The 114,321-nt window shown below is 53.7% G+C and carries 116 protein-coding genes and 3 pseudogenes (2 of these 119 only partly in view); 31 read left to right on the top strand and 88 right to left on the bottom strand.

Going from position 1 to position 114,321, the window contains the following annotated elements:
• From CWI35_RS16920 to CWI35_RS16850, 15 genes are all read right to left on the bottom strand, one after another.
• Positions 1-397, bottom strand: partial view of a stage V sporulation protein AB gene (locus CWI35_RS16920; RefSeq protein ID WP_011231788.1) — the 5' portion only. The gene continues 35 nt to the left of window position 1, outside the view; only the first 397 of its 432 coding nucleotides appear in the window; its start codon is at positions 395-397; its stop codon lies off the left edge, out of view.
• Positions 384-1,007, bottom strand: coding sequence for a stage V sporulation protein AA (locus CWI35_RS16915; protein WP_119878026.1), 624 nt, complete (start codon positions 1,005-1,007; stop codon positions 384-386). Before CWI35_RS16915 ends, CWI35_RS16920 begins: the two co-directional genes overlap by 14 nt.
• Before the next feature lie 483 nt (positions 1,008-1,490).
• Positions 1,491-2,243 carry an RNA polymerase sporulation sigma factor SigF gene (gene sigF, locus CWI35_RS16910; protein WP_014196263.1) on the bottom strand — a complete coding sequence of 251 codons (753 nt, stop codon included), beginning with the start codon at positions 2,241-2,243 and terminating at the stop codon, positions 1,491-1,493.
• Between the two features lie 13 nt (positions 2,244-2,256).
• Positions 2,257-2,697, bottom strand: a complete 441-nt coding sequence (gene spoIIAB / locus CWI35_RS16905) for an anti-sigma F factor (protein ID WP_011231791.1) — start codon at positions 2,695-2,697, stop codon at positions 2,257-2,259.
• Positions 2,698-3,048, bottom strand: coding sequence for an anti-sigma F factor antagonist (spoIIAA, locus tag CWI35_RS16900; RefSeq protein WP_014196264.1), 351 nt, complete (start codon positions 3,046-3,048; stop codon positions 2,698-2,700). It lies immediately after the preceding gene.
• A gap of 125 nt (positions 3,049-3,173) precedes the next feature.
• Positions 3,174-4,349: a D-alanyl-D-alanine carboxypeptidase family protein gene (locus tag CWI35_RS16895; protein ID WP_011231793.1), complete on the bottom strand. Its 1,176-nt coding sequence runs from the start codon at positions 4,347-4,349 to the stop codon at positions 3,174-3,176.
• A gap of 167 nt (positions 4,350-4,516) precedes the next feature.
• Positions 4,517-5,818, bottom strand: a complete 1,302-nt coding sequence (locus tag CWI35_RS16890; RefSeq protein ID WP_119877947.1) for a pyrimidine-nucleoside phosphorylase — start codon at positions 5,816-5,818, stop codon at positions 4,517-4,519.
• Between the two features lie 5 nt (positions 5,819-5,823).
• Positions 5,824-6,660: a purine-nucleoside phosphorylase gene (locus CWI35_RS16885; protein ID WP_011231795.1), complete on the bottom strand. Its 837-nt coding sequence runs from the start codon at positions 6,658-6,660 to the stop codon at positions 5,824-5,826.
• A gap of 29 nt (positions 6,661-6,689) precedes the next feature.
• Positions 6,690-7,877 carry a phosphopentomutase gene (deoB, locus tag CWI35_RS16880; RefSeq protein ID WP_020278266.1) on the bottom strand — a complete coding sequence of 396 codons (1,188 nt, stop codon included), beginning with the start codon at positions 7,875-7,877 and terminating at the stop codon, positions 6,690-6,692.
• Positions 7,878-8,008: 131 nt separating this feature from the next.
• The gene (xerD, locus tag CWI35_RS16875) at positions 8,009-8,905 is read right to left on the bottom strand and encodes a site-specific tyrosine recombinase XerD (RefSeq protein WP_011231797.1); all 897 of its coding nucleotides are present in this window, start codon (positions 8,903-8,905) and stop codon (positions 8,009-8,011) included.
• Positions 8,906-8,911: 6 nt separating this feature from the next.
• Positions 8,912-9,124: a YqzK family protein gene (locus tag CWI35_RS16870; protein WP_011231798.1), complete on the bottom strand. Its 213-nt coding sequence runs from the start codon at positions 9,122-9,124 to the stop codon at positions 8,912-8,914.
• A gap of 100 nt (positions 9,125-9,224) precedes the next feature.
• Entirely contained in the window at positions 9,225-9,677 is a 453-nt protein-coding gene (locus tag CWI35_RS16865) for a ferric iron uptake transcriptional regulator (RefSeq protein ID WP_011231799.1), read from the bottom strand.
• A 97-nt stretch (positions 9,678-9,774) separates the two neighbouring features.
• Positions 9,775-10,440 carry a stage II sporulation protein M gene (spoIIM, locus tag CWI35_RS16860; protein ID WP_013144830.1) on the bottom strand — a complete coding sequence of 222 codons (666 nt, stop codon included), beginning with the start codon at positions 10,438-10,440 and terminating at the stop codon, positions 9,775-9,777.
• Between the two features lie 219 nt (positions 10,441-10,659).
• The gene (locus CWI35_RS16855; RefSeq protein ID WP_014196268.1) at positions 10,660-11,850 is read right to left on the bottom strand and encodes an endonuclease Q family protein; all 1,191 of its coding nucleotides are present in this window, start codon (positions 11,848-11,850) and stop codon (positions 10,660-10,662) included.
• Positions 11,840-12,403, bottom strand: coding sequence for an NUDIX domain-containing protein (locus CWI35_RS16850; protein WP_119877946.1), 564 nt, complete (start codon positions 12,401-12,403; stop codon positions 11,840-11,842). The genes CWI35_RS16855 and CWI35_RS16850 overlap by 11 nt, the downstream gene beginning before the upstream one ends.
• Before the next feature lie 118 nt (positions 12,404-12,521).
• Between CWI35_RS16850 and CWI35_RS16845 the strand changes: the two genes are divergently transcribed.
• Complete coding sequence (locus CWI35_RS16845) at positions 12,522-13,442, top strand: aldo/keto reductase (protein ID WP_119877945.1); 921 nt, start codon at positions 12,522-12,524, stop codon at positions 13,440-13,442.
• Positions 13,443-13,596: 154 nt separating this feature from the next.
• Here CWI35_RS16845 and CWI35_RS16840 read toward each other — a convergent pair whose 3' ends face one another.
• The 4 genes from CWI35_RS16840 to CWI35_RS16825 all read right to left on the bottom strand — a co-directional run bounded on the left by CWI35_RS16840 (position 13,597) and on the right by CWI35_RS16825 (position 15,912).
• Positions 13,597-14,793: a CynX/NimT family MFS transporter gene (locus CWI35_RS16840; protein ID WP_047818653.1), complete on the bottom strand. Its 1,197-nt coding sequence runs from the start codon at positions 14,791-14,793 to the stop codon at positions 13,597-13,599.
• A 15-nt stretch (positions 14,794-14,808) separates the two neighbouring features.
• Positions 14,809-15,051 carry a YqkE family protein gene (locus CWI35_RS16835; RefSeq protein ID WP_011231805.1) on the bottom strand — a complete coding sequence of 81 codons (243 nt, stop codon included), beginning with the start codon at positions 15,049-15,051 and terminating at the stop codon, positions 14,809-14,811.
• A 287-nt stretch (positions 15,052-15,338) separates the two neighbouring features.
• Positions 15,339-15,578 (bottom strand): YqkC family protein, encoded by a 240-nt coding sequence (locus CWI35_RS16830; RefSeq protein ID WP_011231807.1) that lies wholly within the window; start codon positions 15,576-15,578, stop codon positions 15,339-15,341.
• Entirely contained in the window at positions 15,568-15,912 is a 345-nt protein-coding gene (locus CWI35_RS16825; protein ID WP_011231808.1) for an iron-sulfur cluster biosynthesis family protein, read from the bottom strand. Before CWI35_RS16825 ends, CWI35_RS16830 begins: the two co-directional genes overlap by 11 nt.
• A gap of 87 nt (positions 15,913-15,999) precedes the next feature.
• Here CWI35_RS16825 and CWI35_RS16820 point away from each other — a divergent pair, with 87 nt between their 5' ends.
• A complete protein-coding gene (locus CWI35_RS16820) occupies positions 16,000-16,218 on the top strand; it encodes a CDGSH iron-sulfur domain-containing protein (RefSeq protein WP_011231809.1) in 219 nt (72 codons plus the stop codon).
• Between the two features lie 15 nt (positions 16,219-16,233).
• Positions 16,234-16,431 (top strand): YqzH family protein, encoded by a 198-nt coding sequence (locus tag CWI35_RS16815; RefSeq protein WP_011231810.1) that lies wholly within the window; start codon positions 16,234-16,236, stop codon positions 16,429-16,431.
• A 126-nt stretch (positions 16,432-16,557) separates the two neighbouring features.
• Here CWI35_RS16815 and CWI35_RS16810 read toward each other — a convergent pair whose 3' ends face one another.
• Both CWI35_RS16810 and CWI35_RS16805 read right to left on the bottom strand, forming a co-directional pair.
• Complete coding sequence (locus CWI35_RS16810; RefSeq protein WP_014196272.1) at positions 16,558-17,346, bottom strand: SDR family NAD(P)-dependent oxidoreductase; 789 nt, start codon at positions 17,344-17,346, stop codon at positions 16,558-16,560.
• The gene (locus tag CWI35_RS16805; RefSeq protein ID WP_011231812.1) at positions 17,337-18,308 is read right to left on the bottom strand and encodes an MBL fold metallo-hydrolase; all 972 of its coding nucleotides are present in this window, start codon (positions 18,306-18,308) and stop codon (positions 17,337-17,339) included. Before CWI35_RS16805 ends, CWI35_RS16810 begins: the two co-directional genes overlap by 10 nt.
• 509 nt (positions 18,309-18,817) lie before the next feature.
• Between CWI35_RS16805 and proI the strand changes: the two genes are divergently transcribed.
• Together proI and namA are read left to right on the top strand one after the other, a co-directional pair.
• Entirely contained in the window at positions 18,818-19,657 is an 840-nt protein-coding gene (gene proI, locus CWI35_RS16800) for a pyrroline-5-carboxylate reductase ProI (protein ID WP_013144820.1), read from the top strand.
• 140 nt (positions 19,658-19,797) lie between these two features.
• A complete protein-coding gene (namA, locus tag CWI35_RS16795; RefSeq protein WP_011231814.1) occupies positions 19,798-20,820 on the top strand; it encodes an NADPH dehydrogenase NamA in 1,023 nt (340 codons plus the stop codon).
• Here the strand turns inward: namA and rnz are convergent.
• A complete protein-coding gene (rnz, locus tag CWI35_RS16790) occupies positions 20,817-21,740 on the bottom strand; it encodes a ribonuclease Z (protein WP_015375332.1) in 924 nt (307 codons plus the stop codon). The genes namA and rnz overlap by 4 nt on opposite strands.
• Positions 21,741-21,968: 228 nt before the next feature.
• On the opposite strand from rnz, the gene zwf reads away from it, so the two are divergent.
• On the top strand, positions 21,969-23,462 hold the full coding sequence (zwf, locus tag CWI35_RS16785) for a glucose-6-phosphate dehydrogenase (protein ID WP_062898759.1): 1,494 nt from the start codon (positions 21,969-21,971) through the stop codon (positions 23,460-23,462).
• Between the two features lie 100 nt (positions 23,463-23,562).
• Positions 23,563-24,180, top strand: coding sequence for a cyclase family protein (locus CWI35_RS16780; RefSeq protein WP_033025800.1), 618 nt, complete (start codon positions 23,563-23,565; stop codon positions 24,178-24,180).
• A 107-nt stretch (positions 24,181-24,287) separates the two neighbouring features.
• Here CWI35_RS16780 and CWI35_RS16775 read toward each other — a convergent pair whose 3' ends face one another.
• Positions 24,288-25,655, bottom strand: a complete 1,368-nt coding sequence (locus CWI35_RS16775; protein WP_119877944.1) for a glycoside hydrolase family 1 protein — start codon at positions 25,653-25,655, stop codon at positions 24,288-24,290.
• Between the two features lie 338 nt (positions 25,656-25,993).
• On the opposite strand from CWI35_RS16775, the pseudogene CWI35_RS16770 reads away from it, so the two are divergent.
• Positions 25,994-27,240: pseudogene (locus CWI35_RS16770) on the top strand (RNA-guided endonuclease InsQ/TnpB family protein).
• A gap of 64 nt (positions 27,241-27,304) precedes the next feature.
• Here the strand turns inward: CWI35_RS16770 and CWI35_RS16765 are convergent.
• Positions 27,305-29,116, bottom strand: coding sequence for a YncE family protein (locus tag CWI35_RS16765; protein WP_095859615.1), 1,812 nt, complete (start codon positions 29,114-29,116; stop codon positions 27,305-27,307).
• 333 nt (positions 29,117-29,449) lie between these two features.
• Between CWI35_RS16765 and CWI35_RS16755 the strand changes: the two genes are divergently transcribed.
• The 4 genes from CWI35_RS16755 (at position 29,450) to CWI35_RS16740 (ending at position 33,911) form a co-directional block, all read left to right on the top strand.
• Positions 29,450-30,136 (top strand): response regulator transcription factor, encoded by a 687-nt coding sequence (locus tag CWI35_RS16755; protein ID WP_044745323.1) that lies wholly within the window; start codon positions 29,450-29,452, stop codon positions 30,134-30,136.
• On the top strand, positions 30,136-31,140 hold the full coding sequence (locus CWI35_RS16750) for a sensor histidine kinase (protein WP_095859617.1): 1,005 nt from the start codon (positions 30,136-30,138) through the stop codon (positions 31,138-31,140). The genes CWI35_RS16755 and CWI35_RS16750 overlap by 1 nt, the downstream gene beginning before the upstream one ends.
• Before the next feature lie 93 nt (positions 31,141-31,233).
• Positions 31,234-31,989 carry an ABC transporter ATP-binding protein gene (locus tag CWI35_RS16745; protein ID WP_095859618.1) on the top strand — a complete coding sequence of 252 codons (756 nt, stop codon included), beginning with the start codon at positions 31,234-31,236 and terminating at the stop codon, positions 31,987-31,989.
• A complete protein-coding gene (locus tag CWI35_RS16740; RefSeq protein WP_119877943.1) occupies positions 31,986-33,911 on the top strand; it encodes an FtsX-like permease family protein in 1,926 nt (641 codons plus the stop codon). The genes CWI35_RS16745 and CWI35_RS16740 overlap by 4 nt, the downstream gene beginning before the upstream one ends.
• A gap of 165 nt (positions 33,912-34,076) precedes the next feature.
• Here CWI35_RS16740 and gndA read toward each other — a convergent pair whose 3' ends face one another.
• The 7 genes from gndA to mce form a co-directional block, all read right to left on the bottom strand.
• A complete protein-coding gene (gene gndA / locus CWI35_RS16735) occupies positions 34,077-35,486 on the bottom strand; it encodes an NADP-dependent phosphogluconate dehydrogenase (RefSeq protein WP_033009036.1) in 1,410 nt (469 codons plus the stop codon).
• A gap of 156 nt (positions 35,487-35,642) precedes the next feature.
• Complete coding sequence (locus CWI35_RS16730) at positions 35,643-35,837, bottom strand: hypothetical protein (protein ID WP_033009034.1); 195 nt, start codon at positions 35,835-35,837, stop codon at positions 35,643-35,645.
• A gap of 81 nt (positions 35,838-35,918) precedes the next feature.
• A complete protein-coding gene (locus CWI35_RS16725) occupies positions 35,919-36,413 on the bottom strand; it encodes a chemotaxis protein CheW (protein WP_011231828.1) in 495 nt (164 codons plus the stop codon).
• Positions 36,414-36,521: 108 nt separating this feature from the next.
• Entirely contained in the window at positions 36,522-37,646 is a 1,125-nt protein-coding gene (locus CWI35_RS16720) for a tripeptidase T (RefSeq protein ID WP_095859620.1), read from the bottom strand.
• Between the two features lie 224 nt (positions 37,647-37,870).
• The gene (locus CWI35_RS16715; RefSeq protein ID WP_011231830.1) at positions 37,871-38,122 is read right to left on the bottom strand and encodes a hypothetical protein; all 252 of its coding nucleotides are present in this window, start codon (positions 38,120-38,122) and stop codon (positions 37,871-37,873) included.
• 87 nt (positions 38,123-38,209) lie between these two features.
• Positions 38,210-39,760 (bottom strand): acyl-CoA carboxylase subunit beta, encoded by a 1,551-nt coding sequence (locus tag CWI35_RS16710; protein WP_047818666.1) that lies wholly within the window; start codon positions 39,758-39,760, stop codon positions 38,210-38,212.
• Entirely contained in the window at positions 39,757-40,182 is a 426-nt protein-coding gene (gene mce / locus CWI35_RS16705) for a methylmalonyl-CoA epimerase (protein ID WP_119877942.1), read from the bottom strand. Before mce ends, CWI35_RS16710 begins: the two co-directional genes overlap by 4 nt.
• A 152-nt stretch (positions 40,183-40,334) precedes the next feature.
• On the opposite strand from mce, the gene prli42 reads away from it, so the two are divergent.
• A complete protein-coding gene (gene prli42, locus CWI35_RS18355; RefSeq protein WP_012820630.1) occupies positions 40,335-40,427 on the top strand; it encodes a stressosome-associated protein Prli42 in 93 nt (30 codons plus the stop codon).
• 44 nt (positions 40,428-40,471) lie between these two features.
• On the opposite strand, the gene CWI35_RS16695 is transcribed toward prli42, so the two are convergent.
• On the bottom strand, positions 40,472-40,978 hold the full coding sequence (locus CWI35_RS16695; RefSeq protein ID WP_119877940.1) for a L,D-transpeptidase: 507 nt from the start codon (positions 40,976-40,978) through the stop codon (positions 40,472-40,474).
• A gap of 68 nt (positions 40,979-41,046) precedes the next feature.
• Positions 41,047-42,021, bottom strand: a complete 975-nt coding sequence (locus CWI35_RS16690) for an aromatic acid exporter family protein (protein WP_081132528.1) — start codon at positions 42,019-42,021, stop codon at positions 41,047-41,049.
• Between the two features lie 475 nt (positions 42,022-42,496).
• Between CWI35_RS16690 and CWI35_RS16680 the strand changes: the two genes are divergently transcribed.
• The 10 genes from CWI35_RS16680 (at position 42,497) to CWI35_RS16635 (ending at position 52,917) form a co-directional block, all read left to right on the top strand.
• Positions 42,497-44,365: a DUF2339 domain-containing protein gene (locus CWI35_RS16680; RefSeq protein WP_119877939.1), complete on the top strand. Its 1,869-nt coding sequence runs from the start codon at positions 42,497-42,499 to the stop codon at positions 44,363-44,365.
• Positions 44,362-44,994, top strand: a complete 633-nt coding sequence (locus CWI35_RS16675) for a P-loop NTPase family protein (protein WP_074044731.1) — start codon at positions 44,362-44,364, stop codon at positions 44,992-44,994. Before CWI35_RS16680 ends, CWI35_RS16675 begins: the two co-directional genes overlap by 4 nt.
• Entirely contained in the window at positions 44,981-45,379 is a 399-nt protein-coding gene (locus tag CWI35_RS16670; RefSeq protein WP_013144799.1) for a hypothetical protein, read from the top strand. The genes CWI35_RS16675 and CWI35_RS16670 overlap by 14 nt, the downstream gene beginning before the upstream one ends.
• 118 nt (positions 45,380-45,497) lie before the next feature.
• A complete protein-coding gene (locus tag CWI35_RS16665; RefSeq protein WP_074044582.1) occupies positions 45,498-47,549 on the top strand; it encodes an ABC transporter permease in 2,052 nt (683 codons plus the stop codon).
• The gene (locus CWI35_RS16660) at positions 47,546-48,415 is read left to right on the top strand and encodes an ABC transporter ATP-binding protein (protein ID WP_074044581.1); all 870 of its coding nucleotides are present in this window, start codon (positions 47,546-47,548) and stop codon (positions 48,413-48,415) included. The genes CWI35_RS16665 and CWI35_RS16660 overlap by 4 nt, the downstream gene beginning before the upstream one ends.
• The gene (locus CWI35_RS16655; protein ID WP_025948779.1) at positions 48,412-49,071 is read left to right on the top strand and encodes a hypothetical protein; all 660 of its coding nucleotides are present in this window, start codon (positions 48,412-48,414) and stop codon (positions 49,069-49,071) included. Before CWI35_RS16660 ends, CWI35_RS16655 begins: the two co-directional genes overlap by 4 nt.
• Positions 49,072-49,095: 24 nt before the next feature.
• On the top strand, positions 49,096-49,311 hold the full coding sequence (locus tag CWI35_RS16650; protein ID WP_119877938.1) for a hypothetical protein: 216 nt from the start codon (positions 49,096-49,098) through the stop codon (positions 49,309-49,311).
• Between the two features lie 112 nt (positions 49,312-49,423).
• A complete protein-coding gene (locus CWI35_RS16645; RefSeq protein ID WP_119877937.1) occupies positions 49,424-51,442 on the top strand; it encodes an ABC transporter permease in 2,019 nt (672 codons plus the stop codon).
• Complete coding sequence (locus tag CWI35_RS16640) at positions 51,426-52,292, top strand: ATP-binding cassette domain-containing protein (protein WP_011230642.1); 867 nt, start codon at positions 51,426-51,428, stop codon at positions 52,290-52,292. Before CWI35_RS16645 ends, CWI35_RS16640 begins: the two co-directional genes overlap by 17 nt.
• Positions 52,285-52,917 carry a hypothetical protein gene (locus CWI35_RS16635; RefSeq protein WP_119877936.1) on the top strand — a complete coding sequence of 211 codons (633 nt, stop codon included), beginning with the start codon at positions 52,285-52,287 and terminating at the stop codon, positions 52,915-52,917. The genes CWI35_RS16640 and CWI35_RS16635 overlap by 8 nt, the downstream gene beginning before the upstream one ends.
• Before the next feature lie 197 nt (positions 52,918-53,114).
• On the opposite strand, the gene CWI35_RS18640 is transcribed toward CWI35_RS16635, so the two are convergent.
• The 7 genes from CWI35_RS18640 to CWI35_RS16595 form a co-directional block, all read right to left on the bottom strand.
• On the bottom strand, positions 53,115-53,270 hold the full coding sequence (locus tag CWI35_RS18640) for a hypothetical protein (protein ID WP_231925957.1): 156 nt from the start codon (positions 53,268-53,270) through the stop codon (positions 53,115-53,117).
• A 36-nt stretch (positions 53,271-53,306) separates the two neighbouring features.
• Positions 53,307-53,645: a type II toxin-antitoxin system RelE/ParE family toxin gene (locus CWI35_RS16620; RefSeq protein ID WP_205536309.1), complete on the bottom strand. Its 339-nt coding sequence runs from the start codon at positions 53,643-53,645 to the stop codon at positions 53,307-53,309.
• Positions 53,632-54,000, bottom strand: a complete 369-nt coding sequence (locus tag CWI35_RS16615; protein WP_240432119.1) for an AbrB/MazE/SpoVT family DNA-binding domain-containing protein — start codon at positions 53,998-54,000, stop codon at positions 53,632-53,634. Before CWI35_RS16615 ends, CWI35_RS16620 begins: the two co-directional genes overlap by 14 nt.
• 215 nt (positions 54,001-54,215) lie before the next feature.
• The gene (locus CWI35_RS16610; RefSeq protein WP_020756259.1) at positions 54,216-54,653 is read right to left on the bottom strand and encodes a BrxA/BrxB family bacilliredoxin; all 438 of its coding nucleotides are present in this window, start codon (positions 54,651-54,653) and stop codon (positions 54,216-54,218) included.
• 32 nt (positions 54,654-54,685) lie between these two features.
• Positions 54,686-55,834 carry a methylmalonyl Co-A mutase-associated GTPase MeaB gene (gene meaB, locus CWI35_RS16605; protein WP_119877934.1) on the bottom strand — a complete coding sequence of 383 codons (1,149 nt, stop codon included), beginning with the start codon at positions 55,832-55,834 and terminating at the stop codon, positions 54,686-54,688.
• Entirely contained in the window at positions 55,831-58,026 is a 2,196-nt protein-coding gene (scpA, locus tag CWI35_RS16600) for a methylmalonyl-CoA mutase (protein ID WP_014196299.1), read from the bottom strand. The genes meaB and scpA overlap by 4 nt, the downstream gene beginning before the upstream one ends.
• Positions 58,010-60,058 (bottom strand): methylmalonyl-CoA mutase family protein, encoded by a 2,049-nt coding sequence (locus CWI35_RS16595; RefSeq protein WP_119877933.1) that lies wholly within the window; start codon positions 60,056-60,058, stop codon positions 58,010-58,012. Before CWI35_RS16595 ends, scpA begins: the two co-directional genes overlap by 17 nt.
• A 186-nt stretch (positions 60,059-60,244) precedes the next feature.
• Between CWI35_RS16595 and CWI35_RS18635 the strand changes: the two are divergent.
• A pseudogene (locus tag CWI35_RS18635) lies at positions 60,245-60,383 on the top strand (type II toxin-antitoxin system HicB family antitoxin); the annotation flags it as partial.
• 94 nt (positions 60,384-60,477) lie between these two features.
• Here CWI35_RS18635 and CWI35_RS16585 read toward each other — a convergent pair.
• The 12 genes from CWI35_RS16585 to CWI35_RS16530 all read right to left on the bottom strand — a co-directional run bounded on the left by CWI35_RS16585 (position 60,478) and on the right by CWI35_RS16530 (position 74,740).
• A complete protein-coding gene (locus tag CWI35_RS16585; RefSeq protein ID WP_033845388.1) occupies positions 60,478-61,062 on the bottom strand; it encodes a Uma2 family endonuclease in 585 nt (194 codons plus the stop codon).
• A gap of 66 nt (positions 61,063-61,128) precedes the next feature.
• Positions 61,129-62,535: a sensor histidine kinase gene (locus tag CWI35_RS16580; protein WP_011231855.1), complete on the bottom strand. Its 1,407-nt coding sequence runs from the start codon at positions 62,533-62,535 to the stop codon at positions 61,129-61,131.
• A 2-nt stretch (positions 62,536-62,537) separates the two neighbouring features.
• Positions 62,538-63,212 carry a response regulator transcription factor gene (locus CWI35_RS16575; protein ID WP_011231856.1) on the bottom strand — a complete coding sequence of 225 codons (675 nt, stop codon included), beginning with the start codon at positions 63,210-63,212 and terminating at the stop codon, positions 62,538-62,540.
• Positions 63,209-64,186, bottom strand: coding sequence for a YncE family protein (locus CWI35_RS16570; protein WP_047758052.1), 978 nt, complete (start codon positions 64,184-64,186; stop codon positions 63,209-63,211). The genes CWI35_RS16575 and CWI35_RS16570 overlap by 4 nt, the downstream gene beginning before the upstream one ends.
• A 119-nt stretch (positions 64,187-64,305) precedes the next feature.
• The gene (locus CWI35_RS16565; RefSeq protein ID WP_011231858.1) at positions 64,306-65,649 is read right to left on the bottom strand and encodes a dihydrolipoamide acetyltransferase family protein; all 1,344 of its coding nucleotides are present in this window, start codon (positions 65,647-65,649) and stop codon (positions 64,306-64,308) included.
• A gap of 177 nt (positions 65,650-65,826) precedes the next feature.
• Entirely contained in the window at positions 65,827-66,810 is a 984-nt protein-coding gene (locus tag CWI35_RS16560) for an alpha-ketoacid dehydrogenase subunit beta (RefSeq protein ID WP_011231859.1), read from the bottom strand.
• A 13-nt stretch (positions 66,811-66,823) separates the two neighbouring features.
• Positions 66,824-67,819 (bottom strand): thiamine pyrophosphate-dependent dehydrogenase E1 component subunit alpha, encoded by a 996-nt coding sequence (locus CWI35_RS16555; protein WP_011231860.1) that lies wholly within the window; start codon positions 67,817-67,819, stop codon positions 66,824-66,826.
• Between the two features lie 69 nt (positions 67,820-67,888).
• Positions 67,889-69,310 carry a dihydrolipoyl dehydrogenase gene (lpdA, locus tag CWI35_RS16550; protein WP_119877932.1) on the bottom strand — a complete coding sequence of 474 codons (1,422 nt, stop codon included), beginning with the start codon at positions 69,308-69,310 and terminating at the stop codon, positions 67,889-67,891.
• A gap of 30 nt (positions 69,311-69,340) precedes the next feature.
• Positions 69,341-70,453 carry a butyrate kinase gene (gene buk, locus CWI35_RS16545; protein WP_011231862.1) on the bottom strand — a complete coding sequence of 371 codons (1,113 nt, stop codon included), beginning with the start codon at positions 70,451-70,453 and terminating at the stop codon, positions 69,341-69,343.
• Between the two features lie 55 nt (positions 70,454-70,508).
• A complete protein-coding gene (locus tag CWI35_RS16540) occupies positions 70,509-71,612 on the bottom strand; it encodes a leucine dehydrogenase (protein ID WP_011231863.1) in 1,104 nt (367 codons plus the stop codon).
• 24 nt (positions 71,613-71,636) lie between these two features.
• Positions 71,637-72,536 carry a phosphate butyryltransferase gene (gene yqiS, locus CWI35_RS16535; protein WP_011231864.1) on the bottom strand — a complete coding sequence of 300 codons (900 nt, stop codon included), beginning with the start codon at positions 72,534-72,536 and terminating at the stop codon, positions 71,637-71,639.
• 140 nt (positions 72,537-72,676) lie between these two features.
• Entirely contained in the window at positions 72,677-74,740 is a 2,064-nt protein-coding gene (locus CWI35_RS16530) for a sigma-54 interaction domain-containing protein (protein ID WP_042381003.1), read from the bottom strand.
• 139 nt (positions 74,741-74,879) lie between these two features.
• On the opposite strand from CWI35_RS16530, the gene CWI35_RS16525 reads away from it, so the two are divergent.
• A complete protein-coding gene (locus tag CWI35_RS16525) occupies positions 74,880-75,128 on the top strand; it encodes a DUF2627 domain-containing protein (RefSeq protein ID WP_011231866.1) in 249 nt (82 codons plus the stop codon).
• A 75-nt stretch (positions 75,129-75,203) separates the two neighbouring features.
• On the opposite strand, the gene CWI35_RS16520 is transcribed toward CWI35_RS16525, so the two are convergent.
• Positions 75,204-75,932, bottom strand: a complete 729-nt coding sequence (locus CWI35_RS16520; RefSeq protein WP_011231867.1) for a glycerophosphodiester phosphodiesterase — start codon at positions 75,930-75,932, stop codon at positions 75,204-75,206.
• A 109-nt stretch (positions 75,933-76,041) separates the two neighbouring features.
• On the opposite strand from CWI35_RS16520, the gene CWI35_RS16515 reads away from it, so the two are divergent.
• Complete coding sequence (locus CWI35_RS16515) at positions 76,042-76,194, top strand: YycC family protein (RefSeq protein WP_011231868.1); 153 nt, start codon at positions 76,042-76,044, stop codon at positions 76,192-76,194.
• 151 nt (positions 76,195-76,345) lie between these two features.
• Here the strand turns inward: CWI35_RS16515 and spo0A are convergent, their stop codons facing one another.
• The 26 genes from spo0A to CWI35_RS16385 form a co-directional block, all read right to left on the bottom strand.
• Entirely contained in the window at positions 76,346-77,164 is an 819-nt protein-coding gene (gene spo0A, locus CWI35_RS16510) for a sporulation transcription factor Spo0A (RefSeq protein WP_205536319.1), read from the bottom strand.
• Between the two features lie 384 nt (positions 77,165-77,548).
• Positions 77,549-78,844 carry a SpoIVB peptidase gene (gene spoIVB, locus CWI35_RS16505; RefSeq protein ID WP_011231870.1) on the bottom strand — a complete coding sequence of 432 codons (1,296 nt, stop codon included), beginning with the start codon at positions 78,842-78,844 and terminating at the stop codon, positions 77,549-77,551.
• Positions 78,845-79,117: 273 nt separating this feature from the next.
• On the bottom strand, positions 79,118-80,839 hold the full coding sequence (recN, locus tag CWI35_RS16500; protein ID WP_033025834.1) for a DNA repair protein RecN: 1,722 nt from the start codon (positions 80,837-80,839) through the stop codon (positions 79,118-79,120).
• Positions 80,840-80,965: 126 nt separating this feature from the next.
• Positions 80,966-81,415: a transcriptional regulator AhrC/ArgR gene (gene ahrC, locus CWI35_RS16495; RefSeq protein WP_011231872.1), complete on the bottom strand. Its 450-nt coding sequence runs from the start codon at positions 81,413-81,415 to the stop codon at positions 80,966-80,968.
• Positions 81,416-81,471: 56 nt separating this feature from the next.
• On the bottom strand, positions 81,472-82,320 hold the full coding sequence (locus CWI35_RS16490) for a TlyA family RNA methyltransferase (RefSeq protein ID WP_011231873.1): 849 nt from the start codon (positions 82,318-82,320) through the stop codon (positions 81,472-81,474).
• 3 nt (positions 82,321-82,323) lie between these two features.
• Positions 82,324-84,216: a 1-deoxy-D-xylulose-5-phosphate synthase gene (gene dxs / locus CWI35_RS16485; protein ID WP_033004878.1), complete on the bottom strand. Its 1,893-nt coding sequence runs from the start codon at positions 84,214-84,216 to the stop codon at positions 82,324-82,326.
• Between the two features lie 247 nt (positions 84,217-84,463).
• Positions 84,464-85,357, bottom strand: coding sequence for a polyprenyl synthetase family protein (locus CWI35_RS16480; RefSeq protein ID WP_011231875.1), 894 nt, complete (start codon positions 85,355-85,357; stop codon positions 84,464-84,466).
• Positions 85,358-85,360: 3 nt separating this feature from the next.
• Entirely contained in the window at positions 85,361-85,591 is a 231-nt protein-coding gene (locus CWI35_RS16475; RefSeq protein ID WP_012820585.1) for an exodeoxyribonuclease VII small subunit, read from the bottom strand.
• Positions 85,588-86,934, bottom strand: coding sequence for an exodeoxyribonuclease VII large subunit (xseA, locus tag CWI35_RS16470; protein ID WP_011231877.1), 1,347 nt, complete (start codon positions 86,932-86,934; stop codon positions 85,588-85,590). The genes CWI35_RS16475 and xseA overlap by 4 nt, the downstream gene beginning before the upstream one ends.
• An 11-nt stretch (positions 86,935-86,945) precedes the next feature.
• Complete coding sequence (folD, locus tag CWI35_RS16465; RefSeq protein ID WP_011231878.1) at positions 86,946-87,800, bottom strand: bifunctional methylenetetrahydrofolate dehydrogenase/methenyltetrahydrofolate cyclohydrolase FolD; 855 nt, start codon at positions 87,798-87,800, stop codon at positions 86,946-86,948.
• A 59-nt stretch (positions 87,801-87,859) separates the two neighbouring features.
• Entirely contained in the window at positions 87,860-88,252 is a 393-nt protein-coding gene (gene nusB, locus CWI35_RS16460) for a transcription antitermination factor NusB (RefSeq protein WP_011231879.1), read from the bottom strand.
• 192 nt (positions 88,253-88,444) lie between these two features.
• Positions 88,445-88,846, bottom strand: coding sequence for an Asp23/Gls24 family envelope stress response protein (locus tag CWI35_RS16455; RefSeq protein ID WP_063193018.1), 402 nt, complete (start codon positions 88,844-88,846; stop codon positions 88,445-88,447).
• Between the two features lie 10 nt (positions 88,847-88,856).
• Positions 88,857-90,212 carry an acetyl-CoA carboxylase biotin carboxylase subunit gene (gene accC / locus CWI35_RS16450; RefSeq protein WP_023633908.1) on the bottom strand — a complete coding sequence of 452 codons (1,356 nt, stop codon included), beginning with the start codon at positions 90,210-90,212 and terminating at the stop codon, positions 88,857-88,859.
• A 15-nt stretch (positions 90,213-90,227) separates the two neighbouring features.
• Entirely contained in the window at positions 90,228-90,761 is a 534-nt protein-coding gene (accB, locus tag CWI35_RS16445) for an acetyl-CoA carboxylase biotin carboxyl carrier protein (RefSeq protein ID WP_011231882.1), read from the bottom strand.
• A gap of 144 nt (positions 90,762-90,905) precedes the next feature.
• A complete protein-coding gene (locus CWI35_RS16440) occupies positions 90,906-91,457 on the bottom strand; it encodes a SpoIIIAH-like family protein (RefSeq protein WP_011231883.1) in 552 nt (183 codons plus the stop codon).
• Between the two features lie 23 nt (positions 91,458-91,480).
• A complete protein-coding gene (gene spoIIIAG, locus CWI35_RS16435; protein ID WP_011231884.1) occupies positions 91,481-92,113 on the bottom strand; it encodes a stage III sporulation protein AG in 633 nt (210 codons plus the stop codon).
• A 7-nt stretch (positions 92,114-92,120) separates the two neighbouring features.
• A complete protein-coding gene (gene spoIIIAF / locus CWI35_RS16430) occupies positions 92,121-92,732 on the bottom strand; it encodes a stage III sporulation protein AF (RefSeq protein WP_119877930.1) in 612 nt (203 codons plus the stop codon).
• A 10-nt stretch (positions 92,733-92,742) separates the two neighbouring features.
• Complete coding sequence (gene spoIIIAE / locus CWI35_RS16425; RefSeq protein ID WP_011231886.1) at positions 92,743-93,906, bottom strand: stage III sporulation protein AE; 1,164 nt, start codon at positions 93,904-93,906, stop codon at positions 92,743-92,745.
• Positions 93,907-93,919: 13 nt separating this feature from the next.
• Positions 93,920-94,306: a stage III sporulation protein AD gene (spoIIIAD, locus tag CWI35_RS16420; protein WP_011231887.1), complete on the bottom strand. Its 387-nt coding sequence runs from the start codon at positions 94,304-94,306 to the stop codon at positions 93,920-93,922.
• A gap of 21 nt (positions 94,307-94,327) precedes the next feature.
• Positions 94,328-94,534 carry a stage III sporulation protein AC gene (spoIIIAC, locus tag CWI35_RS16415; protein ID WP_119877929.1) on the bottom strand — a complete coding sequence of 69 codons (207 nt, stop codon included), beginning with the start codon at positions 94,532-94,534 and terminating at the stop codon, positions 94,328-94,330.
• A gap of 15 nt (positions 94,535-94,549) precedes the next feature.
• On the bottom strand, positions 94,550-95,062 hold the full coding sequence (spoIIIAB, locus tag CWI35_RS16410; RefSeq protein ID WP_011231889.1) for a stage III sporulation protein SpoIIIAB: 513 nt from the start codon (positions 95,060-95,062) through the stop codon (positions 94,550-94,552).
• A complete protein-coding gene (spoIIIAA, locus tag CWI35_RS16405) occupies positions 95,059-95,979 on the bottom strand; it encodes a stage III sporulation protein AA (RefSeq protein ID WP_011231890.1) in 921 nt (306 codons plus the stop codon). The genes spoIIIAB and spoIIIAA overlap by 4 nt, the downstream gene beginning before the upstream one ends.
• 61 nt (positions 95,980-96,040) lie before the next feature.
• Positions 96,041-96,322, bottom strand: a complete 282-nt coding sequence (locus CWI35_RS16400) for a YqhV family protein (protein WP_011231891.1) — start codon at positions 96,320-96,322, stop codon at positions 96,041-96,043.
• Between the two features lie 176 nt (positions 96,323-96,498).
• Positions 96,499-97,056 carry an elongation factor P gene (efp, locus tag CWI35_RS16395; RefSeq protein WP_011231892.1) on the bottom strand — a complete coding sequence of 186 codons (558 nt, stop codon included), beginning with the start codon at positions 97,054-97,056 and terminating at the stop codon, positions 96,499-96,501.
• A gap of 27 nt (positions 97,057-97,083) precedes the next feature.
• The gene (locus tag CWI35_RS16390; protein ID WP_031206532.1) at positions 97,084-98,145 is read right to left on the bottom strand and encodes a M24 family metallopeptidase; all 1,062 of its coding nucleotides are present in this window, start codon (positions 98,143-98,145) and stop codon (positions 97,084-97,086) included.
• 260 nt (positions 98,146-98,405) lie between these two features.
• Complete coding sequence (locus CWI35_RS16385) at positions 98,406-98,936, bottom strand: YqhR family membrane protein (RefSeq protein ID WP_011231894.1); 531 nt, start codon at positions 98,934-98,936, stop codon at positions 98,406-98,408.
• 186 nt (positions 98,937-99,122) lie between these two features.
• Between CWI35_RS16385 and CWI35_RS16380 the strand changes: the two genes are divergently transcribed.
• Both CWI35_RS16380 and CWI35_RS16375 read left to right on the top strand, forming a co-directional pair.
• Positions 99,123-100,058 (top strand): DUF1385 domain-containing protein, encoded by a 936-nt coding sequence (locus CWI35_RS16380; RefSeq protein WP_119877928.1) that lies wholly within the window; start codon positions 99,123-99,125, stop codon positions 100,056-100,058.
• Positions 100,059-100,080: 22 nt separating this feature from the next.
• Positions 100,081-100,437, top strand: coding sequence for an SA1362 family protein (locus CWI35_RS16375; protein ID WP_119877927.1), 357 nt, complete (start codon positions 100,081-100,083; stop codon positions 100,435-100,437).
• A 78-nt stretch (positions 100,438-100,515) separates the two neighbouring features.
• Here CWI35_RS16375 and CWI35_RS16370 read toward each other — a convergent pair whose 3' ends face one another.
• The 4 genes and pseudogenes from CWI35_RS16370 to CWI35_RS16355 form a co-directional block, all read right to left on the bottom strand.
• Positions 100,516-101,397 (bottom strand): patatin-like phospholipase family protein, encoded by an 882-nt coding sequence (locus CWI35_RS16370; protein ID WP_015375384.1) that lies wholly within the window; start codon positions 101,395-101,397, stop codon positions 100,516-100,518.
• Between the two features lie 87 nt (positions 101,398-101,484).
• On the bottom strand, positions 101,485-101,910 hold the full coding sequence (mntR, locus tag CWI35_RS16365; protein ID WP_011231898.1) for a transcriptional regulator MntR: 426 nt from the start codon (positions 101,908-101,910) through the stop codon (positions 101,485-101,487).
• A gap of 168 nt (positions 101,911-102,078) precedes the next feature.
• The gene (gene splB, locus CWI35_RS16360; protein ID WP_119877926.1) at positions 102,079-103,104 is read right to left on the bottom strand and encodes a spore photoproduct lyase; all 1,026 of its coding nucleotides are present in this window, start codon (positions 103,102-103,104) and stop codon (positions 102,079-102,081) included.
• A gap of 105 nt (positions 103,105-103,209) precedes the next feature.
• Positions 103,210-103,386 (bottom strand): annotated as a pseudogene (locus tag CWI35_RS16355) (DUF2332 family protein); the annotation flags it as partial.
• 158 nt (positions 103,387-103,544) lie between these two features.
• Between CWI35_RS16355 and CWI35_RS16350 the strand changes: the two are divergent.
• Complete coding sequence (locus tag CWI35_RS16350; protein WP_119877354.1) at positions 103,545-104,825, top strand: IS110 family RNA-guided transposase; 1,281 nt, start codon at positions 103,545-103,547, stop codon at positions 104,823-104,825.
• 396 nt (positions 104,826-105,221) lie between these two features.
• Positions 105,222-105,620, top strand: coding sequence for a hypothetical protein (locus CWI35_RS16340; RefSeq protein ID WP_011231899.1), 399 nt, complete (start codon positions 105,222-105,224; stop codon positions 105,618-105,620).
• A gap of 39 nt (positions 105,621-105,659) precedes the next feature.
• Here CWI35_RS16340 and CWI35_RS16335 read toward each other — a convergent pair whose 3' ends face one another.
• The 3 genes from CWI35_RS16335 to CWI35_RS16325 form a co-directional block, all read right to left on the bottom strand.
• Complete coding sequence (locus tag CWI35_RS16335; protein WP_068895039.1) at positions 105,660-107,072, bottom strand: glycoside hydrolase family 18 protein; 1,413 nt, start codon at positions 107,070-107,072, stop codon at positions 105,660-105,662.
• Between the two features lie 125 nt (positions 107,073-107,197).
• On the bottom strand, positions 107,198-109,771 hold the full coding sequence (locus CWI35_RS16330; RefSeq protein ID WP_011231901.1) for a vitamin B12-dependent ribonucleotide reductase: 2,574 nt from the start codon (positions 109,769-109,771) through the stop codon (positions 107,198-107,200).
• 254 nt (positions 109,772-110,025) lie between these two features.
• Positions 110,026-110,862: a lipoate--protein ligase family protein gene (locus CWI35_RS16325; RefSeq protein ID WP_020278531.1), complete on the bottom strand. Its 837-nt coding sequence runs from the start codon at positions 110,860-110,862 to the stop codon at positions 110,026-110,028.
• A 209-nt stretch (positions 110,863-111,071) separates the two neighbouring features.
• Here CWI35_RS16325 and CWI35_RS16320 point away from each other — a divergent pair, with 209 nt between their 5' ends.
• Positions 111,072-111,446: a rhodanese-like domain-containing protein gene (locus CWI35_RS16320; RefSeq protein ID WP_011231903.1), complete on the top strand. Its 375-nt coding sequence runs from the start codon at positions 111,072-111,074 to the stop codon at positions 111,444-111,446.
• Between the two features lie 56 nt (positions 111,447-111,502).
• On the opposite strand, the gene CWI35_RS16315 is transcribed toward CWI35_RS16320, so the two are convergent.
• Both CWI35_RS16315 and gcvPB read right to left on the bottom strand, forming a co-directional pair.
• Positions 111,503-112,690, bottom strand: a complete 1,188-nt coding sequence (locus CWI35_RS16315; RefSeq protein WP_014196334.1) for an ROK family transcriptional regulator — start codon at positions 112,688-112,690, stop codon at positions 111,503-111,505.
• A 313-nt stretch (positions 112,691-113,003) separates the two neighbouring features.
• Positions 113,004-114,321: the 3' portion of an aminomethyl-transferring glycine dehydrogenase subunit GcvPB gene (gene gcvPB / locus CWI35_RS16310; protein WP_012820559.1), read on the bottom strand. Its footprint extends 155 nt past the window's final position; only the last 1,318 of its 1,473 coding nucleotides appear in the window; its start codon lies off the right edge, out of view — the gene reads right to left on this strand; the stop codon is at positions 113,004-113,006.

Raw genomic sequence — 114,321 nt, 5'->3', positions numbered from 1 at the left:
ACAACGAACCGGCCACTTTGCCAAAGGCGATGGCCATAAGTAAAATGACGATTTTATCATCGACGCCGATCCGCTTCGCTAAAATCGGCCAAACGTTCAACACCTCTGTTAAAGCGGCAGCGAGCATTCCGATAAACACACCATGAAACAATCCGATCGGCGCTAGCCAATATTTGGATAAATGCCAAACAGAATGGCGCAAACTCATCCAACCGCCAACGATGGCGCCGGCTACAGCCCCCCATTCATAGGCGTGAATGCGTTTTGGCGTTTTCGTCAGCTGCGTCAGGCGCGGGATGACGCCAAGCACGACCAAAAAAGCGACAAATCCGGTTCCGACCGCCAACCCTCCGGCGAAGCCGACGAACACTACCAGCAAAATCTCAAGCGTCGTCAAGAGGCCTCAAGCTTTCTTTGTTTTCATGCAAAATGACGTACTGATCGATCGATTGCTGGTAGTTGAACATTTCGACTTCAAGAGGGCTGGGCTCCTCGTTGATTCGTTTGCGGAACCAATGGTTGAAAAATAAAATCATCCCGATGCCGAGCCCAAGCGAATATGGAATTTGCAAAAGCAGCGGTTTATCGACCGCCTGGCCGGTCACCATCTCGTACAGATGGCGATGCACCCGTTGCATGCTGACGTCCTCGTGAAAGTTCATGATCGCCATCGCCGAACCGACGAACAAAAGAAGCCAAACGAGAACGAAGGAAGCGGTCGAAACCTTCCGTTTTTCATAGACGACTTCAATGATCGTCTGCGATGGGCCGATCATCTGCACATCAAGCGAGGAATCCACATCAAACACAGCCCGGATCATTTGCATCATATCGATGATGACGATATTTTTATCGCTGGGCTGGATGCAATAGAGCGGAATCGTCTTCAACCGCCGAATGAGCCCGCCATCCGGCGCAGCGATTTGGGCCGCCTGCCCGAGCGTCACCACCGCCCCCGGCTTGACTTGCACGCGATGGCGCGGCTTGATAAATACGGTGTTGGCCATTTGCTTCACACCTTTGTCCCCATTTTGTTTTTCTTTAGTTTGGTTGGCAAAAACACCGATCATGCGGCCTGTCGGCGTTCACCATCGATTTCATAAAAATAGAAAAGAATGGGCAAAAAATGCCCATTCTTTTTTAGACTTTTGTTGCTTGCTATGGAAAAAGCGTTCCAAGATGCGCTTACAGACCAAAAGACGGATGCGATTCATGGTTCACCGCCGATGAATTGACATCCGTCCATTTTGAACACACCTGTGCGGACAAAATGGACTATCCGTCCATTTTGTTGCTCACTCCGTGCGGACAAAATGGACTATCCGTCCATTTTGTTGCCCACTCTGTGCGGACAAAATGGACTATCCGTCCATTTTGTTGCTCACTCCGTGCGGACAAAATGGACTATCCGTCCATTTTGTCGCTCACTCCGTGCGGACAAAATGGACTATCCGTCCATTTTGTTGCTCACTCCGTGCGGACAAAATGGACTATCCGTCCATTTTGTCCTTTATGTGCTGCAATATTTTCTTTTCCAGCCGGGATACTTGCACTTGAGAGATGCCGAGCCTCGATGCCACTTCGGACTGGGTTTGGTCTTTGTAATAGCGCAAATAGACGATCAGCCTCTCACGCTCGTCGAGTTCTTCGATCGCTTTTTTTAAGGCGATTTTGTCAAACCATGACGCTTCGTCGGCGTCAGCGATTTGATCAAGCAACGTAATCGGATCGCCGTCGTTTTCGTACACCGTTTCGTGAATCGATGTCGGCGAGCGGACGGCCTCTTGGGCGAGAACGACTTCCTCAGGGGAAATGCCTAAATGGTCGGCGATTTCCGTAACCGTCGGCGCCCGCCCGCGCGTTTTCGACAGCTCATCTTTCGCCTTGCGGATTTTGTTGCCCATCTCTTTCAGCGAACGGCTCACTTTGACGGTGCCGTCGTCGCGAAGAAACCGCTGAATCTCCCCAATGATCATCGGCACGGCGTACGTCGAAAACTTGACGTCATACGACAGGTCAAACTTGTCGACCGACTTTAACAAGCCGATGCAGCCGATTTGAAACAAGTCGTCCGCTTCATAGCCGCGGTTTAAAAAACGTTGAACGACCGACCAGACGAGGCGCATGTTTTTTTCAATAATTTCATCACGCGCTTCTTGATCGCCTTCTTGGCTGCGGCGGATCAGCTCTTTCATCTCCTGATCTTTGATTGGCGACTGATCTTGCTTGACATCGACATCCATAGGCATGTCTCCCTCAGTTACATAACGCTTTGCTTTTCGCAATATGCTTTTTCAAATACACAGTCGTCCCTTTGTTCACTTCCGACTCGACGATGACTTCGTCCATGAAGTTTTCCATAATGGTAAAGCCCATCCCTGACCGCTCGAGCTCGGGCTTTGTCGTAAACAACGGCTGGCGCGCTTCTTCGATGTCAGGAATGCCGACTCCTTCGTCTCTCACCGTCAAATGGACGACACCGTCTTCAATGATGACGGAAATGGAGACGATGCCGTTCGGATCGTTGTTGTAGCCGTGAATGATCGCGTTTGTCACCGCCTCAGAGACAACCGTTTTAATTTCCGTCAGTTCGTCCATCGTCGGGTCAAGCTGGGCGACGAACGCCGCCACGGTCACACGGGCGAACGATTCATTTTCGCTGCGGGCAGAAAATTGGAGGTGCATTTCGTTGCGCATTTACGCCACCCCCAATGCTTGCAAGGCGAATTGCTCATCCGCCTCAACGCGGATGATTTTAAACAGACCCGACATGTCAAACAGCCGTTTGACGGCCGGCGATACGGCGCATACAACCATCTGCCCGCCGACGTTTTTGATTTGTTTATAGCGTCCGAGAATGACGCCGAGGCCAGAGCTGTCCATGAACGTCAATTGTCCTAAATTGAGCACGATGTGGCGGACCGCTCGGTTTTCGAGCACATCCGTCACTTGTTCACGCAATTGTTCGGCTGTATGATGGTCAAGCTCCCCAGACAGGCGAACGATGAGCACGTCTTGCTTCACTTCCAAGTCGATCGCGAGACTCACAGCGTGTTCCCCCTTGTCCATTTCAGGATATGGAGACATTTCGCTGCTGTCCGCCCGAAATCCTGCCGCCCGACAAAACTAGTGGTCGTTCGCCAAAGAGAGCGAAAAGACCGCAAAACTTGACATTATCCCGCTTGCACGAAGCGGCCAAACACCCGCTTAAACAAGTCCCAAAAGCTCGCTTCTTCGACCGTTTGCTTGGCGACGATCGGGCTGTGCAAAATTTCTTTTCCATCCTGTTTTAAAATGAGGACGCCAAGCTCATCGCCTTTGCGAACGGGTGCTTTCACATTGTCTTTCACTTTGATCACTTTTTCGATCTGCTCGACCGACTGCCCTTTTTTCGTCAGCACCGACACCGGCTCCGACGTCACCGCTTCGACGGATGACCGTTTGCCTTTGCTTATGTTGACGCGGGCGACTGTTTCATTCCGTTTGTACACCGGGTGAGTTCGATATTGGGAAAACGCGTAATCGAGCATCTTCGTAATTTGCGCATTGCGCGATTTCGGCGTCGGTGCTCCAAACACAACAGCGATGACGCGCATGCCGTTCTTTTTCGCCGTGGCGGTCAAACAATATTTCGCTTCGGCTGTATATCCGGTTTTCAGGCCGTCAACGCCCGGATAAAATTTGACAAGCCGGTTCGTATTGACGAGCCAAAACTTTTTGTCCGTATTTTCGCGCAAATAGTCTTCGTACTTGCTCGTATATTTCGTAATATCTTCATATTTCAACAGTTCGCGCGCCATCATGGCCATATCATAAGCGCTGCTGTAGTGATGTTCCGCCGGCAGGCCGGTCGCATTGGCGAAATGAGTGTTTTTTAAGCCGAGCTGTTTCGCTTTTTCATTCATCATCTCGACAAATGCTTCTTCCGACCCGGCGATCTGCTCAGCCATAGCGACCGACGCGTCGTTGGCCGAACCGATGGCAATGCCGCGCAGCAGCTCATCGACGGTCATTTCCTCGCCCGGCTCGAGGAAAATTTGCGATCCACCCATTGACGCGGCGTATTCGCTCGCCCGCACTTTTTCATCGTAGGACAGCTTTCCTTCATCGATGGCTTCCATGACTAGCAGCATCGTCATAATTTTCGTCATGCTCGCCGGCGGCAATGGTTCATGGGCATTTTTTTCATACAATACTTTGCCGGTGTCGCGTTCAATCAAAATGGCTGATTTCGCCTCATCGGCCAGCTTCACTTTCGCTTCCTTCATCTCTTTCGCCTCGGCATGGGCAGAAAGAGGAAGAAAAAGAAGAAACGGCAATAAAAGAAGACGAGTGACTTTCGTTTTCATCTCCCAAACCTCCATTCTTTATACATGCCATTTTTTCCAGGCGAGATATTTTTATACAAAAAAACAGCTCATTTTCCAAAAAACAAAAAAAACGCCCGAAACACGCGTTTCAGGCGTCTTCTTCTTGAACAACCGCTTTTTTCCTTGCGGATCGCCAGCGTCCCTCTCTATACGATGGTCTCATAAATGAGCGGCGGCCGAGCAACCGGCTGCGGCGACAGACGAACAGCCCCCTCGATCTTTTCTTTCACGTCAAGCACATCTGGCCGGTTGCTGTGAATCGTGGCGAGCGCTTCCCCTTTCTGCACGCGATCGCCGATTTTTTTATGGAGCACAATGCCGACCGCCAAATCGATCACGTCTTCTTTTTTCGCCCGGCCGGCGCCGAGCCACATGGCGGCCGTGCCGATGTCATCGGCGGCCATCTCGGCGACATAGCCGTCGGCAGCCGCCGTGACGGTCGACGTATAGGCCGCCTTTGGCAATTTATCCAGATCGTCAACGACCGATGCATCTCCACCTTGAGCGGCCAAAAACGTTTTGAACGCCGCGATGGCGGCCCCGCTGCGAATCGCCTCTTCAAGCAAACGGCGCGCCTCATCAAGCGATGGCGCCTTCTCCGCCAAATAGACCATATGGCTGCCGAGCGTCAAACAAAGTTCGGTTAAATCGTGCGGCCCGTCTCCTTTTAACGTTTCGATGGCCTCTTTCACTTCCAAGGCGTTGCCGACGGCATAGCCGAGCGGCTGGCTCATGTCAGAAATGACCGCCATCGTCCGGCGGCCGACGCGCTTGCCAATGTCGACCATCGCTCGAGCGAGCCGGCGCGCCTCGTCAAGTTCCTTCATAAACGCTCCGGCGCCCGTTTTCACATCCAAGACGATGGCATCAGCCCCAGCGGCGATTTTTTTGCTCATGATCGACGAGGCGATGAGCGGAATGCTGTTGACGGTCGCCGTCACATCGCGAAGCGCATATAGCTTTTTGTCAGCCGGTGTCAAATCGCCCGTTTGGCCGATAATGGCGATTCCGTTTTCATTCACGAGTCGAATGAACTCGTCTTTGCTGATCTCGACATGAAACCCGGGCACGGACTCGAGTTTGTCGATCGTGCCGCCCGTATGGCCGAGGCCGCGCCCAGACATTTTCGCCACCGGCACGCCGACAGAAGCGACAAGCGGCCCTAAAACGAGCGTCGTCGTATCGCCGACCCCGCCGGTCGAATGTTTATCGACTTTCACGCCGCGAATACTCGACAAATCGAGCATTTCGCCGGAGTGCACCATCGCCATCGTCAGCGCGGCCGTTTCTTCCTCGGTCATGCCGCGGAAATAAATCGCCATCGCGAGCGCGCTCATTTGGTAATCGGGAATGTCCCCGTTTGTATACCCTTGGACGATCCACTCAATTTCTTCCTTCGTCAGCGCCTTTCCGTCGCGCTTTTTCGCAATCAAATCGACCATTCGCATCGCGATCACCTTTTTCGTTTTGATTTCGCCATTTCGGCGACAATCGCTTTCACAAACCGCAAAAAGTCCGTCTTCACCCGCTCGGCCGTTTCAACCACTTCGTCGTGGTGAAGCGGAGCATCCGACATCCCTGCAGCCATATTCGAAATGCACGAAATGCCGAGCACCTCAATGCCGCCGTGGCGGGCGACGATCACTTCCGGGACGGTCGACATGCCGACCGCATCGCCGCCGAGCGTACGAATCATGCGGATTTCCGCCGGCGTTTCGTACGACGGCCCCGTATTGGCGACATATACTCCTTCATGCACGCGAACGCCAAGTCTCGCCGCCGTTTCCTTGGCGAGCTCGCGCAGCCGCCGGCTGTACGCTTCCGTCATGTCCGGAAAGCGCGGACCAAGCTCCGGATCGTTCGGACCAATGAGCGGATTTGTGCCCAGCAAGTTGATATGGTCGGAAATGATCATGAAATCGCCGGGCTGGAACCGTTCGTTGATGCCGCCCGCAGCGTTTGTCACGATCAATTCGCGGACGCCAAGCGCCTTCATCACCCGGACGGGAAACGTCACTTCCTGAAGCGAATACCCTTCATAATAATGAAACCGCCCTTGCATGGCGACAACGGTCGCCCCCTCAAGCCGGCCATATACGAGCCGTCCAGCGTGTCCTTCAACGGTCGACACTGGAAATCCGGGAATATCTTCATACGGAATGCGAACCGCCTCTTCGATTTCATCAGCGAGCACGCCGAGCCCCGAGCCGAGAATGAGACCGATTTCAGGCGGAGTTGGCATCAATGGGCGCAAATGACCGGCGGTTTTTTCAATCGCTTGTCGATCCATTCTTTTCCCCCTCATCGTTCTTTATGAAGTTAGGCCAAATCAGCCAAAAAGCTTGTTCCGTACGGCGGCCGGTTGACTTGGAAGTTATCCGCAATCGTTGCGCCGACATCGGCAAACGTCTCGCGGACTGGGAGCGGCTTGCCGCCGCGAAATCGCGGGCTGTACACAAGAAGCGGCACATATTCGCGCGTATGGTCAGTTCCGTGGTGAATCGGGTCGTTGCCGTGGTCAGCGGTGATGATAAGCAAGTCGTCCGCTGTCAAGCGCGGCAACACATCGGCAAGCCGGGCGTCAAACTCTTCGAGCGCATCGCCGTAACCTTTTGGGTCGCGGCGATGGCCGTATTTAGCGTCAAAATCGACGAGATTGACGAAACTCAACCCGGTAAAGTCCATGCCGAGCGTGTCGACGAGCTTATCCATTCCGTCCATATTGGATGTCGTTCGCAACGACTGGGTAACTCCTTCATTGTCGTAAATATCGGCGATCTTCCCGATGGCAATCACTTCATAACCGGCGTCTTTCAATTCATTCATCACCGTTTTGCCAAACGGCTTAAGCGCATAGTCGTGCCGGTTGGCGGTTCGCTCAAAATGGCCGGGTTTGCCGATGAACGGTCGGGCAATGACGCGCCCGACCATATACGGCTCGTCGCGCGTCAATTCACGAGCGATTTCGCAAATGCGGTACAATTCATCAAGCGGCACAACTTGTTCATGGGCGGCGATTTGCAAGACGGAGTCGGCTGATGTATAGACGATGATCGCCCCTGTTTTCATATGCTCTTCGCCAAGCTCTTCGATGATCGCTGTTCCGCTCGCCGGTTTGTTGCCGATCACGTTCCGGCCGGTGCGCCGCTCGAGCTCAGCGATCAATTCATCTGGGAACCCGTTCGGAAAGACGCGGAACGGCTTGTCGATGCGAAGGCCCATCAGCTCCCAATGGCCTGTCATCGTATCTTTTCCAGCCGATGCTTCCTTCATTTTTGTATAGTACGCGAGCGGTCGCTCGACTTTCGGCACCCCTTTGATCTCACGAATATGGCTTAGGCCGAGCTTCGCCATGTTCGGCATATAGAGGCCGCCGCGATACTCAGCGATATGGCCGAGCGTATCCGCTCCTTTGTCGTTGTATTTCTCGGCATCCGGCGCCTCGCCGATGCCGACTGAATCCATCACAATCAAAAAAACGCGCCGGTATGTCGTTTTCACATTCATTCCCCCTGCCTGCAATGAAAAATGGAGTCTCTTTCTATCGTTCCCGTATTTTCGCGAAAACACGCCTATGGCCAATTGGTCAGAAGTCTGACAACTAAAACGACAGGCAAGCGCCTAGCATACGGCAGCTGCTAGGCGCGCGGGTGGTACTGTTTGTACACGTCTTTTAGGCGCGTTTTCGTAACATGCGTATACATTTGCGTCGTCGAAATGTCGGCATGCCCAAGCAACTCTTGCACAGCGCGCAAATCGGCTCCGTTCTCAAGCAGATGCGTCGCAAACGAATGCCGAAGCGTATGCGGCGTCAATTCTTTTTCGATGCCGGCTTCTTTCGCGAGCCGCTTTAAAATTTTCCAAAACCCTTGCCGTGTCAACCGCTGGCCATAATGGTTCAAAAACAGCGCCTCCGTTGCCCGTCGTCGCGGATTGACAAGCTGCGGGCGCCCTCGCTCCAAATAGTGGGCAAGCGCTTCAATCGCCATGCGCCCGATCGGCACGATCCGCTCTTTCCGCCCTTTTCCATAGCAGCGGACAAACCCCATCGTCAAATGCACGTCGCTTAAGTTGAGCTGCACAAGCTCACTGACGCGCATGCCGGTCGCATACAACAGCTCCAGCATCGCCTTGTCGCGCAGCCCAAACGGTGTGCTCACTTGCGGCGCTGCAAGCAGCGCCTCGACTTCCTCGACCGACAGCACTTTCGGCAGCGTCCGTTCAAACTGCGGCGTTTCGATATGGACGGTCGGGTCTTGCGCCGCGATTTTCTCCCTTAGCAAAAACTGATGAAACGAACGGATCGACGCCAAATGGCGGGCGATCGTCCGCGCCGATTGCCCTTGTTCGCTTAAAAACTTTAAAAAATGGAGAATATGGAGGCGCTCCACTTCGCCCCACGCCTGAAGCTGCTCGACTTGGCGCAAATAGCGGACGTATTTTTTCAAATCGCGTTCATATGAAACGATCGTATTGTGCGCCAAATTCCGCTCCACCGTCAAATAATGCAGAAAATCTTTCAACTCGTATTCCAACGCTCTCTACTCCCCATCGCGATAAAAAAATAACAGCCGGTCGAGCCAACTTGGCGGCGCACTCTCCGCCGCCGATACTTTGACCGCCGATCCCTTCGGCTCATCGTATCGGTGGTAATACTCGTACTCGCGGTTAAACCATACAAGACTATAATAAAATAAAATGGTGCATCCCGTAAATAAAAGAAACACTTTCACCATTTGCCAAACGGTTTTCATGGCATCCTCCCTATCAGCTGCTTGTCAGCTTGCTAGTATGAGGATATGCCATTTGTTTCGTTGTTTATACGCAAAAAACCTTTCCCGTTGGAAAAGGTTTTTATTTTTCTTCATGCTTTTGCTGGCAACGGTGACAAATGCCGTGGAACGTCAAACGATGGTCTTTAATTTTAAATTTCCACTTCTCCTCAACAATCGCTTCGACATCCTCAAGCAAATCTTCTTGAATTTCCGCCACCGACCCGCATTCTAAGCAGATGAGGTGGTGATGAAAATGGGCCGCTCCTTCCTTGCGGAGGTCATAGCGCGACACCCCGTCCCCGAAATTGATTTTATCGACAATTTTCAGCTCGGTTAACAGCTCGAGCGTCCGATAAACGGTCGCCAAACCGATTTCTGGGGATTTTTCTTTCACGAGGAGGTAGACGTCTTCCGCGCTTAAATGGTCTTCTTCATGTTCAAGCAGGACTCTTACCGTCGCTTCCCGCTGCGGCGTTAACTTGTAACCCGCCGAATGCAGCTGCTTCTTGATTCGTTCCACACGATCTTCCATCTTTTCATTCCTCCCTCGCCATTCACCCATCATTATAACAAATGCACGAGGGAAGTATCAAAGTAAAATCACTATTATGAAGAAATGATAATGGTTATTATATAATATTCATTATGATTAAACTCATTGTCCATTGAACCGCCTGTTTCATCAATGCCGGCGAAAGATATGCCTCGACCGCTGAGGAAAGAAGCAGCCCAAGGGCGACAGCCGCCATCGCCGCTGCGTAGCGCATCACCATCGGAAACATCGATCCATGCGGCCGCTTCATAAACTGGTTGCGCACCATGTGCAAGGAAAACGAAATCGAAATGACGCCCATGACGATCATGAGTGGAATGGCCACCAAATTTTGCGGCATGATGGACACAAACGACAAAAGAAACCCGCGCCAACCCATTTGGTTGACTAAAAAGCCAACCGTAAAGCCGACAACGACGCCTTTGAAAAACAGCAAAACAAGAATGATCGGCAAGCCAATGACAGAAATGCCAAGCACCCACATCAGCGCGGTATATTTGACGTTGTGCATATAGCTTTGCCGGAACATATCATGGGCGCTTGCGATATTGTCTTTTGACACTTGTCCAAAAAATTGCGTCAAGTAATAGTACAAGTCTTGCTTTTGACTGAAACCGAGGCTGTTGACGACAATGGCGCCGAAAATGACGCCCATGAGAAACAGGACGATGACAAACACGTACAGCGAAGCATGTTCACGCCAATGAACAGCGATAGCCGATTTCAGCGGATGGGTTCTCATTGTGCTTCGTCCTCCTACTTTGTCTCTTAGTAGATTGTATGTCCATCCGCTTTCGGTATGACTGTTTTTCTAAAAGGCTGGTGATGTAATAAAAAAGCAGCTCAACACCGACGTGTGACCAACTCCACGGGCGGCACGCCGCCTCGGTCCATTGGCGCATGGCTGGGCCAAGCAGCACGCACGGCATGATGATGAACGGCAGGAGCGCTGCCCGAGTGGTTACCCCTCCCGCACTTTCCCGTACCTCCCACCGCCCCCGGCCTCGATATGGAGCGCACCGCTGCGGGCAAGGACGATCAGTTGGGCCAACTTTTCTCCCACCGTCTCCGCGATCTCTTCCTCCGCCGCCTCATGAAGAACGCTCATTTCCGTGCCAAAACGGGCGAGCAGCTTTTCATACGCTTTTGAACCAAGGCCGGGGATGAATTCAAGCGGCACTTGATAAATGTACGGCGGCCGTTTCGGCCCGCGTTCCGCCGTTTTCAGCTCCGCAAGCCGGTCAAACACGCCTTTCACGAAGCGATGATGGCCGCATGCCGCACAGCGGTCGACGTCCGGTGCAACCGGCGCAAGGCAGCGCTCGCACACTGTCTGGTGATATTTTCCGAGTTTGGGATTTAAACCGTAGTTGGCGACAATCGCGCGCCCGTCTTCACCGCGCAGCGCTTTTTCCAATTCAGCAAACGTCGGGGCGGCGAGCCGCACTTCTTCATATTCGCGGGCGATTTTCCGCAGCGAATGGGCATCGGAATTCGTCAAGTACGGGTAGCGATGCAATTCGGCGATCTGGTCCGCCATCGCCGTGTCGGCGCTTAACCCAAGTTCAATGGCATCAATCCAATCCGGGTCAAACACTTCTGTCAGGCTGTGCTTGACCCCTTTTCCGTACAAGCTTTTAAACGGGGTGAACGCGTGCGCGGGAATGAACCAGCCGCCCTGCTCTTTCGCGGCAGCTTGCAGCTCGCGGCCGGAGGCGTAAATGCGCTGTGAACTGAGCGACATGTTCTTTACCCGTTTGCCAAGCCAGCCGGAAAACGTGCGCATCGTCTGCACAGTCGGCAAAAAAACGAGCACGTGGATCGGTCCATGGCAATGGTCGTCATATACTTCGATTTCACTGCCTAACAAAAGCGTCACTTTCCCGGCGCTGACGCCGCCCCCCTCATGTTCGCGCCAACCGTGCTTCTCCATTGCCCGCTCGAGCTCGTCCAGCACTTCGGGCACATGGCTGTCAATGACGCCGACGAGGTCGATCCCTTTCACCTCAGCCGCCTCATGCAAGATGTTCTCAAGCGTCAACGTCCGCGCCCCAGTAATTTTCACCGGGCGGCCCGAGGCGGTGCGGCCGATGTGAATATGTAAATCAGCGTAATAACAGCCGAGGCCGCGCTCGTTTTTTTTATTCGGCATTTTGCTCCCCTAGCGCGCGGCGCAGCTGCAAATATTGCAAGGCGTATGCCGTTTTCGCATCGTAAATGTCGCGTTGTTGAAGCATCTCAAGCGCCTCCTCCAATGTAACTTCCAACAGCTCGACAAACTCATCTTCATCCAAACCGGCGCCGTCCTCCGCTTTTTCCAGCCCCTCGGCGACATACAAATGGATGAGTTCATCGGCAAACCCTGGGGATGTATAAAAGGAAATGAGATGGCGCATCGATTGGGCGCGGTAGCCGGTTTCTTCTTCGAGCTCGCGGTGTGCGGAAGCGAGCGGCTCTTCCCCATGTTCTAGCTTGCCCGCCGGAATCTCGACTAATGCGCGCTCCAGCGCTTTTCGGTACTGGCGGACAAGAACGATTTTCCTGTCCGGCAACAGCGGCAGCACCGCCACCGCCCCCGGATGTTTGATCACCTCGCGCTGGCTCGTTTTCCCATTTGGCAGCTCGACTTCCTCGATATACAAGTCAATGATGCGGCCGCTGAACAATTTCTCTTTGCGGACGGTTTTTTCATACAACTTCTCCATTCTTCTTCTCCCCTATCGATTGATGGACTCTTTTCCATTGTACTACATGTTTGGCCATTTTTTCGCTTCCGTTGTACAATGAACATATCATCATCGATCGCGAAAGGGGGCGCAAAAGATGAACAAACGCCGCATCGGCACATCAGACTTATACGTCAGCGAAATTGGACTCGGCTGCATGTCGCTCGGCACTGATGAAAACCATGCCATCTATCTCATCCATGAAGCATTGGAGCGCGGCATCAACTACTTGGATACAGCCGATTTATACGACCGCGGCTTAAACGAGGAATTTGTCGGCAAAGCGGTGAAAGGAAAACGCGACCAAGTCATCATCGCGACAAAAGTCGGCAACCGTTGGCGCCGAGACGGAAGCGGCTGGGACTGGGATCCGTCAAAAGCCTATATCAAACAAGCGGTCAAAGAGAGCCTGCGCCGCCTGCAAACGGACTACATTGACTTATACCAGCTCCACGGCGGCACGATCGACGACCCGATCGATGAGACGATTGAAGCGTTCGAAGAGCTGAAGCAAGAAGGCGTCATCCGTTGGTACGGCATCTCCTCGATCCGCCCAAACGTCATTCGCGAATATGTGAAGCGCTCGAACATCGTCAGCGTCATGATGCAATACAGCTTGCTTGACCGGCGGCCGGAAGAATGGTTCCCGCTTCTTCGCGAACATCACATCAGCGTGATCGCCCGCGGTCCGGTCGCTAGAGGCTTGCTCACGAGCCGCCCGCTTGAACAAGCGAGCAGCGCGGTGAAAGAACACGGCTACCTCGATTATTCCTACAAAGAACTGCAGGCGCTCATCCCGAAGCTGAAGGAAAAAACGGCCGGACGCCGGTCCTTGACCGCGACCGCGCTGCAATTTTGCCTGTATGACCCGGTCGTTGCTGCCGTCATTCCGGGCGCAAGCCGGCTTCGGCAGCTTGAAGAAAACATCGCCGCCGCTTCCGCCCCGCCGCTTGACCGCACTGAATACGAATGGCTGAAACAAGCGACGAAACGCTCGGTGTACGACGTGCATCGATAAAAACCAAAGGAGCGGAAAGAAAGCCGACATGCCTTGCTGAAAAATAGATCGAGCCAAAAAATGCAAACAAATCGAGAGCCCGGCGGCCGTTGACGGCCGCATACGGGCTCTCGTTCGGTACGTGCGGCCGCTCATTTGCGACGAGCGGGCCGCTTTATTTCTTTTCATCTACGTATCGGTCCCTCGCCGCCCCTAAGCCAACGGCCATCATGGCGATGCAGACGGCAACAAGCAGACCAAGCGGCGCATTGAAGCGGCCGGACGCATCATACAGCACCCCGAACAACGGCGGACCGGAAGCCGCCAGCAAGTAGCCGACCGATTGCGCCATGGCGGACAATTGGGCGGCGGCGAGCGGATGGCGCGTCCGCAGCGTAAACAGCATCATCGCAAGCGAAAACGCCATGCCAGCGCCGATGCCGGCAACAAGCGCCCCCGCCCACAGCCACCACCCTTGCCCGCCGAAAAAGGCAAGCGTCCCAGCCCCCATGCAAAGCACAGCTGAACCAATAAGCGCCTTTTGATTGTCCATCCGCTCCGCGAGCATCGGAGAGACGAACATCATCGGGAGCTGGGCGAACTGGAAGAAAAAGAGCAGCCATCCGGCCGCACCGGGCGCCAACCCCTTGCTTTGCCCAAGCTCCGGCAGCCAAGTGACGACGCAGTAAAAGAAAAACGATTGCAATCCCATAAACAGCGTCACTTGCCAGGCGAGCCATGACCGCCAAAGCGTTGAGCGGCGGCTTCCGGACGGCGCCCCGTCCGGCTCCCGGCGGCGTGCTTGCGGCAGCCAAACAGCAAGCGCCAAAGCCGCCAGCAATGCCCAAAAGCGAAACGCCCCTTGCCAGCCAAGCCCCCAGCCATCGGCAAGCGGAACAGCGATCCCGGAAGCGAACGCCGCACTCATGTTCATCGTCACCGTATAAATGCCCATCATGAAACCAACCCGTTCGGGAAACGACTCTTTCACCAGCGCCGGCATCAAGACGTTGTCCACCGCAATGGCTGCACCGATCAGCACCGTGCCGGCAAACAGCCAAGAACTGCCGGAGAGCGGCCGGAGAAGCTCGCCAACGAGCAGCACGATCAACGAAAAAAAGAGCGTCCGCTTCATCCCGAACCGGCGGGCGAGAGCCGCTGCCGCCGGTGCCAGCAAGGCGAACGCCATAAGCGGAATCGTCGTCAACGCTCCGGCGGCCGCGTAGGAAAGGCCAAGCTCCCGCTGCAAATCGGGCACGAGCGGGCCGACCGTCGTAAGCGGCGCGCGCAAATTGACGGCCAACGCGACGACTGCTCCGGCCGTCCAGAATGGAAAAGAAGAGGGGCGCGTCGCTGCCGCATTCGATTTCATCGTCCATCCCCTCCGCTACTTAAATTTCCGCCAGTCTAGCTCGCTTTCCTCAAGCAGCTCAGCAAACGATTTCTGTTCCTCACGGCGGCGCTCTTCCTCGCGACGCCGCGCCTCTTCCGCCGCTAGACGCCGCTGTTCTTCCTCGGCAAGCGCCCGCTTTTTCGCGAGCAGTTTCGCTTCCGTCTCGGCACCGAGCCGGTCGGCAAGCGTCACTGCCTGCGTCTCTTGTTCTTTTTTCCGCGCAACCCGGTTCTTCATGATTTCCGCCCCCTTTGCATAACGACCGTTCGTTTGTCAAACGATACAACTAAACGATAAGAAAAAGGAGAGATGTATGGATGGAGAAAAACCGCGCCCAAAAAGGGAAACCGTCCGCCGATACGGTGAAGCCGGTGATCGCAAAAGAAGAATTGGAAAAAGCAATCCACCCGACTAAGCGGCAAAACAGTCCGCAATAACATTGGAAAGCGCCGTTCGGCGCAAAACGCGGCTTCTAACTATGGAAAGGGGCGCCCCCGGCCGAAAATGGCTTAGGGGCGGCCCCTTTACAACACCTCGGTGATGTGCGGCATATGTTCGCCAAGCCAGGCGATCGCCTCCTCCAGCGTCGGAAACTCTTTCATTTCAAACGTCATTTCGTTTTGCAGCAGCCAGACGTCTTTCGCCTCATGATACGGGCCGGCGACCGACCAATGAAGCAAGCTGTACGGATCGTTTTCATGGGTGAACGACACCCATGTTTTTTGCTTCGCCGCCTTTGCGAGCTGCTCTAGCTTACCGTTCATGGCCAGATTTCACCTCAACAAACGGCATATGACCATTCAACGTTTGCCCTGGGCTTTTGAGCTGAAAAACGGTCGTTCCCGGCTTGACGTCAATCGTCATCGTTTCATCAAAAAAGATGAGACGCGACCGTTCCACGAGCACCGGCGCAAAATTCGTCTCGACGACGACATCATCTTCATCGGCTTTGTCGACAAGCCATAGCGCCGGCACGCCGTCGACCAAACAGCCGCAGCCGTCAGTGTCAAACATCAACTTTAACTGCCGTCCGGATTCCGCTACAATAGAGGCAAGCGCCCGTTTGGCTGCATCCGTAAACGTGATGTACAGACTCATAGCTGGCTCCTTTTCCCTTTGATTTCCTTTATTTATTTTACCTGTCAACATGAGAAACTGTCAAAACAAAGCAAGGAGGAAAAAGCGATGGCAAAAGTGCAAATCAAAGTGAACGACAACGGCTCGCTGCGCGTCACCGGCGATGTTGAACTGCTCGATGGAGAAGGAAAGCCGTTTGTGACCAAACAAACGTTTTCGCTCTGCCGTTGCGGGCTGTCGAACAACAAACCGTTTTGCGACGGTTCGCACAAAGGCCGCTTCCAATCCGTTGTCCGCGCCCCTTTGCCGGAAACGGATAAACAATAAGGCGGTGAGAAGCCGATGGACGAACGATGGCTGCAAAAACAAGTGCGCAACTGCCTGCGGCATTATGGCTATGATGATGACATGATGCCGCTTGGCGAAGACGACTGGCGCGAGCTTTGCACCCGCATTGCCGCCGCCAAAGAGAGGCAGCCAAACGCGGACATCTATGAACTTGTCCATGACGCCGTCTACCGGTTCATCACCAGCGCTTGACCCGGCTCGTGTCAAACGAACACGGGGTTGGCCCCAAAGGCCATCTTTCTTCAAGAAGAGGAAAGGCGTTTCGCGCGTCTAGACGATGATCAGAAAGGGTGCCCCTTATATTTGGGACACCCTCGCTTACTTTTGGAAAAACGCCCGCTTTGCCACCTTTTCCACAAGACCCGGAGCGAGCCGGTACAGCCGGCTGCCGAGATCCATCCAACGCGGCATGTTCACTTCGCGCGTTGGCGTCATCATCGCGGCAACAACGCGCTTCGCCACCGCCTCCGGCCTTAACATCCAACGCGAGACATTGCGCACATACTCTCCCGATTCATCAGCGGCCGAAAAAAAGTTCGTCTCCACCGGCCCCGGATTGACGGCCGTGACAAAAATGCCAAAGCGCCCCGCCTCGAGGCGGAGGCTGTCGGTAAAGCCAACGACCGCGTGTTTCGTCGCGGAATAGACACTCGACTTCGGCGTCGCGATTTTGCCGGCTTGCGACGCAATGTTGATAATATGGCCGCTTCCTCTCTCTTTCATATGCGAATACACCGCCTTCGTACAGGCGATGAGGCCGAAGACGTTGACGGCAAACATCCTCTCCATTTCATCCAAGTCGATGTCCTCGACATAGCGAAAGACGCCAAACCCGGCGTTGTTGACCAACACATCGATCGCGCCAAGATCCGCAATGAGCTGGGAAACAACCGCCTCGATCATGCCGCGGTCGCTGACATCAAGCGATGCATACGGGGCGCGAATGCCGGTTTGCGCTTCGATCCGCGCGCTCGCTTCTTTCAGCTTTTCTTCACTGCGCGCCAAGAGCACCGGCACCGCCCCTTGGCGCGCCGCTTCATAGGCGATTTGCTCGCCAATTCCTCCCGACGCTCCGGTAATGACGACATGGCGCCCCTTCAGCCGCACACCGACACCCCCACCGCTTCGTAGACGTATCGGCCGGCTTCCTGCTTTTTCGTCACATACCCGTTCGCCTCGAGATAATCAAGCTGGCCGATCGTCTCTGACATCGTCAGCATGAGCTGGCGTTCGTAAGCGGTCGGGAACAGCTTTTGACAAACGTCAAACACCGTATGCGGGCGTTCTTTCACCATTTCGAGCACCCGCTCGGCGCGCTGGCGCTGCTTACCCAGCCGCTCGCGAACGAGCGCCGGAATATCGGTCGCATCGTCGCCATGGCCGTTTAGCGAGCGAACGATATCGTATTGCAGCATTTTTTGCAGCGACTCGTTGTACTGCAACAACGGTTTCGGCCGTCCCGTCTCTCCTTCCGCCGGCGGCTCCATCATTGGATTCGGGGAAATATGAACAAGCAAATGATCGCCGCCGATCAGCAATCCGTCCGCCTCGCGGTAGAGGGCGATATGGCTTTGCGCATGCCCCGGCGTTTCGATGACCTGCCACCCGGGCATCCCCGGCACCGCGTCCCCTTCCGTCACCATGATGTCAAGCCCGCGCCGGCTTGCGTAGCGAAGCGATCCGCCTTCTTTGGACAGCTGACTGAACAAACGGCGGTCGACGCCGCATTCCGTAAAAAATTCCTGAAAAAATTGGACGTACCGCTCCATAAACGAACGTTCGCGGCGCAAAAACGGATCCGCTTTCGGATGGCCGATGATCGGCGCATGCGGAAAATAATCAAGCAAGCCGACATGATCCGGATGATGGTGAGTAATGACGATTTGTTCAATATCCTCTGGCGCATAACCGACCTCGCCAAGCTGCTTCACAAACAGCTGCCATGCTTCCTCTGTTTTCACTCCGGCATCGACCAGCGTCAACCGATCGCCGGCGATCACGTACATATGCACATCGCCGACCGGAAACGGCGTCGGCACCGTGATCCGATACACTCGTTCCTCGTTCATTGCGTTCCCTTCTTTCCTCAAGTTCATGAACCATCCCGTTCGAACCGTTTCATCAGTCAAAATGAATAGTTATTCATTATATTTTATTTTACAGTTTACACCGATTTCATCCATTTGTCATGCCTTTTTCTTCCGCACGACGAAATTGCAAAAAAATTCGCTCTCCTCTCTTGACAACAGCGCCTGTCCCGCGGCATAATGACTAATAACATCACGGATACGGCAAACCGGCGATGAACAGGGCCAGTAAACCGCAAACGGCACCAGAGAGCGAAGCCCGCGGCTGGAAGGCTTTGCGGCCCTCTTTGCGGTTGAACCTACCCTAGGAGCTGTTAGGCCAACCTAAACGCCTCCCCGGCGTTATCGGGGCAGAGTCGGGCCTGTTTGGCGCTTGGGCCAAATCGGGCCAAAAAAGGTGGTACCGCGGAAACGAAGGTTTTCCGTCCTTTTGCAGGACGGGAAACCTTTTTCTTTTGGATGGATACACCAAGGCAAGGAGGAGTGGAATGATGAACAACGAACGAACGATCGCGCTCATCGGCGCCGGCTCGATGGCGGAAGCGCTCATCGCCGGCATGACGAAAGCGTTTTGCCATCCGGCGCACATTGTCGTCGCCAACCGACAAAACCGCGCTCGGCTCGAGGAGCTGGCGCGCCAATACGGTGTTTGCACGGCGGGTTGCGCGCAAGAAGCCGTCAAACAAGCGGATATCGTCATTTTGGCGATGAAGCCGAAAGACGTCGTCGAAGCGATGAACGCCATCGCACCGACCCTCCGCGCCCATCAGCTCATTCTTTCACTGCTCGCCGGCATCACGACCGAGACGATCGAACGGCTCGCCGGACGCAACATCCCTGTCGTGCGCGCCATGCCAAACACATCCGCCGCCGTCGGCTTATCAGCGACCGCGATCGCCGGCGGCCGCTTCGCCGCGAAAGAACATCTTGAGGTCGCCAAACAGCTGTTTGAAACGGTCGGCATCGTCGCTGTTGTGCCGGAGAAGGACTTGCATGCGGTCACCGGCCTGTCCGGGAGCGGTCCGGCGTATGTGTATTACTTGGTCGAAGCGATGGAAAAAGCGGCGGCCGACATCGGCCTTGAGCGAGATGTCGCCAAACGGCTCATTTTGCAAACGATCATCGGCGCAGCCGAGATGCTAAAAGCGTCCGACAAGCACCCATCCGTCCTGCGCCGTGAAGTCACGAGCCCAGGCGGCACGACCGAAGCCGGCATTGGCGTGCTTGAGCAATACCGGTTCCAAGAAGCGGTCATCGCCTGCATCCGCCGGGCGACGGCCCGCTCCGAAGAGCTCGGCAGCGCTCTTCTCGCTGCCATCGCCGAAGCGTAAAGAGCGGACCTCCGGAGCGCGCCGCTCCTTTTCCCGCCTAGCCCGAACACGGCGACAATCCGTTTTATTTTGTTTTTGATAAGCAGCGTGCTATCATTCAGTAATGAACCATTCATTGGCCTAGAAAGGAGCTGCTTGTCATGAACACGATGCTGTTTTCGCCGTATACAATCCGCGGGCTGACGCTGAAAAACCGAATTGTCATGTCGCCGATGTGCATGTATTCGTGCGACACGAAAGACGGCGCCGTACGCACGTGGCATAAAATCCACTACCCGGCTCGCGCTGTCGGCCAAGTCGGCTTGATTATCGTTGAAGCGACCGGCGTGACGCCGCAAGGTCGCATTTCTGAACGCGACTTAGGCATTTGGAGCGATGACCATATCGCCGGGCTTCGCGAACTCGTTGGGCTTGTGAAAGAGCATGGGGCGGCCATCGGCATCCAGCTTGCCCATGCGGGGAGAAAATCGCAAGTGCCGGGAGAGATCATCGCTCCGTCAGCTGTCCCGTTTGATGATTCGTCGCCGACGCCAAAAGAAATGACGAAAGCCGACATTGAAGAAACGGTGCAAGCGTTCCAAAACGGCGCACGGCGCGCGAAGGAAGCCGGCTTTGACGTCATTGAAATCCATGCCGCCCACGGCTACCTCATTAACGAATTTTTATCGCCGCTCTCCAACCGGCGCCAAGACGAGTACGGCGGCTCTCCGGAAAACCGTTACCGTTTCTTGGGCGAGGTGATCGACGCTGTCCGCGAGGTGTGGGACGGACCGCTTTTTGTCCGCATCTCGGCGTCCGACTACCATCCGGACGGGCTGACGGCCAAAGACTATGTCCCATACGCCAAGCGGATGAAAGAACAAGGAGTCGACCTCGTCGATGTCAGCTCCGGCGCTATTGTTCCGGCGCGCATGAACGTCTATCCCGGCTACCAAGTGCCATTTGCCGAACTGATCCGCCGTGAAGCAGACATCCCGACCGGCGCTGTCGGCCTCATTACGTCCGGCTGGCAAGCGGAAGAAATTTTGCAAAACGGCCGCGCCGATCTCGTCTTTTTGGGGCGCGAGCTGCTGCGCAACCCGTATTGGCCATACGCCGCGGCGAGAGAGCTGGGCGCAAAAATCTCGGCGCCCGTCCAATATGAGCGCGGCTGGCGGTTTTAACCGCGCGGGATCGAAAACGAGGCGAAATCAACGGCGAGCTCGGTGTTCGGAAACACGCTGCGCGCCTCGGCGACGAGCTGCAGCGCCGCCTCACCTTGGTAGCGAGAGCTGATATGGGTCAAAATAAGCCGCTTCGCCCCGGCCCGCCTCGCCACCTCGGCTGCGTCTGTGGTCGTGGAATGGAAATAGTCATGGGCCAGCCGCTGTTCCGCCGCGGCAAACGTCGCCTCGTGGACAACGACATCGGCATCGCGGGCGAGTTCAATCGCCGCTTCGCAAAAACGGGTATCGCCCAACACGGCGACGATTCTCCCCTTTTGCGGCGGCCCGACAAATTCGCGCCCGTCGATGACCGTGCCGTCATCCAGCACGACCGTTTTTCCTTGCTTAATTTCTTGATAAATCGGGCCGGGGCGGACGCCGAGTGCTTGCAATCGCTCGACCAAGAGCGGGCCGGGCAAATCTTTTTCAACGACGCGGAAACCGTATGACGGCATGCCGTGATCGAGCCGTTTGGCGATGACGGAAAACCGTTCATCGTCAAAAATGACGCCCTCATCGATCTCCACAATGTTCAGTTCATAGCGGAGCTTTGTCCCGCTGACGGCAAGGGCCGTTTCGACAAACGCGCGAATGCCTTTTGGGCCGAAGACCGTAAGCGGCGTCTCGCCGCTTTGAAACGAACGGCTGCCTAGCAGTCCAGGCAATCCGAACAAATGGTCGCCATGCAAGTGCGTAATAAAAATATGCTCGATGCGGCGCGGGCGAATGGCGGTATGCAAAATTTGATGCTGCGTCGCTTCGCCGCAGTCAAACAGCCATGTCGCCCCGCGTTCGCCAAGCAGCTGCAGGGCGACGGACGATACGTTGCGCTCTTTGGCCGGCACGCCGGCACCCGTGCCTAAAAACAACAGTTCCAACGCGCTTCACTCCTTTTTCTCGCTCAACATTGCCTGTTGTTAGCGTACCAATGTCAAAACGGCTTTTCAACTTTCTTTTGCGCTCAAAAACGCCGGGTTGGCGCCCGGCTCTTTCATGAACATAAACGCTTTCCCGCCGGAAAGCAACAAAGTGTTTGCGTTCCGACCGGCAAACCTCTACAATGGTTTCATTGAAGAGACAAATTTGGTTAAAGCGAGGTACATACGGTGGACAACATGAATCCGAAATCGATCATCGTCATTTTCGGAGCGACGGGAGATTTGGCGAAACGGAAACTGTTTCCGTCCCTTTACCGCCTGTATGAAAAAGGGCACCTAAACGACCAGTTCGCCGTCGTCGGCGTCGCGCGCCGCCCGTTGTCGGCCGACGAGTTCCGGAACTATGTGCGCGACTCGGTCGAAACGGCGTTTCACCAAAAGCTCGCCGACGGCCGATTCACCTCCCATTTCTATTACCATCCGTTCGACGTGACGGAAGCCGAGTCGTACCAGCGCTTAAAGTCGCTCCTCGAACAGCTCGACGGCACATACAAGACCGAAGGCAACCGCATCTTTTATTTGGCGATGGCGCCGGAATTTTTCGGCACCGTTACTTCCCGCTTGCAGTCGGAAGGATTGACGGAAACGCACGGCTTTAAGCGGCTCGTCATCGAAAAGCCGTTCGGGCATGACTTGGCGAGCGCCGAGAAGCTGAATGACGAGATTCGCCGCGTCTTTTCCGAGCGGGAAATCTACCGGATCGACCATTACCTCGGCAAAGAAATGGTGCAAAACATCGAGGTCATCCGCTTTTCAAACGCCATTTTCGAGCCGCTTTGGAACAACCGGTTCATCGCCAACATTCAAATCACATCGAGCGAAACGCTCGGCGTCGAAGACCGCGGCCGCTACTACGACCATTCCGGGGCGTTGCGCGACATGGTGCAAAACCATATGCTGCAAATGGTCGCCCTGTTGGCGATGGAGCCGCCGATCAAACTAACAACTGATGACATCCGCCATGAAAAAGTGAAAGTGTTGCGCGCCTTGCGCCCGATTGTGCACGATGAAGTCGACCGCTATTTCGTGCGCGGCCAATACGGACGCGGAACCATCCACGGCAAACACGTGCCGGCGTACCGCGAAGAGCCGAACGTCGATCCGAACTCGAACACGGAAACGTTCGTCGCCGGAAAACTTTTGATCGACAACTTCCGCTGGGCCGGCGTGCCGTTTTACATCCGCACCGGCAAACGGATGGCGGAAAAATCGACAAAAATCGTCGTCCAATTTAAAGATGTACCGATGAACTTGTATTACCGGACGAATGAGACGATCGCCCCGAACTTGCTCGTCATCCACATCCAGCCGGACGAAGGGATCACCCTTCATTTAAACGGCAAAAAAACCGGGGAATCGACGACCATAACAGCTCCATTTCAACTCGACTATTGCAACAACTGCATCGACGGCATCAACACGCCCGAAGCGTACGAAAAGCTGTTGTACGACTGCATGCGCGGCGATGCGACGAACTTCACCCATTGGGACGAGGTGGCAGCGTCATGGCAATTTGTCGACCCAATTTCTGAGGTGTGGGCGAACACAAAAGCTTCCGACTTTCCGAACTACGCGGCTGGCTCCATGGGCCCGGCGGCTGCGGACGAGCTGCTCAAACAAGACGGCTTCCACTGGTGGCCGATCGAGCATCCGCGTTCGTAAAGACGCAATGGGCCCGCCTGTTGCGCCCATCTCGTCCTCTTTGCCAAACCAACATAGGGCGCTTGCCCCTTTATCCCTCATGCAAAGGAGCGAATGAACGATGAAAGTGTATGACGTCACGGCCCCGATTTACGAGGGCATGCCCGTGTATAAAAACAAACCGGAAAAACAGCCGAAGCGCACCACCGTCACCAACGGCTATGTGACCGAATCGCGCATTGACATGGACGTGCACACCGGCACGCACATTGACGCCCCTCTTCATATGGTCGAAGGCGGGGCGACGTTTGAAACGATTCCATTGGACGACCTCGTCGGCCCGTGCAAGCTGTTCGATTTAACCGATGTCAACGACCGGATCACGAAAGACGACATCGCGCATCTTGACATTCAAAAAGGCGACTTCGTTCTGTTTAAAACGAAAAACTCCTTTGATGATGCATTTAACTTTGAGTTTATTTTCGTCGCCGAAGACGCGGCCCGGTATCTAGCCGACAAACACATCCGCGGCGTCGGCATCGACGCCCTTGGCATCGAACGGGCGCAAGAAGGCCACCCGACCCATAAAACGCTGTTTGGCGCCGGTGTCATCGTCATCGAAGGGCTGCGGCTGAAAGACGTCCCCGAAGGCCGCTATTTCATGGTCGCCGCCCCTCTCAAACTCGTCGGCACCGACGCCGCCCCGGCGCGCGTCTTGCTGTTGGACCGCGAGCCGTAAAAACAGCCGGTCCCCCGATGGGACCGGCTGTTTGATCATGTCAAATTGAATATTCGCCATGGCCGCCCTAAAGACTGGTAAAATGGCGGGGGCTTCCCCGCCTCTGTTTACAGCTCTTCCCCGTTCGTGCGAATGACGCGCTGGAACCAGTAGAAGCTTTTTTTCTTATAGCGCTTCAAATCGCGCAAGTTCTCGTCGTCGCGGTTGACGAAAATGACGCCGTAGCGCTTGCGCATCTCCCCTTGCGAGCTTAACAAGTCGGTTGCTCCCCACATTAAATAACCGATCACCTCGACGCCTTCTTCCATCGCCATCTTCATTTGTTCGATATGGCGGCGCAAATAGTCGATCCGCTCATCATCTTCGACCGTGCCGTCCTCATTCAGCTCCTCTTCCAATCCGATCCCGTTTTCGGTGATGAAAATGGGCATCTGATAGCGGGCGTACACGTCTTTTAAGGCCATCCGCAACCCGATCGGATCGATCGCCCAGCCCCATTTCGTCTTTGGCAAGTGCGGGTTCGGTTCAAGCCCTTTGATGATCCACTCATCCTGTTCCTGATGGCGGACGATTTGGCTTTGATAGTAGCTGAACGACAAAAAGTCGACCGTCTGCGAACGGAGCAACTCCTCATCCCCCGCTTCGAGCGGCAGGCAGATTCCTTTTTTCTCAAGCCGGTTGGTCACATAACGCGGATAGGCGCCGCGGGCGAACACATCAAAGAAGAAATCAATGAACAGCTCTTTCGCCTGCACGTTCGCCAAAGCGTCTTCCGGCCGGCATGTCGCCGGATACGTCGTCAAATACGTCACCATCCCGCCGATCTTCGCCTCGGGAGCGATTTCGCGCAGCGCCTTCACCGCTTTCGCGTGGGCGATAAACACGTTATGACAGACGCGGTAGGCAAACGCTTCCGGGTCTTCGTCTTCCGGCCCAATCGCCCCCCATAAATGCGGCTGTTCGAGCACTAAATTTTGTTCGTTGAACGTCAGCCAATAGTTCACTTTCCCGCGGTAACGCGCAAATACGGTGCGCGCGTACCGCTCAAACAAGTCGACGACCTTTCGCGAGGCAAAGCCGTTGTATTTCTTGGCCAACGCCAGCGGCAAATCAAAATGGTACAGCGTAATGACCGGCTCGATGCCGTTCGCTCTCAATTCATCAAACACGGCGTCATAAAACGCCAAGCCCGCTTCATTCGGCTCCCCTTCCCCGTCCGGAAAAATGCGCGTCCAAGCGATGCTCGTCCGGTAGGCGGTAAAGCCGAGCTCCTTGAACAAAGCGATGTCTTCTTTGTAGCGATGGTAAAAATCGACCGCCACTTTCCAATCGGAATGCCCTTTTGGAATCGGGCGCGCATCAACGATCGACAGCCCTTTGCCGCCTTCGTTCCACGCCCCTTCCGTCTGAAACGACGTCACCGCCCCGCCCCATAAAAAGTCGTCGGGGATGATCGATTTACGCTGTTGTGACATGGAAAGACCCTCCTATCTGTGAACAGACGTGTTTAAGTGATTGAACGCCTTGGAAAATTCACCTTTGGGCATCATCCTCATGATGACATATTTGCTTCTTTATAAAACGAGACGAGCGGAGGTACGAGCCCGTCTAGACGTTGTGAAAACTGTTTCATGCGCTTTGGAGAACCAACGCTCCCAGCAATGGCAATTTTATCTTAATTAGGCGAGAAGACTCCCACTTCAACGAAGCGAAGCGGAGTAAGTGGGAGATGAATCGCCTTAACTATATTTTGCTGAAAATAGGATAGATTCAGTAAAATATAGTATCATATAGTTAGATGGGAGGTGAAAACATGTATTTTTGTATCAAACAACAGCTAAATGGTTTGACCAAAGAAGAATACTTGACTCTTCGAGAACTGTGCCATATTGCCAAGAACATGTACAACGTCGGATTGTACAATGTCAGACAATACTATTTTGAACACAAGGAATTTCTTAATTATGAGAAAAACTATCATCTTGCAAAAACTAACGAAAACTATAAGCTGTTAAACAGCAACATGGCACAGCAAATTTTAAAAAAGGTCAATGAAGCCTTTAAATCTTTCTTTGGTTTGATCAGTCTTGCCAAACAAGGAAAATATGACCACAAGGCTATCAGTATTCCAAAATATCTTAAAAAAGATGGCTTTCATTCACTGATCATTGGCCAGATTCGTATAGACGGCAACAAATTCACGATACCGTATTCTCGCCTATTTAAAAAGACTCACAAGCCTATCACGATAACGATTCCGCCTGTGTTACTGGACAAAAAGATTAAGCAGATTGAAATCATTCCTAAGCATCATGCCAGGTTCTTTGAGATTCAGTACAAATATGAAATGCCTGAAGATCAAAGAGAATTAAATGACCAAAAAGCACTGGCAATTGATTTAGGATTAAACAATTTTGCCACTTGTGTCACATCAGACGGCAGATCATTCATCATTGATGGGCGGAGATTAAAAAGTATAAATCAATGGTTTAACAAAGAAAATGCCAGACTTCAAAGCATGAAAGATAAGCAAAAAATCAAAGGCACCACTCGTAAACAGGCTTTGCTTGCTATGAATCGCAATAATAAAGTGAATGATTATATCAACAAGACTTGCCGTTACATCATTAACTACTGTATTGAAAATCAAATTGGCAAACTTGTCATTGGCTATGCGGAAACATGGCAACGCAATATTAATCTAGGAAAAAAACAAATCAAAACTTTGTCAATATTCCTCTCGGTAACATAAAAGAAAAACTAGAATATCTTTGTGAATTTTACGGCATTGAATTCTTGAAACAGGAAGAATCATATACGTCTCAAGCCAGCTTTTTTGACGGCGATGAGATTCCTGAATATAATGCCGACAATCCAAAAGAATATAAGTTCAGCGGCAAACGTATTAAGCGCGGCTTGTATCGAACAAAGTCTGGCAAACTAATTAATGCTGATGTCAATGGCGCATTAAACATCTTAAAGAAAAGTAAAGCTGTAGACCTGAGTGTCTTATGCTCTAGCGGCGAAGTGGACACGCCTCAAAGAATAAGGATTGCTTGAAGCAGTCAAACTTCTTTGGAAGCCCCCACTTCAAATTTTCGCTAGAAAATTAAGTGGGGGTAGTTCACTGAGACAGTTTTTGCTTAATCAAATAATGGTTCGTAGCCACTTTTCGATACGTGAAGATCATTCCATCATCTCCAGCCGTTGCGAGCAACGCTTCAGATGACAAATCGGCGATTTTCGTTCCTGTTGCCCGGTTATAAATGGCACGGCTGGTGATGATATATTGACGGCTCGCCGCCCGCAGCGGCTCCGGAAATTCAGCGGCCACCAATGCGCCGGGCTGGGCTGGATTGATGCGCGCCTTTCCGTAAAAAATCTCCCCGCCGTTCATAAAAAAGGCATCATCCCCTCCAGGGAAGGACAATAGTTGCGAAACATGCCAATCGGAAAGCCGCACCGCATACAGATCATGATCCGATGTTCCTTCCTGTCCGACATACAATACATTTTGTTTTTCGTCATACCCAATCAACGGATTGATGAATACCTTTGGGATTCGCCATTGTTTTTTCGTCTTCATATCATAAACGGCAATCGATCCCGTCAACGTGCGGCTATTGTCCGTGAAGAAAATTTTCCCGTCCCCGATCGCCAATGAACGCGGAGCAGCGATCAGCGGCACCGTTCCAAGAAACCGCATTGTTTTGGCGTCGTAAATCGCCATTTTCGTCGCTCCCGATAGCGCAACATACACCTTGCCGCCATCAATTTTTACATCTGTCGGCTGCGGTCCGGGATGAATTTCTTTCACCATTTTCATGTCGCTGGCGCGAATGACAAACAGTTTGCTGTCTTCGGCGGACAACACATACAACCATCCGGTCGACGAATCATAAGCCAAATGGGAAATGGGGACATTGGTGAAAGCATAATGGGACGATCGAACATAATAGCTCTCATCGGCCGGCAATGGATATTTATAAATTCGATTTTCCCCTTCTTTGATCAAATACAAATTGTACTTTGCATCCATCAACGCATAGTTCGTCGGGAATGGAAGCGCGTTTATCTTAGCAGAGGTGTAACGGTCATACACCGCCTTATTTGTCACCACGTAGGCCCCTTGAACATCTAAAACGGGGCCGTTATAACAGTCGTGCACCATGTTGATATTTCCGGCATCAATGCGCCTTCCCGCAAAAAACACATCGCTTCCGTCAACGATGAGCGGATGGATGGGCGCGCTGCCTCTCGGCCCTTGATACGAAACTCGCTTCACCACCTTCAAATCGGACAGGCGCAATACCGCTAAATCAGGAATGGAAACATTGCGGCCGATGAAGGCCAGACCTCGCTTCTCATCGAAAAACAACGTATTTTCCTCTGAAAAAACGGAAAAAAAGTTAGGATCAGCAATCAGCCGGATTGTTTGGCGTTTCGCCGCCAAATCCCACATGTACATCTCATACGTCGTCTTCCCGCGCCCGTACTGCTTTCCGAAAGTTACGATTTTGTTGCCTAATAAGCCAAACGGCAATCCGTTATACGGGGCTCGTTGAATCAGCCGTTTCGTTTTGACGTCAAAAACGTCTATCGATGTTTCAGACGGCACATACAGCTTCCCGTCCCGCAAAAGAAGAGTGACCGACCGCTGGGCATATTTCCGCCATAAAGCGCTGTATGCCCGCAGAGAAACGGGTTCCTGCTTTTTGATCGACAATGTGCTCGCTTCAATAAATAATAACATCCCCTTTTCCGTGAGCGCATAAATATACCCATTTTGATCATCCATGACCCAATCGAGCACGCGCCCAGGAAGCTGTTGCGTACGCGGTCCGGCCGCTTCCGCTTTAGCGGAAGGAAACACATGGAAAAGACAGATAAACAAGAAGAGACAAAATAAAAAACCTTTCCTAAATGTTGTTCCCATTCCAATCCCCCGTCAAACAATGATTTCTAATTCCTTCCTTATACATTCCTTGCGCATAGCATAGCTCAAACAATCGTGCACCGACATTTGACCATTCCTTATCCATCCTCAATATCCATGATAGCCCACCGTCGATCATCACTTCAAGCTCTTTTTGCCATACGCACCCCGTTCGGCTGCATGCACCAACTGCCGCCGATCACGAACAGCGGCCATCGCTTTGCTGTGTAATGCATTTTCATGCTTTCCCTTTTGAACCTCCTTTCCCCCGAACGGTGAAACAAATATAATGAAAACGGAACTCCCAATAGAAACAAGTGGGGTGAGGCAAAATTGAACATTTTGCTCATTGAAGATGATGTGACGTTGTTTCAAGAAATCAAAGCACGTTTGGAACAATGGTCGTACAATGTTTGCGGCATCCGCGATTTCGGTCGTGTGATGGAAGAGTTTTCTGCTTGCAAGCCGCACTTGGTGATCATCGACATCCAGCTGCCGAAATTTGACGGGTTCCACTGGTGCCGCCAGATTCGTGCTCATTCGAACGTCCCGATTTTGTTCTTATCATCGCGCGACCACCCGACTGATATGGTCATGTCGATGCAGCTTGGGGCTGATGATTACATCCAAAAGCCGTTTCATTTCGATGTGCTGATCGCCAAAATCCAAGCGCTGCTCCGCCGCGTGTACAACTACAATGCCGGACCCGTTCAGCTGCAAACATGGTGCGGGGCAACGGTCGACTATGAAAAAAGCACAGTCTCAAATGAACACGGAACAGTGGAGCTGACGAAAAACGAGCTGTTGATTTTGAAACATTTATTGGCCAAGAAAAACCAGATCGTTGCTCGGACGGAGCTGATCAAACGGCTATGGGAAGACGAACGGTTTGTCAGCGACAACACGCTGACCGTCAACGTCAACCGCCTACGGAAAAAACTGGACGAACTCGGCTTGGGCCGCTTCATTGAAACGAAAGTTGGGCAAGGCTATATGGCTACGGAAGAAGGGAGCCACTGATGATCAAAGATTATTTGTGGGAACGAAAAAGCTGGATGGCCCTCTTTCTCTTTCTGGAGCTGTTCATCCTGTTTGTCGCTTATCTGGATCCGACGATTCCGCTCTCCTCCGTCCTTTACATCGTCTTTTTAACGACTATCATCTTTGTTGTCTTTGTCATCATCCGTTGGAAAAAAGAAACGGCATTTTATCAACGTTTGCAAGAGTGGGAGCGCCGCCTCGATCCCATCTCTGCCCTGCGGGCGGCAAGCCCGCTGGAGAAGATCGTCGAACGCGTCCTCGCCAGCCAAACGGACCAATGGAAACAGGAACTGAAAGAACACCTCACCACGTTGGAACAAGAGAAAGATGAACTGTTGTCATGGATTCACGAAATGAAAACGCCGCTGACGGCCATGCGGCTCATCATCGAACGGGTTGGGGACGAAAACACGAAAGCGCAACTCTTGTACGAATGGCTGCGCATTCATCTGCTTCTTGATCAGCAACTTCATCAACGACGGCTTCCACACATGGAAAACGACTTATATATCGAACAAGTCGAGCTTGAGCCGCTTCTCATCAATGAGATTAAACCGCTGCAATCGTGGTGTATGCAAAAAGGCATCGGCTTTGACCTTCAATTGGACGTCCGCTCCGTCCTGAGCGATGCCAAATGGCTTTCTTTTATCATCCGGCAAATCATCACGAATGCGGTGAAATACAGCGAGTCATCTGACATTGTCGTGAAAAGCTTTATGAAAAACGGCCATGCCCGCTTGCAAATTCAAGATTTCGGCTTGGGCATTGATCCAAAGGACTTGCCGCGCATTTTCGAGAAAGGATTCACCTCCACCACCGAACACCAAAATGAAGCGGCGACGGGGATGGGGCTGTATTTGGCGAAAAAAGCCGCCAAACCGCTTCTTCTTGACTTTCATGTCGAATCCACGCCCGGGCGCGGAACGACATTTACGATCCTATTTCCACAAGAAAATGACATCATCCGCACACGTCGCATGTGACGATTTTGTCACATGCGGCTTCGTTTTGTTCGGCCAAACGCAGGAAAAAAATAATCTCATTGCTTATGATAGAAACGAAGGAGGGAAAATGAGATGATCATATTGGAAGCAACCAACATCCACAAAACGTACGGAACGAAAAAGAATCTACAAGAAGTGCTCAAAGGCATCGATCTGCGTGTGGAGAAGGGGGAATTTCTCGCGATCATGGGGCCTTCCGGATCAGGGAAAACGACGCTCCTCAACGTTCTTTCCTCAATCGACCGAGTGAGCGAGGGCGCTATTTTCATCGAAGGAAACAACGTCGTCGCCATGAAAGACCGAGAGCTGGCAGAGTTTCGCAAACGCCATGTCGGCTTCATCTTTCAAGAGTATCATTTGCTTGACACGCTGACGGTGAAGGAGAACGTCCTTTTGCCTTTATCGATTACGAAAACGCCCAAGCGAGAAGCGGAAAAGAAATTTGCAGAATTGGCGGCTGAACTTGGCATTACTGACATCCAAAACCACTATCCGAGCGAAATTTCTGGTGGGCAAAAACAGCGCGCTGCGGCGGCGCGGGCGTTCATCCATGAACCGAGCATCATTTTTGCCGATGAGCCGACGGGCGCACTCGATTCAAAATCGGCTTCCGATTTATTGCACAAGCTGCAACAACTTAATAAAAAACGGAAGACGACAATCATCATGGTCACCCACGATCCGGTCGCCGCCAGTTTCTCAGGCCGTGTCGTTTTTATCAAAGACGGACAATTGTATACGCAACTGTATAAAGGAACGGAAACGCGGCAGCAATTTTTCCAAGCCATTATGCAAACGCAAGGCGTGCTGGGCGGTGTTCGGCCATGAGCATGAAGCAACTCCTGTTCCGCAACTTGAAACAAAACATCCAACATTATTATTTGTACGTGTTTGCCTTGATGTTTGCTTCCGCCTTGTATTTCGCGTTCGTGACATTGCAGTACGATCCATCGCTTGATGCCATCAAAGGGGGAGTGAAAGGCGCGGCGGCCGTCCGCACAGGCGCGGTGCTTCTTATCGTGATTGTCGCCGTCTTTCTTTTGTACGCCAACGCCCTGTTTATCAAGCGTCGGAGCCATGAGATCGCTCTTTTGCAGTTGATCGGCATGACGAAACGAAACATCTTTTTGATGCTGGCGGCCGAAAACGTCATTCTTTATTACGGCACACTGATCATCGGCATATTGGTAGGATTTGCCGCTTCCAAGCTGTTGATGATGATTTTGTTTAAAATCATCGATATTCTGCTAGCGGCATCTCTTTCCTTTTCTGGACGAGCATTGGTGCAAACGTTGATTGTGTTCAGCGTGATTGATGTCCTCATGATGGGGATGAACCGCTTGTTTCTCAAAAAACAGACGATTTTATCCTTGTTCCGCACTACATCCACAACCGAAGCAAAACACGTATCCGTATGGAACATGGTCGTGGGGATGGTGGGGATCATCCTCATCGGCAGCGGCTATGGTATATCGACGAAATTGTTTAGCAGCGACTGGAAGAGCGTGCAAGGATTATTCATGGCCATGGCGTTCATCTTAGGCGCTGTCATCATCGGCACCTATTTGTTTTTCAAAGGAACGATCAGCTTTCTGTTCCACCTATGGCGAAAACAAAAAGGCGGCTATTTGTCGATCAACGACGTGCTATCGGGATCGTCGCTCATGTTTCGCATGAAATCGAACGCGTTGCTGCTTACGATCATCACGACCGTGTCGGCCATCGCGATCGGGTTGATTTCGTTAAGCTATATTTCCTACTATTCCGCCGAACGATCCGCGCAAAACTATGTCGCCGCCGATTTCGCGTTTACGGACAAAAAAGATGCCGCCCGTTTTACGGCGGCGCTGCGATCTCATGATATTCGCTATCGGGAAACGATGATCGATGTCATCGAAGCACCGACTGATATTTCGATGATTTTGGACATCGCTGATCAAAGCCGGCTCCAGTTTCAGCCGTCCGCCGCGCCGCTATCGGTGATCAGCGACACAAGTACAGGCCGCATCGATGTCAAGCCTAATGAAGCACTGCTGACGGGATATCAGGACATGCTCCGTCAATTCTTGCCGTTTAAAGAAACGGGAACGATTCGCTTAGAAGAAAACGGCCGCATGGTCCCGCTTCATTACCTTGGGATGAAAAAAGACTATTACGTCAACTATCATTTCACGTACGGCATGCCGACTGTCATCGTCGACCAAACGATGTTTGATCGTTTGCAAAAAGAAACCGATCCACAAAAGAAAAAGGTGCATATCGGAATTCATCTGACTGACGAAACAAATATTGAACGGGCTGATCAGTTGTTTCAACGCATGGAGTTTTCCTCCATCGCCGATTCGCGCCTGATGATGAGCCGCCACCGAAAGCAAACGTTCGGATTGATCATGTTTGTCGTCACCTTTTTAGGACTCGTCTTTTTGGTCACATCCGGCTGCATTCTTTACTTCAAGCAAATGGGCGCCGGCGAAGAAGAGCGGCCGAATTACACCATTTTGCGCAAACTGGGATTCACTGAAAAAGACTTGCTCGGGGGCATTCGGCGGAAACAGCTGTTCTACTTTGGCATTCCGTTGCTGCTCGGATTATCTCACAGCTATTTCGCCGTCCGTTCCGGCTGGTTCTTTTTCGGCACCGAACTGTGGACGCCGATGTTGACGGTGATGGCGATTTACACGGTCTGCTATTCGCTGTTTGGTGTGTTGTCCGTTCGTTATTACAAAAAGCTAATTCGCGAGGCGCTTTAAAACGATGCAGCGAGTGAGGGAAGAACCAAAACCGTTCCAACGTTCGCCCACTCGATCAGTGGTCATCCCATTCTGAAGATGCAGTTCCAGTTGACGGAACGAATTTTAGCTTTATCGAACACGAAAAGCCCTTAGAGTGGTGAATGACTCTAAGGGCTTTTTTCTTTATTTCAACCATTCCGTATGGAAAATGCCTTCTTTGTCGACGCGTTCGTACGTGTGGGCGCCGAAGTAATCGCGCTGCGCTTGGATTAAGTTGGCTGGGAGCACCGCGGTGCGGTAGCTGTCGTAATAGGCGAGGGCGCTGGCGAATCCTGGCACTGGAATGCCGCGCATCGCCGCGGTGGCGACGATTTCGCGGAGCGCGTCTTGGTAGCGTTCGACGATGTCTTGGAAATACGGATCCAAGAGCAAGTTCGAAAGCGCTGGATCACGGTCGTACGCCTCTTTAATTTTTTGCAAAAATTGCGCGCGGATGATGCAGCCGCCGCGGAAGATCATGGCGATATCGCCGTAGCGCAAGTTCCAGTTGTATTCCTCAGAAGCCGCCTTCATTTGCGCAAATCCTTGGGCGTACGAGCAAATTTTGCTCATGTAAAGCGCGCGGCGCACGGCTTCGATGAAGTGAGCGCGGTCGCCTTCAAACGGCTTCACCGCTGGGCCTGCCAGCACTTTGCTTGCTTTCACGCGCTCGTCTTTCATCGCCGAGAGGAAACGGGCGAACACCGATTCCGTGATGATCGGCAGCGGCACGCCTAAATCGAGGGCGTTTTGGCTCGTCCATTTGCCCGTCCCTTTTTGCCCGGCTTTGTCCAAAATGACGTCGACAAGCGGCTTGCCTGTTTCTTCATCGATTTTCGTGAAAATGTCGGCCGTGATCTCGATTAAGTAGCTGTTCAGCTCGCCTTTGTTCCAGTCGGCGAACACTTCGTGCAGCTCTGCAGCATCCATGCCGAGCACATGTTTGAGCAAGAAGTACGCTTCAGCGATCAGCTGCATGTCGCCGTATTCAATGCCGTTATGCACCATTTTGACATAATGCCCGGCGCCGTCCGGACCGATGTACGTCGTGCACGGTTCGCCGTCGACTTTGGCAGCGATGGCTTCAAAAATCGGGCGCACGAGCTCATGCGCTTCTTTTTGGCCCCCTGGCATGATCGACGGGCCTTTCAGCGCCCCTTCCTCGCCGCCCGAGACGCCCGTGCCAATAAAGTGGATGCCAAGTTCAGCGAGTTCTTTGTTGCGGCGCTGCGTATCTTTAAAATACGTATTGCCGCCGTCAATTACAATATCGCCTTTTTCCAAATGCGGCTTCAGCTGTTCGATCGTCGCGTCCGTCGGCGCGCCCGCTTTCACCATCAGCAAAATTTTCCGCGGTTTTTCCAAGGCGTTGACGAATTCTTCGATGCTGTATGTACCGACAATGTTTTTTCCTTTCGCTTCTTGCAAAAACTCGTCCGTTTTTTCGCGCGAACGGTTGTACACCGCCACCGAATAGCCTTTGCTTTCGATGTTGAGCGCCAAGTTTTTCCCCATGACCGCCAGTCCGATGACGCCGATTTGCTGTTTCGCCATTGTCCAACGTCCCTTTCCGTTTTGGTTTGTTCATCAAACAACATACCATACGTTTGCGCTTGCCTGCAAGTTTTTCTAAACCGATTTAGGAACGAGGCGGCACGACGGACTTTGCTTGACCTGTCCATGCGAAAAGGGGCGTAACGCCCCTCATGCTTAGTAGCCTCCATAATGCGGGAAGCCGTATGGTCCAAACGGGTAATGACCATAAGGCACGCCATACGGGAAGTGATGATAGCCGTCATACCCTCCATGCCAATGATGATGGTGATAACCGTATGGAGGATAGCCGTAGCCGCCAACGTACGGCGGATAAAATCCGCCCATATACGGACCGAACGGTCGAACCATGGAATGCGCCTCCTCTCATGTGTTGAAGTTCATTTCCATGATTAGGATATGCGCGGAAGAAAAAACGGTATAGGCAAACACCTATACCGTCTCTTCCTCTTGGATGACCTGGGCCGCGGCCTGGGCGGCGGCCACTTGCTCGCGAATCGCGTCCGCTTCTTCCAAATGGGCAAACAAGACGCGCGGATCCAGCACCGTGAGCAGCCGCTCCGGCAGCGTCGCGATCCCGACGACATACGGCGTGCGCTCCGCGGATACGAGCTGCAGCGGTTTGATGGCTTCCGGTTCAATATCGACAATTTCCTTTGCTTCGTCAACGATAAACGCCACCGACAACCCGTCGACCGCGGCGACGACAAGACGCGTCTGCTCGGTTTCCTCGATCGCTTTCCCATATAGAAGCTTTCGCATATCGAGCACCGGCGCGAGCTCGCCGCGGATGCGCGCAACGCCCGCCATACAATCCGGCATATGCGGCACGGCCGTCGGCGCCGTCATTTTCTCAATCGAGACGACATACGCGATCGAGACGGCGTACTGTTCCCGCTCGACGCGAAACACCACGTATTTGTCCATTCCCCCGCCACCTCTTTCGTGATTCGCACTCTGCTTTTTTTATCGGCTCATTCCGGCCGAATGTTTACCGAAAGGTTCAAGAAAAAAGAGCATCCAGCCTCGGGATGCTCATTCGGCATTGGCGACTTCCTCGACAATGGCGACAACCATCTCTGTCAGCTTCACCAGCTCTTCAATCGGCATCCGCTCATTCGTCGTATGGATTTCTTCGTAGCCGACTGCGAGGTTGACCGTCGGAATGCCGAAGCCGGCGATGATGTTGGCATCGCTGCCGCCGCCGCTTTTCTCCAGCTTGCACGGCCGTCCGATTTTCGCCGCCGCCCGTTTGGCGACCTCGACGACATGGTCGCCGTCGCTGAACTTAAAGCCCGGGTACATCACTTCCACTTCGACATCGGCGCGCCCCCCCATTTCCGCGGCAACCGTTTCAAACGCCTCTTTCATTTTCGCCACTTGCGCTTCCATTTTTTCCGGAACGAGGGAACGGGCTTCCGCTAAAATATCAACGCGGTCGCAGACGATGTTCGTTTGCGTGCCGCCTTCAAAGCGGCCGATGTTCGCCGTCGTCTCCTCGTCGATGCGGCCGAGCGGCATTTTCGCGATCGCCTTCGCCGCAATCGTAATGGCAGACACTCCTTTTTCCGGCGCCACGCCGGCATGGGCAGTTTTGCCGTGCACAACGACTTTCAGCTTCGCCTGCGTCGGGGCGGCGACGACGATGTTGCCGACTTTGCCGTCGCTGTCCAAGGCATAGCCGTATTTCGCTTGAATGAGCGACGGGTCAAGCGCCTTCGCCCCGACAAGCCCCGACTCTTCGCCGACGGTGATGATAAACTGGATTACGCCGTGCGGGATGTTTTGTTCTTTCAACACGCGAATCGCTTCCAACATCGCCGCCAAGCCCGCTTTATCATCCGCGCCTAAAATCGTCGTCCCGTCGGTGACGACATAGCCGTCTTGGATCGACGGTTTCACCCCTTTGCCCGGCACGACCGTATCCATATGCGATGTGAAATAAATCGGATCCACCCCGTCTTTCGTCGCCGCGAGCGTGCAAATCAAATTGCCGGCGCCGTGCCCGGTTTTCGCGGCCGCATCGTCTTCGATCACATCGAGGCCAAGCGCTTCAAACTTTTGTTTGAGCACCTTCGCAATGTCCCCTTCATGCTTCGTTTCCGAATCGATTTGCACGAGTTCCAAAAATTCGTCGACAAGACGCTGCTCGTTTACCATCTGTTTCGTCCTCCTATGTATAGATTCCTCTTCCAGTATACCGGAAGTTTCCGCCAAACACCAAACTAGACGCCGAAACAGCTTGAGTAAACGAATGATGAGTGGAATTCAGTTTTTTCATGACTTCAGACAAATGCTGAAATCATGAAAAGCGCAGCAAAGCACCTTCGTTCAGGAAAGGTTGCGGATGTCTCATGCTAATCTTTCTTTGTCATCTTCTATTGTCATTTTCTTTTAAAAAGAGAAAATAACCCTGTCAATAAGAAAATGCCCCCTACCATTTGATAGGCATTGATATACCCTTTTAACATTTGCAAGTATTCTTGCGAACCGGCCGAGCCGCCTACGGATCGAACCCATGATGAAACAGAATCACTTCCTAATTTAGGGCTATTTAAAAGGAGCCACAATCCAATGACGGCAATAATCAATGGAATCAACTTCACTCTGCTGTTTGGGTCGTTGAAAAAATTCATTTTCCTCTCCCCTTTTTTAACCATATTATACCATATCAAACCCAAAACATAAAAGACGCCCGAGATTGACCGGACGCCTTCCATCGTTTACAGCGGAATATTGCCATGCTTTTTCTTCGGCCGCTCCTCGTGCTTGTTTCGAAGCATCTCGAGCGCCTGAATGAGCTTGATTCTCGTATCGCGCGGGTCGATGACGTCATCGATCATGCCGTATTTGGCGGCGACATACGGATTGGCGAATTTCTCGCGGTATTCGGCAATTTTTTGCGCCCGCGTTTCTTCCGGATTCGGACTTTTTTCAATTTCGCTCGCGAAAATGATGTTCGCCGCCCCTTGCGGCCCCATGACCGCCACTTCCGCGTTCGGCCACGCATAGACGACATCGGCGCCGATCGATTTGCTGTTTAAGGCGACATAGGCGCCGCCGTACGCTTTCCGCAAAATGACCGTAATTTTCGGCACGGTCGCTTCCGAGTAAGCGTACAAAATTTTCGCCCCATGGCGGATGATGCCGCCGTGCTCCTGCTTGACGCCTGGGAAAAAGCCGGTGACGTCCTCAAACGTAATGATCGGGATGTTGAACGAATCGCAAAAGCGGATAAACCGCGCCGCCTTATCGGACGAGTCGATGTCCAGCCCGCCGGCCATAAACTTCGGCTGGTTGCACACAAGCCCGACCACTTCGCCCTTAATGCGGGCAAAGCCGATCACGATGTTTTTCGCGAAATCTTTTTGCACCTCAAAAAACGATCCGTCATCGACGACGTGGGCGATGACGTGGCGCACATCGTACGGGCGGACGGCGTCAATCGGCACGACATCGGCCAAATCGGGGCGGTAGTCGTCCCCATCCGGAATCGGGCCAAACGGCGGCTTTTCGTTGTTGTTTGACGGCAAATAGCCCAAGAGCCGCCGCACTTCAGCGAGCGCCTCCTCTTCATTCGCTGCCGCAAAGTGGGCGTTGCCGCTGATCGTGTTGTGCACGCGGGCGCCGCCTAAATCTTCAGCGCTGATTTTCTCCCCGGTCACCGCTTCAATCACTTTCGGACCGGTGATGAACATTTGGCTCGTTTTTTCGACCATGAACACAAAATCGGTGATGGCCGGCGAATAGACGGCCCCGCCGGCGCACGGCCCCATAATGACGGAAATTTGCGGGATGACGCCGGAATAAATGGCGTTGCGGTAAAAAATGTGTCCGTACCCGTCAAGCGACAAGACCCCTTCTTGAATGCGGGCGCCGCCCGAATCGTTCAAACCGATGACCGGCGCCCCGGTTTTCGCCGCTAAATCCATGATGTTCGCAATTTTTTTCGCGTGCATTTCCCCAAGCGCCCCGCCGAAGACGGTGAAATCTTGCGAAAACACAAACACGGTGCGGCCGTTGATCTTCCCGTAGCCGGTCACCACCCCGTCACCCGGCCCCTTCTTTTCCCCGAGGCCAAAATCGGTGCAGCGGTGCTCGATGAACGGATTGAGCTCGACAAACGTTCCTTCATCCAACAGCAAGTCAATCCGCTCGCGCGCCGTCAGCTTCCCTTTCGCGTGCTGCTGTTCAATTTTCTCATCGCCCCCGCCCAGTTCAATCTCGCGTCGGCGGTCATATAATTCATTGATTTTGTCGTACATGTCGCTCATTGGTGTCCCTCCGTTCGGTTCGTCCGTTCACAAAGTTCGTACAACACGCCGCCGGTCGATTTCGGATGCATGAACGCGACCCATGCCCCGCCGGCGCCGCGTTTCGGCGCATCTTGAATCATGCGGATGCCATGCTCCTTGAGCTCACGGATGCGCTCGGCGATGTCCTCGACGCCAAGCGCCACGTGATGAATCCCTTCACCGCGCTTCTCGATAAATGTCGCCACCGCGCTCTCTGGCGACAGCGGCTCAAGCAGCTCCAGTTTCGCCTCTCCCGCCTGCAAAAACGCCACTTTCACCTGTTCCGACTCGACTTCCTCGATGCCAAGAAACGGCAGGCCGAGCACATCCGTATAAAACGGAAGCGCTTTCTCGATCGAACGGACGGCAATGCCGATATGGTCGACTTTTTTCACCTGCATCGTCTTTGTCTCCTTTGCTGCAAAATGATGAGGCCAACGTTTTATTATTCGCCGTTTCGACAAAAAATCCTGCTTTTTTGTTTTTCCTTGTCCGCTCCGCTGCTTCCGGTTACAATAAAAAACAGAACAGCGGACGGAAGGAGGACGGACCGTTGTCGCGCAAAACGCAAAAATTCGTGGTTTACTTGATGCTCATTTGCATGCTGCTGACGACGCTCCTCGCCGGCATCAGCATGTGGTTTTAAACCTGCCCAAAAAAACGCAAGCTCCGAAACGGAGCTTGCGTTTTTCATCGGACAGCGCCGTGCCGTTTGGCGATGGCGTAAAACGATTCGTTGCTGCGGAGAATGAGCACGTTGGCGCCAATCGGCACCCGTTCATACAAATGCTCGACATCGCGGTTGTGCATGCGCACACAGCCTTGCGACACATACCGGCCGATCGACGCCGGGTTGTTCGTGCCGTGAATGCCGTAGATGCGCCCGTCCGTCCCGCGCGCGTTAAAGCCGATCCACCTTGCGCCGAGCGGATTGTTCGGCGCCCCGCCTGGAATGTTCTTTTTCCGATAATACGGGTGTTTCGCCTTCACCGTCACCGTAAACATCCCCTCCGGCGTCAACGCCGCATTCACCCCGGTCGCCACCGGGTAAACGGCTTCGATGCGGCCGTCGCGGACGAGCGCGAGCTTATTGATCGCTTTGTTCACAATGACAAGCGGCTTCGCCTCCGCCGCTGTCTGAAAAGGAGCCCCCAACACGGCGGTGAGCACGAGACAAATGGCCAACCATACCCGCATATCCGTCCATCCTTTGCTTGAAGGTTTGGCTATAGTGTGCGCCAAAACGGATGGACATATGCCCTGTATCATGCCTTAAGCCGCTGCGGTTTTCGTTCGTTTCCGGGATGGAATTCGCTTTTGATGATTAAATATCGCTCCAATTCGCGCACCAAATGAAACAACGCCGCCCGCTCTTCAAACTGTTCGCGCGTCGTTGGCAGCGGCATCGCCTTAAACTGTTCGCGCATCTCGGCAAGGCGCCGCAAAAACCGATCGGCCGTATTTCCCGGGTGAATGGCATCGCTTAATTCGTCGATAAAATCGGCGACCATCATCCGCTGCTCGACCGTGTAGACAAGCGATGTCACAAGCGGAAGCATATGCTCGATGATTTCCAACTGCCGCTCGCGCATGCGGAAGTAGCGGACATATTCATCCTCATTCCGCCATAATTGGTTGTCGGCGTGACGCATGGCGAGTTTTTTCGCTTTGTCGAGCGTCTCCGCCGCAAGCGGCAGCTCCTTCCCATCCCAATCAAGCTCATTTGTGCGCAAGTAGCGGACGATTTCTTTTAAAATAATGCGAAACAAATCTTCGACAATGCGCTGGTACTCTTTGAGCTCCTTCTCGGCGCTCGGCATATACATGTTCATCAGCAGCGCTACCCCAATGCCAACCGCCACCAGCAAGATCTCATTGGCGACCAATCCCCACGTGATGTCCCCGGCCGCATACAAATGCAAAATAATGACCGAGCTTGTCGCAATGCCTTCATTGATTTTCAAGCGAACCGTCACCGGAATGAACAACAAAAGCAACAGCCCGATCGTCCACGGATGATAGCCGAAGACGGTAAAAAACAACGCCGCAAACCCGATCGCGACAACGCACGCCGCAAAACGAGCCCGGGCGGTCTCAAGCGACCGCTTTTTCGTCACTTGGACGCATAAGATGACGATAATGCCAGCGGAAGCGAAGTTATGCAGGCCGATCAGCTGAGCGATGGCAATCGCCAGCGCCGCCCCCACCGCCGTTTTCAATGTCCGATAGCCGATTTTCATCGCGAGTCTCCTTTGCCAATGGTTGCCGACTTCATTGTACCGATGACGGCGCTTTCGGTGCAAGGAAAAACAGACAATACTTGGCTCACACGCACACCCGTCCCGAAGCCCATCTGCCCAAACAGCCGCGGAAGGGCAAAAAAAGGCCGCCCTCAAGTGAGAAAGCGGACCGGCTAAATCCGGAGGCACGGTTCATGAGCAGGCTTTCTCATAAATCGTTTTCCCATCGCGCTCGATTTCGCGCCTGATCGCTTCGTTCAGCGCGTTGAAAAAAAGCACGTCGCACAATGGACACTCCCTACACCTAAAGACGCAAAATTTGCCAAAAATCGTCATCATGGCAATACGATTTTCCTATTATTTGTGAATATACTGTGAATTTCCATGTAAAAGGTTGACATCTTCTTCTTCTTTTTTTATAATGCCATTGAATTTTACAAACATTTCAAATTCATGATTAGAGAGGGCATTCCATATGAAATGGGTGTTCATTTCAAGAATGGCGTCCCGCTTAAAAGCAGAAGCTAGTTTCATATTCGTATTTTCTGGGGTTTTGATGTTTGTTTGCCTCAATCCCCATACCACCAATCCAGCGGAATGGATCTTATATACGAAATATTTGGTTCCGATTGGAATGGCTGTCTGGCTGCTCTTCAGCTTCCGTTTGCATGTTTCGTTGTTCACTTCGACTCCAATTCACTGGATCGCGATGAACGACATCATTCGAAACCCACAAAAGATTGTCTTCTGCCAAGCTTTGATCGCGTTTGTTTGTTTTTTCGTTTTGCAACTGGCCTTGGCCGGGATCATCGCCGGTGCGGTGGTGATCAACTATTCAGCGGGTTGGGATCTTTTCGCTTTTCTGTTTCCACTATATGTGATCCATTTTCTTCTTCCATTTCTATGGGCGTGGATGATTGGATTGTCCACAGGCGCTGTTTACGCCTATCATTCTTCGAAAAAAGCGATGTTGCTCGTTGGTGTGTTTGTTTTGTGGATCATCGTGCTGTTTTCTTTGGAATATCGCAACCCATCCTTCTCCTTGTGGGGAAACCATCGTTGGCCTTACATTGACCCGTTATTCAGCTTAACCTTTCAAAAAGAACGCATGCTGATCAAGTTGGCGTATATCCTTTCTTCCATCGCCGTTTATGGCGTTTTTCGAAGCATGCGGCGATCCTTCGCGGGGCTTGCGGCTAGTGCGATTTTCCTTACTGTCGCAACAAGTTTCCTTCAACATGCACAATCAAAATTCCAGTTGGATGACATTCTGTTGGCAAACGACGTCAAACTCTATCAACAAATTAAACATCAGGCTCAGCCCAAGAACATCCCGTTGCATGGATATTGGAAAATCAAGGAGATCGAGGTGAATCCGAAATCCACGTATCCGATCAAAGCCACACTCTCTCTGCATCCGAAAGAACACACCGTTCGTTTTTCGATCAACGAGCAATTTCAAATCGATCACATCCAAGGCGGAGGGAAGCGTTTCCCCTTTCAACAACAAGGAAACGTTGTTCAGGTGGAGACCAACGGTGCGCCATCCATGACGATCTATTATCGGCATACGTTCGGCTCAACCTTTTATCCGTTGACATCGGGCGTCACGTTGTTGCCATTTGAAGCCAACTGGTATCCGCAATCAGTGGATTCAACGCTTTACGATCTCGACTCATCCGGAACGCTTCATTCCAATGTGGAAACGAAAACATGTACACGGGTCAAAATGATTGTCGGAAAGGAAAAGTACCGTTGGCGTGGGGACCATCCCCTTTGTCTCTCCATGATCAACGGTCCTTACAAACAAATTCAAGTGCAACATACTCGTTTCCTTGTTTATAAACCGTTTCTCACCACAACAAGAAATTATATGGAGTTGAAGCGTCAACTCGTTTCCATCCGCAATGAGCTATGTCACGTATTTCCGGATCTTGCAAACATAGATTACTGCACAAAAGAAGTCAAGAGCGTCTCGATCATCCCGAAAAGCATCAACACAACAAATCTTTCGCTGTATGACAGCACGATGGCTGACGGAAACTACACGTTTTACATTGATCCGTTCTTGGACGTCAATGGCAGCCCGGTAACCAAACATATTCAGGAGTTGGCTGCGTTTTTCATCCCATACCGATTGTTCGAAAACGAACGGCTCAGCCTCTTCGCCGGCTTGTATTTAATGGAAAAACTACATATTCCATCTATCGGATATGGAAACAGGATAGCGGAAAAATCCTCCATCGACTCAACAGCGTGGGAGCACTACATGGCATTATCGATGAAAGAAAAAGAAAAAATATTGATTCAACTAGTGCAAGAAAGGGGGAGAGGAGACAAATGATGGAATTAAAACACGTGACCCTCAAGCACAATCGCCAACTTATTTTGCATCATTGTTCCGTCAATCTTCCTTCTCAATCTATCATTCTAGCCAAAAATCACATTCGCACAGATATTGTCGCTAAAGCGTTTGCCGGCTTTCATCCTATCGATGGAGGGGAAATCCATTTCGATGAACAGGCAACAAAAAGAAAGGAAAAATCGAATAAAACCGTATTTTTCGTGATTCCTGAGAACTACCATCAACTGTGGAGAAACTATCGTTTGCAAGATATTTCGATATGGCTGAACCGGCCATTTCAACAATCGGCGCTATGGAAAAAATATCGCCTCCCTTCCCATGCATCAATCGATTCATTCACTATGTTTCAACGGCTGATTTATCTTGTTTCCCTTGGACAGTCACTGAATCGCACAGTGTTCATTTTCGATCAGCCGACTAAACACTTTGACTTCGAAGACTTAGAACAGTTTTATTATTTCTTAAAAGATGATTTTTCGAATGCACATTATCTCATCTTTACAAATCGAATAGAAAAAATATTCACAATGCTTCCTAAACCCATTTATCAACTTGATTCTACCAAATTACTACCCTTGAAAGGAGGTGAGAAGGATGGTTGTCAATAAGGCACGTAAAACGAAAGCTAAGGGGCTACCACTATTCATTTTAGTGTTGGTTCTCAGCATTGCTGGATCTGTTTATGCCGCCGGCACTTCCATTGCGCATATTTCACCGGGGGCTAGTTCTGCCACAGGAACACCAGTGAAAGCTACTGGGGCTTCTGGAACATTGGCCGTCTCTTCATCAGGTCCAGCATTTTATGTACAAGGGTATGCCAAAAAACAAATCAACTGGTGGCCTGATTCAACAGTTGCTTCGGCAATAGCCTATCCATCACAAACAGTAAAAAAATCTTTTACAGCTGAAAACGGGTCTTTCTACTATGCTGAAGCATACACACAAGCCAACGCGACATCTATTTATGGCGAAGCAAAAGTGACCGTGAATTAAGTTTGCACGCTTCATTCAACAAGCAAGCGAATGTCAACACGGCTCCATCACACCGGCATTCGCTTGCTTCCTTTTATCGTTGATGGATGCGACCATGCTGAAAATGGAGTGACCCCTTATGGCTTTGTTTACTCGCCTATCGTGGTTTTACGCCAAACAGATGGGAAAAAGCATTCTCTATATGGGAACATACACATTTTTGTTAATCATGCTGATGATGCGCTTTCTCATTCGCCAGTACGATTCCTTTGGTAAGACGGATTATGGAAATTTTGTCGGGGAAATGACGTTAATCGTCCAAGCGACAATGCTGCTGTTTATGGTGTTTTTTTACAAGTTGTTCTCTGATGAATACCGATTTGGCGCCAATCTTTTGTTTGCCGGTTCACTGCGCATCACAGCGTTGAAAATCGCCGCCTTGTTCGCCAATCACCTGTTGTTTCTTGCATTCTTCACCGGTCTGCAAGTTGTGCTCGTATGGCAGTTTTATCGGACATGGAGCCTTCCCTTTTCTTCGTTGTATACCGAAACGGCATCGTATATTGCCGTATATTGGCTATTGCCGTTCGTATTTGCCTTTTTTCTTGGTATTTTCACTGCTCTATTGTTTGGGAAAAACCGATTAAGCTTTGCCTGGATGATGGTCATTTGGCTGGCAATCGGCCCGATGAATACACAATTGTTTTCCCGTTATTTCCATCGCATCCCCTTTTCCGACATCCGTAGTTTGTTCTACATCGGTCCGTTGAATATGGACGATGTATTTCGTGACGTCATTGGATACAGCGTCAGCCTTCCGACGTATATGAAAATATTGTTTTGGATCCTAGCGTCGATGATGGCGGTATGGGCCATTCTTTGGAAAACGGCCCGCACTACAAAGGAGAAAGCGGCCATTATCATGGGCGTTGCTTTGCTTTTGTCGGGTGATGCTTGGTTGTTTCCGCATATTTTCACAGGAAGCAAACTGGTGTTTAGCTACGCTGATTTGGCTCAAGAAAATGTTTACTATCAAACTCATGATCCAACAATCAAACCGAGCACATTGCACTATTCGATTGAACGGTACGACATTCAGCTGGAGGCCAAAAACGGTGTACATGCGAAAGTGAAAGTGACCTTGCGACAAATTCGGGGCGACACGCTGTCGTTCGTGCTTTATCATCATTTTTCTCTGAAGCAAATCACCGATCAAACCGGAAAACAGCTGCCGTTTATTCAACAGGGGGATGTCATCACGGTCAAACGGTCACCCAATCGCTTGACCGACGAATGGACGTTTGAGTATCAAATGAACGATTCCGCGCAAATTCCCATTTCACCGCACTATTTGTTTTTGCCGAGCGATTTCAGCTGGGTGCCGACAAAAGCCGACCATGCGCCGTTTGCCTTTGTGAACGTTCATTCCAGTCCGGTGCCTGTATCGATGCAACCGAGCCATCCGATCCGCTATACGTTGTCGTTTCACGGAACGGCGCCGTTTTATACGAATTTGCCGCGCCGAAGCGACGGAACGTACGAAGGAGTTGTGTCCGGCGGCATTACAGCCGTAGCGGGAATGTTTTTGAAGGAAAAAATCGGGCCGTGGCAGATCGTGCACCCCGCCGATTGGCCGAATCTTGAGCGGGATTGGCCGGTTTTCGAACGTCATGTACGGCGCATCCACCATGACATCGTGCAGATGTTCGATTTAAAAGAGGCAAAGTTGCCGACGAACATCGTGTTGCTCGCTCCCCATGGTGAACAACGGAGCGTATATAGCAGCGATCATTTGCTTCTTCAAATTGATACGCCATATTCCCTTCGCTCCCAAGAAGGAACATTGATGTATTTGCCGGAAATCATAACAGAAGGACTTCTTTGGAGGGGAGCACATTCATCGATGCAAAAAGAAGTGTTTCAAGCGTTGCTGGCAAGATGGTTCCAACAACAATTAGCCCTTCCCTATTCCGGAGGAGATTTGACGTTTGATTTGGCTTTGTCAGTCGACTCTCCTGACGGGAAAACAGAGGAAGTGCTGAGGCAGCTGTCTGGGGAGTATGAACGCTTATCCGATGAGAAAAAACAAAAATTTTTGGCTTTATGGTACAAACAAATGAGGGAAGGAGCAGATGGCAGCTGGGAGAAAGCGATACAACTCATCCGCATGGTTCAGGAGGGACAGACATGATCCATGTATCCAGCGTCACGAAACGAATCAAAAAACAACTCATTTTATCGAACGTATCGCTTTGCATGGAAGGGATTTACGGGTTAGTCGGACCGAACGGAGCCGGCAAGACGACATTGATGAAAATATTGGCCGGCTTGACACCCATGGATGAAGGGCAGGTGGCGATCGACGAACGAAGCTGCACCAAAGGAAAATATGTGAAAGCTCATGAACGGATCGGTTATTTGCCGCAAGATTTCATGGTCTATCCAAACATTACGGTCGAAGAAGCGCTTGACCATCTCGCTTTATTGCAAGGAATGATGGACAAACGCGAACGGCACGCGGCCGTTGCCGAAGCAATTCAAAAAGTGAACTTGAACGGCCATGAGACGAAAAAGATGTCCGAGCTGTCCGGCGGAATGCGGCGACGGGTGGGAATTGCTCATTTATTGACGCGAAAGCCGTCCATCTTGCTGTTTGACGAGCCGACTGCCGGCTTGGATATTGAAGAGCGAATCCGCTTTCGCCATCTGCTCAAGCAGCTTGGTTCCGAGCATACTATTGTCATTTCTTCGCACATTGTGGAAGACATTGAGTTTTTGTGCACCAAAATTGGGGTTTTAAAACAAGGGCAAGTGTTGTTTGAAGGCACGCCGTCTGAGCTGAAGTCCCGCGCAAAAGGCTGCGTATGGGAATATTGCATACACCCCGAAGAATTGGATGACTTGATCGCAACGAGAGAAGTGGTGCAGCTTCTCGAAGAAGAGGATGGCATTCACGCGCGAGTGTTCTCCAAAAATGGGGGAACAGGGGGGAGACGGGTGGCGCCGCGATTGATCGATGGCTATTTGGCTGTTGTCAGGAGAGGGGAACCAAGATGAAAGCTTACATCGAATGGATGCGAACCGCATTCGTGTTTGACCGCAAGACAATGGGCGGAGCATTTTTTGTTCCACCGGCGATGTTCATCCTATCGCTGTTGCTTATTTTGTTTGTTCCCCGCAAATCGCCAAGTATTTACGACAATGTGATTATCATCCAAGGGCTGTTCATCCCGTTTTCCGGCTGGTGCCTCATCTATCGGTTCGGCGAACTGTATGAAGACGGAGCGCAAGAAACGCTTGTCCCTTACTATAGGCAATGGGTTTGGATCGATATCGTACGTTATTCTTTCATCCATTTGTTGGGGGTTGTCGTGCTAAGCGGGGCATTCATGTGGAAATATGGAGTTTCTTCTTTGTCTTTTTTGAATCTCATTCATTTCATTCTATTGACGTTCTTTTACCTATTTTTCAGCACTGCCTCCCTTGTTCTTACAAAAAACACCAATATCGCACTGACAGTCATTTTTATTTATACGGTGCTTGAAGTGGCCACATTAGGAACGTTCATGCCCTGGCCGCATATCTTTTTGTTCGAGCCGCCGGTTTGGGAACCGATGCTCATCAACAAATTCATCATGTTAACGCTGTCCATCTTTCTAGCAGCATTCATCACCATTGTATGGATCAGCAAAGGAGATCGGAAACCTCAATAAAAGCAGACAGGGGATCATTGACGTTTGGCCGCAAATAACGGCTTCCCCACCCAAACGAGAGGCTATGCTTACAAATCGATTGATTGGTGGCCCGACAGCGTCGTCGCCTCCACCAACTGGCTCAATCCTAGGCAAGAAGAAACGCGCAATTTTACACAACAAGAAGGCGATAAATATTATGGCCAAATTGTTGGTCAAACGGTTGGTTCAAGAGGATACGTGACCATTACGGTCAAATAACGATGCCGAATCCGGATGATAAAGGAGTCAGGGATACGCGTAAAAAATAAAGCGGTCCCTGACCGCATTTTTTCTTTTGTCAACTTCTTGGAAAGAAAGCGGTTGATCGGCGATGAGGTGGAAATGGCTGTTTGTTTTTTATTGGAAACGATTGTTGAAAAGCAAGTTATACATTGGTGCTAGTTTCTCGTTTTTTCTTTTGCTGGCCGTACGGTTTACACTATTTTTTACCGATCCGTACAATATGGAGAGTTATGGGGATATCCCTCATGAAGTGTTCATGCTTGTTCAAATCGTTTCGCTCTTTTACATCGTATGGTTCTACCTTCTCTACTCCAACGAACTTCGTTACGGCGTTTCGTCATGGTTCGCCGACGGCTACCGGATTTTGCTGGAGAAAATGAGCGCCTTGCTGGCGGTTCATGCGCTGTGCCAAGGGATCATGCTGATGATGAGCTGCGGCGTTTTTTCACTCGTGTATCTCTTCGTTGGGGTGGAGCCTTCGGATCTGTATTGGTCGCTGCTTCGGTTTCTCGCCGTCTACCAGTTTGGACCGCTCGTGCTCACCGTTCTGTACGGCGTCATCATCGCGCTGCTGTTGGAAACGAAAAAGGCCAGTTTTTTCGCTATGTTGCTTGTATGGATCCTGACCGGCCCGATGACGACGGAGCTGTTCATCGATCTGTCCAAAACTGTTCATGCCCGCGACTGGGCGTCGCTGCTGTTTATCGGAAAACACGCGATTCAACGAGCGTATGATTCCTACATCGGGTTTGAGGTCGACCGCGGCGGGGAATGGAAATGGGCCGCGTGGTTTCTTTCCCTTGTCGGGTTGGCGTTGTTGTCGTCGATCCGCTTTACGCAGACGAGAAAGGAGCGAAACGCCGTCTTGAAAGCATTTCTCGTCTTCCCGTTTCTGATCGTCCTAACCGCCTACCACTCCTTGCAAACGAACACCAAGGCGTTCACTCGGGCCGATCAGACGACCGAACTCGAGGAGTACCGTCGAATGCCGCAAACCATCAAAGCCGATTTGCGCTACCGTATCCAGTCGTATGACATTTCCTTGCATGGATCGCGCGCGGTCGTGCGCGTGGCCTTGTCCCAGTTGGAAACGAACCGGCCCACGTTTCAACTGTACCATTTGTATCCGCTCCACTCGATTGAAGCGGACCATCAGCCCGTCAAGTTTACAAGAAACGGCGATCTCGTGACCGTGTGGCTGCCGAAACGCACCTCGACGCTCACGTTTTCGTATGAGATCGTCGATACAGCTCTCATCCCGTACACCAATGGCCGTATCGTTCTGTTGGCTGATCGAGCGTGGTATCCGAAAAGGAGAGCTTCGCACATGTATCAGGCTTATGAATATCAGGTGGCGGGAACGAGAGCTTGGGATGGGGCGTTCACCGATCAATTCGTTCCGAATGAAACGTACACCTTTACCTTGAACGTGGACGGCGATGTGCTGTTTTGCAATGTGCCAAAGCGGGGGACGGTTTACCGAGGGAAGGCGCAAGCGGTCACCTTGATCAAAGGGCAAGGGCATCAACTCGTCGATCAAGGATATGAGATCACCTACCCGGCCGATTGGCCGCACATGGCGGAACGGGCGCCGACGGTCATCCACCAGATGGAAAAAACATTCCGTCATGTACAACAAATCGCATCAACGGCGGTTTCATCGTTGCCGAACAAGATTGTCTTCTCTAGTTTCGGACTGTCCTCCTTTCTCGCAAACGATCATCTTGTATATAACACAAATGACTTATATGGGATCGATCAATATATTATGGAACAAAATTTTTACGAAAAAATACTTCGGCTTTCCGTACCGCCGAAAGGATCGCGGATCATGTACAACGAGTGGATTTCGCTGGCCACCCGCTGGTTGATGCAAAAACAAGGCCTTTCGGTGATCGACTGGAGCTCCAAAAGTGAGTGGTTCGAGTCGCAGCCGTCATCCGTCAAGAAGCAAATTGAAGCCATTTATCAAGCGTTTCAGCCGCTGGATGTCGACCAAAAACAACAATGTTTGCGGACATGGTATGCGAACATGGATGACGGTTGGACATGGGACCGCATCTTTGAGATGATGCAGGAGGTGAACGGCGTTGGCGGTCGTCATTGAAGGATTGACGAAAATCGTGAAAAAGAAGCCGATTTTATCCGATGTCTCCCTCACCCTCTCCGGCGTGTACGGCTTGCTGGGACCAAACGGCGCTGGCAAGACGACGTTGATGCGCATTGTGGCCGGACTGTTGGAGTTCAATGCCGGACAGGTGTTGCTGGGGGAGGAACGGATCAGCACCGGCACGAGAGTAAAACGGGTAAACGAGATCGGCTATTTGCCGCAAGAGTTTATGATGTACCCGGAGCTGACGATGTATGAAGTGCTTGAGCATCTCGCTGTCTTGCAAGGTGAACATCCCGCCGCCTGCCGATCCAAAATCGAGAAGGTCATCGAACAAGTCAACTTGTCTTCGCACATCAACAAAAAAATGCGCGAGCTGTCCGGCGGCATGCGGCGGCGGGTGGGCATTGCCATGCTGCTGCTTCGGGAGCCGTCCATCCTCCTGTTTGACGAGCCGACGGCCGGGCTTGACATCCGTGAGCGCGTACGGTTTCGCAATTTGTTGAAGCGGCTGGGGCACGATCATACGATCGTCATCTCTTCGCATCTTGTCGAGGACATTGAATTTCTGTGCACCAAAATCGGGGTGTTGGACCGCGGCACGGTGCTGTTTGAAGGCAGCCCGGACGAGCTCAAGCAAAAAGCCGCCCCTTATACGTATGAGTTGGAGGTGCCGTTTGCGGAACTCGACTCGATCATGGCCACCAACGAAGTCGTGCAAATGAGCGAAGAGCCTTCCCACGTCGTCGTGCGCGTCTTGTCCGAAGAGCCGATCGGTCGGCGCGTCGCCCCGCGGCTGATGGACGGATATTTGGCGTTGTTGAAAGAGGCGGAAGCGCATGGATAAAAAGACGATCGCCCATCATTTTTCTTTTGACCGCCGCTTGCTCGGCCGATTGTACTGGTTTCCGTTTCTCATCTATGGGCTGTGCGTCGGGTTGATGGGGATCTTGTCCGCCCGCTCCGACGAACCGTTTTTGCCGTACACCGTCATCCAAGGCATTGCCGTGCCGATCGCCGGATGGCATCTCGTCTTTTTGTACCGCCATTTGTACGACGAAGGGGCGAAAGAAGCGCTGTTATGGCATTACCGAAAAACGGTCGTCTTCGACTTGGTTCGCTATGCTGTTTTGCATGGGGGATGCATCGTTCTTCTTGTCGCGGCGGTCATATGGATTCATGGAACGATGTTTCTCACCGCACCCGTGTTGGTGCACCTGTTTCTGCTGTTTTCGTTTTACCAGTTGATTGGACTTGCCATGTTATGCGTCTTCCGCAGCCTGGATGTCGCCTTGTCGGTCATCGCGGTCTATACATTTATGGAAGTCGCGACACAAGGGACGTTCATGCCGTGGCCGCATCTGTTTTTGTTTCAAGCGCCGGCCGACTCGTTGTCTCTCCTTCTCCCCATACTGTGGCTGGGGGCGGGCATTGTGATCTCGGTGATGTTGATCGGCCGCGAGTTTTGGTAAACGGGGGCGGAACCCAACGAGGAATGTGGGGGCTTGTTGGTGTGGTCTCCGTTCATTGGACGCACCCATCCGCCCTCACCTCATCCCAGTAATGTGGGACAGACCGTCCTAGACACAAAAAAGAGGCACGGTTCATGAGCAGGCTTTCTCATAAATCGTTTTCCCATCGCGCTTGATTTCGCGCCTGATCGCTTCGTTCAGCGCGTCGAAAAAAGCACGTCACACGAGTAAATGTCGACGATGTCGTCAATATACTCCGCCACTTGCTTCGACGCGGCAATGACGTTTTTCAAATGAAGCAACAACCCAAACGCATGCTGGTGCGATAGTCTAATCAATTCCCGCTCATCCATGCCACCGTTCTCCTTTAGCCATTGTCTTAAATAGATCTATTCCTTTGAAAACGGCGCTCGATTCGTCTTTATATAACGCTTCAACTCTTCGTAAAAATTTTCACGCGTTCCCACCAAAACCACGACCACAACATATCCGCTGTCATCCTGATCGATGAAATAAGCAATTTCGTAATTGACCCCTTGATGATAAATGTCATACCCATAAACTCCTGCCAAATCTCCTGTTTTCGCTTCCCCTGCTTCGGCGGGATCGGTAAGAATCTGCCGCAAGGCTTCGATCAAACGCTGCTTCAGAGCTGCATCCTTTTTTGTCAATTTTTTAATGGCTTTTTCTGCTTTCGGAAGCAATTGCAGCCGATTATTGTTCATCATCTTCGCCGAATAACTCCTCTAACGTATCCGCCGTATACGTTTTTGCCTTCGGTCTTTCCTCAGAAATCATCGCGTTGAATGCAGGGGCAATTTGCGATTTACGATATACAAATTCTTTGTATAGTTCTTCGCCTGTATATCCTTCTTCGATCAAGTCTTTTAAAATCAGATCGGAAAAGTCAAAGTGGTCCTCATGAATCGGATGAATAATTAACTTATTATCCGCTAACTCAATTAACACCTCGTTTCCAATTCCTAATTGCTCATAAAAATCTTTTGGGATTGTAATTTGTTTTTTACTTGATACAGCAATGCGCTTCACACGTTTTTTCTTGTCATCTGGGAGTTTGTCCATCGGTGCCTTCTCCTTTGTCATCGAATCTGATGGTACCATATTATTCCCCTCCTTCTAAAAAAATAACCAAATTTCTTGGTTTCTTTACTAATGATCATAGCATGGGGCGAAAGCAAACACAATGATTGGCCCCTGCTTTTGTCCAATGTTCATGAACATCATCTCCACCAATCATACAAATACCCGAAGCCAAAGAAGGCTTCGGGTGTTTGCACTCACACTTCCTCACAATATTCATCGAACAGCGCCTGCAGCTTTTGCACGACGGCGACCGGTTCGTGCCCTTCGATGTCGTGTCGGTGCAGCATGGCGCACAATTTCCCGTCTTTTAACAAGGCGAACGACGGCGAGGATGGCGGCTCGCCGACAAAATATTCGCGCGCGCGGGCGGTTGCTTCTTTGTCTTGGCCGGCAAAGACGGTCACCAAATGGTCCGGGCGCTTGTCGTAATGAACCGCGTGGGCCGCTGCCGGACGGGCGATGCCGCCGGCGCAGCCGCACACCGAGTTGATGAGGACAAGCGTTGTGCCCGGACGGCGGAATGCCGCATCGACGTCTTCCGGCGTGCGCAGTTCTTCAAATCCGGCTTCGACCGCTTCGCGCCGCGCTTGTTCGACGATGTCGTGATAGAGCGGAAATTGAAATTGGAACATCTCAACACCTCCTTCGGTTTGCCTTTATCATATCATACTTCGCCGCCGAGGCTCCGTTCGTATGCTTCAATCAGCTCGCGGACGGCGGCGGTGACCGGCTTGGCGCCGGAAATGACGCTGTTCTCGAGCATCGGAAGCTTCTCTTTCACGACCGGATCGGCAAAAAAGCGCGTTTCCACATATTCTTTGATCATGGCGTGCATCCAGTCTTTTTGCTGCTGGCGGCGGCGGTCGAAAAAGACGCCGGATTGCTTCGTCGTTTCGACAAACGTTTGAATGACGCGCCACATGTCGGCGATCCCTTCTCCCAAAAGCGCCGAGCATGTGTACGCTTTCGTCTCCCAGCCGGGCGTGGCCGGGCGGAGGTAATGGAGAAACTGGTTGTATTCTTTTTGCGCCATCCGCGCTTTTTCTTTATTATCGCCGTCCGCCTTGTTGATGACGATGGCGTCGACCAGCTCCATGATGCCGCGCTTCATGCCTTGCAGCTCGTCGCCGGCGCCGGTTAAGGCGAGCAACAAGAAAAAGTCAACCATCCCTCGGACGACAAACTCGCTTTGCCCGACGCCGACCGTCTCGACGAGGATGATGTCATAGCCGGCCGCCTCGCACAGCATCATCGTCTCGCGCGTTTTTCGGTGTACGCCGCCAAGCGCCCCGCCCGATGGGGACGGACGGATGAAAGCAAGCGGATTGCGGGCGAGCGCCTCCATTCGCGTTTTGTCGCCGAGGATGCTGCCGCCGGTCAACGAACTCGTCGGGTCGACGGCCAAGACGGCGACGCGATGGCCCTGCTCGCACAAAAACGTGCCAAACGCTTCAATGAACGTGCTTTTTCCCGCCCCCGGCACGCCGGTGATGCCGATGCGAATCGAGCGGCCGACGTGCGGAAGCAGTTCATTGAGCACTTGCTGGGCGAGATCCATATGCCTGGCCGCATTGCTTTCGACAAGCGTAATCGCCTGCGCCAAAATGGTGCGGTCGCCGGCGAGCACTCCTTGGACGTATTCTTTAACCGATCGTTCTTTTCGCCGCACGAGCCGCTTCGGCGCAGGTGGGCGCTCGGCTTGCACGTACGACGACAGACCATTGCCGTCCGCCCATTCCGGGCGCCGCGGCTGTCCGTCCGAAACTGCGCTCTGGCCGCTTGCCTGTTCCCGCCGTTTCTCTTCGCCGTTCATTGGTTCACTTCCTCATAGCCAAGCCGGGCGTAAATTTCATCCAACACTTTTTCCGCCGCTTCCGGAATGACCGTGCCCGGTCCGAAAATGGCGGCGGCGCCGTGCTCATACAAAAACGCGTAGTCTTGCGGCGGAATGACGCCGCCGACGACGACCAAAATATCATCGCGGCCAAGTTTTTCAAGCTCCTCGACGAGCTGCGGCACAAGCGTTTTATGCCCTCCGGCGAGCGAACTGATGCCGACGGCGTGCACATCGTTTTCGACCGCCTGGCGCGCCGTTTCTTCCGGCGTCTGGAAGAGCGGGCCGATGTCGACGTCAAACCCTAAATCAGCAAACGCCGTGGCGATGACTTTCGCCCCGCGGTCATGGCCGTCCTGCCCCATTTTCGCGATCAAGATGCGCGGGCGGCGTCCTTCGAGTTCGGCGAACTGCTCAACCCGTCGCTTCACCCGCTCGAGCTGCGCTTCGTTTTTGTATTCCGAGCTGTAAACGCCGCTGATCGAGCGGATGGCGGCGCGATGGCGGCTCGCCACTTTTTCGATCGCGTACGAAATTTCCCCGAGCGTCGCCCGGACGCGCGCCGCTTGGACGGCAAGCTCGAGCAAATTCCCCTCGCCCGTTTCCGCCGCTTTTGTGATGGCGTCAAGCGCCGCTTCGACCTGCTCGTTGTCGCGCGTCGCCTTTAGCTCGTTCAGCCGCTCGATTTGCCGCTGGCGCACGGCGGTGTTGTCGACTTCCAAAATGTCGATCGGCTCTTCTTTTTCCGGGCGGTATTTATTGACGCCGATGATCGTTTCCGCTCCTGAATCGATGCGCGCTTGGCGGCGGGCCGCCGCTTCTTCGATGCGCATTTTCGGGATGCCGGTTTCAATGGCTTTCGCCATCCCGCCTAAGCTTTCGATTTCTTCGATATGCGCCCACGCCCGCTTCATCAACTCGTTCGTCAACGTCTCGACGTAATACGAACCGGCCCACGGGTCGATCGTCCGACAAATGCCGGTTTCTTCCTGCAAGTACAGCTGCGTATTGCGGGCGATGCGCGCCGAGAAGTCGGTCGGCAAGGCGATCGCTTCATCCAAGGCGTTCGTATGGAGCGACTGCGTATGCCCCATCGCCGCCGCGTGCGCCTCGATGAGCGTGCGCACGACGTTGTTGAACGGATCTTGCTCGGTCAAGCTCCAGCCCGACGTTTGCGAATGCGTCCTTAGAGCGAGCGATTTTGGATTTTTCGGATTGAACGTTTTCATCATTTTCGCCCACATGAGGCGCGCGGCCCGCAGTTTCGCCACTTCCATAAAGTAGTTCATGCCGATCGCCCAGAAAAACGACAGCCTCGGCGCGAACGAGTCGATGTCAATGCCGGCTTTCAAGCCGGTGCGCACGTACTCAAGCCCGTCAGCGAGCGTGTACGCCAGCTCCAAATCGGCCGGCGCCCCGGCTTCTTGCATATGGTAGCCGGAAATACTGATGCTGTTGAATTTTGGCATGTATTTGGCCGTATAGGCGAAAATGTCGGCGATGATGCGCATCGACATCTCCGGTGGATAAATGTACGTGTTGCGCACCATATATTCTTTCAAAATATCGTTTTGGATCGTGCCGGACAGCTTGTCTTGCGTCACTCCCTGCTCTTCGGCGGTGACGATGTAAAACGCCATAATCGGGAGCACCGCCCCGTTCATCGTCATCGACACTGACATTTGGTCGAGCGGGATGCCGTCAAACAAAATTTTCATATCGAGCACCGAGTCGATGGCCACCCCCGCTTTGCCGACGTCGCCGACGACGCGCGGATGGTCGGAGTCATAGCCGCGGTGCGTCGCCAAGTCAAAAGCAACCGACAGCCCTTTTTGCCCCATCGCCAAGTTGCGCCGGTAAAAGGCGTTGCTCTCCTCGGCGGTCGAAAAGCCGGCGTATTGGCGGATCGTCCACGGCCGCACGACGTACATCGTCGGGTACGGCCCGCGCAAGTACGGCGGCAAGCCGGGCATATAATCAAGAAAATCGAGCCCATCGATGTCTTCCTTTGTATAAAGCGGCTTCACCGCAATGTGTTCGTTCGTCTGAAACAACAGCTCATCGATCGACGCTTGCACGCGCCGCTCCACCGCGTCTCTCCACTGTTTCTCATCCACATCGGCCGTTGCGTCGGAAAGCGTCATGTTGGTAAAATCAACGTACTTCGCCATCAAGCGCCACCCCTCTTTCCGTTAGAAACGCCACGATCACATCGTACGCGTTCGAACCGAGATGAATCGATCCGTCCACGCCCGCGTCCGCGTACGTTCTCTCAAGCTCTTCCGGCGGCTTTCCGGCGACATACAGCTTCGCGTTCGGCTTGGCTTGCTTGAACGCCTCAGCCAACGCTGGAACGAACGCCGGGTAATCGTCATCGGCGCCGCACACGATATAATGCGTCCCGTTCGTGTTCCGCACCCATTCGACCGCTTCCGCGACCGAGGCAAAGCCATCGCTCCGCTCAGCCGCCACCCCGCCGGCCGCAAACAGCCCGGCGATGAAATCGGCGCGCGCTTGATGACGGACAAGCGGCCCGATATTGATCAAGTGAACGGAAAGCCTGCTTCCTGTGCGTTCGGCATGCTCCTCGGCTGCCTTCCGCAGCTGCTCAAACGGCTCGGCCAAGCGCCATGCCCGAATCGGCGTGATGGCAACAACCGCGTTCCCATCGACCAACGCCGCCGCGATCTCCCGAGCGGTTGCTCGACGGCAGGCCGCACGAATCGCCGCTTCCATCCACTTCCCGCCCGCGAGCGAGGCGCGAATATCGGCCACCCGCTTTTCATCCAGCGGCAGCGCCACGTTCGCTGCGTCTTGCTTCGGTTTTTCGACCGGCGTTTCCTCCAAATTGGCGTACACGTTCGTGCCAACGATTTTTTCCTTCCGCGTCTTGACACGATCCAGCCGCCGCTTGGCGACCGCTTCCACTTCCGTCTGCACGAAGCCGTCTTCGAGCGCCTTCGCCATGCCGCCTTTTTCCTCCACACGCTGGAACAGCTTCCACGCTTCTTCGGCGAGCTTGGCGGTCAACGTTTCCACATAATACGAGCCGCCCGCCGGATCGATGACGTTCGCCACATGCGCCTCTTCGAGCAAAATGAGCTGCGTGTTGCGGGCGATGCGCCGCGAAAACTCATCAGCGAGTCCGAGCGCCTCGTCAAACGGCGACACGTGCACGCCATCGGCGCCGCCGACAACGGCCGCAAACGCTTCCGCCGCCGCTCGGAGCATGTTCACATACGGGTCGTACACCGTTTTCGTAAAGGGCGACGTGCGCACATGCAGCTCGATCCGCCTTGCTGATTCACCGCCGCCAAACGCTTCGATCACTTGCGCAAACAACCGCCGCGCCGCCCGCAGCTTGGCGATTTCCATGAAAAAGTCGGCTCCGACGGCGAGCGACACTTGCATCCTTGTCGCGATGTCATCAACCGTCAAGCCCCGGTCCAACCCGGCGCGGATGTACTCGACGGCTGCCGCCAACGAAAACGCGAGCTCCTGCACGGCGTTCGCCCCGCCGTTATGGTACGGCTCGCCGCGCACCAAAATCGTGCGAACGGCAGGCATCTGTTCCTTCGCCCACTTCGTTGCTTCCGCCATTTCATCATACAGCCGCTCAAGCGAACACGGGAGCGTCCCCTGCTCCGCCCACGCTCCGAGCGGATCCATGCCGATCGCGCCCCGTACGCTCGATAGCGGGACGCCCCGTTCCTCTAAATAAGCGGCCAACAGCGCCAAAAACGAAAGCGACCGCGCCCCGGCGTCCACACGGAGCGAATAGCGGTCCAGCGGCACGCCATCCAACATCGCCGCCACATCATCAACCGACTCGACGGCAAACGGCAGCCGGCCAAGGGCAAGATGGATTTCCGTCTGCCCCCGCTCCAAGTCGTGCTTCACTGCCTCGTTCCAGTCGGACGGGCTCGCTGCCGAAATCTCCTGGCTCACCTTCCACGGCTCGCCCCGATACCCTTTCGGCCGCGCCCCACGCACATAGCGGCCAAAGCCCGGGTACTGCTCAAGCGGGCCGAGCGCCTCCACATCGCGGCGCGTATAGAGCGGTTTGACCGCAATGTTTTCGTACGTCATCGATACAAGCCGCTCGAGCGGCTTGCCTTTCAGCGACTTTTCCGCTTCCCGCTCCCACTCCTCCACCGTCGGAGCCGGAAACGCCGCTTCCTTCATCTTTGCGACATCGCTCATTCCGATCCCCCTTTGCCTTCCAGACATAAGAAACCGCTTTCTTTTCAAGCCGCACCTTTCCCTCTCGAACCCGTCTGCTCAGAACGAAGCGCTGATGACGCTTCGTGTGGGAAAAAACGGTTTCTATGTTTATTGTAGTACATCGGCCGCGTTTGGGCAATGAACAAAAAGGCAAACAACTTGCTGATGCCACCATTTCGCCATGAAATGGAAAACAAAGCGGTCAAAAAAAAAAACATGAACGATCCCGAAATGGCTCGATGACTTGGCGAAACAACACCATCTCAACGATTCACAAATCCTCCAAGAAGCCCTGAAAAAACATGAAAGGAAGAGGGCGTTGTTGCATGCTCTCTTGGACGATGCTCCCTCGTCCCCCTCCAAATCACCGCTTAGCGAAAATCTCAACTGCCATTTATTCATTGGAAAATGTTTCGCAAATCGATCACGAAATCCTTCAATACATGAACCAAAACGGCGTCATCCCGGTTGTACACTCCATGAAGTTCCAATCTTCCTGTTTTTCCGCGCAAATACACTTCCACCACTTGATTCGCCGGGTCAACGATCCAATATTCCTTCACCCCGGCCCGCTCGTACGCGATCCGTTTGTCCATCCGGTCGATTTTGGCGGTGGCGGGGGACAAGATCTCGACGACCAAATCCGGAGCCCCGACAATGCGGTTTTTTTGAATTTTGTTTTTGTCGCAGATGACGACAAGATCGGGGCATACCCAGTTTCGGACGTTTTCATCCATCCATCCCTTTCGATGATCTTCGAAAAGATACACATCGATCGGGGCGGCCAACACGCGGCAATCCTTCCCACGAAGATGCATCCCGAATTCAATGGAAAGTTGGAGCGAAACTGATTGATGTTCCGGTGTCGGCGACGGCGCCACGCTAATGATGTTCCCGTCCAAGACCTCGCACCGTTTTCCTTCCGGCCATGTCGCATACTCTTTGTAGGTCATAGGGGCCTGTTCCTTTTCTGGTGAACCCATATCCTCCACCTGCCTCCTAATTTTATATTGATTATACATCATCCATTCCTGTGTCTTGAACGATGTTTATTCCTCTTCCCGAACGAGCGGCAGGCGGACGAATACGGTCATCCCGCGTCCAAGGTCGCTGTCGAACCAAATCGCGCCGTCATGAAGAGAGACGATTTGTTTGACGATGGCAAGCCCCAAGCCGGTGCCGCCTTCTTTGCGGGTGCGGGCGCGGTCGACGCGGAAAAAGCGCTGGCCGAGAAGCGGGAGCTGGTCTTTCGGAATGCCTTTTCCCGTGTCTTGGATGACAAGCTCGCCTTCCGCTTCCGACAAGCGGGAAAGCCGCACCGTCACCGCGCCGCCTTCCGGGGTGTAGCGGATGGCGTTGTCAAGCAAGTTGCGCACGACTTGTTCGAGCCGGTCGGCGTCGCCGTTGACGATGATGTCATAGTCCAACTCGCACGCCAACTCGATCCGCTTTTGCGAGGCGATCGGTTCGTACGTGGCGATGACATCTTCGATCACTTGGGCAAACGCCACCGGCGCGCGCTCGAGCGGCACGCTTTGCCCTTCAAGGCGCGCCAGGTCAAGAAGATCGCGCACCAGCCGCTCCATCCGCTCCGTTTCGCGGTGGATAAGGCGAAGGTACGCCTTTTCTTCTTCCTTCGTTTTCGCGAGGCCAGCAAGGAGTGCTTCGCTGTATCCTTTCATATAGCTGAGCGGCGTGCGCAGCTCATGCGAGACGTTCGCTAAGAACTCGCGTTTCCGCTCGTCTTCTTTAGCAATGGCGTCCGCCATTTGGTTGAACGCCTCCGCCAGGCGGCCGATTTCATCATCGCTCCGCACGGGGATGTCCGCTTCGTAGCGTCCTTCCGCCATGCGTTCTGCCGCTTGTTCCATCGCTTGGAGCGGCTCGGTCATCTGCCGCACCATCCGTCGGCCGACAACCAAAAGCGCGGCGGCGAATATGGCGGCCAACGGCCAAAACGCGGCGGCCGCCCGCTTCGTTGCTTCCTGAACGTCGGCTAACGGCAAATACAAGTAAATCGCTCCTTCAAGCCGCTTGCCGTCCAAAAGCGGAACGACGACCGCCATCACGCGGCGGCCGAACCGCTTTTCGTATCCCGTTTTGACAACAGGCTTCCCGGCTAACAGCGTTTCCCGGTCGCGGCCGCTGACTAACGCGTCATAGTGGACCGGAAACGGAAAGCAGGCGCTCAGTTCGCGCGGGTTGTCGATCAACAAGATCGTGGCCGTTGATTTTTCGTCATACCATTCGATTTGACGGCGATATGCCTCCGTCACCGCCCCGCCGCGATAGTCGCGGGCGAGGCTCGTCCCTTCCGCGATCAACGTTCGCTCAACTTCTTTCATGTACACCGTCCGGTAAAAATAATTCAGAAGGCCAAAGGAAAACGCCAGCGTCGCCACGACCGCGGCGCCGATCGCCAGCCATAGTTTTTGTCCTAACCGAAGCCGTTTCATGTTCATCCCTCAAACTTGTAGCCGATGCCCCATACGGTTTGGATGTGGCGGGCGGCGTCTTTCAGCTTCATGCGCAGCGTTTTCACATGCGTATCGACCGTGCGGGCGTTTCCTGTATAATCATATCCCCACACTTTGACGAGCAAATCGTCGCGGCTGAACACCTGGCCGCGGTGTTTTGCCAAAAACAGCAGCAGCTCAAACTCCTTCAACGTCAGCTTCACCGCCTCGCCGCCAACGGTCACGGTTCGTCCTTTTTCGTCGATGGCAAGGTCGCCAAATTGCAGCCGGCCGTCATTCTCGCGGACGCGCTGCACCCGGCGCAACACCGCCTCAAGGCGGGCGATGAGCTCTCCTGGGCTGAACGGTTTGACGATGTAATCGTCGCCGCCAAGCTTCAATCCTTTCACTTTATCCCATTCTTCGCCAAGCGCGGTCAAAAACAAAATCGGCACGTCCGACTGCTCGCGGATGCGGGCGCAGACGGCGAATCCGTCCTGTTTTGGCATCATGACGTCCAACAGCACGGCATCAACCGGATGTTGCGAAAGCAGCACCAGCGCTTCTTCCCCGTCCCCTGCTTCGAGGCAACGAAAGCCGGCGTTTTCCAAATACATGCCAACGAGCAGGCGCATTTCTTCTTCATCATCGACGATTAAAACGGTTCGTTCGCTCATGTTCGTCCCTCCCGAATGAATAGCTGCAGCGGGCCGTCTCCCGTCTTCCAACGGGCAAGCGGACGCAGCGTCGCCTCATCGACCACGATGATTTCATCGCTGTCATAACTCGCAATATACAAACGGCTTCCTGCCGCTTCCATGGCAAACGGATTGGCGCCGACAGACGCCGAAGCGAGTTTTTTTCCTTCTTTTGAAAACTGATAGATCGTGTTCGAACCGTGGCTTAGCACAAACACGCCGCGGCCTGTTTCGACAAAATCAACCGGCATGATCGGGGCGGCAATCGTCCGCAACAAGCGGCCGTCTTGAAGCGAATAGACGTGAACATTCTTCTCCACCTTGTTTCCGCTTCCGTGTCCGCCGACCCACAGCTCCCCTTGCCGCTCGCGCATCAATCCGCCTAACGCCATCTTCGGCACAGAAAATGAGCGAATGACACGGAGGCGGCTTGCATCAATGACAAAGGCGCGGCCGTCTTGAAAGTCGATGGCATACAGCTCCGTTCCCTGGCGATTGACAAGCAGCGTCATCGGGGAGCGTCCGACCGAAAGGCGGGCGATCTCTTTCCCGTCCCGGCTCACAACGCGCACCGCGTGATGGGTGCTGTCGCCAAAAAACCACGTGCGGCCATCCGGAGATGGAGCAGCGCTCACAATGCCGCTTCCTATTTTCCATTCGCCAAGCAGCTTCCCGGTCGCGAGATCGTACCGATAGACGCCGTCAAGATCCCGCCCGTACAAAAGAAGCGTCCGGCCGTCCGAGCTCAACGCCCCGCCTTGAAACGGTTCGTTGATGTTCCAACGGGCGATCTTGCCGCCATTTTCCGCGTTCAAAAAGGTGACCGTTTCCGCTTTGACATCGAGGCTGATGACGACAGAAAGCGAATCGGCCACCGGGGGAAACGACGGATTGGCGCAGCCGCTTAGCAGAAAGAAGCAACACAACAACATCCATACGCTCGCTCGTTTCATCTCGTTTTTCTCCTTCGCACGTTCGTTTCTGTCCTCATTATACATCACATTTGTGAAAGAAGTTTGAAATCGCGCCACGCAAAAACCCCCACCGCCAACCGATGGCGATGGGGGAATCGTTAATAAATCGGCGTGTTGTCTTTGTTCATGTTTTCCAAAATCGCTTTGACGCGGGCGAGGAAGCGGCCGCAAATGAGGCCGTCCAAGACGCGGTGGTCGAGCGACAAGCATAAGTTGACCATGTCGCGGATGGCGATCATGCCGTTTTTGACGACCGGACGTTTGACGATCGTTTCCACTTGCAAAATGGCCGCTTGCGGGTAGTTGATAATGCCCATCGACTGCACCGAGCCGAACGCGCCGGTGTTGTTGACGGTGAACGTGCCGCCCTGCATGTCTTCCGGGCGCAGTTTGCCGGCGCGCGTTTTTGCCGCCAGTTCAGCGATTTCGCGGGCGATGCCTTTGATCGTTTTTTCATCGGCGTGCTTGATGACGGGCACGAACAAGGCGTCATCCGTCGCGACAGCGATGGATATGTTGATGTCCTTGCGCTGAATGATCTTATCGCCCGCCCACACTGAGTTCAACTGCGGGAATTCTTTCAGCGCTTGGGCGACCGCCTTGACGAAGAAGGCGAAATACGTCAAATTGAAGCCTTCACGCCGCCTGAACTCGTCTTTGATGGCATCGCGGTAGGCGACAAGATCGGTGACGTCGACTTCGACCATCGTCCAAGCGTGCGGCGCTTCGTGTTTGCTGCGGAGCATGTTCGCCGCAATCGCCTTGCGCACCGGGGTGACCGGAATTTCGATGTCGCCCGCTCCGGCTTCGACGTTCGGGGCCGCTGGTTTGATCGGCGCTGCCTGCGGCGCGGTTGGCGCGGCCGCGGCAGACGGTTGAACGGTTGCGGCGGCTGTGGCCGGTTGTTCCGTTCTCGGTTCCGCTTTTGGCGCGGCTTGTTCCGCCGCCGGTGCCGCTCCCGCTTTCGGAATTTGTCCAGACTCAATGAGCTTCAGCAAATCTTTGCGCGTCACCCGCCCGCCAAGGCCGGTGCCTTCGACTTGTTCGAGGTCAATGCCGTGTTCCTGAGCCAAGCGGAGCACGGCCGGCGAATAGCGGCCGTTGTTTGCCCGGCCGGCCTTTTTCGGAGCGGCTGGCTTGGCGTTGTCTTCTGCTTTCGGCGCTTCATCCGCCGGCTTCGCTTCCGAAGCCGGTGCAGCGCCTTCGACTTCGATCGTGCAAATCGGCGCGCCGACTGGGAGCGTCTCCCCTTCTTTGGCGATCAGCTCGCGGATGACGCCGGCAAACGACGACGGAATTTCCGCGCTCACTTTATCGGTAATGACTTCAGCGATCGGGTCGTATTTGTTCACTTTGTCGCCCGGGGAAACGAGCCATTTGCTGATCGTGCCTTCCGTGACGCTTTCCCCGAGCTGAGGCATCGTCAATTGTTCGATGGCCACATCGATACCCTCCTATCTCTGTTGCAATATCTTTGCCGTGACGTCCCCACGCCGTCTAGGGTTGGCTTCGAGGCCGGCGTTTGTGGGGAATCCCTTCATTAGGATGGAATGATTCCCTAACCGAACATCCCATGTTTTCCTGACGCCTCCAAGCTGGAGACGCCTTTTGTTCATCTGTTAAAACGCCGCTAATTCGCGCATTGCTTTTTCGACTTTTTCTGGATTGATCATAAAGAATTTTTCCATCGTCGGCGCATACGGCATGGCCGGAACGTCCGGGCCGGCGAGGCGCATAATCGGCGCGTCGAGATCAAACAAACAATGCTCCGCGATAATGGCGGCGACTTCGCTCATGACGCTGCCTTCTTTATTGTCTTCCGTAATGAGCAGCACTTTTCCTGTTTTGCTCGCCGCCTCGATGATCGCTTCTTTGTCGAGCGGATAGACGGTGCGCAAATCGAGCAGATGGACAGAAATGCCGTCTTGGGCGACGCGCTCGGCCGCCTGCAAGGCAAAATGGACGCACAGCCCGTACGTGATGACCGTGATGTCATCGCCTTCACGCTTGACGTCCGCCTTGCCGATCGGAAGCACGTAGTCGTCCTCCGGCACTTCCCCTTTAATGAGGCGGTAGGCGCGTTTATGCTCGAAAAAGAGCACCGGGTCTTCGTCGCGAATCGCCGCTTTCAGCAGCCCTTTCACATCGTACGGCGTCGACGGCATGACGATTTTTAACCCAGGCTGGTTGGCGAAAATCGCTTCGACTGACTGCGAATGGTACAAAGCGCCGTGAACGCCGCCGCCGTATGGGGCGCGGATGACGATCGGGCAGTTCCAGTCGTTGTTCGAGCGATAGCGGATGCGCGCCGCTTCAGAAATGATTTGGTTGACCGCCGGCATGATAAAATCGGCAAACTGAATTTCGGCAATCGGGCGCAGGCCGTACATCGCCGCGCCGATGCCGACGCCGACGATCGCCGACTCGGAAAGCGGCGTGTCGATGACGCGCTCTTCGCCGAACTGCTCGTACAATCCTTGCGTCGCTTTGAACACTCCGCCTTTCCGGCCGACGTCTTCTCCTAACACAAACACGCGCGGGTCGCGCTCCATCTCTTCACGAATCGCCATCGTAACCGCATCAATATAGGAAATAACAGGCATCGTCGATTCCCCCTTACTCCTCGGCATACACGTAGCGAAGCGCATGCTCCGGCTCGGCGTACGGAGCCTTCTCCGCGTAGTCGGTCGCTTCGTTCACTTCTTTCATGACGCGCGCTTGAATGTCCTCGTCAAGCTGGTCGGTCAAAACGCCGGTTTCTTTCAAATAGTTGGCAAACGACACGATCGGGTCTTTGGCGCGCGCTTCGGCGAGCTCTTCTTCCGTCCGATAGACGCGGTGGTCATCGTCCGACGAGTGCGACGTCAGCCGGTATGTCACGGCCTCGATGAGCGTCGGCCCTTCGCCGCGGCGGGCGCGGTCGGCCGCTTCTTTCACGACTCGGTACACTTCAAGCGGATCGGTGCCGTCGACCGTATAGCCCGGCATGCCATAGCCGATGGCGCGGTCGGACACCTTTTCGCACGCGAGTTGTTTCGAAATGGGCACGGAAATGGCGTACTTGTTGTTTTCGCACATAAAGATGACTGGGAGTTTATGAACGCCGGCGAAGTTCGCCCCTTCATGGAAGTCGCCTTGGTTCGACGACCCTTCGCCGAACGTGACGAAGGCGACAAAATCTTTCTTTTCCATTTTCGCCGCCAGCGCAAAGCCAACCGCATGCGGCACTTGCGTCGTCACGGGCGATGAACCGGTGACGATCCGGTTTTTCTTTTTCCCGAAATGCCCTGGCATTTGCCGGCCGCCGGAGTTCGGGTCTTCCGCCTTGGCAAACGCCGCCAACATCAATTCTCTCGGCGTCATGCCAAACGTCAGGACAACGCCCACATCGCGGTAATACGGCAAGACATAGTCTTTCGTCCGGTCGAGGGCGAATGCCGCGCCGACTTGCGCCGCCTCCTGCCCTTGGCATGAGATGACGAACGGAATTTTCCCCGCGCGGTTTAACAGCCACATCCGTTCATCGAGCTTGCGGGCCAAGAGCATCGTTTCATACATTTCCAACACCGTGTCATCGCTTAATCCAAGCGCCTGATGACGGTTTTGCGCCATCGCAACAACCTCCCTTAGATTCACATAGTCAACCAATGATCACGCGCCGCGCGCATACGGCGAAATCGGTTAAAAATGAATAGCTTTGCCATCGACCGCCAGCGCCGCTTCCGCCATGGCCTCTGACAGCGTCGGATGCGGATGGATCGCATGCGCCACTTCCCACGGAGCCGCATCAAGCACGCGGGCGAGACCGGCTTCGGAAATCAAATCGGTCACGTGCGGCCCGACCATATGGACGCCAAGCAGATCGTCCGTGTTCCGGTCGGCGATGAGTTTCACAAACCCTTCCGCCTCACCGAACACAAGCGCCTTGCCAATGGCTTTAAACGGAAATTTGCCGACCTTGACATCATAGCCTTTCGCTTTCGCCTCTTGTTCGGTTAAGCCGACCGCCGCCGCTTCCGGACGGGTGTAAATGCAGCGGGGCACCATCGTATAGTCAATCGGCGCTGGGTTGTGCCCGGCCAAATGCTCAATGGCGACAATCCCTTCATGGGCGGCGACATGGGCAAGCTGCAGGCCGCCGATGACATCGCCGATCGCGTAAATGTGCGATTCTTTCGTTTGGCCGAACTCGTTCGTTTGAATATACCCCTTCTCCACGACAATCTCGGTGTTTTCCAAGCCGATCCCCTCAATGTTCGCCTGCCGCCCGACGGAAACAAGCATCTTGTCGGCCGTAAACGTTTTCCGCTCGCCTTGATGCTCCGCTTGGATCGTGACGCCGTTTCCTTTCTCGAGCGTTTCCGGCAGCACTTTCGCTCCCGTGACGATGTTGACACCGCGGCGGCGGAGCAGTTTTTCCATTTCTTTTGACACGTCTTCATCTTCTGTCGGCAAAATGCGATCGGCATATTCCAGCACCGTCACGTCAACGCCGAAATCATTAAGCATGGACGCCCATTCCATGCCGATCACACCGCCGCCGACGATCAAGATGGACGAGGGGAGCGTCTCCATTTGCAACGCCTCATCGGACGTCATCACGAATTCGCCGTCCGGCTCGAGCCCCGGCAGCGTGCGCGGGCGCGAACCGGTGGCGATGACGACGAATTTCGGGACGAGCATTTCGTTTTCGCTGCCGTCGTTCATTTCGACCGACACCGTCCCCGGCAGCGGGGAAAAGATCGACGGGCCGAGCAGGCGGCCGGTGCCGGCGTACACATCGATTTTCCCTTTTTTCATCAAATGCTGCACGCCTTTGTGGAGCTGCTCAACAATCGCCGCTTTGCGCGCCTGCACTTTGGCAAAATCAAGGCGCACGCCGTCGGCGATGACGCCAAACGCCTCGCTATTTTTCGTTTGCGCGTACACTTCCGCACTGCGAAGCAGCGCTTTGGACGGAATGCAGCCGGCGTGCAGGCACGTGCCGCCGAGCTTCCCTTTTTCGACAACCGCCGTTTTCAAGCCGAGCTGCGAGGCGCGAATAGCGGCCACATAGCCACCCGTGCCGCCGCCGAGAATGACGACATCGTATTCTTTTGCCATCTTGCCTTCTCCTTTCTGTCCGTTGCCGCATCAGCGCCGGGCTGGAACCGGCGAAACGGCCTTGCCTGGATACACTTTTTCCTCTTCTTCGCCGCGCAGGACGCGAAGCGCGCCTTCAGCGAGCGCCTGCAGTTCGTTTTCGCCCGGATGGACGATGACATCGGCGATCCATTGCACGCGGCGAGTGATCTGTTCGACAAACGATTTGCCATACGCCAGTCCGCCGGTCAAAATGATGGCGTCGACTTTGCCGGAAAGCACGGCGCTTGCCGCACCGATTTCTTTCGCCACTTGGTACGCCATCGCCTCATACACGAGCTTGGCCTTTTCATCGCCGGCTTCGATCATTTTCTCGACTTTCACCGCATCATTCGTGCCAAGATAACCGACAAGGCCGCCGCCGCCGACGAGCATGTTCATGATCTCTTCGCGGTAATATTCACCAGAGAAGCATAAAGCAACCAAATCGCCCGCTGGCACCGTCCCGGCGCGCTCCGGGCTGAACGGGCCTTCGCCGTCAAGGCCGTTGTTGACATCGACGACCCTTCCTTGCTTGTGGGCGCCGACCGTGATGCCGCCGCCCATATGGGCGACGATCAAGTTCAGTTCGTCATACCGTTTCCCAAGCTGCTTGGCGACGCGGCGCGCGACCGCCTTTTGGTTTAAAGCATGGAAAATGCTGCGCCGCTCAATGAGCGGAAATCCGCTGATCCGGGCAATTGGATCGAGTTCGTCGACAACGACCGGATCGACGATAAACGCCGGGATGTTTAAGGCCGAGGCGATCTCATGCGCCAAAATGCCGCCGAGGTTGGACGCGTGCTGGCCGGAATATCCGCGCCGCAAATCTTCAAGCATCGCCTCATTGACGCGATACGTTCCGCCTTCGATCGGACGGAGAAGCCCTCCGCGGCCGCAGACGGCGCTCAACTTCGATAAATTGATTCCTTCTTCATCCAGTGCTTGCAAAATCGTTTGCTTGCGGAACTCATACTGGTCCGCGATCGTTTTATATTGCCGAAGCACGTCCGCCTCATGGCGGATCGTTTTTTCGAGCAATGGCCGTTCGTTTTCAAAGACGCCGATCTTCGTTGAAGTCGAGCCTGGATTGATCGTTAAAATGCGAAACTTCTGCTCTTCCATCGTTGCTGTCCCTCCATCATCCGCCGGCGGGGCGGAAGGCCGCCCCTCGCCACTATTAGCGGGCGCGGCGGCGGCTTAAAATATGATGGCCGTTTTGCAAAAATTGGCTGCGCGCTTTGCGCATCGTTTCAATTCGTTCTTCGGCCATCCGGTCAGCGGCCACATACGTTGGAATGTTGTCACGCTTGGCGATGGCAAACACTTTTTCGATGTTGTCATAAATTTGCTCGATTTTTTTCATCGCCCGTTCACGGTTGTAGCCGTACAGCTCATCGGCGACGTTGATGACGCCGCCGGCGTTGATCACATAATCTGGTGCATAGACGATGCCCATTTCATGGATCATGTCGCCATGGCGCGGCTCTTTCAGCTGGTTGTTCGCCGAGCCGGCGATCACTTTCGCTTTCAGCTGCGGAATCGTTTGGTCGTTGATGATGCCGCCGAGCGCGCATGGAGCAAAAATGTCGCACTCCACGCCGTAAATGTCGTTCGGGTCGACCGCTTTCGCCCCAAATTCCTCGACCGCGCGCGCCACCGCTTCCTTGTTGATGTCGGTAACGATGAGTTTCGCTCCTTCTTCGTGCAAATGGCGGCATAAATGGTAGGCGACATTGCCAACCCCTTGGACGGCGACAACTTTTCCTTCAAGCGAATCGCTGCCAAACGCTTCCTTCGCCGCCGCTTTCATCCCGCGATATACGCCGTAAGCCGTGGCCGGCGACGGGTTGCCGGATGAGCCGAATTCCGGCGAAATCCCGGTGACATAGTCCGTTTCCTGATAGATGATGTCCATATCGGCAACGGTCGTGCCGACGTCTTCCGCCGTGATGTAGCGGCCGTTCAGCCCTTGAATGAACCGGCCGAACGCGCGGAACATCGCCTCGTTTTTATCTTTGCGCGGATCGCCGATGATGACCGTCTTGCCCCCGCCTAAATTAAGGCCGGCGGCCGCGTTTTTGTACGTCATGCCGCGGGCGAGGCGCAGGGCGTCTTCAAGCGCCTCTTCTTCCGAATTGTACATCCACATGCGCGTCCCGCCGAGCGCCGGGCCGAGCGTCGTGTCATGAATGACAATGATCGCCTTCAATCCGGATTCTTTGTCTTGGCAAAACAACACTTGCTCATAATCATATTTTTCCATATATTGAAACAGTTCCATCACTGATGGCCTCCTTCATCTATTTCATTTTGCTGCCGAACAAATAGCAAGCGCCAACGAATACAGTTTGCTTTCCGCCGAGTCGGCGCGCGACGTCAACACGATCGGCGCCTTCGCCCCAGCGATGACTGCGCCGACGCGTGCGTTCGCAAAATAGACGAGCGACTTATACAGCATGTTGCCGGATTCAATGTCCGGCACAAGCAAAATATCAGCCTGTCCAGCCACTTCGCTTTCAATCCGCTTATGCTTCGCCGCCGCCAGCGACACCGCGTTGTCCAACGCAAGCGGTCCGTCAACGAGGCAATGTTCGATTTGCCCCCGCTTTTGCATCATTGCGAGCGCCGCTGCATCAAGTGTTGCCGGCATGGCCGGATTGACCGTCTCCACCGCCGCCAGCGCCGCGACTTTCGGGCGCTCGATGCCGATGGAGCGCGCGATGCTGACGGCGTTGTTGACAATTTGCACCTTTTGCTCCAAATCCGGAGCGATGTTCATCGCCGCGTCGGTGACGATGACAAATCGTTCAAACTCCGGCACCTCAAAAACAGCGACATGGGACAACACCTTCCCAGCGCGCAACCCATACTCCTTGTTCAAGACCGCTTTCAGCAGCGTTGCCGTCGGCACATGCCCTTTCATCAACGCATCCGCCTCGTTCAAATGGACGGCGCGCACGGCAAGCTCTGCGGCTTGCCCGATCGAATTCGCATGAACGACATCGACGTCGGAAAAGCGGGCGCATCCTTTTTCCTTCAACAGCCGTCCGAGCCGCTCCCGATCGCCATAAAGCACAAAGCGTCCGAGACGGTGTTCGAGCGCCATCGCCACCGCTTCAATCACTTCTTCATCTTCCGCCGCCGCCACGGCCACCGTCCGGTCCTGGCATTGTCTTGCTTCTTGCACTAACGATTCAAGCTTCATCATCTGCACCAACCTTTTCTGCAAATCGTGCGGCACAGTCTTTTTATGCAAAAACTGTGCCAACCAAAAATGACTGAAAGCGCTTTAAAACACACTACCTTCGCAAACAGATATGTGCAATATTCTTCACTCCGTGCAAATTATTGCATGATATTTTTGTCAAGCCCGTATTTCTCCAGCTTGTAATATAAATTGCGCACCGAAATGCCAAGCGCCCGGGCCGCCGCTGTTTTATTGCCGCGATGGCGGCGAAGCGCCTGCTCAATCAAGCTCGCTTCGTATCGGCTCACCATTTCCTCAAGCGGCCGAATCTCCTCTTCCGTTTCCACTCGATGAGCCGGCACTGACGAAGGCGAAGCGAGCGGCGGCAAATGCGTCGCATCGATCATCACTTCATGAAATTTCATGAAAATCATCGCCCGCCCGAGCACATTTTCGAGCTCGCGGACATTTCCCGGCCAATCATAGGCAAGAAGCTTCGCCATCGCTTCATCCGTGACACCTTCGACGTTGCGCCCGTAATCTTGGTTCAGTTTCTGGATCAAACGCCGGCAAAGAGCTGGAATGTCTTCCTTGCGGGCACGCAGCGGCGGAATATAAATCGGCATCCGATTGAGCCGATAGTATAAGTCTTCGCGAAAGGCGCCTTCGGCAATCGCTTTTTCAAGGTTGACGTTCGTGGCGGCGATGACGCGGACGTTGATCGGGATCGGCTTCGTCCCGCCGACGCGGACGATCTCCCGCTCCTGCAAGACGCGGAGCAGCTTCGCCTGCGTGCTGGCCGACAGTTCGCCGATTTCGTCAAGGAAAATGCTTCCGTTGTTTGCTTCTTCAAACAGCCCTCGCTTGCCTCCGCGCCGCGCGCCGGAAAACGCTCCTTCCTCATAGCCAAACAGTTCGCTTTCCAATAATGTTTCCGGAATGGCCGCGCAGTTGACGCGGATAAACTTGTTATACTTTCGGTCGCTCGCGTTGTGAATGGCGTGGGCGAACAGCTCCTTGCCCGTCCCTGATTCCCCCCGCAGCAAAATCGTCGCCGGTGTTTTCGCCGCCAGCTTCGCCTGCTCGATGGCAACCTTCATCTCTTCCGACTCGCCGACGATGTCGGCAAACGAATATTTCGCCTCGAGCGTGCGGATGATTTGCCGCGCCCGATTGAGTTCAGCCGTCAGCCGCTGAATTTCTGACACATCATGAATGACGCCGACGCTCCCTTTCAATACGCCATCAACAATAATCGGCGCAACATTGACGATGACATCCCGGTTTTTCGGGCCGACTTTCATGCGCGCTCCGCGCACCGGGCGGCGCGTTTTCAATACTTGCATATGCATGCTTTCCCCTTCGGCGATGTCGGCGGTCGCCGGTTTGCCGATGACGTCTTCCTCTGTCAAACCGGTGAGCCGTGTATACGCCGGGTTGATCAAAATACCGTTCCCATTTTCATCGACGACGGAAATCGCCTCTTCCGACGAATAGATGATCGCTTCGAGCATCATGCGGACTTCTTTTAAGTCGGTGATTTCTTCCGCCAAAGCGACAAGCTCGGTGATGTCCTTGAATACCGCGAGCGCCCCAAACAGTTTGCCATTGTCATCGATGATCGGGATGCGGGTGGTGATCAATTTTTTTCCATTGGCCAGCTCCACTTCTTGATGAAACTCCGTCTGCCTCGTTTCGAGCACGCGCGGCAAGCCGCTTGACGGCAGAACGGTCAAAATATGCTTGCCGATCACTTTGTCTTTATCGACTTCAAGCAGCTCCGCCGCGCTTTGATTCATATCGGTAATGTAACCATATTCATCAACGACAATCATGCCATCGTGGGACGAATGAAAGATGAGCGCGCGCCGAGCCGCTTCGCTTTTCAATTTGGCGATGAGCGCTTCTTTTTCTTCAACGAGCTCGGCCATCATCTGCGCGACTGCACTTGGGACAATATTGGCTCCCTCTGGCGCCAATCGACGGATTTCCTCAAGGACATCCGCCCTGCCCGTCGTTTCAATGATCAAATCAAGCGGCTCGGCCATCCATGGACGCCAGTCGCTCGCAGCAGCGATGCCCCATTTTTGCGCCAGTTGCACCCCCGGAGCTTGTTCATCGACGTCAACAACCGCCACAACGTCAAATCCCGACGCCCCGTGAAGCAGCTTCAAAAGCGACATTCCGCGCGAGTCAGCCCCAATGATCATCACTTTTTTCATGTCCATTCACCACACTTTATAGTATGCCAATTTTTGCAGACACTTTTATCATACTTGATTTGCTCTTTCCTTGACAAACGCCCAATAACCGCTATGATAGTCGATAAGGCTACTCTTTTCGGAAAGGAACGCGATCGCGATGGGGCGAATGATTGCGCTGTTGATTTTAGTCATTCCCGGGCTTGGAGCGGCGCTTGGCATCAAATGGATGCGCGATGCGTTGTTTGGCATCAACGGGCCGCTGTTTTCTGCCTTATGGCTGCAATTTCTCGCCGGGCTCGCGCTGTTTGCCGCTGGGCTGGCGTTTCTCGGCGGTTTTTTGCTGCACCGCGACCGGAAACGCAACAAAGTGCAGGCGCGTTTTCAACGAAAACGAAAAACGCCTTGACCCGGAACGTTGATGCCTATTACACTGGGAAAACATCCATTTCAAGGCAAACAAAAAATGCCTTAACGTCTCTCGTTAAGGCGTTTTCTCTTTCCATTGCTTCGCTTGGCGCGGGTAGTCGGTGAAGACGGCGTCAACGCCATAAGCAAACATCGTTTTCATCACATTTCGCTTATTTACCGTAAACGGGCGGACCGCCACCCCGCGCCGCCGCGCTTCGGCGGCAAATTCCGCCGTCACCGTCCGATAGTGCGGATGCACCCCGTCGGCGTTCATGGCACGCACATACGTCCATGGGGCATACAGCGGCTCAATGTACAAGAGCGCCGTCTCGATTTCCGGTGCAAGCGTTCGGCAAAGGCGCATGCTATGATGATTGAACGATGACAAAATCGTCCGCTTCTCAAGCCCATAGCGGCGCACGAGGGAGATCGTTTTTTGCTCAAGCGTTTCGTAGGCGATGAGGCTATTTTTCAGCTCGATGTTGACCGCCATCCGTGTTGATGACAGCCAAGCAAGCACTTCCTCAAGATGCGGAATCGGACAATGGCCGTGTTTGCCGTCCCACATGGCCGCCGCGTTCAATCGGCGCAGTTCGCGGTACGTGATGTCTTTCACCCAGCCGCTGCCGTCCGTCGTCCGGTCGACCGTTTCGTCATGAATGACGACCACTTCGCCGTCTTTTGTGAGCTGCACATCCAATTCAATGCCGTCCGCTCCCGCTTTTTCCGCCTCGATAAACGCCGCCATCGTATTTTCCGGGTGCGTCCCCGCCGCCCCGCGGTGGGCAAAAATCAATGTCATTCTGCCTTCTTCCTTTCGCATTTATTCGCCGTTCAGCCAACGAGCTGGCCGAAACCGGCGGTCGTTCGTTATACTAAAAATAATACTATGAACAAACGAGGTGGAGATGATGCAGCCGTTGAAAATTTCGCTGGAAACAGCGCAAAAGCTGGCCAAAGCGCTCGGCGTGCCGATCGAGCAGATCATGCATATGCCGCCGCACATTTTGGTGAACAAGCTGCTGGAATTGGAGAAAAAAGAAAAAGAAAACGACCCATCTTAACCGTCTGGCCCTTGGCGGTAAAGCCGCCTCTGTGCACCACACCGGCGCAAGCCACGTTCCCCCTTTTTTCGTTCCAGCAAGCCGCCAAACGGCAAAAAAGACGCCCCCGATTGCGGAGCGTCTTGCCGCTTTGGCTATCATTCGTTTTCCGTTACGATGCTTTATGCTCAAGCCGGAGCTTATCGGCCACCATGGCGATGAATTCCGAGTTTGTCGGCTTTGCCTTCGAGACGCTCACCGTATAGCCGAACAGCGAGGAAATCGATTCGAGGTTGCCGCGGCTCCAAGCGACTTCGATCGCATGGCGAATGGCGCGCTCGACGCGGCTGGCCGTCGTGTTGTATTTTTTCGCGATGTCCGGATAGAGCACTTTCGTGATGGAGCCGAGCAGTTCGATGTCGTGGTACACCATCGCGATCGCTTCGCGCAAGTACAGATAGCCTTTAATATGCGCCGGGACGCCGATTTCATGGATGATGCTCGTAATGCTCGCATCCAAATTTTTCGGTTTGTTGTCGCGCGCCTGGTAGGCAGAGCCGGTTTTTCTGACCATCGGCGCCGTTTTGCCATGAATCTGCCAAATGTGATGGACCAAATTCTCCATGTCGAACGGTTTTAAAATGAAGTAGGAAGCGCCGAGTTCCACTGCCTTTTTCGTGACATCCTCCTGGCCGAACGCCGTCAGCATAATGACGCTCGGCTGATGCTCACAACCTGCGCGGACTTTCTCAAGCACAGCCAACCCATCCAAGTGCGGCATAATGATGTCCAGAAGCAAAATATCCGGCCGCTTTTCCTCGAGCATATGAAGGCAATCTTGGCCGTTATACGCCGTGCCAATCACTTCCATGTCCGGCTGACTCGAGATATATTCGTCAAGCAATGTCACCAATTCGCGGTTATCATCGGCAATGCACACCTTAATGCTCAAAACGATCGTCCTCCCCCACTTTTTCTTGCTATGTAACATTCCATTAACGTACATTCGACAACAGCGGCAAAAAATCCTTTTATTTTTCAAAAAATAAAAATTATAACAAAAAACGAGCTCATTAGACAATATTCGTTTTCACCAGCGATGCGTTTGTCGAAAAATCTTTACACATTTCATTTTAATGGATGTTTCACCAAATATCTATGCCAAACCGGCAAAATTTTTGCCGCCTTTTTTGAAAAATTTTTAGTGGCAGCCTAACCAATATGGCGGAATCAATCAAGCCGCTCACAGCATTTCGAAACATTGACCTTGGGATGATCAGGAAGAGATGAATGGTGACCAAATCATCACTCGTCATTTCACCAAATATACGCAAGAATCGAATGTTGGCTGCCGGGAAAAAGCGAGCCGACTTTGTCAGCTCGCTTTCTTTTGTTTGCCGTATAGATCGATGCCTGCCTCTTGCAGCATCCACTCAATGTGGACGCCATAGCCGGATGTCGGATCGTTCACGAAAACGTGCGTCACTGCGCCGACAAGTTTTCCATCCTGAATGATCGGACTGCCGCTCATCCCTTGGACGATGCCCCCTGTTTTCTTTAACAAGCGCGGGTCCGTGACGCGAATCACGAGGCCTTTGGTCGCCGGAAATTTCTGCGGAATGGTGCTGACAATTTCCACGTCAAACTGCTCGACTTTGTCGTTTTCCACCACTGTCAATATTTTTGCCGGTCCTTCTTTCACTTGGTTCGCCAAGGCAACCGGGATCGGTTTTGTGAACGGACCGTTCGGCAGTGGTTTGATCAGCTTGCCGAAAATGCCAAACGGGCTGTTGGTGGTGATCGTGCCGATCACTTCTTCGCCGTCGGAAAAGCGGGCTAATTTTTCACCTGGATTGCCGCTCGTCCCTTTTTCGATCGATGTGACGGTCGAGCGCATAATTTGCCCGTTTTGCACGACAATCGGCTTTTTCGTATCCATGTCAGAGATGACATGGCCAAGTGCGCCATATGTTTTTGATTTGGGGTCGTAAAATGTCATCGTCCCGATGCCGGCGGCCGAATCGCGAATGTACAGGCCGATGCGGTACACATCGTCATGCTTGTCTCTCAGCGGAACGAGCTTCACCGTCATGGAGTGCTGATCGCGCAGAATTTTTAGATGAAGCGGTTTTCCCGTTTTGCCGGCCTCCTCGATGAAAGGGGAAAGGTCGCTCATGTTTTCGATTTTTTGGCCGTTAATGCCGATAATGATGTCGCCGACTTGAATGCCGGCTGCCTCTCCCGGCGATTTTTTCCCGTTTTCGGTTTCGACAAGGTGGTAACCGACGACAAGAACGCCGACGGTATTGAGCTTGACGCCGATCGATTGTCCGCCGGGAATGACTTTGAGCGTCGGCAGCACGTTGACATCCACTTGCTTGATCGGCATTCCGGCAACCTGCAACATCATCGTTTCATGTCCGCGGCGTTTCGCCTTTACAGACAGAGAACCGTTTTTTCGCTCAATATTGAGCGTTTCGGGAGCGTTTCGGTCATTGACGGCCGCTTGCACGGGAAGGGAAGCGGCAGGAAATTCAACCGCATCGCCTTCAAACAGGACAAGCTGCTTCGGAATTTGCCAATATTCCTTCATCGGTTTGGAAAAGGCGATGGCCGTCAATATACCAAGGAGAAGCACTCCTGCGATTTTTCGCGCCGTTTCTTTATTCAATGTCGTCCACTCTCCTCGCTCCCGCCTACACCATGCAAAAACGGTTACAGTTTTAATTTTGCCTGAACCGGGGAAAATATAATCGCCCTGTCGATAAAAAAGCTGCCCGGAATTGGATGGACTTGCATCCGGACAGCCGCGCGGCTTTTTGCTTATCTTTATGAAACACCGTAGTTCTCTTAAGGAAAGCGGGCGCCAAGGCAGAACAGGCAGGCGGAATCGGCCCGCTTTGAGAGGGATGCGCCTCCCCTCGACGAACAGGGGAAACAGGAATCAATGTTTCATTTTCGCCGCCAGTTCCAACAGCTCTTTGGCATGCCGTTTCGTCAATTCCGTCATCTCGACGCCGGAAATCATCCGCCCGATTTCTTTCACTTTCTCCTCCTCATTGAGCTTCCTCACGACTGTTTTCGTCCGTTCCCCATCCGTCTCTTTGGCGATCAACAAGTGCGTGTCCGCCATCGCAGCGACTTGCGGCAGATGGGAAATGCAAAGCACTTGCGACTGGCTGGCGATGCGGTAAATTTTTTCCGCCATTGCCTGGGCGACGCGTCCGCTGACACCGGTGTCGACCTCATCAAAAACAATCGACGTCACTCCTTGATGTTTGGAAAAAATCGTTTTCAACGCCAGCATAATGCGCGACAGCTCGCCGCCGGAAGCGACTTTGACGAGCGGTTTTAACGGCTCGCCGACGTTCGTCGAAATGTAAAACTCGACGACATCGATGCCATCTTCTTGGAACCTAACCGGCACGCCGTCGACCAAGGGAGCGTCAAGCGATCCTTCGCGCTTGGCAAATACGATGTCAAATTTCGTTTTGTCCATGTACAAGTCTTTCAGTTCTTGATGAATGCGCTCAATCAGGCGCCGGGCATATGTTTGCCGAACAGCGGTGACGTTTTTCGCCTCCGTGAGCAACTCGTCCGTCACCAGAGCGAGCTGCTGCGTAAGCTCATGCACATGCGTTTCGCGATTTTCGATTGTCTCGATTTCCTCGGCGATCGTCTCGGCATAGTGCAAAATATCGGCGATCGTCGCCCCGTATTTTCGTTTGAGCTGCCCGATTTCCGCGAGACGGCTTTCAATGGCATCGAGCCGCTCTGGGTCGTATTCCATCTCCTCAATTTGATCGCGCAGCTTGTACATGACTTCCTCGAGCAAATAGTAGCAGTTCGCCGTCGTTTCATGCGCATCTTTGAGCGCTGCATCCATGCCTGCGACGTCATCGAGATGGCGCATCGCCTCCCCGATGGAATCAAGCCCGCGTCCCTCTCCGGAGAGGGCCTCATAGCTTTTCTGCAGCGCGGTATAAATTTTTTGAAAATTGACGATGCGAACTTTTTCCTCCATCAGCCGCTCGTCCTCGCCCGGCTCGAGCGCCGCCTGCTCGATTTCACGCAGCTGAAACGTCAGCAAATCAAGCCGGTGCGCCATTTGCTGTTCATTTTCGCTCAGCTTTTTCAATTTGTTTCCGAGCTCCTCATACCGCTCGTAGACCGCGCGGTAGCGAGCAAGCGCCTCTGCCGCCTCTAGGCCGCCGAACTCGTCTAAAAGCGGCAGATGGCGGGACGGATCCATCAGTTCTTGATGTTCATGCTGGCCGTGAATATCAACAAGCGTCGCCCCGATGTCGCGCAGCACCGCCGTCGTGACGAGCTTGCCGTTAATGCGGCAGACGCTTTTGCCGTTGGCGAAAATATCGCGGCGCAACACGATCATGCCGTCGCTGGCGTCGATGCCAACGTCTGCGCATTTTTGCCAGCACGGATGGCGGTCATCATCAAGCAAAAACAGCCCTTCGATTTCCGCCTTTTCCGCTCCAAAGCGGACAAATTCAGCGGAGCCGCGTCCGCCGATCAACAAATGAATCGCGTCGATGATGATCGATTTGCCGGCTCCCGTTTCGCCGGTTAACACCGTCAGCCCTTTGTCAAACGACAACGAGAGCGACTCGATAATGGCGAAATTTTTAATCGACAGCTCGGCGAGCATTTCACCACTCCTTGCCTGTCCGATTAATTCCACTTTTGATTATAGCACGTATGTTCGGATTTGCAAACGAGGACCGCCCTGTCGTTCCGTCCTTGAACGTGGAACGGAAGCTGGGCCGGTCCTCGCCTAGAGCATGGACAACAGCTGGTCGGACACTTTTTCCGCATCTTTCGGAGTACGGCAGATGATCAGGCACGTATCGTCGCCGCAAATCGTACCGACGATTTCGTTCCAATCCAAATTGTCGAGCAAGACGCCGACGGCATGGGCGTTGCCCGGCAGCGTCCGCAACACAAGCAAGTTGCCCGTTCCGTCAAGCTTCACAAACACATCAACAAGCGCCCGCTTCAGCTTTTGCAACGGATTGAAGCGCTGGTCGGACGGAAGGCTGTACTTGTAGCGGCCGTTGGCCATCGGCACTTTGACGAGCTGCATTTCTTTAATGTCGCGCGAGACGGTCGCCTGGGTGACGTTAAAGCCAGCTTCTCTCAGCCGGTCGACAAGCTCGTCTTGCGTTTCAATGTCATGGTTCATAATGATTTCGCGAATTTTAATATGCCTTTGCCCTTTGTTCACATTGCGCCACCTCCCCGCTTTTCAAAGTGCAGAGCAGATTGTCCGTCCCGCCGACGCTATTTGCCGCTTGGCTCCACGCTCCCCGCCCGCAATCGGGCATGCGCCTCGCTCACCACGTCGGCGACGGATGCTGGCAGTCGGTTTTCTCCCTCCCGGTTTCCTCCAGGATAGGCAGCATGAAGCAAAAATTCAATATTGCCGTCGCCGCCGGTAATCGGTGAATACGTTAAATGAAGAACATCGAACCCTTCCGCGCAGGCGAATTGAATGATCGATTCGAGCACTTCCTCGTGAATGTTCGGATCGCGGATGATCCCTTTTTTGCCGACCTTTTCCTTGCCGGCTTCAAACTGCGGCTTGACGAGAGCAATCACATCGCCGCCCGGCACCATGACCGTCTTGACGACCGGCAAAATGAGCCGCAGCGAAATAAACGAGACATCGATGACAGCTACTTCCGGCAGCCCTTTCGTAAACTGATCCGGCGTCACGTAGCGGAAGTTCGTCCGCTCCATTACAACGACGCGCTCGTCTTGACGCAGCTTCCAGGCAAGCTGGTTGTAGCCGACATCGACGGCATACGTCAGCTTCGCCCCATGCTGCAAGGCGCAGTCGGTGAAACCGCCGGTCGACGCGCCGATGTCAAGAACAATTTTATTTTCCACGCGAATATGAAACTCGCGCAACGCTTTTTCCAGTTTCAACCCACCGCGGCTGACGTACGGAAGCGGGTTGCCTTTCACCTCAAGCGGAATGTCAACCGGTACTTTTTCCCCGGGCTTATCGAGTCGAACGTCGTTTGAATAGACAAGCCCGGCCATGATCGCTCGCTTCGCCTTTTCCCGCGTTTCCGCCAGCCCTCGTTCGACAAGCAGCACATCGAGCCGTTCTTTTTTTCCTTTCATGTCTCAAGCCCTTTTCTGTTTTCTTGGCACCATCGTTTTGATGCGGTCGATGATATGGGTCGACGTCAGCCCGATTTCATTGAGCAGCTCGCTGACGCTTCCATGTTCGATAAAGCGGTCCGGGATGCCCATCCGTTCGATGACCGCTCCGTGATAACCATGATCATGAGCAAACTCCAACACAGCACTGCCAAAGCCGCCTTGCAGCACCGCCTCTTCGACCGTTAAGATCGGCAGGCGGCTCTCAAGCAGTTCGTGAAGCATCGCCACGTCCATCGGCTTCAAAAAGCGAGCGTTGACGACTTTCACCGATATGCCGTCTTTCGCCAGCTCGTCGGCCGCCTTAAGCGCCATCGAAATCGTCGTGCCAAACGTCAAAATCGCCGCATCGCAGCCGTCGCGCAACACTTCCCACGTGCCGATTGGGATTTCTTTCAGCTCCTCATCAAGCGGTACGCCAAGCCCGTTGCCGCGCGGGAAACGCATGGCGATTGGCCCGTCGTCGTAGCGGATGGCGGTGTACACCATGTGCTGTCCTTCGTTTTCGTCTTTTGGCATCATCAACACCAAATTCGGCACATGGCGCAAAAAGGCGATGTCAAACACCCCTTGGTGCGTTTCGCCGTCCGCCCCGACCAACCCAGCACGGTCAATGGCGAAAAAGACATTTAAGTTTTGCCGGCATACATCATGGACGACTTGGTCATAGGCGCGCTGCAAAAATGTCGAATAAATGGCCAAAAACGGTTTCATCCCTTGCGTCGCCAATCCAGCCGCGAGCGTTGTCGCGTGCTGCTCGGCGATGCCAACATCAAACATCCGATCTGGGAACTCGCTTGCGAACCCTTCCAGCTTCGAGCCGACCGGCATCGCCGGCGTAATCGCGACGATGCGCGGGTCGGTGCGGGCGAGCCGGCGCACGGTTTCGCTGACAAGCGCGCTCCATGACGGACCGGCCTCTTTCGTTTTGACAAAAGCGCCGGTTTCGATTTTGTACGGCCCTGTGCCGTGCCATGTGCCGACTTTGTCGTTTTCCGCCGGACTGTATCCTTTCCCTTTCTTCGTGATGACATGCACAAGCACGGGGCCTTTCATCTTCTTCGCATAGCGCAAGTTCTCAAGCAAATCCTCAAAATCGTGGCCGTCGACCGGGCCTAAATACGTAAACCCGAGCTCTTCGAAAAACACGCCGGAGACAAGCAAATATTTCAAGCTGTCTTTCAGCCGCTCGGCGGTCGCCGCCAGCTTGCCGCCGACCGCTGGGATGCGCTTGAGCAGCAGCTCCAGTTCATCTTTCACCCACTGGTATTTGCCGGCGGTGCGCAACCGACCGAGGATGTTGTGCAACGCGCCGACGTTCGGAGCGATCGACATTTCATTGTCGTTTAAGATGACAATCATATCCGTTTTCTCATGCCCGATATGGTTGAGCGCCTCAAGCGCCATGCCGCCGGTGAGCGCCCCGTCGCCGATGATCGGCACGATGTATTCATCCGTCCCTTTCAAATCACGGGCGATCGCCATTCCCATCGCCGCCGACAGCGACGTCGAGCTATGGCCCGTTTCCCACACGTCATGCTCGCTTTCGCTCCGTTTCGGGAACCCGGACAGCCCCTTGTATTGGCGGAGCGTGTCGAACGCGGCGGCGCGTCCGGTCAAAATTTTATGCACGTATGACTGGTGTCCGACATCCCAAATGAGCTTGTCTTTTGGGCTGTCGAATTCGCGGTGGAGGGCGATCGTCAGCTCGACGACCCCTAAGTTCGGGCCGATATGTCCGCCCGTTTTCGACAACTTCTCAATTAAAAACCGCCGAATCTCGGCGCTTAACCGTTTCAGCTCAGGAATGGACATGTTTTTGACAACGCGCGGATGGTCAATTTTTGTCAAGTCCAACAAAGATCACTCGCTTTCATTCTGTCGTTCTCCGAGCCGTTTCTCCTCGTACAGGTAGTATTATTATACATGATCCGGCGCGAAAAATCGACTTTTCCCGCCAACGCAGCCCGTCATCACTAGGACGCGTTTTGTGGTGTATCTATAGAACTTGCGGCGGCCGCCCGGCGGAAAACAACCAAAAAAACAAGGCCGCCTCCGCCCCGAAGGAAAGCGAACAACGGGAACAAGAGGCCGCCGCCCCGCATCAGTGGTCGCGGACCGCGACAAGCTCGCAAATGTAGACCAGCACCGCGTCATCGATTTTGGCTTGTTGCAAATGGCGCTTCGCGGCGTCGATGTGAAACGCCAGTTTCTCTTTGGCACCGCCTAGCGAAAGAAGCGCCGGATATGTCGCCTTCTTGTTGTCGCGGTCGCTGCCGACTCGCTTGCCGATTTTTTCTTCCATTCCTTCAATGTCCAAAATATCGTCGCGAATTTGAAAGGCGAGGCCTAAATGTGCGGCGAACTCGTTGAGTTCGCGCGTCTGCCGACCATCGGCGCCGCCAAGCAGGGCGCCGGCGTGCACGCTGTATTGCAGCATTTTCCCCGTCTTATGGCGGTGGATGTATTCCAGTTCCGCAAGCGCCAGCGTTTTTCCTTCCGCCTCCATATCAGCCGCCTGTCCAGCGACCATGCCTTCCGGGCCGGCCGCCTTCGCGAGCTGCTCGATGAGCTGCAGCCGGACGGAAGGCGGAACGCGGTCGTCATCAACCTCGGCGATCAATTGAAACGCATACGTAAGCAAGGCGTCCCCGGCCAAAATGGCCATCGCCTCGCCGAACACTTTATGGTTCGTCGGTTTGCCGCGCCGCAAATCATCGTTGTCCATGCTTGGCAAATCATCATGAATGAGCGAGTACGTATGGATCATTTCAATGGCGCAAGCGACTGGCAGACCGATCGCCGGGTCTTTGCCAAGCGCTTGGATGGTCGCCAGCAACAAAAGCGGGCGGATTCGTTTGCCGCCGGCCTCAAGCGAGTAGGCCATCGCCTTTTTCAGCGTCTCCGGCCCACGAAGCCGCGCCATATAGGAGGAAAGCGCCGCCTCGACGGCCCGTTTTTGTTCGTTGAGAAACTGTTCAACCGAAAGCTGCGCCACCCGTCACTCCTCCTCCGGCGAAAAAGGGACAAGCTCGCCGTCTTCACGCAGCATGTACTCCAACTGTTTCTCCACATGCTGCAATTTATCATGGCAAAGCTTGGACAGTTTCATGCCTTCTTGAAAAAAGGCGATCGCCTCCTCAAGCGGCACGTTCCCTTCCTCGAGCTTTTCGACGATTTCCTCCAGTTTTTTCATCGCTTCTTCAAACGTCATCTCTTTTTCTTCGCTCATACGTGTTTTTCCTCCACTCCCGTCACTTGACAATCGACTCGTCCGTCTTGAACTTGAATGGAAAGATGCTCGCCGATTCGAAGCTGGTTCGTTCGTTTCACGAGCTCGCCCTGCTCATTGTACACCAAGCTGTAGCCGCGCTCCATGATGCGAAGCGGACTGAGCGCCTCAAGCCGGGCGAGGTTGGAGCGAAAGCGGAACCGATGGCGCTCCACCGCGGTGCGCATCGCTTTTTCCAGCGCATTGGCGGCCGCCTTTTGCCGTTCTTTCATCCGCTCAAGCTCTGCAGCTGGATGGTGCCGCCATAGTCTCATGTCAAGCTCATGCAACCGCTGACGATGTTTGTCGACGAGCCGTTCGCGTTGGCGGCTAAGCCGCTCAAGCAACGCATCAAGCTGCTGTTCTTTTTGTTCATAGAGCCGCTTGGGATAGCGGAATGCGTAGGATCCTTGCAGCCGGCGAAGCTGCTCTTTATCAGCGGCAAGCTGCTCTTTCATGGCGCGGATGAGCCGCCATTTCCGCTCGGCGAGCCGCTCAGCGAGCTCCCCAACATGCGGCGCCGCCATCTCAGCTGCTGCCGTCGGCGTCGGCGCCCGCAAATCGGCGACAAAGTCGGCGATCGTAAAATCTGTTTCATGGCCGACAGCGGAAATAATCGGTATTTTTGAGGCGAAGATGGCGCGAGCGACGATTTCTTCATTGAACGCCCACAATTCTTCGATCGAGCCGCCGCCGCGGCCGACAATCAGCACATCAACCCCGCCGAACGAATTCGCCCGCTCGATGGCGCGCACGATGGAGGGCGCCGCCCCGTCCCCTTGAACGAGCGCTGGAAACAAAATGACTTTAGCGAGCGGATAGCGGCGGCGAATCGTCGTCATAATATCGCGCACCGCCGCTCCAGTCGGCGATGTAACGACGCCGATGCAGCGAGGGAAGGCTGGAAGCGGCTTTTTATGGACCGGCGAAAACAACCCTTCCGCCTCGAGCCGCTGCTTCAGCTGTTCGTAGGCTAGATAGAGGCTTCCGACACCTTCCGGCTGCATTTCTTTGACATAAAGCTGATAGTTGCCGTTCGGTTCATAGACGGAAATTTCCCCGCGCGCGAGCACGTTCATCCCATCTTCAGGGCGGAACGGCAAATGCTGGTTGTAGCCGGCGAACATGACGGCGGCAATGCGTCCTTGGCTGTCTTTCAACGTAAAATACATATGGCCGCGCGAATGCTGCTTAAAATTCGAAATCTCGCCCTTCACCCATAGATCGCGCAAATGCGGGTCGACATCGAACTTGCGTTTGATGTACTTCGTCAACGCCCCGACCGTCACATATTTCACTTCCACTGATCCTGCCCTCACTTTGCGGCCAGCTGCCGTGCCGCTTCAATCGTGTTGTGCAAGAGCATTGTAATCGTCATCGGCCCGACTCCACCCGGCACCGGCGTAATATAGCCAGCCACTTCTTTCACAGCGTCAAAATCGACATCGCCGCACAATTTGCCGTTCTCAAGCCGGTTGACGCCGACGTCGATGACGACCGCCCCGGGCTTGATGTGTTCCGGGCCGATGAGGCGCGCCTTGCCGACAGCGACGATCAAAATGTCCGCCTGCCGAGTGATGGCGGCCAAATCCGGCGTTTTCGAGTGAGTGTAGGTGACGGTGGCATGTTCGCGCAAAAACAGCTGGCCAACCGGTTTGCCGACGATGTTGCTTCGGCCGACGACGACGACGTGCTTGCCGGCGATGTCAATGCCGGCCGATTGCACCATCACTAAAATGCCATGCGGAGTGCAAGGGAGAAACGCCCGTTGGCCGATCATCATTTTTCCGACATTGATCGGGTGAAACCCATCGACATCTTTTTCCGGTGCGATCGTTTCAATGACCGACCATTCGCAAATGTGATCCGGCAGCGGCAGCTGCACTAAAATGCCGTGCACCGCCGGATCGACGTTTAACTCGCGGATTTTCGCAAGCAGCGTCTCTTCGTCGATCGCCGCCGGAAACGTGTAAAGGAACGAGCGAATGCCGACCTCGGCGCACGCTTTTTGTTTTCCTTTTACATACGAATGCGATGCCGGATCGTCGCCGACTAGAATGACGGCCAGCCCCGGCTCAACGCCGTCCGCTTTCAACTGTGCGGCTTCATCCGCCAATGCGGTGCGAATCGTCCTCGCCATCTCCGTTCCGCTAATGATTTGTGCTGTCATCGTGTTTCGTTCCCCTCTCCTCGTTCATCGTTCGATATCTGCCCGCGATGCAGCCGGTTTTATTTTTGCAGCGCCGCCTTCACTTTCGAAAGCACGCCGTTGACAAAACTTCCGGATTTCCAATCGCCGAATTTTTTCGCCAGCTCGACCGCCTCATCGAGGCTGACGCTTACCGGCACATCATCGGCGTATTTCATCTCGTACGTCGCCATGCGCAAAATGGCGCGGTCAACGTTGGCGACGCGTTCAAGCGTCCATTTTTCCAAATTGGCGCGCAACAGCTCGTCAATCTCCTCCTGGTGCTCGACGACGCCAAAGACGAGCTGGCGCAAAAACGGGTCGATGTCGCCGCCGCCCGTGACATTGTGGAGCGCCTCGTCTGGTGGAATGCGTCCGACATCGATTTGAAACAGCGCCTGCAACGCCTTTTCCCGTGCTTCATGCCGCTTCATGGCGGTCCCCCTTTCCAAAAAAACGAACATTCACAATGAAATCATATCATATTTTTCGGAAAAAGCCAGCCTTTTCCCACAAATCATTCGCGCTGCCGTTGGTTGCGCCACAACGGCCTCGTTCATTACAATAACAAACTTTGGCCAAAAAAACAAAAAGGCAGCCGCCGAAAAAGCAACTGCCTTGCGAGATCACTGTTCGATCACGCCTTGTTCCTGCTTGCCGCCCTCAAACTGGATGCCGACGATATGAACGTTCACTTCGCTCGCCTCGAGGCCGGTCATGTTCCAAAGCGCCTGGCGCACATTTTCCTGCACCTTTTTCGCCACGTTCGGAATCGATGCGCCAAACTGGACGAGGCAATAAAGATCGATGACGACGCCGTCGTCGCGCAAATCAACCTTGACGCCTTTGCCATGGTGTTTCTTTCCAAACCGCTCGGCGACGCCGGCGGCAAAATTGCCGCGCATTTGCGCGATGCCGTCGACTTCTGACGCCGCGATGCCAGCGATCACCTCAATCACTTCCGGTGCAATTTCCACCTTGCCGAGCGCCGGGTACACTTGCTCTGTTTCAAAGACATGCTCAGACATAAGGCACCTCCTATTCCGCCTTCATAATATCATATAACTCCAAAAACTTCGTATTAAACTCACCGCTTTGAAAATTCTCATGCTCCATTAATTTTATGTGGAACGGAATCGTTGTATGAATGCCTTCGATGATAAACTCCGAAAGCGCCCGTCTCATGCGGGCGATCGCTTCCGCACGCGTCGGCGCATGAACGATCAATTTGGCGATCATCGAATCATAATACGGCGGGATCGTATAGCCTGGATAGACGGCGGAATCGACGCGCACGCCCGGGCCGCCCGGCGGCAGGTACATGGCGATTTTCCCCGGCGACGGCATAAAGTTTTTCGCTGGATTTTCGGCGTTGATCCGGCACTCGATCGCCCAGCCGTTAAACGTGACGTCCTCTTGGGTGATCGACAGCTTTTCACCGGCGGCGATGCGGATTTGCTCCTTGACCAAATCGACACCGGTGATCAGTTCAGTGACCGGATGCTCGACTTGAATGCGCGTATTCATCTCCATGAAGTAAAATTGTTTGTTCCGGTGGTCATAAATAAATTCAACCGTACCGGCGCCGGTGTAGTTGACCGCTTTCGCCGCCTTGACCGCCGCCTCGCCCATCTTCCGGCGCATCTCGTCGTCAAGCGCCGGCGACGGCGCTTCCTCGACCAGTTTTTGCAACCGGCGCTGGATCGAGCAGTCGCGCTCACCGAGATGAATCGTATTGCCGTACGAATCAGCGAGCACTTGAATTTCGACATGGCGGAAATCTTCGATATATTTTTCAATATAGACGCCTGGGTTGCCAAACGCCGTCGCCGCTTCCTGCTGGGTGATGTTGATGCCTTTGACGAGCTCGCCTTCGTCGCGGGCGACGCGGATTCCTTTCCCGCCGCCGCCGGCCGTCGCTTTAATGATGACCGGATAGCCGATCTCTTCGGCAATCGCCCGCGCCTCATCAAGGCTTTCGATAACCCCGCGCGACCCAGGCACGATCGGCACCCCCGCTTCGCGCATCGTCTCGCGAGCGATGTCTTTAATGCCCATTTTTGCAATCGCTTCCGGACTTGGGCCGATAAATGTCACGTTGCATTCACGGCACAGCTCGGCGAACGCTTCATTTTCCGCCAAAAACCCGTAACCGGGGTGGATGGCGTCACAGCCAGTCAGCGTGGCGACGCTCATAATGTTTGTGAAATTTAAATAGCTGTCTTTCGAAGCGGTCGGCCCGATGCAGTACGCCTCATCAGCCAGCTGCACGTGCAAGGCGTCGCGGTCGGCTTGCGAAAAGACAGCGACCGTCTCAATCCCAAGCTCGCGGCAGGCGCGGATGATGCGGACGGCGATTTCCCCGCGGTTCGCCACCAACACTTTTTTGATCATCGTCCGTTCTCTCCCTTATTCAGGCTTGACTAAAAACAACGGCTGGCCATATTCGACGAGCTGGCCGTTTTGCACCAACACCTCGACAATTTCGCCATCGACTTCCGCTTCAATTTCATTAAACAGCTTCATCGCCTCGATGATGCAAACGACCGTATCTTTTTTCACCTTGTCGCCCGGCTTCACATACGGCGGCTTGTCCGGCGCCGGCGCTGCGTAGAACGTGCCGACCATCGGCGAAGTAATTTGATGCAAGTTGCCTTCCACAGCCGGCTTTTCTTCTTTGACCACCGGCGTTTCCGCTTTCGGTGCCGGCGCTTCTGAGGCCGCTGCTTGAACGGGAGCAGCTGCCGAAGCCGGTTCGACCGCTGCCGGAGCGGCAGGCGCCGGCGGCGCGACCGCCGTCTGTGCGGCCGCAGCCGACGCAACGGCGACAGCAGCCGTTCCTTTTTTCATATGTACTTTTGTTTCGCCTTGTTCGTATACGAATTCGTCAATTGAGGACTGGTCGACCAAGCGGATCAATTCACGGATTTCTTGAATTTTCATCGATCTCACACCTTTCTCCAAGTATCGTGCAGCCCGTTCCTTTCCGGCGGTGCCTAAACGTGTCCATAACGATTATACACACAACAGTAGGACAAACAAAAGACTTTTCCGCAAAAAAAGAAGCTGCCCTAAAGAGCAGCGCGTTCATCCAGCCGGCTGAAACTCAACCGTCACGTATTCAGCATCGGGTATTTCTTTTTTCACCATATGAATGACTTCATTCGCCGATTTAGCTGAGCTTTGTTTCGCTTTGATCGTCACGCGCACTTGGTTGTCATCGGCGCGCACGAGCACGTCTTCATAACCGCCTTTCGATTTGATGAGCGTCTCCAACGTTGCTTCTTTTTCGGACAATGCTTGCAATTTTTCAATTTTGTCGAGCGCTTCACTTTTTTCTTCCGCCGTCGCGTTCGCTGAAGCGACAATGGCGTTCAGCTCATCGCGCAGCCGGCTCCGTTCATCCTCAATTTTCATGCGCAGCGCTGTAAACAAGTCGTCGCCCGTTTCGCCAGACGCGGACGGCTTTTTCGCCTCTTCGACAGCGACGCTCGGCTGATCGGTTGTTTTTTCCGTTTTCTTATTGGCGGTAAATGCCGGACTGTCGTTCATATTTTTTGGAGCTGTCACGTAATAGACCGACAGCACAACGACCAAGCTCAACATCGTCAACAGCCATACGGTTTGTTTTTTCAACATGCCGATCTCCTCCCCTTACCCGGTCATTTTTTCGGCAAGACAGCGACGCGGTAGCTCGGAACGTTTAACACGCGCGTCACCGCCTCGACGATCCATTTTTTGATTTGCAAATTATCCGCCCCTTTGGCGACAACGAGAACGCCGCGGATGTCCGGCTTTTTCGTGGCGACGACAAGCGGCGTTTCTTCTTCGCCGTTATGAATAATGATGACTTCTTCATTGGTCGACTCGTTTTCGATCGTCCGCTTCCCGCCTTCCTTGTCGCTCTCTTCCGTTGTCTGCTGCTGAGTCGAACGCTTTTTCTCATACAGTTTCAACTCCGTGGAATCGAGATTGACGACGACCGTGACATCATCCACCCCTTCGATCGCCTCAAGAGCGGCTTTCAGTTCTTTTTCGTACCGCTCCTCATAGGCGGCGATCACTTTCTCTTTCGTCTCCTTGCTTGCCAGGAATGCCGGCTCGGCTGGAGCGGACGGCTGCCCGGCGGAAGGCTTCGCTTCGGCTTCCTCTCCACTGTTTGCCCAATGGCTTGCCGCCATCAAGGCGACACCAGCCAACAGCAGGACGACGACGTACGAAAACGGCCATTTTTTCTGTGCTCCTTCCCCGTCTTTCGGCGCTGAAGAAAAGAGCCGTTTGATGAGCGGCAACATCCCCCCTCTATTCCCTCCCCCTAAATTGCACGTCAATTTTATCTTCATCGATTTCCCATCGGCCGGCGAGAAAAGCGCGCACCTCCTCTGCCAGCGAAGCATCGCCCTCCGGCAAAGCCGGCGGCTTCGTCGTATCGATGACAACCGGTTCCACCGAACCGGCTGACTTCTGTTTCGAAAGGACGACCTCAATCGTCTTGATGTCATCCGGCATGCGCCAGTCGTCGCCTGGCTTGGCGTAAACGTTGACATCCACTTTCAGCCCATACTTTTCCATCAACTCCTCATTGACATCGTTTTCGAGCTGGACAGCCATTTGTTTTAAAATATATGCGCGTTGCGAGGCTTGTATTTCTTTTTTCTGCTGTTCGATTTGATTTTTTATTGCCTCCTCCCCCGCACGGCCGTTGGAAAAATGGACGAGCGCCGACGCGATGAGCTGCTCGGGATCAACGGAAGCGAGCCTGAGCACCGGAGCGAGCATCACGAGAACGAGCATAAGCCCGACAGCCATTTTCACGTATTTTTGCATCGTCCCCGACGGCAGCAAAAAATCGATGATGACAGCAAACAACAAAAACAAAATGATGTTTGTCACCCACTCAATGACTAGCTGCATAGCGCTCCCCCTAGCGGACCATCATCGTAATGTTCCCGGCCATCACCATGACGGTGAGGCTTAAGAAAAACATGAGCGACACAATGAGCAGCGCCGCCAGCACGTAAGCGATGCTTTTGCCGATGATGTTGAGGCAGGACAATACCGGTCCGCCGCCAAGCGGCTGCAGAAGAGCAGCCGATAGTTTGTAGACGATGACGATGGCGAAAATTTTCACCGCTGGAAAGATGGCGATCATGAGCAAAATCGCCGCCCCGACCAACCCGACCGTATTTTTCAACAGCATGGAAGCGGCGACGACCGTATCGGCGGCATCAGTGAACAGCTTGCCGACGACCGGGATGAAATTGCCGGTGACAAATTTCGCCGCCCGGAGCGCCACGCCGTCAGCCACGGCCGCTGTCGCTCCTCGCACGGACATGACGCCAAGGAACACGGTCAAAATGAGGCCGAGCAAACCGAGGGAGGCTTTGTTGAGCAAATCGGCGAGCTGAGTCGCCTTGTAACGGTCGCTGAGCGTGCTGACGACAGAAAGCAGCGCAGCCAGAAGCAAAAGCGGCAAGGTGACGTATTCAACGACCGTGCCGGTGGTGTTCATCACAAACAAAATGATCGGGTGGAAAAACGCCGCCGACGCGACCCCGCCGGAAGTGGCGAGCAGGGCGAGCAGCAGCGGAACGAGGGCGATGATGAAATGGCTCATCGTCCGCACCGCCTCAAGCGCATAATCCGCCGCGAGGCGAAAGCTGTTTAAGGCGATCAACAAGAGCACCATATAGACGACCGCCTGGGCGATTTTGCTTACTTCCTGCTGAGCGAACGCATTTTGCAGCGATTGCAGCACCGTGCTGAAGACAGCAAGCAAAATGAGCGTGCCGAGCAGTTTGCCGTTCACCTGCAGTTCATAAAACAAATAGCGGGCGAGCGCCTTCAGCCATTCGGCCGGCGACCATTGCTTGTCGCCGCTTAAAAAATCGGTGAGCGGCCCTTTCTCGCTTTCCGGCAAAAACCCTCCATACTCGCTGACGATCGTTTCCCAATAGCGGCGGATATCGCTCACATCGAGCTGAGCGAGCTGCTCGCTGACCGACGGTCCATCGCTTGCGGCTTGTACGACCAACGGACAAAAAAAGAGAGAAAGCAGCCCGACAATAAGGAACGCTGTTCGCTTCAATCCGTTCCCCCCTTTAGCGCGCCGACGGGATGAGGCCGATGACCGCTTCAATGATCGCCGTCAAAATCGGGACCGCCAGCGCCAAAATGATGATTTTTCCGCCGAGCTCAATTTTGGCGGCGATCGCCCCTTGGCCGGCGTCTTTGGAAATTTGGGCAGCGAACTCGGCAATGTAGGCAATGCCGATGATTTTCAGCATCGTCTCTAAATACACCATCTGAATATGGGCGCCTTCGGCCATTTTTCGCAACATCGCCAAAATGCTGCTGATTTGATCGACCAACAACAGAAAAATGGTGCAGCCGACAAACACGGTCAACAAAAAGGCGAGATTCGACTTTTGCTCTTGCAGCAACACGACCAAAAACGTCGCGATCAACCCGAGGCCGACGATTTGCAAAATGTCAATGGCCGATCCCTCCTACCCGCGGAACAAAAAGACATCCTTGATTTTTTGGAACAAATCGCTGACGATGGAAGCGACCATAAACAAAATATAAATAAAGCCGAGCAGCGTCACCCATTGGGCGTATTCTTTCCTCCCCATCTGATCGAGCACCGTATGCAAAAACGCGATGACGATGCCGACGCCGGCGATTTTCAAAATGAGATCGACATCGATGCTCATGATTCTGCCTCCTGTCTACATGAGTAAAATGACGAGCAGCAGGCCGGCCAACACGCCTAAACTTTTCGCCATCTTGGCGTAGCGCGCCTGGTTGTCTAGCGCTTCCGCTTCCTCCCGCTCAAGATGGGCGAGCGCCAGCGCGATTTGCCTTTGCTGGGTGAGCCGGTCGTATTGGCCAAGCGTGGCGCCAAATTGTTTCATCACTTCAAATTCTCCTTGCTTTAGAGCGGTTTTTCCCCATACGGCTCGCAAGCTTTTTTCCCATGCCTCGGCGGCGCTCGTTTCTTCCGTGCATAACGCGGCGGCAAACCGCTCGAACAATTCGGACAACGGGGCGGCCGTTTGCCGGGCGAGATGCATAGCGGCGTCGGCAAGCGGCGTATGGCCATACATCACTTCCGCCTCAAGCGCCCTCAGCGCCGCTTTCAGCTGGCGGAGCTGGCGCGGCCGCTCGTGCAACACGCGGGCGGCGGCAAACCCAAGCCATGTTGAGGCGGCGAGAATCAACAGAGCGCCAAACCATTTCATCGATGGACCACCGCCCTTTCATACAGCACCGTTCCGCCAGCGTCGAGAATGCGTCGGATTGAGCCGGGATGGGGAATGTTCGTCAGCTCAATAAACCGTTCAAACACCTTTTGTTCCATCACCGGTCCGAGCGTCGGACGCTGCCAGACGTCTTGGATGTTGCGGCCGTGCACAGTCGTCCATACAGAGACGCCAGCATTGGCCGCTTCAAGCACTGCCTCGCTGTCCTCCTCGCGCCCGATTTCGTCGACAATCATGACATCAGGGCTCATCGAGCGGATCATCATCATCATCCCTTCCGCTTTCGGGCAGGCGTCCAACACGTCAAGGCGCGGGCCGAACGAAAACTGAGGAATCCCTTTCACACAGCCAGCGATTTCCGATCGTTCGTCAACGATCGCCACCTTTTGCGCCGGAATGCGCCTCGTCCCGCTGCTAATCAAGCGCGCCGCATCGCGCAGGAGCGTCGTTTTTCCCGTCTGCGGCGAGCCGATGATCATCGTATGACGCCAGCGGCCGTCGTACACATACGGAATCAGCGGCTCGGCGATGCCGATCTGTTCCTTGGCGATGCGAATGTTAAACGAGGAAACATCGCGGATCGCTTTCACCTTGCCCCCTTCCGTAATGACTTTGCCGGCCAGCCCAACGCGATGCCCCCCCTCAATCGTCATAAATCCGCGCTTCAGCTCTTCTTCGACGGCATAGATCGAATAATGACTCAATTTGTTGAGCAAATGCACGCCGTCTTCTTTCGTCACTTCATACGGCAGCAATCGGGCCGTTCCGTCGACGATCACCTCAAGCGGCCGGGAGACGCGGATGCGGATTTCTTCAATTCCGCGGCGGCATGAAGGAAGATGGTGCTGCAACGCGGCGGCGACCGTTTTCGGCAAAATTCCCCACACCGCTTCCATGGCCCTCCCCCTTTTCTTGTGGACTAGTTCATATGTATGGGCGGAATGCGCCGTTTATGCCTTACTTGTAAATTGCGAACAAAATGAGCGCGATCCCGAGCGCCACAAGCCCAAGCCGTGAAAACGAGAGCTCGTCCGCAAGCGAAAGCAGTCCAATCGCCATGGTCACCATCATGACGGTTGGACCGACGACAGCAAGCGCGGCATTAACGGCAAGCGCTTTTTTCACGTCATTGAACACAAGCATCAACAGCGCCGCGCTCAGTTCAATGAACGCGGACACCATCCGCATGCCAGCCATGGCCATAACGGACGGGTCGATTGATCGCAGCCAATGTTTCATGTTCCCCTCCTGTTTTGCCAAATGGGATCGATTAGTACAAACGTATGCGAAAACAAGCCGTTTCAGAAGAAGTTTTTACTGAGGAAAACGATGGGGGAGAGCAAAACGTCGCCCATTTTGCGCATAAAAAACACCGCCCCGGAAGGTGTCCGAGACGGTGCCTGTCGGGCTTGCGCTTACGCCCGCGAAACGTACGTGCCATCGGCCGTATTAATGATGAGCGTGTCGCCTTCGTTGACGAAAAACGGCACTTGAACGACAAGGCCGGTTTCGAGCTTCGCCGGCTTCGAGCCGCCAGAAGCGGTGTCACCTTTAATGCCCGGCTCTGTTTCAACGACTTTCAGCTCGACGGTGTTCGGCAGCTCGACGCCGATCGTTTCGCCTTGGTACATCATAATAAATACTTCCATATTCTCTTTCAAGAACTTCAATTCATGCTCGATTTGTTTCGCCGGCAGCTCGATTTGTTCGTACGTTTCCATATCCATAAAAACGTGTTGGTCGCCGTTGGCGTACAAATATTGCATTTTGCGTGTGTCGATTTGCGCCCGGTTCACTTTTTCGCCGGCGCGGAACGTCCGCTCCTGAATGGCGCCGGTGCGCAAATTGCGCAGCTTCGAACGGACGAACGCCGCCCCCTTGCCCGGCTTGACGTGCTGGAATTCAAGGACGCGCCAAATCTCGCCGTCCACCTCAATCGTAAGTCCTGTGCGAAAATCGTTGACTGAAATCATTAGCCGAAATCCTCCTCACGCAATCCATTATAAAATGATCAGTTCTTTTGGCGAATGGGTGAGCGCTTCGTTCCCGTCAGCAGTGATGACCGTATCGTCCTCGATGCGCACCCCGCCAAGCCCCGGGATGTAAATGCCCGGCTCGACGGTGACAACCATGCCTGGCTCAAGCACGACATCCGAACGGAACGAAAGCGTCGGCCCTTCGTGAATTTCCAATCCAATCCCATGGCCGGTCGAATGGCCGAAATAGTCGCCATACCCTTTTTCGCGGATGTAATCGCGCGTGAGCGCATCAGCCTCTTTGCCGGTCATGCCTGCCCTGAGCCCGTTCATGCCGCGTTGCTGCGCTTCAAGAACGATGTCATAGATCGTCCGCAGCTCCACGCTAATGTCGCCGACGGCGACCGTTCTCGTAATGTCGGAACAATACCCTTTATAGTAAGCCCCGAAATCAAGCGTGACGAGCTCGCCGCGCTCGATCGTTTTCTCTGACGCCACCCCGTGCGGCAGCGCCGAACGGTAGCCGGAGGCAACGATCGTATCAAAGGAGGACGAAGACGCACCTTGTTTGCGCATAAAAAATTCCAGCTCATTCGCCACTTCGATTTCTTTAACGCCTGGACGGATGAACGACAAAATGTGCGAAAACGCCGCATCGGCGATTTCTGCTGCTTCCTTTAATATCTTAATCTCTGCCTCTGACTTAATCAAGCGCAATTTTTCTACGAGCCAAGACGTTGGCACGAGTTCAGCGCGGATGGCTTCTTCATACGACTTGTATGCGGCATAGGTGACATGTTCTTGCTCAAAGCCAAGCCTCTTGATGCCAAGCCGCTTCACCTGATTGGCAATTTCTTCGATGATCGGCCCGCTGTGCTGGACGACTTCAAACCCTTGGGCTTGCCTCGATGCTTGTTCGACGTAGCGGAAGTCCGTAACCAACACCGCCCCTTGACGGCTGACAAGTACAGCGCCGGCCGTGCCAGTAAACCCGGTCAAATAGCGGCGGTTGTAGCCGTTTGTTACTAACAGCCCGTCGATATGCTGCTCGTCAAGAAGCTCCCGAAGCTTTTCCAGCTTTTCCATGTTTCCGTCTCCTCTTCCCTTAGAGTGTGCTCGTCTCCTTGGCTGCCTGCGTCGAGAGCGGAGAAAATCTTCGCGGTCAGGATGACGCGAAAAACCTCGTAGGCGCGCCAGTTTCACGAGCGCCCGCAGCAGCCATGGACTGATGCTGAAACATGCAAAACCTTCTTTATTTTACCATAAAGATGGTCGTTTCCGCTAGACGTCCGCGCGGCGCTTGATGCAGCACTTACTTCAGCGGATGAGAGCGAAAAGAAGCTTCGTCAGTTTCCTTCATTTGCCGCCTCTTTTCCGACATTTAACGCCGTTCGATTCATTTCTTGCGTTTCAAAAGAAATCGAATACCCGACAAATACGCCATATAAAATGTATAAGCAAAGCGTCGTAATAATCGTATTCGTTTCTAAATCTGCAACTGGTTGGACGTTTGGAAACAGTGGATTAAACAAATAAAAGACAATCATCCAAAGCACCACGCCATATACCATTCCCGCCCACATACCGGCGATCTTGCGCAGGAACGCGTAGTACAAAAGCGCCGCCGCAATGGAAATGATGCCGATCAGCACGATGGCCGCATAATTGCCGGCTTTCCCATATTTCCAGTCCCCGGCAACCCACGGGATGAGAATCATATTCGGACTGATTTCACTGAAATGGAAAAAATAAGCCAAATAGCCGATCAAACTCCAAAACACCCCGCCGACAAACCCGATGATGATCGTTTTTTGTATGAGCGTCATCGGCCGCTCCGTCTCCTCCTGCTCAAGCTTCCCTTTTTGTTCCGCCATCATCGTACACCTCCTTGTCTGTTAGTATGACCGACAGCCGACCATCCCATGAATCAAACGAAAAAATGACCGCCCTTGTGTAAATCATGGATTTTTTGGAAATCATAATAGTAGCATCAACCTAGAGGTTTCCGGATGTTTCTTGTAGAATAAAATAATAAACATAAAAAATAGGTTGGTGTTGGCCTGATGAAATCATCAATGGAGAAACCGTTATACGGCGGCCAAGCGGTCGTTGAAGGGGTGATGTTTGCCGGCAAGACGCACTCCGTCACCGCTATTCGCCGTCATGACGGGACGATTGACTATTTTACGCTGCCTCGCCGCAGCCATCCGACGCTGGCTGCCCTGAAAAAAATCCCGTTTGTCCGCGGCATTGTCGCCATTATTGAGGCGAGCGCAAACGGGGCCAAGCATTTGCAGTTTGCCAGCGAACAATATGAGGCGTCCTCGGACGAAAAACAGGCCGCCGAAGAAAGACGCTCCAAATTCGGGCTGATTCTCGGCGCCGCCGTCATCGGCGTGCTATCGTTTTTATTCGCCAAAACCATTTTTACGCTCGTTCCGGCGCTCGCCGCCGACGCCTTTAAACCGCTCGTACCGGGGAAAATGGGGCAAATTTTGCTTGAAGGAACCTTTAAGCTTGCTCTTTTGCTCGGCTACATTTACTTTATTTCGTTGACGCCGCTTGTTAGACGCGTGTTCCAATACCACGGGGCGGAACATAAAGTCATCAACGCCTTTGAAGCAGGGTGGCCGCTCACTGTTGAGCACGTCCAGCGCGCCTCGCGCCTTCACTACCGATGCGGCAGCAGCTTCATTTTATTTACTGTCATGATCAGCTTGTTCCTTTATTTGTTCGTGCCGACGGATCCGCTTTGGCTGCGAATCGCAAACAGGCTCGCTTTAATTCCTGTCGTGCTTGGCGTTTCGTTTGAAGTCTTGCAGTTTACAAATAAATTGAGAGATATTCCGCTGCTTCGCTGGCTTGGTTATCCCGGGCTATGGCTGCAGCGGTTGACGACAAAAGAACCGGACGATGACCAAGTGGAAGTGGCCATCGCCTCGTTTCAGCGGCTTCTCGATTTGGAAGCGGAAGCCGAAAGGAAACAAGCGGTGCAGTAATCGATCAAAGGGGGTGGACTCATTGCGGCGCCGGGCCATTCATCCGCTTGTCGGGCTTATGATTTTGCTTGGAACGCTTGGCATTGTCTATACCCTTTTTGCCCATCCGACGGTGCTGTTCCGCCAGCTGTTGTTTGTTGCGCTGTTTTTGGCCGCCATTTATCTCTTCTACCGGTTCGTATACCAACACCGCACCGATCAAGATCGGTTATCGTATTTAAAGGCGGTGCGGCAGTCGAAAAAGCTCCATCCCCGCTCCGGGCGCAAACAAGCAAAGCCGGCGAAACTGAAGCGGCCGCTGAAAAAACGGACGGCCATTCCGCACTTGACCGTGATCGAGGGCAAAAAAGGCAAAAAAAAGAATCGAGCTTCGTTTTAGCTTGATTCTTTTTTGTTTGCCTCTGCCGTTCAGCTGAAAAATCGGCGGCAGAGGTGTGCCCTATTGCCGCTTTCCCGTCTAGTACGCCCATTGGCGCAAAAACTGCCGCGTCCGCTCGCGTCCGTAATCGATCAGGCGCCGGCGCGCTTCCAGTTCGATGGAAAATTCCGTAGAAATAACGTTGTCCACCGGCAAAAAGACGATGTTTTTTTCATGGCGACGCGAAATGTAGCGCGCATCATGCGCCTCTCTCATGGCCGCAAACAGCGCCTCATACAAATCGAGCGCATTGGTGATCGTTCGTTTCGGCCGCTCCCCTGGTTTTGGGCTCAGCTGAACGCCCAGCACCGGCCGTTTTTTCTTCTTTTCTTCATCGAACAAAAACAGCGGAAAGTTGCTCAACACCCCTCCGTCGACAATGAAAGCCACACCGTTTCGCCCGCGAAGGCGGACCGGCTCAAAGAAATAAGGAATGCTGATGCTCATCCGCACTGCTTTGGCGATGGAAAACGACCCAGGGTCAATGCCGTATATGGCTAAATCGTCCGGCAGCACGACGATGCGTCCGTTCGTCACATCGGAAGCGACGATATACAAACTGCCGGCCGGCACATCTTGAAACGTCCGCACGCCGCGGGCGGCGAGCGCCGCCTCGAGCCACCGCTCAAACGCCTTTCCTTGATACAGCCCAAGATGCCAATACAGGCGCACCCATTTCCAAAGCGAAAACGGAATCCATAGCGGCCGTTCATCCAAAAACTGCTCCAACTCCAACTCCTCAAGCAGTCGGGCGATGTCGCGGGCGCTGTAGCCTGCCGATAGCAGCGCCGAAAGCAACGCTCCCGCACTCGTGCCGGCAAGCCGCTTCCAGCGCAGACCTTTTTCCTCAATCGCTTCATACGCTCCAAGCAACGCAAACCCTTTCACCCCGCCGCCGGAAAAGACAAGATCAATGTCCACCGCCGCCTCCCCCTTTTTGCCGTTTATACATATGTAAGAAAAAAGGAGGACATTTAGTACGGCAAACAAAAAAGAGCAAGCATCGGCTTACTCTCCTTGTTCATTGCGCTTTTGGACATCGCGCAGCGCTTCAAGGCGGCGTTCGTCCTCTTGAAAATACTGCACCAAATCGCCGATCCGGTCGATGGCGTTCCAGCTCAAATGGTGTTCAATCCCTTCCACGTCGCGGTAAATGTTTTCTTCGCTGACACCGATCAAACGGAGAAACTGCTCAAGCAGCTCATGGCGGTAGACGAGCCGCTGGCCGATTTTTCTTCCTTTTGGCGTCAAGACGAGTCCGCGGTATTTCTCATACACTAAATACTCATCTTTATCGAGCTTTTGCACCATTTTCGTCACCGAGGAGGGATGGACGGACAACGCTTCAGCGATGTCAGAGACGCGAGCATAGCCCTTTTCTTCAATCAAAATGTAAATTTGCTCAATATAATCTTCCATGCTTGGTGTCGGCAACGTTTGTCCCCTCCCATCACGTTTGTCTGCCGCAGACAAGTGCAGCGGCCGTCAGCATCTCTCATGAACATTGCCGCTTTGCCCGCTTCGGCTAGACGCTGCCGGGCCAGTCGGCCGCCCAGGCAAACAAAAAATAGCAATCAATCCCATTATACCATGAAGGGGACATTACGTAAAATACTGCACTTGGGCCGATGGAAAAAAGCGAGCAATATACGAGCGCATGGTTTCCTCCAGCTCCCGCGCTTCCTCGTCACGATACACGTATTTGCCGATGCCGTACCGCCCCCACTTATACTTGCGCTTCGATTCGTCCAAATCGAGCTTGGTTTTCGGGTAACGCTGCTCGATGACCCGCTTGGCCGGCTTGGTAAACCGATGCTGGATGAGCTCAAACGTCAAACTAGATAAATCCACTCCTTCCAATTGCCGGGCGAGCTCCTGAAACAATTCAAAATACCCTTGTTCCCAGCCGTCATGCCGGTAAATCGGCGCGACGACAAAGCCGAGCTTATAGCCGGCACCGGCCACTTTGCGCGCGGCTTGAAGCCGCGCGTCAAAAGAGGACGTCCCTGGCTCGAAATGGCGGATGACATAGCGGGAATTGACGCTGAAGCGAAAATGCGTCTTGCCGTTATGCTTGGCATCAAGCAAATGATCGACATGCTCATACTTCGTCACAAATCGGAGCCGCCCGTAGTCGGTCGCGCCGATAAATTCAATCGCTTTTTTCAGCGAATGGGTCAAATGATCGATCCCGACAATGTCGGACGTGCATGCCGCCTCGAAACGAGTGATCTCAGGTGCGCGCTCGTCAATATACGTTTGCGCCTGGGCGAAAATGTCGTCCAAGTTGACATACACGCGGATATATGGCTTGCTTCCTAATGTCGTTTGCAAATAGCAATAATGGCAATGACCCATGCATCCGGTTGCCAACGGAATGGCGTATTCGGCGGACGGCTTCGATGAATCAAATTTCAGCGTCCGCCGCACGCCAACAACGAGCGTCGATTTCGCATTTCGATACCGGGCCAGCTCCGTCTCTCCCGGAATGCCGCGCACTTGGTTGTGCGATGTCGTCTCGCGAATCTCGATTCCCATTTGCATAAATTTCTCATACAGTTCCTTCCCGAGCGGGTACGACAACGCCTCCGGTTCGAAATACACAAGTTTTGGCACAAACGGTTTCATCGTTTTCCCCCATTTCGTCCATCTTTACAGTTTAGTATGGACGAGAACGGGGGAGTCGTTATCTTACTTTATTTGGAATTCTTTTTTCGTTTCCTTGTCGCCTCCTCATCCACATCCATCCGCCTCCCAACGAAACCAGCGGGCATGGCCGTCGGTTTCGGCAACGATTTGCCGGCATTCTCGGCCATTGATCATGCGATCCAGATGCAGTTTCGGATCCCACATATTGTTATACACATGGAACAAATCCCGTTGGCGGCCGATTTCGCGAAGCTGCTCAAGATTTGCCATGACAGCTCATGAACGCAATGATACAATAAAACTAAACTGAAAGGAGCATTCCCGTTAGGAGCTTTTCCGGGGACTTGATCAAAAAAAGCCCTCTTGGTATGATGCAGGGGTGTCAAACACATCACTCACCATACCAAGGAGGACTTCAGATGAATTGTACACAAAACTATAAAATTGATCAAGTCACCGAACAAACGCTTGTCGTGGGCATCGATATCGCGAAACGAACCCACTACGCCTGCTTCGTGGATGACCGGGGGCGTGTCCTTCGCAAATCGTTCCCGATCTTCCAGTCGAAAGAGGGCTTTCGCCAGCTGTATGAAGCGATTCAGGAGGCGATGCAAGCGTTCGGGAAGTCAGAGGTGATCGTCGCGGTGGAGCCGACCGGGCACTACTGGTTGAACCTGGCCTACTTCCTCGAGGAGCACGGGATCCCGTTGGTCATGGTCAACCCGGCGCATGTGTGCCGGTCGAAAGAACTCGATGACAACCTGCCGACGAAACATGACGCCAAAGATGCCCTAGTCATCGCCAGACTGGCGAAAGACGGACGATTCCTCGTCCCCCGGCTGCTGCACGAGATCGAAGCCGATTTGCGCGTGGGAAGCACGCTCAAAGAGAAGCTCCGCAAGGAACAGACGGCGGTGAAAAATGCGATCATCCGCTGGACCGACCGGTATTTTCCGGAGTTTTGGATGGTGTTTCGCGATCTGGGAAAAACGGCGCTTTCGGTGTTGGAGTGGACGCCGTTTCCGGCCGATATGGCGGGTCGGACCGCCGAGGAGCTCATCGAGGTGTACCGGCAAAGCGAAGGGCTGAAATGCCCGCAGAAGGCCAAAATTCAGGCGTTGATCAACGCCGCGAAGGACTCGATTGGGGTGACGGAAGGGACGACGATGGCCCGGTTTGAGATCGCCGCGCTCGTCCGCCGATACCGCCAATTGGAGGCGGAGATCGCCGCACTGGACGCCGAGTTGAAGGCATTGGTTCAAACGACGATGGAGTATCAATGGTTGAAAACGGTCGACGGGTTGGGAGACGCCACGATTATCGATCTTCTGGCGGAGATCGGCAGCTTCGCCCATTATCGGGACCCGCGTCAATTGGTGAAGTTGGCGGGCCTGACGCTCAAGGAGAACTCCTCCGGCCAGCGCAAAGGGCAAAAGCACATCTCCAAACGGGGACGGAAACGGCTGCGATCGGTGCTGTTTCGGGCGATGATTCCGCTGATTCGGCACAACGAGGCGTTTCGCGAGCTGCATGAATATTACACGACCCGATCCGTCAACCCGCTGACCGGAAAGCAATCCATCGTCGCCTTGTGCCGGAAGCTGTTGAATGTGCTGTTTGCGATTTGTACGAAGAAACAAGCCTTTGACGCGGAGCGAATGAAACAGGACGTCTTGTCCCAGGTGCAACGGGCGGCCTAAGGCCTCCCCCTGCGAACGGAAGAATCGTTGGACAACCAGATGACACCGGAGAAGCTGGCGTGATTTTATCCATTCGACCTTGAGTCCCCAAAGGAGCTTGGCCGGCCTCCGCCTGATGACGAGACCGAACGAGGGAATGTTGGCGCGAAGACGCCCGGAGACATGGGAGGGTTCGTCCTCATCAGCGACGCGGAGATCCAAAGGGTGCATCGAATACGCTTCTCCCCACGGAAGGAAAATATCCCCAGCCGTGGCCGCGAAGCGCACCCTAGGTCTGTAAGATATCCACAAAACTGAAAAAGGATGTAAGGGATTTTGTCGAAAAATATTTTTTGGACACCCCTGAGAGGCCGAAAAGCCTTGATACATCAACATTTCTAGAGGGAGGGATGCAGAATGTCTCACGAGCTTGTCGAATTGCTTCGCTCGGTGCTGAAAGAGGAGTTGCAGCCGATTCATGAACGCCTCGACCGCCTAGAAGCCGGACAGCAACGCCTCGAAGAACGACAACAACGCCTCGAAGAACGACAACAACGCCTCGAAGAACGACAACAGCGCCTCGAAGAACAGCAACAACGCCTCGAGGAAAAGTTGGACCATTTCATTATCGAGACGCGCAGCCATTTCAAAAAAATCGAGGACGAGCTGGCCGACCATCGGCGCATGTTCGAGATATTGTCACATGATTGGCGCAACGCGAACATTGCGATTGAATATTTAAACCATAAGATCGGCCAGCACGATCTGGAAATTTATCAGCTAAAAAAGCGGCTCGAACTCCAAGAAACAAAGTAAAAGCGCATGCCCGATGACCGGCGCATACGCTCGAACCGCTTATCCCCGCTTGCGAATGCGGAAATTGTCTTCTAACAGCACCCAGTTTTCCGGATACGGATACCCGAGCACCCAGTAGCTGATTCCGCGCAATCCGTATTCTTTCACCAATTCAAATTTCGCCAACGCGCTGCGGGCGTCTTCAAACCATACTTCGTGCTGGCGGCCTTGCTCGTCCGTGTACCGGTAAAACGGCGAGGCGGCCGCCGCATCGTATTGGATGGACGCCCCGTAGCGAATGGCGCGCTCTAGCGCCTCTTTCGGACTGAACGTTTCCGCCTCTTGCCCTTGCACGTGCGGCAGCACCCAGTCGCGGGCATAAATTTGAAACCCCATCATGATTTTGCTACGCGGAATGGCGGTCACCGCATAATCGAGCACGCGCCGAATTTGATTCACCGGCGAAATGGCTTGCGGCGGCCCAAACCGGTAGCCCCACTCATAGGTCATAAGGACAACAAAATCAGCGATGCGTCCGTGGGCTGGGTAGTCGTGCGCTTCGTACAGCAGCCCTTTTTGTTCAGCGCTTATTTTGGGCGCCAGCGACGTCGATAAAACATACCCTTCGGCGTGAAGCCGGTTGGCCGCCCGCTGCAAAAACTCGTTATACCGCTTGCGGTCGGACGGATAGACATTTTCAAAATCGACATTCAACGCGCGGTACCCTTTTGCTCGCATCACTTGAATGACGTTGTCAAGCAATCGCGTTTGCAGCGCAACGTCGGCCAGAATCATCTGCGCCAGCCTCGAGCCCGGGTCTTGGTACGTAAAGTTCGTGATCGTCATCATCGGCACGACACGGGCGGCATAAGCCGCCTGAATGAATGCTGTATCATTGATCGGATTGAGCCCGCCATCGGCGCGGATCGTGTAGGCGAATGGCGCGGCATAGGTCAAATGGCGGCCGACTTCGCGCACTTGCTCCGCTCCTTTCTCCCCTTGGTCCACCGTAAATGCGTTCACCTCGATGAGCGGCTTCGCCGGCGGGATGATGAGCCGCTGTCCGGGGACGATCCGGTTCGGATCGGTAATATCGTTTACTTCGATCAGCTGCTGAACCGTCACTCCGTAGAACGAAGCGATTTGCGCCAGCGTCTCCCCGCTTCGCACCGTATGGATGCGCGCTGGGATGAACAACGTTGTCCCTGGATAAAGGAGCGACGGATTCGTGATCCGGTTCGCCTGTATAATCGCTTCGACCGCCACTCCATACTGGCGCGCAATTTGCCATAACGTTTCCCCTGTGCGGACCGTATGGTAACGATATGGAACCGGGATGACGAGCGCTTGGCCAACGGCTAGCCGGTTCGGGTCGCTCAGTTCATTGGCGGCGACAATCCGCTCGAGTGGAACGCCGTAACGCTGAGCCAACTGCCAAAGCGTCTCCCCGCGCTTTACGACATGAACAATCATGACGCTCCCCCTTTCGTTCCCTCCTTTTACCACTATATTTTGGCTTTTGCCTTTTATGTAAAAAAAAACGCCGGTTCCTCTACGGAAACCAGCGTTTCATCCATTCAAACCCATTCGTATCGCCATTACAGGCCGCACTTCAGCTGCGCGCCGCAGCTTGTGCACGTGTTGCAGCCGCCGATCTCTTCGATCGTCCCTTCGCGGCAAATCGGGCAAATATTGCCGATTTCGGAACCGATTGTCACATCGGTGGCGCGCACATCTTGAATCGTATCAACGAGCACGACGGGGCGTTTCGTCTCTTTTTCCTCGAGCTCCTCTGGAAGCAGTTCAAGTTGCTCTTCAATCTGATTCTCCTCAGCCTTTAACGTCAACACTTGTGCATCGCGGCTGCCGTCGACATAGACGGTTCCGCCTTTCGCACCGCAACGCCATAAACGCTCGTACACTTTTTGCACTTGCTCGACGGTGTAGCCCTTCGGCGCGTTGACCGTTTTCGACAAGCTCGAGTCGACCCAACGTTGAATGATGCACTGCACATCGGCGTGCGCTTCCGGCGGCAAGTCCATCGCCGTCACAAACCAAGGCGGCAAGTGGTTCGGGTCGGCTTCCGGGTGTTTGTCCAAATATTCTTGGACGATGTCCGCTTTCACTTCGATAAATTTGCCCAAGCGCCCGCTCCGGTAGTACGAGAACGAGAAGTACGGCTCAAGCCCGGTTGAGACGCCGACCATCGTTCCCGTCGATCCTGTCGGCGCCACCGTCAGCAAGTGCGAGTTGCGGATGCCGTATTTCAAAATATCTTGACGAATATCTTCCGGCATCCGTTTCATGTAGCCGGTGTTGATGAACGCTTCACGCAGCTTGCGCGTCTCTTCCTCCGTTTCGCCGACAAGAAACGGGAAGCTGCCTTTTTCTTTCGCCAGCTCGATCGATGCCCGGTATGCGGTCGTGGCGATCGTGCGGAACAGCTCATCGACAAGCTGGTTTCCTTCCTCAGAGCCGTACGCTTTTTCGCAGTAAATGAGCAAGTCTGCAAGCCCCATGACGCCAAGGCCGATGCGGCGCTCGCCGAGCGCTTGTTTTTTGTTTTCCTCAAGGAAGTACGGCGTGGCGTCAATGACGTTGTCTTGCATCCGCACCCCGATTTCGACCGTGCGTTTCAGTTTTTCGTAGTCAATGACCTTCCGTTCTTTGTCCACCATGTTCGCCAAGTTAATGGCGGCCAGATTGCACACCGAATACGGTGCCAACGGTTGTTCCCCGCACGGGTTGGTCGCAACGACTTTTTGCCCGTACGCGCGGGCGTTCGTCATTTCGTTGGCGTTGTCGATGAAGAAAATGCCCGGCTCGGCTGAATACGTCGCGCAAATGTTGATCAGCTTCCACAGTTCGCGGGCGCGGATTTTCCGGTAGACGCGGACGCGATAGCCCATTTTCTCCCATTCGCGTACATCGCCGACTTCATGCCATTTTTCGTTGTAAATGCGCATTTCCTCTTCGGAATAGGTTTCCACGTCCGGGAAGCGGAGCGCGTATTCTTCGTCCTTTTCGACCGCTTCCATGAACTCTTTCGTCAGGCAGACGGAAATGTTCGCACCGGTCAAAAAGTCTGGGTTGTGCACCGTATATGTACCGCCGGTGCGCAGTTTTTCTTCGGCGTCTTTGATGATTTCTTCAGTGAAACCGCCGTAGTCAGGCGCGTTCTTGTATCGGACGATCGCTTCATACATCGCCCGCTCCCGCTCGGTGAGCGGCGTAAATTTCAGTTTGTCGCGCGCTGCTTTTTTGATGCCTTCGTCTTCCATATTTTCGAGCAGGTAGCGCAAAATGCGCGGGTTTTGCATTTTCGAGACGATGAATTCGATAATGTCCGGGTGCCAGTCAGCAAGCATAATCATTTGGGCGCCGCGGCGGGAGCCACCTTGCTCGACAAGGTGGGTCAGCTTCGCAATATCGTCAAGCCACGAGACCGACCCGGACGATTTGCCGTTCACCCCGCGCGCAAGCGTATGGCGCGGCCGCAATGTCGAGCCGTTCGTCCCAACGCCGCCGCCGCGGCTCATGATTTCCATCACCTGCTTCCGATGTTCGGAAATTCCTTCGCGCGAGTCTTTCACAAACGGCATCACATAGCAGTTGAAATACGTCACTTCCTTGCCCGAACCCGCCCCGTACAACACGCGGCCGGCCGGAACAAAATTCAAGCTTGCGAGCTCTTGATAAAACTTTTCGAACCACTCTTTCCGCTTTTCTTCTGTCTTTTCCACCGCCGCCAGCCCAGTCGCATTGCGCTTGGCGATTTGCTCATAGAAAATTTCGAGCGGCTTATCAATAATGTCGAGCGACCGAACCACAATGCCGGTCTCCGCCTCTTCCCCTTCGAGCACGTGCCGGTATTCGTCTTCAATCAACACGCGCGCCTTTTTCGCCTCCCAATCGATGTCGACGATAAACCCGAGCCCTCGTGCCGGGAATTTCGGATCCTCCTTGATCGTCAACACGACGAAATCGCCCGGTGTGAGCGTCAGCTTCTCCGTATCTTTGAATGAATACCGGTCAAGCATGACCAAACGGGATACGCCTTTATGGGTGATGTGCATATCCGGCGTAATCGGATGCACTTGCGGAAATAGGCGGATATCCTCGTTCAGCTTGTCAATATTGATCTTCATTTTTTCGGATGACGCCACCGTCATTCTCCTATCTCTCCTCTTTTATATAATCTCTCATGTTTTTGGCAAAGTTGTCCTGTCTTCTCTACCTTACCATATCAAACAGAAAAAAACAATATATAGTATGATTTTTTATGAAAATCATACTATATATTGTTAAAGAGAACAAATGATTTCATTTTGTCAAGCAAAAAAAAACAAAACACGGCGAAAAGCGGAGAAAAACGGGGGAGTGCCGCTGTTTTTGCCGGAAAACGAACGATTTACCGCGTCGCTGCTCAGCGCTTGAAGTTCCATTCGTCGCTTTCGTATTTCGCCCGCGCCAGCTCTTCAACGTACGCCCGCTCTTCGGCGGTGAGCGTGTACGGTTCCAATACGATGTTCAATCCCTTTTCAAATCCTTTGTAAAACGCCTCTTTCGCTTCCTCGATCGTCACCGTGCGGCTCGTCAACTCATTGATCGCGACTGCCTTCTTTTTAAAATCGCGCTGCAGACGCTCTTTCACCCGCTCGTTTGGATATTTAAACAAGCTGAACAGCAGCTCTTCGTCCAGATCAAGCAAAATCGATCCGTGCTGCAAAATGACGCCTTTTTGCCGCGTTTGCGCGCTGCCGGCGATTTTCCGCCCCTCAACGACAAGCTCGTACCATGACGGCGCGTCAAAACAAACGGCCGAGCGCGGGCTGCGCAAATCTGCCTTCTCTTCTTCCGTTTTCGGCACGGCAAAATACGCATCCAACCCAAGATAGCGAAATCCCTCTAAAATTCCTTGCGAAATGACGCGGTATGCTTCCGTCACCGTCTTCGGCATCGCCGGGTGCGACTCGGAGACGATCACGCTGTATGTCAATTCTTTATCGTGCAGGACGCCGCGCCCGCCGGTCGGCCGACGGACAAAGCCGAGGCCGTGCCGTTTGACCGCCTCTAAATCAATTTCTTTCTCCACTTTTTGAAAATAACCAATCGACAACGTCGGCGGATTCCAGCCATAAAAGCGGATCGTCGGCGGAATTTTGCCTTCGCTGTGCCAATCGAGAAGCGCCTCATCGAGCGCCATATTGAACGCCGGCGGGCAATAGCCGGAATCGATAAAGCGCCATACTTCTTTTGCCATCGTTCCACCTTCTCTATTGTTCCATACTCTAAACGCTGCGGCGGCTTGTCGACCACCGCCAAGGGGCGGGACGCTTTTGGCCGCCTTTATTAGTTTAGCAAACAACGCCGGTGAAGGAAAGAAAAATGGCATCGCGAAAACCTCTTTGCTTCCCGGCGGCGACTTTATATAATAGGAAATAGCAGACGAAGCGAAAGGAGGCATGACGGGTGGAAGCATTGCTCATTATTCTCGGCGCAATCATCGTGTATTCCGTCATTACGTACTTCTGGCAGAAGAGAATTGTCAAAGCATTGACAGAGGAAGAGTTCCGCGCCGGTTATCGAAAAGCGCAACTCGTCGACGTCCGCGAACCGGATGAGTTTGCGGCTGGACATATTTTAGGGGCTCGCAACATCCCGCTCACGCAGCTTCGCATGCGCATGAAAGAATTGCGCAAAGACCAGCCGATCTATTTGTACTGCCAAAACGGACTGCGCAGCGGGCGAGCCGCGCAAATGCTCTACCGAAAAGGATACCGCGACTTGTACCATTTAAAAGGCGGATTTAAAACATGGACCGGGAAAGTGAAGAAAAAAGCGTAGCCCGTTAACCAAAAAGGCGCTCTGCCCAAACAGGCAGGCGCCTCTTTTCGCATGCGCTAGACCGCCGCAAATTCCGGCGGCAGGACGACCGCCTCAAGCACCGAAGCAGCCGCGCCGATGGCGCAGCTTTTCTCTTTCAGCTTGGAGGAGATGATGGACGGCTCGCTTTCTTTTTTGACGAGAATCCGCTTTCTCACTTCTTGGCGCGCCGGACCGATCACATACTCGCCCGCTTGGGCAATCGGACCGCCGATGATGACTGCTTCTGGATTGTACGCATAAATCACCTGCAACAATCCAACGCCGAGATAGCGCCCCGTTTCCTCCAAAATGCGCGCCAGCTGTTCATCGCTTTCTGCTGCCAACGCCATCGCAGCGATGGAAAAGCGTTCATCGAGCCATTCGGAACGCCCTTCTTCAGCCAAACGGCGCTCAATGTATTTTTCCGACGCATACATTTCCCAGCAACCGATGTTGCCGCAGCTGCAGCGAATGCCGTTGACATCGATCGTATGATGGCCGATTTCACCAGCTAGGCCGCTGACACCCCGATAGAGCTGATGGTGAAGAACGACGCCGGCGCCAATGCCGATTCCGGCGCTGATGTAAACAAAGTGGGCGAACTCGTTGCCGGCGCCGAACCACTTTTCTCCAAGCGCCGCCAGTTTCGCCTCATTCTCGACAATGACAGGACGCTCAGGCCACCGTTGCCGCAAAACAGCCGCCAAGGCGACATCGTCCCAGCGCAAGTTCGGAGCAAACACAACGGTCCCGCTTTCGGTATGGACGACGCCCGGCACGCCGATGCCGATTCCCATCACGCCGTACGGCGTCGCCGGCGCCCGGCGGATGGCCGCCTCGATGAGCTCCATCATTTCGCCGATGATCGCCTCCTGCCCTTCAGACGGGCGGAACGAACGCCGTTGCTCCCAAAGAATGTCCGCGTTTAAATTGGTCAACACGGCATACAAATAGTTCACCCCCAGCTCAACGCCGATAAGCGAGCCGGCGTCGGCGTTGAAGCGAAGCATGAGCGGCCGGCGCCCGCCGGTTGACTCGCCGATTCCGCTTTCATGGACGAAATGCTCGGCGATCAGTTCGTCAACAAGCGCGGAGACAGTGGCCTTGTTCAATCCGGTTGTCTTGGCGATATCGGCGCGCGAAATCGGATGCTGGTCGCGAATCAATTTTAAGACGAGCTGTTTATTCATTTTTTTTACAAGAGAAATGTTTCCTGTCCGCACGTCTCTGTCATCCTTTTCATTTGATTGATCGAATGTGTCTTGCGAAAGGGCAGGGGCGCCTCGCTATTATGGCGGTTGCTGCATCCGTCGATTCCTGCCGTGTTCGACTCTTGACCATCAGCTTTTTCGCCCAAGCCGTCGGGCGCCCGTGCACCGACTGTTAAGGCTAACTTCTCCATATGGACACATGCTTTTTCTTTCTTGATCTTAGTTTATATAATAAACTAATTCAACATTTCTGTCAATGACTCATCCGTCGTACAAAGAAACGGCCCGCTCCGTTAGGGAGCGAGCGCTCATCAATGCTCAAACATCAGTTGTCGCTATGTTTTGGTTTTTGATAGCGCAAAATCGGCTTGCGCGCCGCGGTCGTTTCATCAAGTCGCTTCACAACGGTCGTATGCGGCGCTTCTTGAACGATTTCCGGATTTTCCTCCGCCTCTTTGGCGATTTGAATCATGGCGTCAATAAACGCGTCGAGCGTCTCTTTCGACTCCGTCTCCGTCGGCTCGATCATCATGCATTCTTCAACGATGAGCGGGAAGTAAATCGTCGGCGGATGAAACCCGAAATCAAGCAGTCGCTTGGCGATGTCGAGCGTTCTGACACCGAGTTTCTTTTGCCGGCGGCCAGAGAGAACGAACTCGTGCTTGCAATGGCGGTCATACGGCAAATCGTAATACTCAGCAAGCCGACGCATCATATAGTTGGCGTTTAACACCGCATATTCGCTCACCGCTTTTAAGCCGTCCGGCCCCATCGAGCGGATGTACGTGTACGCCCGAACATTGATGCCGAAATTGCCGTAAAACGGCTTGACGCGGCCGATCGATTGCGGACGGTCATCATCAAGGTAATAACCGTTTTCCCCTTTTTCGATGACCGGCTTCGGCAAAAACGGAACGAGGTCGGCTTTCACCCCGACCGGGCCCGAGCCTGGGCCTCCGCCGCCATGCGGGCCGGTGAACGTTTTATGCAAGTTCAAATGAACAACGTCAAAGCCCATGTCCCCCGGGCGCGCCTTGCCAAGAATCGCGTTTAAATTCGCGCCGTCATAATACAGCTTGCCGCCGGCTTTGTGGACGATTTCGGCCATTTCGACAATATGCTCTTCAAACAGCCCGAGTGTGTTCGGATTCGTGAGCATAAGCGCCGCTGTATCCGGACCGACGACGCGCTTTAAGTCCTCTAAATCGACAAGTCCATCGGCGGTCGATTTGACCGTCACCGTCTCAAAACCCGCGACCGTTGCCGACGCCGGGTTCGTGCCGTGCGCTGAATCCGGGACGATCACTTTCGTCCGGTTGAAGTCGCCGTTTGCTTCATGGTAAGCGCGGATCATCATCAGCCCGGTCCATTCGCCGTGGGCGCCGGCCGCCGGTTGCAAGGTGACCGCATCCATGCCTGTGATTTCTTTTAAATGCTCTTGCAAGTCGTACATCAACTCAAGCGCCCCTTGCACCGTTTTCTCTGGCTGAAGCGGATGAATGTGAGCAAACCCGGCGAGGCGGGCGACGTTTTCATTGATTTTCGGATTGTATTTCATCGTGCACGACCCGAGCGGGTAAAACCCGGAATCGACGCCGTGGTTTCGTTTCGAGAGCGCCGTATAATGACGCATTAAGTCAAGC

The sequence above is a fragment of the [Bacillus] caldolyticus genome (genome assembly GCF_003595605.1).
GTDB lineage: Bacteria > Bacillota > Bacilli > Bacillales > Anoxybacillaceae > Geobacillus > Geobacillus thermoleovorans.
This window is presented reverse-complemented; position numbering and strand designations above follow the sequence as displayed.

Bases quoted from the DNA above. Each gene is read 5' to 3' on its own strand.
- yqiS (WP_011231864.1), bottom strand. From the start codon at position 72,536: ATGAAGCTTGAATCGTTAGTGCAAGAAGCAAGACAATGCCAGGACCGG.
- CWI35_RS16850 (WP_119877946.1), bottom strand. From the start codon at position 12,403: ATGGAGAAGTTGTATGAAAAAACCGTCCGCAAAGAGAAATTGTTCAGC.
- CWI35_RS16675 (WP_074044731.1), top strand. From the start codon at position 44,362: ATGATGGAATTAAAACACGTGACCCTCAAGCACAATCGCCAACTTATT.
- CWI35_RS16865 (WP_011231799.1), bottom strand. From the start codon at position 9,677: ATGGAAGATCGTGTGGAACGAATCAAGAAGCAGCTGCATTCGGCGGGT.
- CWI35_RS16715 (WP_011231830.1), bottom strand. From the start codon at position 38,122: ATGAATTTTTTCAACGACCCAAACAGCAGAGTGAAGTTGATTCCATTG.
- CWI35_RS16825 (WP_011231808.1), bottom strand. From the start codon at position 15,912: ATGAGTCTGTACATCACGTTTACGGATGCAGCCAAACGGGCGCTTGCC.
- spoIIIAF (WP_119877930.1), bottom strand. From the start codon at position 92,732: ATGCAGCTAGTCATTGAGTGGGTGACAAACATCATTTTGTTTTTGTTG.
- CWI35_RS16720 (WP_095859620.1), bottom strand. From the start codon at position 37,646: ATGGTAAACGAGCAGCGTCTTGTCGACGAATTTTTGGAACTCGTGCAA.
- CWI35_RS16915 (WP_119878026.1), bottom strand. From the start codon at position 1,007: ATGGCCAACACCGTATTTATCAAGCCGCGCCATCGCGTGCAAGTCAAG.
- CWI35_RS16390 (WP_031206532.1), bottom strand. From the start codon at position 98,145: ATGGAAAAGCTGGAAAAGCTTCGGGAGCTTCTTGACGAGCAGCATATC.
- CWI35_RS16575 (WP_011231856.1), bottom strand. From the start codon at position 63,212: ATGAGCGAACGAACCGTTTTAATCGTCGATGATGAAGAAGAAATGCGC.
- proI (WP_013144820.1), top strand. From the start codon at position 18,818: ATGAACAACGAACGAACGATCGCGCTCATCGGCGCCGGCTCGATGGCG.
- CWI35_RS16635 (WP_119877936.1), top strand. From the start codon at position 52,285: ATGGATAAAAAGACGATCGCCCATCATTTTTCTTTTGACCGCCGCTTG.
- scpA (WP_014196299.1), bottom strand. From the start codon at position 58,026: ATGGCGAAGTACGTTGATTTTACCAACATGACGCTTTCCGACGCAACG.
- CWI35_RS16680 (WP_119877939.1), top strand. From the start codon at position 42,497: ATGAAATGGGTGTTCATTTCAAGAATGGCGTCCCGCTTAAAAGCAGAA.
- recN (WP_033025834.1), bottom strand. From the start codon at position 80,839: ATGCTCGCCGAGCTGTCGATTAAAAATTTCGCCATTATCGAGTCGCTC.
- CWI35_RS16620 (WP_205536309.1), bottom strand. From the start codon at position 53,645: ATGATGAACAATAATCGGCTGCAATTGCTTCCGAAAGCAGAAAAAGCC.
- CWI35_RS16745 (WP_095859618.1), top strand. From the start codon at position 31,234: ATGATCATATTGGAAGCAACCAACATCCACAAAACGTACGGAACGAAA.
- CWI35_RS16515 (WP_011231868.1), top strand. From the start codon at position 76,042: ATGCAGCCGTTGAAAATTTCGCTGGAAACAGCGCAAAAGCTGGCCAAA.
- spoIIM (WP_013144830.1), bottom strand. From the start codon at position 10,440: ATGAGAACCCATCCGCTGAAATCGGCTATCGCTGTTCATTGGCGTGAA.
- CWI35_RS16670 (WP_013144799.1), top strand. From the start codon at position 44,981: ATGGTTGTCAATAAGGCACGTAAAACGAAAGCTAAGGGGCTACCACTA.
- CWI35_RS16615 (WP_240432119.1), bottom strand. From the start codon at position 54,000: ATGGACAAACTCCCAGATGACAAGAAAAAACGTGTGAAGCGCATTGCT.
- sigF (WP_014196263.1), bottom strand. From the start codon at position 2,243: ATGGATGTCGATGTCAAGCAAGATCAGTCGCCAATCAAAGATCAGGAG.
- buk (WP_011231862.1), bottom strand. From the start codon at position 70,453: ATGGAAGAGCAGAAGTTTCGCATTTTAACGATCAATCCAGGCTCGACT.
- CWI35_RS16580 (WP_011231855.1), bottom strand. From the start codon at position 62,535: ATGAAACGGCTTCGGTTAGGACAAAAACTATGGCTGGCGATCGGCGCC.
- deoB (WP_020278266.1), bottom strand. From the start codon at position 7,877: ATGAATGTGAAAACGACATACCGGCGCGTTTTTTTGATTGTGATGGAT.
- CWI35_RS16885 (WP_011231795.1), bottom strand. From the start codon at position 6,660: ATGGATCGACAAGCGATTGAAAAAACCGCCGGTCATTTGCGCCCATTG.
- CWI35_RS16765 (WP_095859615.1), bottom strand. From the start codon at position 29,116: ATGGGAACAACATTTAGGAAAGGTTTTTTATTTTGTCTCTTCTTGTTT.
- meaB (WP_119877934.1), bottom strand. From the start codon at position 55,834: ATGAACGGCGAAGAGAAACGGCGGGAACAGGCAAGCGGCCAGAGCGCA.
- spoIIIAA (WP_011231890.1), bottom strand. From the start codon at position 95,979: ATGGAAGCGGTGTGGGGAATTTTGCCGAAAACGGTCGCCGCCGCGTTG.
- CWI35_RS16520 (WP_011231867.1), bottom strand. From the start codon at position 75,932: ATGACATTGATTTTTGCCCACCGCGGGGCGGCGGGGACGCACCCGGAA.
- folD (WP_011231878.1), bottom strand. From the start codon at position 87,800: ATGACAGCACAAATCATTAGCGGAACGGAGATGGCGAGGACGATTCGC.
- spoIIIAB (WP_011231889.1), bottom strand. From the start codon at position 95,062: ATGAAATGGTTTGGCGCTCTGTTGATTCTCGCCGCCTCAACATGGCTT.
- CWI35_RS16475 (WP_012820585.1), bottom strand. From the start codon at position 85,591: ATGAGCGAAGAAAAAGAGATGACGTTTGAAGAAGCGATGAAAAAACTG.
- CWI35_RS16400 (WP_011231891.1), bottom strand. From the start codon at position 96,322: ATGAAACATTGGCTGCGATCAATCGACCCGTCCGTTATGGCCATGGCT.
- splB (WP_119877926.1), bottom strand. From the start codon at position 103,104: ATGAAACCGTTTGTGCCAAAACTTGTGTATTTCGAACCGGAGGCGTTG.
- CWI35_RS16585 (WP_033845388.1), bottom strand. From the start codon at position 61,062: ATGGGTTCACCAGAAAAGGAACAGGCCCCTATGACCTACAAAGAGTAT.
- CWI35_RS16555 (WP_011231860.1), bottom strand. From the start codon at position 67,819: ATGGCGCAAAACCGTCATCAGGCGCTTGGATTAAGCGATGACACGGTG.
- namA (WP_011231814.1), top strand. From the start codon at position 19,798: ATGAACACGATGCTGTTTTCGCCGTATACAATCCGCGGGCTGACGCTG.
- CWI35_RS16440 (WP_011231883.1), bottom strand. From the start codon at position 91,457: ATGTTGAAAAAACAAACCGTATGGCTGTTGACGATGTTGAGCTTGGTC.
- CWI35_RS16560 (WP_011231859.1), bottom strand. From the start codon at position 66,810: ATGCCTGTTATTTCCTATATTGATGCGGTTACGATGGCGATTCGTGAA.
- CWI35_RS16815 (WP_011231810.1), top strand. From the start codon at position 16,234: ATGGACGAACGATGGCTGCAAAAACAAGTGCGCAACTGCCTGCGGCAT.
- CWI35_RS16595 (WP_119877933.1), bottom strand. From the start codon at position 60,058: ATGAGCGATGTCGCAAAGATGAAGGAAGCGGCGTTTCCGGCTCCGACG.
- CWI35_RS16330 (WP_011231901.1), bottom strand. From the start codon at position 109,771: ATGACGGTGGCGTCATCCGAAAAAATGAAGATCAATATTGACAAGCTG.
- CWI35_RS16840 (WP_047818653.1), bottom strand. From the start codon at position 14,793: ATGAAATCGAATGCGGCAGCGACGCGCCCCTCTTCTTTTCCATTCTGG.
- CWI35_RS16340 (WP_011231899.1), top strand. From the start codon at position 105,222: ATGTCTCACGAGCTTGTCGAATTGCTTCGCTCGGTGCTGAAAGAGGAG.
- CWI35_RS16890 (WP_119877947.1), bottom strand. From the start codon at position 5,818: ATGCGAATGGTCGATTTGATTGCGAAAAAGCGCGACGGAAAGGCGCTG.
- spo0A (WP_205536319.1), bottom strand. From the start codon at position 77,164: ATGTTACATAGCAAGAAAAAGTGGGGGAGGACGATCGTTTTGAGCATT.
- CWI35_RS18640 (WP_231925957.1), bottom strand. From the start codon at position 53,270: ATGGATGAGCGGGAATTGATTAGACTATCGCACCAGCATGCGTTTGGG.
- CWI35_RS16870 (WP_011231798.1), bottom strand. From the start codon at position 9,124: ATGAAAACCGTTTGGCAAATGGTGAAAGTGTTTCTTTTATTTACGGGA.
- efp (WP_011231892.1), bottom strand. From the start codon at position 97,056: ATGATTTCAGTCAACGATTTTCGCACAGGACTTACGATTGAGGTGGAC.
- CWI35_RS16610 (WP_020756259.1), bottom strand. From the start codon at position 54,653: ATGTTCCAATTTCAATTTCCGCTCTATCACGACATCGTCGAACAAGCG.
- accC (WP_023633908.1), bottom strand. From the start codon at position 90,212: ATGATCAAAAAAGTGTTGGTGGCGAACCGCGGGGAAATCGCCGTCCGC.
- CWI35_RS16740 (WP_119877943.1), top strand. From the start codon at position 31,986: ATGAGCATGAAGCAACTCCTGTTCCGCAACTTGAAACAAAACATCCAA.
- CWI35_RS16845 (WP_119877945.1), top strand. From the start codon at position 12,522: ATGAACAAACGCCGCATCGGCACATCAGACTTATACGTCAGCGAAATT.
- CWI35_RS16750 (WP_095859617.1), top strand. From the start codon at position 30,136: ATGATCAAAGATTATTTGTGGGAACGAAAAAGCTGGATGGCCCTCTTT.
- CWI35_RS16665 (WP_074044582.1), top strand. From the start codon at position 45,498: ATGGCTTTGTTTACTCGCCTATCGTGGTTTTACGCCAAACAGATGGGA.
- CWI35_RS16540 (WP_011231863.1), bottom strand. From the start codon at position 71,612: ATGGAACTGTTTCAATATATGGAAAAATATGATTATGAGCAAGTGTTG.
- mce (WP_119877942.1), bottom strand. From the start codon at position 40,182: ATGCAGGTGAAAAAAGTCGACCATATCGGCATTGCCGTCCGTTCGATC.
- CWI35_RS16655 (WP_025948779.1), top strand. From the start codon at position 48,412: ATGAAAGCTTACATCGAATGGATGCGAACCGCATTCGTGTTTGACCGC.
- CWI35_RS16690 (WP_081132528.1), bottom strand. From the start codon at position 42,021: ATGAAAATCGGCTATCGGACATTGAAAACGGCGGTGGGGGCGGCGCTG.
- CWI35_RS16710 (WP_047818666.1), bottom strand. From the start codon at position 39,760: ATGAGCGACATGTACGACAAAATCAATGAATTATATGACCGCCGACGC.
- CWI35_RS16570 (WP_047758052.1), bottom strand. From the start codon at position 64,186: ATGAAACGAGCGAGCGTATGGATGTTGTTGTGTTGCTTCTTTCTGCTA.
- CWI35_RS16895 (WP_011231793.1), bottom strand. From the start codon at position 4,349: ATGAAAACGAAAGTCACTCGTCTTCTTTTATTGCCGTTTCTTCTTTTT.
- CWI35_RS16835 (WP_011231805.1), bottom strand. From the start codon at position 15,051: ATGAAGAACCGGGTTGCGCGGAAAAAAGAACAAGAGACGCAGGCAGTG.
- CWI35_RS16350 (WP_119877354.1), top strand. From the start codon at position 103,545: ATGAATTGTACACAAAACTATAAAATTGATCAAGTCACCGAACAAACG.
- gndA (WP_033009036.1), bottom strand. From the start codon at position 35,486: ATGGCGAAACAGCAAATCGGCGTCATCGGACTGGCGGTCATGGGGAAA.
- CWI35_RS16335 (WP_068895039.1), bottom strand. From the start codon at position 107,072: ATGATTGTTCATGTCGTAAAGCGCGGGGAGACGCTTTGGCAGTTGGCT.
- CWI35_RS16380 (WP_119877928.1), top strand. From the start codon at position 99,123: ATGAAATCATCAATGGAGAAACCGTTATACGGCGGCCAAGCGGTCGTT.
- spoIIIAG (WP_011231884.1), bottom strand. From the start codon at position 92,113: ATGTTGCCGCTCATCAAACGGCTCTTTTCTTCAGCGCCGAAAGACGGG.
- spoIIIAC (WP_119877929.1), bottom strand. From the start codon at position 94,534: ATGAGCATCGATGTCGATCTCATTTTGAAAATCGCCGGCGTCGGCATC.
- CWI35_RS16805 (WP_011231812.1), bottom strand. From the start codon at position 18,308: ATGAACGAGGAACGAGTGTATCGGATCACGGTGCCGACGCCGTTTCCG.
- CWI35_RS16695 (WP_119877940.1), bottom strand. From the start codon at position 40,978: ATGCGGGTATGGTTGGCCATTTGTCTCGTGCTCACCGCCGTGTTGGGG.
- CWI35_RS16530 (WP_042381003.1), bottom strand. From the start codon at position 74,740: ATGAAAAAAGTGATGATCATTGGGGCTGACTCGCGCGGAATGTCGCTT.
- CWI35_RS16525 (WP_011231866.1), top strand. From the start codon at position 74,880: ATGGGGCGAATGATTGCGCTGTTGATTTTAGTCATTCCCGGGCTTGGA.
- CWI35_RS16820 (WP_011231809.1), top strand. From the start codon at position 16,000: ATGGCAAAAGTGCAAATCAAAGTGAACGACAACGGCTCGCTGCGCGTC.
- CWI35_RS16455 (WP_063193018.1), bottom strand. From the start codon at position 88,846: ATGTCTGAGCATGTCTTTGAAACAGAGCAAGTGTACCCGGCGCTCGGC.
- lpdA (WP_119877932.1), bottom strand. From the start codon at position 69,310: ATGGCAAAAGAATACGATGTCGTCATTCTCGGCGGCGGCACGGGTGGC.
- CWI35_RS16855 (WP_014196268.1), bottom strand. From the start codon at position 11,850: ATGCCGAATAAAAAAAACGAGCGCGGCCTCGGCTGTTATTACGCTGAT.
- accB (WP_011231882.1), bottom strand. From the start codon at position 90,761: ATGAAAATTCAAGAAATCCGTGAATTGATCCGCTTGGTCGACCAGTCC.
- CWI35_RS16725 (WP_011231828.1), bottom strand. From the start codon at position 36,413: ATGGACAAATACGTGGTGTTTCGCGTCGAGCGGGAACAGTACGCCGTC.
- CWI35_RS16325 (WP_020278531.1), bottom strand. From the start codon at position 110,862: ATGGCAAAAGAAGTATGGCGCTTTATCGATTCCGGCTATTGCCCGCCG.
- CWI35_RS16830 (WP_011231807.1), bottom strand. From the start codon at position 15,578: ATGAACGGTAAGCTAGAGCAGCTCGCAAAGGCGGCGAAGCAAAAAACA.
- CWI35_RS16775 (WP_119877944.1), bottom strand. From the start codon at position 25,655: ATGTCACAACAGCGTAAATCGATCATCCCCGACGACTTTTTATGGGGC.
- CWI35_RS16645 (WP_119877937.1), top strand. From the start codon at position 49,424: ATGAGGTGGAAATGGCTGTTTGTTTTTTATTGGAAACGATTGTTGAAA.
- CWI35_RS16490 (WP_011231873.1), bottom strand. From the start codon at position 82,320: ATGAAAGGAAAAAAAGAACGGCTCGATGTGCTGCTTGTCGAACGAGGG.
- spoIIAB (WP_011231791.1), bottom strand. From the start codon at position 2,697: ATGCGCAACGAAATGCACCTCCAATTTTCTGCCCGCAGCGAAAATGAA.
- CWI35_RS16730 (WP_033009034.1), bottom strand. From the start codon at position 35,837: ATGGTTCGACCGTTCGGTCCGTATATGGGCGGATTTTATCCGCCGTAC.
- CWI35_RS16780 (WP_033025800.1), top strand. From the start codon at position 23,563: ATGAAAGTGTATGACGTCACGGCCCCGATTTACGAGGGCATGCCCGTG.
- nusB (WP_011231879.1), bottom strand. From the start codon at position 88,252: ATGAAGCGGCATGAAGCACGGGAAAAGGCGTTGCAGGCGCTGTTTCAA.
- CWI35_RS16660 (WP_074044581.1), top strand. From the start codon at position 47,546: ATGATCCATGTATCCAGCGTCACGAAACGAATCAAAAAACAACTCATT.
- CWI35_RS16385 (WP_011231894.1), bottom strand. From the start codon at position 98,936: ATGATGGCGGAACAAAAAGGGAAGCTTGAGCAGGAGGAGACGGAGCGG.